This is a genomic window from Acinetobacter sp. YH12027 (assembly GCF_013420085.1).
Taxonomy (GTDB): domain Bacteria; phylum Pseudomonadota; class Gammaproteobacteria; order Pseudomonadales; family Moraxellaceae; genus Acinetobacter; species Acinetobacter amyesii.
This window is the reverse complement of record NZ_VOYW01000009.1, coordinates 1-115,343: the sequence shown is the minus strand read 5'-3', so window position 1 is coordinate 115,343 and position 115,343 is coordinate 1. Positions and strand designations below refer to the sequence as shown.

Here is a 115,343-nt window from a genome sequence, read left to right as displayed (position 1 = left end):
GCCGAAAGGCGAGGTGTATTTGGTGGGTGCAGGGCCGGGTGATCCTGAACTGCTGACCTTAAAAGCCCTGCGTTTAATGCAGCAAGCGGATGTGGTGATCTATGACCGTTTGGTTTCTCAGCCGATTATGGACCTCTGCCGCCGTGACGCTGAAAAAATTTACGTAGGTAAAGCACGATCTAATCATGCTGTTCCGCAAGAAGGCATCAATGCCTTACTGGTGAAATATGCAAGTGAAGGCAAACGTGTCTGCCGTTTAAAAGGCGGAGATCCATTCATCTTTGGCCGCGGCGGTGAAGAAATTCAGGAACTTTTTGCGGCAGGCGTTGCCTTCCAAGTCGTTCCAGGGATTACTGCTGCATCTGGTTGTTCGGCTTATGCAGGGATTCCTTTAACGCATCGTGATTATGCGCAAAGTGTACGCTTCCTGACAGGCCATCTGAAAGAAGGTTCGCCTGAGCTGCCTTGGAATGAGTTGGTTTATCAAAATCAAACGCTTGTGCTGTATATGGGTTTGGTCGGTCTAGAAAAAATTTGTGAGAAACTCATCGCGCATGGGCAGCGTTCAGACATGCCTGTCGCATTGGTTTCTAAAGGGACGACACCTGAACAAAAAGTCGTGGTCGGGACATTGGCAGATATTGCATCTAAAGTCAGTGAATACCAAATTCAGGCGCCTACATTGACCATTATTGGTGATGTGGTGAGTCTGCGTGAACAACTTCAATGGCATGAGCGAGGGTAAGCAACGCAACGCGTTGCCCGAGCGCAAGGCGAAGGCTATGCCTGAGCAAAGAGGATAAGCAGGCTGCTGAATTAATTGTCCAATTGCAAGGCGAAAGCTAAGTATAAAGGATATGAGTAAGTGGATTGTCCTCGTGTAAAGCGAAAGCTAAGCAATGTAGATAAGCAAGCGCTTGTTGTACCATCTAAACTTATGCTACAGCTATAGAAACTATAGCCTGAGCTTTAAGCCATTATTTAACTAAAGAGTAGAGAAAAAAACTGTGATCCATGTTGTTTTATACGAGCCAGAAATTCCTGCAAATACAGGGAATATCATTCGTTTATGTGCCAATACTGGAGCGCAGTTACATTTGGTCAAGCCATTAGGTTTTGAGCTTGATGATAAAAAACTTCGCCGTGCCGGTTTGGATTATCATGAATGGGCGCACATGAAAGTGTGGGAAAACTTTGAAGAATGTCTTGCGGGCTTAAAAGCGCAAGGTATTGAGATGGATGCCATTTATCCATTAACCACCAAAGGTTTTGAAACACCGCATACCTCCAATTTAAACCGTCCTGTGGCGCTGTTGATGGGGCCAGAAACACGTGGTTTGCCGGAAGATGTCCGTATGATGTTCCCGAAAGAACATTGGATTCGCCTACCTATGGCACCAAATTCACGCAGTTTAAACTTGTCTAATGCTACTGCTGTGATTTTATATGAAGCTTGGCGTCAGCAAGGCTTTAAAGAATTGGTCTAAGTGTGATCTGTTCAAAAAGCCGCTCTATCGAGCGGCTTTTTTATTGGGAGTGAACACAGTGAACCATTTACAGCAATGAAGTTTTGTAAAATAAGGGCTTAAAAACTTCAGCATCAATATAAAAATGTGTATAAGAACACTGTGAAGAAATAAAACGGGTACTTAAAACTTGAAATCTATAAATTTAAAAGCTTTTGGTGTCGTATTTGCGACCGGATTCATTTCATCAATGAGTTGGGCTAATCCAACCGTATCAACCACAACGGAACAGACAGCAGTGACCGTCACTGCAACTACAGAAAATGTTCCAGTTGTACCGAAGGTTGAGGTGATCAAGCCTTTTACTAAGGCTGAAATCCAGCAGGGCATGCTGGAAATGCAGCAAAGACAAAATCAGCGTATTGAGGAATGGGGAAAAACACTAAAAGCCGACGATTTTGAACGTTCATGGTATGGTGGTCGTCAATTGAAAAAGTCCAAACGTCAGGAAGTTTGCGGGATCTATCAGGGTTTAGTGAATGAAACCTATGGGTTGGCACAAAAAAATAAAGCAAGATTGAGTCAAGCGGATCAAAAACAAATATCAGACCGCAACCAATTTATTCAAAGCTTAGGTTATGAAAATAATATCGTTGATACCAAGATGGGTTTTAATTGCCGCTTAAAATAAGTGATTTTTATCACTGCTTTGATTTATGTGAATGATCCATGTCCTTGATGTAAAAAATAAAGGACATGGAAAAGCTCGAGATACCTCATGAATTAATCAATTAAATTAAAGTCACTCAGTTCTGTTTGTAGATGTTTTGGATTATTTGCAAACAGCAGTTGACCGCTGGTGTATAACCAACCCAATTGACCTTGCTGCTGAAGACGTTTCAGTAAGACGTCGTTAAATGTCGACGTTGCAAAGACAGTTTCACTAAAGACTTTAAACTCACCGACATTAGTGTTTTCACTGTCTTTCATAAACAGCATGCCGTTTTTGGTGGTTGAACTCATATCTAAAGCACGGCTGACTAAGCGGTAACCGTCTTTTGCTTGCTCATCGATCATCTCCTGTAATTTTAAGCTGCGCTCTACACTATTGCTGCCGGTTGGGTAAGTTTTATAGCGATAGCTGTAAGTGCCATGGTGTGCGCTGCTATTTATACAGGTTGCAACTTTAGGACTATTTTGTTTGCCGTTCAGAACTTCAGGTCGTAAACCTGTGAAATAGCTTTTGAATTGAATAATACGGCAGCCTTGGGCACCCAGTGTATTGAGCATAGTTTCCAGTTGCACTGGTTCTACGAGCGGGGAAACATAGCCGCTGTCATAGGTGTATGTCGCGGTATCGTTTTCTTTTTTAATGAAATAATCTTTGAAATTCAGGGCATTGGTTGGTCTGACGCTATGCAAGTATTGATAGCCTGATTTGCCTTTTTCATTTAACTGATTACGCCATGTAAAATATATGTCAGCGGTAGAGGGTGCTGCACGGTCTGCAACAATATGATTGAAACGCGTATTTTCATTGGCAAGTTTCATGTAGCTATTAACATTACCATTGTCCAGGGTTTTAGTATCATAGCCAATTAACTTATAACCGCTTTGTCCCATTGTATTGAGCTGAGCCAAGAAGTTTACTGTGTCGGTGGTATTAATAAAATTCTCAGACTTAAAATCTGCAGTTGTGATTTTGGTTTTCGGTTTTAAATTGGTGAAGAATTCATTGGAATTTTTTGTATAGCAGCGGCTGTCCTTGAGTGGGTCGGTAATTAGACCTCGTTGCATGATAATATAGCTTGGATTTGAAATCGTCGCGTTAATTACACAGAAAGAATTATTATTTAAAAAAGTTAAGACACGATTGCTCGTCGCGCCACCTCTGACTGGTTGAAACTTAATCGAATGATATTCAAAGTTATTTAGTGTCGCAGCCGGCTGTATTTCACTCATGACCATGTCATGAAGTAATTGATAGCGTTTGGAAATAAATTCACCGCTGCAAGTTTTACTTGAACTATTGTGTACCGCATATTTTAGTTCTTCGTTCACTGCACTGACTGAGTTTTCACTGGTTTTATGAATTGAAATTTGTGGTAAATCGCAATTATTGTTACCGAGGGCAGAATTCCCTTGAATCCATTCTCCTGTGAATTTATCCGCTACAGTTGTTGGCGTTGGCGTTGGCGTTGGCGTTGGCGTTGGCGTTGGCGTTGGCGTTGGTGTAGGTGTAGGTGTAGGTGTAGGTGTAGGTGTCGCGCCATCATCATTGGAGCTTGATCCACCACAGCCCACCAATGTCGTAAATACAGCAGCGATAATGCTGATTTTGTGATTATTATTCATGACTAGTGCTCAATAGAGTAAAGTTGTTATGTACGGCTGATGCGGTTGTATAAACATTTAAAATCAAGATTTATTGAACAAGGTGTGATTCAATCCAGCCATTGCCATGTTCTGTAGTGACTTCTATCAAACCTGTTTTAGTCATGTTTCCCGCAAAAATAATATCTGCATTTTTTGACAGTTTATTAATGACTTGGCTCGATTTATCGGCAGTTTTATAAAGCGGTAGATTATTAATTTTAGGTCTAAGTTGCTGTCCCATACTGAAACCATTTGCAGCATAATTTGAATTAGTCGTGGCCTGACTGCCTGTCCATTCTTTTGCGGTATTCGATACTTCTTTGGATGTTTCATTAAATTGATTCAGTGTATTTCTTAAATCACGCATGGTATCGGCAAAACCTGCATATACCGGTATTGAAGCTAAAGACAGACTGCTAACAATGACTAAATGACGAATTTTCATGAACTTTCTCCTTTACTTTGTTATGTCATTCCGCATGAGTTTTGTCGGATTCATAACATTCGCGGTGTTTAAATAATTATAAAATGCGAAAATTTAGCATTTTTAAAATAGATCATTTATACTTCACTTGTAAAGAGGGTGGAGTGGTGAAAATGAATGTAGAAAGCCAGAGTGAACATCTAAAGCAAAGTAAAAATTGGTATCAGTCCTTACCGACGGAATGGCAAAATTGGTTGAATGAAAATATTGAAAATGGTTGCGATGTACAGAAAATAAGTCTAATTTTACAATCACATGGATTAAGCCCAAGGGCGGATCAATACTTATTTTCTGATGCAGACCAACTTTCAGAACAGCTGCAAAATGAACTTTTGGACTACAGTCTTGAGGGCTTAGAGACAGATGAAATTTTAGAAAAAATTAAGCAAAAAAATATTTCAAATCATTTGATCATTCAGTTTTTAAAGCGTGTAAACAATAACGTAATTTTTAAAAAACTGAAGCAAGTACAGCAACAGCAGAATAAACAGCGTTGGCTATTACAGGTGATGGGTCAATTGAATCAATTGAACGACCACATTCCATCCACAATCGATTGCATAGAAACACCTGATTTTGAAACATTTATAGAGCGGTATTATAGCCAGATGCGACCAGTCATTTTAAAAGGTGGGATACAACATTGGCCTGCACTGCATAAATGGAGTCCTGATTATTTTGCACAGCATTTTGAAAATGAGTTGGTTGAAGTCCAGATGCATCGTGAGCAGCATCAAGATTTTGAAAAAAAATCGGTACAATTGAAACGTATTATTTTGATGCAAGATTTTGTCGCACAAATTAAAGCCACTAAGCACAGCAATGACATTTATTTAACTGCGAATAACGCCGCTCAAAATAAGCAATTTATGCAAAAGATTAGTGAAGATCTAGGTGACTTCGCCAAAGCTTATTGTCAAAAAGAGATCAAAAATCGACATTTTTTATGGTTTGGCCCTGCAGGCACATTTACACCACTGCATTATGACTTAACCAATAATATGTTGGCACAAATCTATGGACGTAAAAAAGTGACTTTGATTCCTGCATGGCAAATGCCGTATATGTATAACGATCATTGGGTATTCAGTCAGGTTTCAGACGTCGCAAAGGCTGATCTAGCAGACTATCCATTGTTAGAAAAAGTGACGCCATTTGAGTGCATTTTGCAACCAGGGGAAACCTTATTTATCCCAATTGGTTGGTGGCATAGTGTTGAAAGTTTAGATATCTCGATCAGTGTTTCTTTTACGCATTTTAATGTAAATAATCATTTTTTTACTGAATATCCTCAAGATCTCATCAGATAAAAATTGTGAAGTAGATTAAACAATGCGAAAATTTCACTTATGCAGTCTAATTTTCATGGCAATTCAATGAGCAAACTTCTCACTAATGAGGCAGATCAAAATTTACAGCAAGTATTGGTGCTGATGAATGAGCTGAGCCAATGGCTGATTCGCTCAGGTGTGGGATATACCGAGTTTACTGCTGCATTGAAACCGGTTTTTTTCCAACAAGCTGTACAAGAGTTAGAGCGTATCGATCAAAAACCGACGATTTCCGCGATCAGTTTACTTTCTGGCCTGCACCGTAAAGACGTGACTGCTTATAAAGAAGTGATTTCTGAGGGTAAGGATCTGACTGAAGCAACTGTTTCGGAGCCAATTAGTGTGCCATCACGTGTGATTGGTTTGTGGCTTGCAGAAGGCTGGGGGGATTCATTGCCCTTTAGTAGTGAGTCGGAAAATAGTTTTGAAATGTTAGTGAAACGTATCTCCACCGAGCGCCATCCACGTTCGGTACTCAATGAGCTTGTTCGTTTGGAAATTGCCACTGAAAAAGATGGACAGGTGTATTTACAACAACGTCGTTTTATTCCAGATCCTTCGCAGTTAGAAGCACGTAAAATTTTAACACGAAATGTTCAAGCGCATTTAGAAGCGGGTTTGCATAATTTATTGAATCCTGATGAAATACCTTACTTAGAACAAGCCATTTGTGCTGACGAATTAACAGAAGAATCGATTAATAAATTACATGAAATGAGCTTAGAGCTTTGGCAGAAATACTCACTACAACTTTTAAAACTTGCCGCGGAGCGTTGCGCAATGGATGACGGGAATCCTGAAGCAAATCGTGCATTTCGCTTTGGAGTTTATCAACATGATGCGAAAATTAAATTTTAAAATACTGACACTTTGCAGCCTGATGTCCATATTGTCAGGCTGTGAAATTGATTTTTTTTCGAGCGGTGGGGTAACGATCGAAGGCACAGGTGATCCAATCATTGATATCGGTCATGCAGGGGATGGCCGCGGAACAATTATCTTGGGGACACGATATTTAGAGTTTTCAGCTTCCGTGCAGGATTCTTGTTATGGCGTGGAACGTAAATTAGCCTTCCTCAATCCATTTGATCGTCAGTCGATTGACACAAAAACGTATGTAGAAATACCTGCTGCCCAAGCGGATCTTAATTCGCAAAATGTTCAATTGATCTTAAAAAATACCAATAGCGTACCAGTCACCATTCATTTGCAATGTGATATGCCATTAACCATGCAATTATTCGAGCAGGTTAGACCATATTTTCCAAAACAAGTATGTGATACACCTATAGATATCAAACTCTATCCACAACAACAGCATATATTTGAAGCAGCTGTAAATTTAGAGACTGTTGAAGATGGTATATGGTCACACGGTGATGGAGCATCGGTTGAATTAAAAGGCAATACACCAGACAAGTGTGAAGAAATTTCAATTCAATTTCAGCAATCTAGAAAATTCATACAACCTTAATTGGTATATTTAAAACAAAAAAGGCGCTTTAAGCGCCTTTTTTGTTTAGAGATAAACTTGATTAGAATTTATCATCAAATTCGTTATGTTGTGGTGCTGGGTGTTTAAAACCTTTAGTTTTATAACCAAGGTATAAAATACCGAACATTGCCCACCATAAACCATATTTCAAAGCAGTTTCTTCAATTTCTAACCACATCGCAAAGATACTGATAAAGCCAAGCATTGGAATAACGACAAAGCTAAAAATATCTTTGGCTGTTTTTGTGCGGCCATCACGAAGTGCATAACGTGAAATCACAGATAAGTTCACGAAAGTAAAGGCTGTCAATGCACCAAAACTAATCATCGAAATGACAATATCAAGATCCATAAAGCCCGCAGTTAATGCAACCGCACCTACAATCATGATGTTGTACGATGGTGTGAAGTTTTTCGGACTAATATGACCAAAGATCTTCTTGTTAATGACGCCATCACGCCCCATTACGTACATCAGACGTGATACACCGGCATGTGCAGAAATACCTGATGCCATTACTGTCACAATCGCAAAAGTTAAAACATAGGATTGGAACAGTGAGCCGCCGACGAGCAAGAGTATCTCTGGCTGTGTTTCAGCAATATTCTTGAAATAGTTACCCGGCTCAGCAGGGAAGAACAGCTGCATGAAGTAGGTACTAATAATGAAGATAATCCCTGCGATTAAAGCAGTTAAGAAAATCGCTTTCGGCAGTGTTTTCTCAGTATCTTTTGTTTCTTCTGCCAATGAACTTAATGAGTCAAAACCAGTGAACGAGAAGCACAGTAATGTTGCACCTGTAATCAGCGCACCCACAGACGTCAGCTCATTCCAGAATGGCTCAAGGCTCCATAATTGGTAGCGTTCTGCCGCAGAAATCGGGCCATCAGCATTGAAGCCCATTTGAAGCTTGCTGTAGACCATCCACGTGAAAATACCAATTACTAATAACTGCACAAGTACAATCAGGCTGTTAAAGTTAGCAACAAAACGCGCGCCGCGTAAGTTAATTCCAGTCATGAATGCCGTTAGCACAATGACCCATACCCAGTGGTTTACTGTTGGAAATAGTGCTTCAAGGTAAATCACTGCAAGAATAATATTCACCATTGGAGACAGCAGGTAATCTAGCCATGATGACCAGCCCACCATGAAACCAACGTTCGGGTGAATGGATTTTTGAGCATAGGTATACGCCGAACCCGATGATGGATAGCGACGGATCATATGTCCATAACTGATAGAGGTAAACAAAATTGCAATCAGGGCAATAATGTAAGATGTCGGCACGTGTCGATGACTTTCTTCAGAAACTAGACCGAAGGTATCGAACAAGGTCATCGGCTGAATATAAGCCAAACCAATAATAATAATGTGCCAGAGTCCAAGCGTTTTTTGCAGTTTAGCTGCCGATTGAGTCCCAGAGATATTTGTCAACGGCGTTATCCTCTTATCGTTGATCAAGGATCAGTCATATTCTAAGGATCGTTTGAGACGAACGATCCCCCCTACGTTTTAAAACAAAAGTGCGCCAATCTACTCCAAATTGGTACATTTTGTCAGTAACTTTGAAATTATTTTTAGCAGAAATTATGCCAGTTTGATTAAAAAATAACTGATATTGTGTTCTGCAAGTGAAAAGCCCGATGTTTAAAAAAACATCAGGCTTAATTTTTCGCTATATTCGCTTATTTTTCAGCAATTACCAAGCTTTTTTTAGAATAGTTTTGAGGTCTTCTAAGCTGGCTTCTTTAGGATTATAAATAATCGATCCATCATTCAGTGCTTTCTCTGCCACTTCATCTAATTGAGCTTCTGTCACCTTGCCAGTTTCACTCAAAGTACGAGGTAATTTGGTCAAACTAAACAAGCGGTCACGCATGGCTAAAAGTGTTGAAATGGCTTTTTCAGCGCGGAGGTTGGCCGGCGTTTGTGCATAAATATCAGGGCCAGCCAGTGGTAATAGCAATTCAGCAATCTTATCGCCATTTACTTCTTTGTTGTATTCCAACACATACGGCAGGAATAAGTTCATGCATAAGCCGTGGGGCAGGTGAGCGACTGCACCCAGTGCATGACCTAATGAATGCACTAATCCAACCATCGAATTCGAAAATGCAATTCCTGCCATCGTAGAAGCTTGTGCAAGTTCTAAGCGACCATGTGCATCGCTGGTATTATCTAATACACCAAATAAGCTATTGCTAATTTTCTTGATTGCGGCAGTTGCATAGGCATCTGAAATCGGGTTCGCCGCCATGCACGTATAGGCTTCAATGGCATGCGTCATCGCATCCATCGCTGTCATCGCCGTAAGATGAGGTGGCAAAGTTTGCGTCATACGTGGGTCAAGAATTGCCGCATGTGGCATCAAATAATTCGATGCAAAGGCCATTTTTACATTCTTTTCAGGGTCAGAAACCACAGCGACCATAGTCACTTCTGAACCTGTACCCGAGGTTGTTGGAATCACAAAAAATGGTTTTAACGGTTTTGGTAAGTTGTGCGCACCTGAGTATTTCAGTAAGTCATCGCCACCTTCAGACACCAAGATATTGGTTGCCTTAGAGGTATCAATGACTGAACCGCCACCGACTGCAATAATGGCATCACATTGGTTGTCGCGGTAAAGTTGAGCCGCTTTACGTACGGTTTCTAAACTTGAGTCTGGCGGAACATCATCAAAAATATATCCAATCACCGTCTCGGTGCTTTCAAATGCCGCTTCAATCGGTGCAAGTAATTGATTACTGCGAACGCCTTTGTCGGTAATGATCATGGGACGTTTAGCACCCAAAGTAGACAGTTCGAATGGGATGTGTTCTAAAGCAGCATGGCCAGCAATCACTTTTACAGGACAGAAAAATTCGTAATATGGTTTAGCCATGTGTTATGTGCTCCGTTTTAAATAAGACTGGGCTACTTTTAAATAAATATTTGCAGCACCGCTCAGTTTTTCTTTTAGGCTTAAATGTGTTGGATATTCTTTGACAGCCAATTCAGCCACCAATTTAGGTAAAATTAATGCTTCCATTTTGTTGAGACAACGCACCAGTCGGATCGCATAAGACAAATCACCATCGGCGATCATGCGGTCATTGGCAAAGGCTTGTGCGGTACTTTCTTGAAATGAGAAGACCAAAAAGGCATGACTCAAATGCTTAAACGTAATGGTTAAGTCCGGCTTTTGAGTGCCGGGTGTGAGGAGTTTGAGTTGGTGGTCTTCCGTGACTTGCGCGACAAATGCAGCACCATTAGGAAAAACGTTCATAGATAAAATAAAATTAACTGGAAATTTAGCAACTTCTTGTTTAATTTCTTCATCGACCTGGCTCGCCATGACCAGACCTCTGCCAATCACATCCATCATGAGTTTGACATAGGCCTGCTGGAGCGCGGGTTTAACGGATTTAGTTGCAATCACGTGTACATCCCTTATCTATAATTATTAAATTTAGAGCTTTTACTCTAAATTATTTTATTTGAGAAAGCAAAGTCTTTTATAGTTGTTTGACTGTTACGTCTTTAAAGTAACCACTGTTTTTCAAAGTATCAATGATATCGACGCATAAGTTTTCAAATTTAGGGTAGTCCTGTACTAAATCTTGTATGCGTACCATTTCCAATCCTGCATAGCCACATGGATTGATGGTATGAAAACCAAATAAATCGCAATCAATATTCAGTGCTAAACCATGATATGAACGACCTTTACGAATTTTAAAGCCCAATGAACCAATTTTTCGTTCATTGACATAAACACCCGGCGCATCAGGCTTGGCATAAGCTTGAATACCATATTTGTTCAGCAAATCGATCATGATGGTTTCGGCATACGAGACCAATGTACGAACATTCCAGCCCAAACGGTTTAGGTCAAACATGAAATAAGCCACCAATTGACCCGGCCCATGCCAAGTGACTTGTCCACCGCGGTCTGTTTGTACCACAGGGATGTTACTTTGCACCAAAATATGTTCAGGTTTACCAGCTTGCCCCTGAGTTAATACGTCGGGATGCTGTAATATCCACAGTTCATCAGGCGTGTTTTCATCGCGCTGTTCAGTGAGTGTTTTCATCTCTAAAAAGCGGTCTGCATAAGGGGTCAGGTGGTTATATTGACGAATGATTAATTCGGGTTTTTGAACAGTTTCAGTCACGTATTGCGTGTCCTTTTCTATCAAAGTTATGTATGGATTATAATGAATTAAGCGTACAAAAGGGGGTTAAATACTGAATACTTGAAGGGATCACTATTGTATTTAGACATAAAAAAACACGCTCTAAAGCGTGCTTTTTTAATTGTATCAACAGAATTACAGCGCAGTACGAATGTGTTTACAAGCTGCTAAATCCGCATAGACCGCATGTACTTGTTCTAACTCTTCGAAACGTAATTGAGCAGTAATTGAATGATATTTACCTGTGCGAGATGGCGTTACCGTCATTTTGCTGCCATCAAAATCAGGAAAATGTTTAACAAAAATTTCATTCACTGCAAGGCGAAGTTCTTCACCAGCATTACCAATCAATTTAATTGGGTAGTCCATAGGGAAGACCCAAAGATGCTCTTGCAATTCACGTGAAGGAGCGCGATTAGTCATATCAGTCATGGGACACCTCATTATTTAAAAATACCTGCAATGAGCAGGTATTTGGAATCATTTGCTACATGCTCATAATATGGGGTGGAAAACCCCATATTCAAGCCTGCATTGTCCTAGTTATAGGTTAGTCATTCTCAAGGAATGAACGCAAATGCTCTGAACGTGATGGATGGCGAAGTTTACGTAAAGCTTTCGCTTCAATCTGACGAATACGTTCACGTGTTACGTCAAACTGTTTACCCACTTCTTCCAGAGTATGGTCTGTTGGCATATCGATACCAAAACGCATTTTCAAGACTTTTGCTTCACGTTCAGTCAAGTTTTCAAGAACTTCACGTGTTGCTTCTTTTAAGCCTTCAGACGTTGCAGCATCAATCGGAGAGGTGATGTTGCCGTCTTCAATGAAGTCACCAAGATGCGAATCTTCATCATCACCAATTGGTGTTTCCATTGAAATTGGTTCTTTCGCGATTTTAAGCACTTTACGAACTTTCACTTCGTCCATTTCTAGACGTTCACCTAATTCTTCTGGTGTCGGTTCACGACCCATTTCTTGAAGAAGTTGGCGAGATACACGGTTGATCTTGTTAATGGTTTCGATCATGTGTACTGGAATACGAATAGTACGTGCTTGGTCGGCAATCGAACGTGTAATCGCCTGACGAATCCACCAAGTTGCATAAGTAGAGAACTTATAACCACGACGATATTCAAATTTATCCACCGCTTTCATCAAGCCGATGTTACCTTCTTGGATCAAGTCGAGGAATTGCAAACCACGGTTGGTGTACTTTTTCGCAATCGAAATTACCAAACGTAAGTTGGCTTCAACCATTTCCTTTTTCGCACGGCGAGCTTTTGCTTCACCAATCGACATACGTTTAGAAATGTCTTTGATGCCTTTAACATCTAAGCCAAGTTCTTTTTCGATGTCAGCGATTTTTTGTTGGAATGCCAGAACGTCAGGGCGGACTTTTTCAAGATAGCCTTTCATTTCTGCAGGTGCTTTAGCAATTTGTTCATCTAACCAAGCAAAGTTAGATTCTTGACCTGGGAAAGACGTACGGAATTGAGTACGGTCCATACGACCACGACGTACGGCATAACGCATGACTTCACGTTCAGAAGTACGGATTTGGTCATGGGTATTACGGATCAAATCAGAGATGATGTCGAATAAACGTGGTGTAAATTTGAACATCATGAACACAGTCGCAAGTGCTTCAAGTGCAGCAGCAGCTTCTTTACTGTTACGTCCATTTTTTTCAATAGCAGCTTTAGTCACTAACCATGCTTGTTCGAGCTCAGTAAAACGTGCTTTAGCAATTTCAGGATCTGGACCAGATTCGCCTTCAGAATCATCATCACCTTCAGACTCTTCGTCTTCATCGTCATCATCAAGTTTGACATCTTTGGTCGGCTTGTTGGTAGACGCTTCGTCTTCATCGATCTCAGAATCTTCTTCGTCGATCACTTCAGGGATGGCTTCGTCAGATTCAGGATCTAAATAACCAGAAAGAATATCAGCTAAACGGCGTTCACCCGCTTCATAATCTTTGTATTCTTGCAGTACAACTTCGACCGCATTTGGCCAATAAGCAATAGAGTGTAAAACGTCACGAATACCTTCTTCGATACGTTTTGCAATGCTAATTTCGCCTTCACGTGTCAAAAGTTCAACTGTACCCATTTCGCGCATGTACATACGCACAGGGTCAGTGGTACGACCGGGTTCATTTTCAACAGATGCAAGTACAGCAGCGGCTTCTTCTTCAGCAACTTCGTCAGTCGCTTCGCTGCCACCTTCAAACATTGTATCGTCAGATTCTGGTGCACGATCATGTACCGGAATACCCACGTCATTCAACATCTGAATGATGTCTTCAATCTGTTCACTTTCGGTGATTGAGTCCGGGAGATGATCGTTAACCTCGGCGAAAGTTAGGTAACCTTGCTCTTTGCCTCGGCTAATCAGAGCCGCTACTTGAGAAGTAGGGGAAGTCATATCGCTCATCTTTGCTTACTCTTCGTTGAATCTGTGGCAGTAAAAAACCGTGCATTTTAGCACGATCGTCTCATTAAATCTTGTGAATAGCTGGCTTATCCCATTAGGACGGTACAGCATCAAGCTGTCCAATGAGATATTAAAAATTTAAATTCAGTAATTTAGGTGGGGCTGAAATTGTTGTTTTCAAGTTCATCCCATGCATCGATTATTTTACGAGTCATCTTTGACTGTCATAAAAATGAAGGACGCAGGGTGGATTATATCATGCCACAGGTTTTGGTAAGAAAAAAAGCCCTATTTTTAAAGTTTAGTTGTTAAAAAAACAAATAAAACTTGACAATATTTTATATCCCATATAAATAGCGGCTAGACCCCTTCAATTTTTTTCATTATGAGGTAGTTTTGGTGTCTTCTACAGATTTTGAACTAGATGATAACTACGGTGATGATGATGTGAATTTCGATGAGGCCAGTGCAAAAACTAGCGCGAAAGAATCGTTAGAAAAGCGCCGACTTATTGATGACCTTCTGGCTCAGCGCCGTCTTGAACGTGAGCTTAAAGATTTTGATTACGACATCGACGATGACGATGATTTTGATGACGAAGAAGACTAAATAGCGATTTAGCATAGCGTTTGAAAATGCTATGCTTACACATTAAGTTTCTAACTCTGGATTTGAAATGAGTGCTTTAGATTTAGACCTTTTGAGTGACTATCTAGACGGCGATGACAACGAGCATGGTCTAGATTTTGCAGCGACTCATGGTTTTTTGTGTGCAATTGCAGTAGGCCCAGCTTTTGATAAATGGCTAGACGAACTTTTTGATAACAATCAGAAAAAAGTACCTGCTGAAATTATTGCACAAGTAAAAGCATGGCTCGAATCGATTCGTCAGAATCTTGCCAATGAAGATGGTATTGAATTTCCATTTGAAATTGAAGAAGCCGATGTTGAATCAAGTCTTGGTGACTGGAGTGTTGGCTTCGTTGATGCCATGTTCCTAAACGAAGATGCATGGTTCACCGACGAGTTTGAAGAACAATTGGTAGATTTAACTTTGCCAATCATGGTGTTCAGCGGCATTGATGAAGAAGATCCACAAATGGAATCTTTCCGTCGTAATGGTCAGTTGATGGATGAACTTGCAGAAGAAATCCCAACCAATTTGAACGAATTATATTTGATGTATCACACACCAAATTAATTTCGACGAAATTTAAAAAAAGCACCTTGGGGTGCTTTTTTTAGCGCTATACCTTTTCAATTCAAAGTTAGTCTAAAGGCTTAACTACGTTTGGCTTTTAAGAAGCTCTTTGCCATCCATCCAAAAGATAAAGCCAACATGAGATAATGGATGAATAAGGTAAAGCTGATAGCAAGCAGCCAGACCCAAGCGGGTAATTGCGTTAGCGCCATTTGAATAAAGGCTTGGGTTTCAGGGAATATTAAGAGACAAATGACTGTAGCAACGACACTGATGAGAACCGAAGCTAAAATACAGCTCCAAATCAAAGTTCGCTTTTCTAACTTATTTGGCACTCGCTGATGGTCTTTAACAAAGCTGGATGCCGCAGCAAAACCGCCCACGATGAGACAGGTAATGGATGAACCACCGGGTAAATCAAAGAAAGACTCTATGGCTGCGACAGCGACCATGGCGAGGGCATAAGCAATGCTAAATGTGATGATGTATTTTTTCATTATTTAATGTTCATGTTTTCGTTTTATAAAGAGCGAGTATAGCTTGCCCGAAGTTTCTTCACTCAATTTTAAGTTTCAGTGAAGGGTATTGATTCAAATTCTAACGGAATAAGTTAAAAAAATTTATAATTTTTTAGCGCAGTAGTCTGCATACCAACCGTAGGCAATATGAAATATCGTGCCATGAATGGCGACCATGCAGAGCATAATTACAGCAGTTAGCCCAATGCCTGCATTATCCACAGACTTCATAATGCTTTCGGCATTGGGATTCATCAGCACCAAGAACAGCACAAAAAAGCTACCAATGATGATTGCAACGGCACTGGAGCCCCAAACCAGTTGGATCTTTTCATGGTTGCTAGGCACACGTTGTTCTTTCTTTACAAAATGCCCAACGCTGATTAATGCACATGCCACCAATGTAGGAATTAATGTAATACCACCAAGATTTAATCCAAAAATTAATACGGTAATCAAAAGCACCAAGGCGATGCTATAAACAGCAGCAAAGTGTAGGAGATAGTGTTTCATTTAAGCCCCAAAACAAAAAATTAACGAGGTCGACGTTGATGTCGACGGTACAAAATCCAAGCAATAATGATGACTGTGATCAGAATAATCACATGGCCAACTTTACTAAATATTTGCTGCATTAACTGCTGATTTTCACCTAAATAAAAACCCATACAAGCTAAAAAAGTGGTCCAAATAATCGTACCTAAACCACTATAAAACATAAACTTCCAAAATGGCATGCGGCTCATTCCAGCAGGAATACTAATGAGAGAACGCACAGCTGGAATCATTCGTCCGAAAAATACAATGCGGTGACCGTATTGCTCAAACCATGCTAGAGATTTTTTTACATCTGCCGATTTGATAAATAAATACTTTCCATAGCGATCGACGAAGTGAAAGATGGATTCATGCTTAAATTTATAGCCAATCCAATATAGCAATGCAGCCGCCAGTAAAGAACCGACACAACCTGAAATAATGACACCAATGAGGAGTAGTTGACCTTGGGAGGCAGAATAGCCAGCCGAGGGCATAATGATTTCAGAGGGGATTGGGGGGAAGACATTGTCAAGAAACATGAGCAGGGCAATACCGAGATAACCCAATTGTTCCATGATTGAAATGATCCATTCAGTTAAAGTCATGGTAGCTAAGGCAGAGAAAAGGTGTATTTATCCTATGTTGAAAAGCGCAGTGGGTAAAGTTCCGTTTTAAATATTCCTGAAACCACCTAAGCAAAAACAACAAATGTTGAGTTCATCTTGTATTAAGTAGCACGTAGGCTTAATGAGAAGGAAAATGTATGAATGAGTGATGGTATTGAGCAATGCTGAGTAATAGTAAAACTGAATAATTGATAGGCATAGAGTACGGTTTTTATATTACTGAGTTTACGCTGTGCAGTTTGGATTTTATTTTTGATTTTGGCGCTTTAGCAGCCTTAAAAATCGTTTTATATACTGAACAGCGTAGGACAAAGTTGCAATAAGTAGCTTTGCAAGGTGCGCAAATTAATCATCATGTTCCATATTTAACAGTGTGTGAATATAGACTTGGCGTAAGCTCAGAGATAAAGCAAATGGAATCACACAAAGTCCAAGAATGTTGAGCATAGTGGGTTGTAAGTGCAATGTATAAGCAATAAATAAGGCAAAAATTGCACCAATGCATGTAGCAATACTGACTATCAAAATATGCGACTGTTGGTTAAGGAGGTGTTTTAATTCTCCTACACTTTCTTTTACACGGGGAGCGGGTAAAACAAGGTGCCTTGAGGTTGCAATTGGAGAGTTGATTAATTTTGGCATAATGCTTTCCTTTTCAATTATCTATAATGATTTTCTCAGATCAATTGATCAGAATAAGCATAAATGCGCGAACTGATTCTCGTAAATAACCAGATATAGTTATTTTGTCAAAAAAATTAAGTCACTGTTGAGAATGCGTAAAAAAAGCCCTAAAAATAGGGCTTTTATTTATATATCGTTACAACAAATTTTCCTTAGAGACGCTTACGTTTTGCTGCCACAATTTGTGATTGACGCATACGGAAGCCTGCTTTTTGCTGTTCAGTGGTTTTGTCGATACAGTATTTGCATGATACGCCGTGTTCGTAGCTCGGAAGTTCAACTTCAGCAGGAGCCAGTGGCCAACCGCATGCGTGACATTTGATATTTTCGCCTTCTTCCATACCGTGAGTGACAGCAGTACGACCGTCAAATACGAAACATTCACCTTCCCACATGCTTTCTTCAACAGGGGTTTCTTCTAAATATTTTAAGATACCGCCTTTAAGGTGATAAACCTCATTAAAGCCTTCTTGAAGTAAAAGTGAGGTTGATTTTTCACAGCGAATACCGCCTGTACAGAACATGGCAATTTTCTTATCTTTATGCTGCTCAAGCTCTTTTTTCACGTATTCAGGGAATTCACGGAAAGTCTCAGTTTTCGGGTCAATCGCACCCTTAAATGTACCTGCTTTGTACTCATAGTCGTTACGTGTATCAATTAGGATTACGTCATCACGTGTAATTAGTTCATTCCATTCTTTAGGATCAAGATAGTGACCGACTAAATCACGTGGTTTCACTTCCACACCTAAAGTCACGATTTCTTTTTTCAGTTTGATCTTCATTTTACGGAATGGTTTATCCGCACTATGCGATTCTTTGTATTCCATCGCATTGAATCCTTCGTTGAGAAGGAACTGATGGATGATATCTACAGATTTACGGTCACCAGCAACTGTACCGTTAATACCTTCACCTGCCACAATTAGAGTACCGCAAAGGTTGATGGTTTTTACCAAGTCTAAAAGACGTTGTTGAAGATCAGCAGGATCTTGAACTTCTTTGAATTGATAAAGTGCGGCAACAACCCAACCAGAGGTCGCTTGCTGTTCTACAGGTGCAAGCTGTTCTACAGTAGCGTTCATGGAGTACTCCAAATGAATAAAACAGGATAAAAATTAAGGCGCACATTCTACCGCGATTTGGATGAATAAGCGAGTAATGCGGTGGCTTTTAGCCACACATTTCATCATGGCTTCATTTCAGCAGTTTTAGCGTGTATAGTCATGCCGAGTTGTTTCTATCCCATAAATATTGATTGAATGGAGCCGGTTTTGAGTACTGATCGTCGAATTGCCTCGTTGACCCCATGTGCAGGGCGTTGTTCTACGGTATTTGGTGATTCAGTCTGCCGTGGTTGCCGCCGCTTTAACCATGAAGTCATAAAATGGAATACCTATACAGCCGAGCAACACACGGCCATTTGGTGTCGTTTAGATGCGCAGTTAGATCAAATTTTAATACCGATGTTGCCGCAAGCAGATATCGTTCATGTCGAAGGCTTTGTTTTGTCTAAGCGAGTTCGCTTACGTCCAGATGCAAGTAAAGGCCGTAAACTGTATCACGCACTCAAGCTCTGCGAAAAAAACCGTCATTTCACAGATGAAAGTGGACTCGGGATACATTACAAACAGGTGCGACCGTTGTGGGATGAATTTGAGCGTCGTGTTTTAGCACTCGCCACAGCCAGCTATGATTTGGCATTTTTAAGAGCAGATGCCATTCGCTTGCATTTATTGCAAAACATGGATGAAGAGGACTAAGTCCTCTTTTTTTATTTATGAAATTTATCGTGATGTAAAAAAAATAAGTGAAGGAATCTCAGCGTGAATTATTCGGAGTACTTTTTATATTGTGTGGCCGTCATCGTAATGATTGCAACACCTGGACCTGTCATGCTGTTGGTCGCGAGTGCAGGTTTACAAGGCGGATATAAAAAGGCATTTCAAACCATTGTCGGGACAAATTTTGCGTCACTGATTTTGATTGTGCTGTCAGTGTGTATTTTAAAAGGCATTTTAAATGTGAATGCGCACTGGCTCGATGGCATTAAAATACTGGGTTGTATATATATTGCTTATATTGGGTTTGATATTTTAAAAGAAGTGATGACACAGCCCACTGAGCAATCTCTGCAGTTAAAAGCAGCTCAAGGGGGCTTTAAGCAAGGACTGATCGTGGGGATTTCAAATCCTAAGGATATTATTTTCTTTGCTTCATTTTTTCCGCAGTTTGTAGGAATTACTCCTCATCTTGATCTGAGTTTAATTGTGTTGACCCTCAGTTGGATCGTTTTAGATTTTGCGACCTTGTCTTTGGTGTATTTATCTTTTCATCGATTGTCGAAATCACGTTGGTATAAAAAATTGTTGGCCCTGTGTGGGTTGATTTTAGTGGTGGTTGCCATCTATGGCATCTATAGCACATTCACGGCTTAATTCTTAACTTGAAATGTGCAGTAAAAAATAAAAAGGCTGATTCAATCAGCCTTTTTATGAACGTGTAGAGCTTTAATTTATTCGAACTAGAGATTGTGCTGTAAGCGATATTGCACAATTTCGTCAATGGTGAGTACAGTCAAATGATGGGTTTGTGCATACGCTAAAACTTGTACGCCATTCGCCATCGTACCGTCTGGGTTGGTTAATTCACACAAAACACCTGCAGGTTTTAAACCGGCTAGACGGGCCAAATCAATAGTCCCTTCAGTATGTCCACGACGGGTCAATACGCCGCCTTCACGCGCACGTAAAGGAAAAACATGACCCGGACGGTTTAAGTCAGCAGCAACAGCACCATCTTTAATTGCGGCTTTGACTGTAGTTGTTCGGTCTTTTGCAGAAACTCCAGTAGTAACACCTTCCGCCGCTTCAATGGTGACGGTAAAGGCAGTTTTAAAATGGCTAGAGTTATCAGACACCATGGGTGGAAGTTCTAAATGATTAGCCTGAGCATCGGTTAAACACAGGCAGACAATCCCTGAACCGTCACGAATCATACGTGCCATGGTTTCTACAGTGAGTGTTTCTGCAGCAACAATCAGGTCGGCTTCATTTTCACGGTCAAAATCGTCCATGACTAAAACAGGCTTGCCATGACGAATGTCTTCTAAGGCTTGCAGCATGCGCTGTTCTGCAGGTGGAAGGGCAGAAAAGAAAATTTCGGGTTGAATTAAACTAGACATTGAAACGCTCGCGTAAATTTTAGATACGGTTGAACATTTCAGGACATGTGAAATAGTGGCGTTACGATATATATTGAAAATGATCAATGATATAGAGATGTGACGTCGTCTTCTTTCATCCGGACTATACCGTCGGCTCAGGCATTGCACCTGATCTGCGAATCGCGTTTAAACGATTGGCTCGTGGGCTTTTTGCAGGGCGTTCAACCCAGCAAATTTACCACCGGTGGGGAGTTTCACCCCGCCCTGAAGCGATGTGTCTTGAGTATAGACCTGTTTGTGTGGTGATGGGGAATTATTGCGTAGAATCATTTGCAAAATTTTAGATAAGTAAAGTTATAAGATTGGATTTGTAAGCATTTTTATAAAGTGTGCCAAAGCATGCTATCGTGCCGATAAATCAACCATGATTGCATAATGATAAAAAATGACGCTTCCTCAGCATTCTCAGCAGCAGAATATAAAGCTGCATCGTTCACAGTTAGATCAAGAGTTTTCAACAGATCTGTTCCAAGATGTACAGGTCATTCGGTATCTGCAAGTGATCGGTGTTGCACTGATAGCAGCCAGTTTCGTGTATTTGATCGCGGCAAACTGGCTGATGTTACCCAAATTTATTCAATTGGCAATTCCAATGTTGCTGTTGGTACTGAGTGCTGTGACGAGTGTATATTTTGTAAGGCATGCTTGGATTCAGCAAAGCTTAGATGCTTTAAGTGCTTTGTTGCTCGGATTAAGTTTAGCTGTGATTGGGCAGGTCTATCAAACAGGAGCAGACAGTTATCTGTTATTTTTGGTCTGGGCTTTGCTGCTTTTACCTTGGTTATCTCGACCGAATATTGGAGTCTTTGCGTTACTGTGTTTGATCAGTCAATTGGCATTATTTTTATATTTTAAACAAAGCTATTTAATCGTTGATCATTCATGGTGGTATTTACTCTGCATGAATGTATTGACCGCAATATGTGTGACCTTGTGTTTGAAATATTATGCTGCACTGCGCTTTGTATTTGTTGCATTTATTACACTAATGTCGATGTATTGCATGTTTTTATACTGCGGAAATGGGGCAGAGCAGTATCAATGGCAATATTTAATTTTTGCATTGTTGCTTCCAATTTATCTGATTATCTATTTTTATCGACAACATCGTGCATTAGAAACCAGTTTACAAGCTGCAGGTCTCGCCGCGAGTTTCAGTATTTTGATTTTCCAATGGGCAGAACATATTTTATCTGACTCGAGTGCAGGATTGTTGGTTTTTGCCTTGCTGATATTTGCTTGGTTTGCGGTGATCAGTTGGGCACTGATGAAATTTCTGCCACAGACTAAATTTGCAGTTATTCCTTTAGCGATTGGGGCATGGTTCGCAGGCATTATTTTATCGAGCTTATTGCTGACCTATTGGAAGGCGTTTTCAATCGTCATGGGCTTAGTTTTTGTGGCTGTGGCTTGGTGGTTGATTCGACGAGCTAAAAGTATCTTTAGTCGCCAATTTGCTTACTGCTTATGGGTATGTGGCCAATCTGCGGTCTTCATACATACAGATAGCTTAACCAATAGCATTTCGTTTATTTTAGTATTACAAATTGGCGTTATCTTGCTCTGTTTGTTTAGTCGAATGCATTGGTTTATTGTTTTTATTCAACTCATTGCAGGATATGGCCTTGCAGTGGCCACACTATTTGATGCCGATCTTTTTATGAGCGATGAACATGTCATCTTAGCTGTGATTGGATTGAATTATATTCTACTGATTTTCTTGCTCGGGAGTGCAACAGCTTGGTTGCACTCGATGTATCGAAAAAGTGTTGTGTTGTGGATGTTATGCATCGTATTGGCGGGTGTGGTGTTGCAGACCTTGTCAAATAACGTTCTACATTTTGAACAGACCCAACATGGTGTTCTTGACCTGTTTATCGTTTATCTACTGCCTGTGGTTTGGCTTGGCCTTTACATCGCAAATCAGCAAAAACAGACGGGGCGCGAAAAATGGCTGTTACTGCTATTGGGCCTTGTGCTGATTGCGATGGGCTATTTTGAAATTTTCTTGTTATTGGTTTTATTGGCATGGGCGCAGGTCTATCAGCAATCTTTGGTTAAAGCCCTTTGCATCGTGTTGATCATTTTTAGCTTATGGATGCTGTATTACAATTTAGGGTTGAGCTTTTTACTGAAAAGTTTAACGATTTTGATCTCTGGTCTTTTGCTGCTTGGCATCACCAAAATGTTAACTGCGATACAGCATAAACAAGGGGAAGGAGCATGATGAACATACTCAATAAAAAAATGCTTCCTATTGGTTTGGCTGTACTCAGTATTCTTTTATTTGTACTGATGATTGCACGGCATGAATGGCATCTGGCAAACAGTCAGAGTATTTATGTAAAGCTGCAACCGGTCGATCCTCGCTCTTTGATTCAAGGAGATTATATGGCCTTGAATTATCAGCTCTATTTTGGTGGTCAGCCTTCTGAAGAGCAATCTGCTAATGGGCAGGCTGCCAAAGCGAACAAAGAAGAAAATGTACACCGTGACTATTTTGTAGATCAAAAAAGTATTGTGAGTTATGTGCAGCTTGATGCACAGCGTAGAGTGATTCGAACCAGTTTCAACCCAGAGTTGTTAGCGCAGTATCCAAGCTCATCTACAAAACTGGTGCTCAAAAATCCTGACAATAGATTTGAGGGTTTATATCCCGCTGCGAGCAGCTTTTTATTTGCTGAAGGCTTGGAACCGTGCTATCGCGATGCGCAATATGCAGAGCTAAAGGTGCAAGAAAATGGTCAGCCCTTATTGGTGGGTCTAGTGGGTGAAAACCTGCAGTCACTTCTGTGTGAGCAGAAGAAAGTTTGGTGGAAGGGGCCACGAAGTGAATAAAAGCGGATTATGTGATTGATCGCATAAAAAAGCCCGCAAATTTGCGGGCATTTAGAATCTTTGAATGCTTGAATTAAGCAACTTGAACTGGAATACAGTTCGCTGTGTGGTTCACTGTGTTATTTGGGTTCGCATAGACTAAGCGTGGCTTATGTGCATTTGCTTCGGCTTCTGTGAAATCGCCAAAAGTTGCGATAATCATCAAGTCGCCAATATCTGCTTGGTGAGCAGCACCGCCATTTACAGAGATAATGCCAGAACCTTCTTCACCACGAATGGCATAAGTGGTAAAACGCTTACCATTAGTCACGTTCCACATATGAATTTCTTCATATTCACGGATACCGGCTAAATCTAGAAGAATACCGTCAATTGCACAAGAACCTTCATAATGTAATTCTGCTTGTGTAACGACGCAACGGTGGATTTTAGCTTTTAATAAACGAGATAGCATGGCTAGCGTCTCCTTGGTAGACCTAAGATCGTATCTTATGGTGGAACAATCTCTTGAATGCTGGGTGAGCAGTCAAATGCAAGCGCATTTTGCTCTGAAATCATTCAGATGGCAATAAGTATTGTTCAACAATTTGTGGAATTGTCAGTTCTATTTGTAAGCGTTGATCTGGTTCATGGCTTGCTGAATCTCACCACTTACCAACAATTTAGTACGTGATAAGGCATGTGCAATAGCATCATCCATTAAGCCTTGTTCACTACTTGGTGCTTTACCTAAGACATGGCCTGAGACACGTTCTTTAGAACCAGGATGACCAATACCAATACGTAAACGATGGAAATTTGGACCAATATGCGGGACGATATCGCGTAAACCATTATGACCACCATGACCACCGCCAGTTTTCAGGCGAATGACACCAGGGTTCATATCAAGTTCATCGTGTGCGATAAGCATTGCTTCGGGAGCAATTTGATAGAATTTGGCGAAGGGAACAACACTTTGACCAGAGAGGTTCATAAAGGTTGTAGGTAACAGTAGACGAACGTCTTGACCTTCGATATTACCACGACCACTGATGCCTTTATATTTAGGATCAGCTTTGAGTTGGATGCCATATTGTTCTGCAAGGCGTTCTACAAACCAGAAGCCTGCATTATGGCGGGTTTGGGCATACTCAGAACCTGGGTTACCCAAACCAACAATCAGTGAAAGTTTACTCACTCATTTACACCATTTAACACTTATGCGCGTTTGAAGTCAGCGTGCATAGGAGTGTTTTTAGCTGGGTGACGTTGTAAAGCTTGGATTTTAACGCTTTCAGCTTTACCGTCGATGTTGATTTCAACAATTTCTTCAAAGAAAGCGTTGTTTTCTAAAGCTTTAACAAGTTCGCGAAGTTCTAAAGTAACTGCTACAGGTTCAGCTGCACCACCGTAGATGATTGCTGGTACTTTATTTTGAAGACGAAGGCGGCGGCTCGAACCTTTCCCTTGTACTGCTTCTTCACGTGCTACTGCATTTAATACGAAGTTTGCCATGATAGACATTCCTATTTAAGTTTAATTGACTAGACCTTCGACCAGTCTAGTGATAGAAAGCCCCACCAAAAGGCAGGGCTTTTAAATTTAGCGCTATATTATAGATAAGAATCGAACATTGCGCTAATAGATTCTTCGTTGTTAATACGACGAATTGTTTCAGCAACCATACTTGCAACTGAAACTTGGCGAATCTTACCAAGAGCTTGAGCTTCTTCTGAAAGCGGAATGGTGTCTGTTACAACCAATTCGTCAATCACAGAGTTTTTCAAGTTTTCTAAAGCTTTACCAGAAAGTACTGGGTGAGTTGCGTAAGCAACAACTTTGCGAGCACCAAAAGTTTTTAGTGCGTCAGCAGCTTTACACAATGTACCTGCTGTATCCACCATATCATCAACGATGACACAGTCACGGCCTTTAACGTCACCGATCAAGTGCATTACTTGAGATTCATTCGCTTTTTGACGGCGTTTGTCGATGATCGCAAGATCGATATCACCCATTTGCTTAGCAACAGCACGCGCACGTACTACACCACCAACGTCAGGAGAAACAACCATTAAGTTGTCGTGTGACTGTTGACGAAGATCTGCTAAAAGCGCAGGAGTACCGTAGATGTTGTCTACAGGAATATCGAAGAAACCTTGGATTTGGTCAGCATGAAGGTCGATCATGACAACGCGGTCAATACCAACAGTTGTGAGCATATCTGCAACAACTTTTGCTGTAATTGGCACGCGGCTTGAACGTGGACGACGGTCTTGACGAGCATAACCAAAATAAGGAATGACAGCAGTGATACGACCAGCACTTGCTCGACGCAAAGCATCAGCCATAACTAAGATTTCCATAAGGTTATCGTTAGTTGGAGCACAAGTTGGTTGTACGATGAATACGTCTTTACCACGAACATTTTCAGTAATTTCGACAGCGATTTCACCGTCAGAAAATTGACCTACAGATGCAGCACCTAGAGGGATGTGAAGGTGGCTAACGACTTTTTGGGCGAATTGTGGATGTGCAGATCCACTAAAAACGACAAGATTGGGCATGAAGCACCCTTGGCGGTTGGCAAATTGGAGAATTAGATGGCAGGGGCGGCTGGATTCGAACCAACGGATGCCGAGATCAAAACCCGGTGCCTTACCACTTGGCGACGCCCCTAATGCGGCAGAACTTTAATATTTTTACGGTATTTTGTCAAGTTGAAACAACAAAGATACTGCAAATTATGCTCTGTCTTTTTTGAAGTAAATGGCAGGGGCGGCTGGATTCGAACCAACGGATGCCGAGATCAAAACCCGGTGCCTTACCACTTGGCGACGCCCCTAAATTGATGAAATAGCGAATAAAGTAAATGGCAGGGGCGGCTGGATTCGAACCAACGGATGCCGAGATCAAAACCCGGTGCCTTACCACTTGGCGACGCCCCTAATACTTTACAGCAATTACATCTACAGGTGAAAAATGATGGCAGGGGCGGCTGGATTCGAACCAACGGATGCCGAGATCAAAACCCGGTGCCTTACCACTTGGCGACGCCCCTATATCAAACTTCAAAATGACGTAATGGTGATTCTTGCAAACTGCGAACCAAGTAAGATTTACATGGTGCATTTTTCAATATGTCATCAATATTCATATTTTCAGTCACTTCAGTAAATACACAAGCACCTGTACCTGTAAGCTTTGCTATACCGAACTGATCTAAGTACCGCATTGCTTCATCGACTTCGGGATATAAGCTTCGTGCCACAGGCTCAAAGTTATTTCCAAAATCAGATGGCGTTTCCTGATAGCCGCAAAATTTAGTGGGCTTTGAGTCTCTTGTCAACGTTTTTTGTGAAAAAAGCAGTTGAGTGCTGATAAAACAGTCAGGTTTTAACACAATGTACTGTTTTTGAGCTAAATCTATGAATGTTAAGTGTTCACCGATGCCTTCTGCCCATGCATTTAGACCATGTACAAACACGGGAACATCTGCCCCAAGTTGTAAGCCGAGTTCTGCAAGTTGTTCGGTATTTAGACCACATTTCCATAGTTGATTGAGCACGATTAGGGTGGTGGCTGCATTGGATGAACCACCACCGAGCCCTGCACCCATCGGAATATTTTTTTCAATGTGGATTTTTTGTGCAGTCAGTGCTTTAGCAAACGGTTTGAGTATTTGAGCAGCACGATAAATTAAATTTTGCTCTAGATTGACGCTGTTTAAGCCCTCAATTTGAATAAAATATTCATCAGCAGAATTTGCAAGTGGGTGAAATTCCATCCAATCAGATAAATCGATGAGCTGAAAAATCGTCTGTAATTCGTGATATCCATTTGGACGTCGGCCAGTAATGTGCAAAAACAAATTGAGTTTTGCAGGAGAAGGTACACGAATCATGGAAGTCATAGTTCAGCTTTTAGGCAAATTAACGATTTTGAATCACCATTGTAATACGGTTTTCCTGACCGGATTCAAGTGCTTGTTTTAAAATTAACTTGTTCGGTACGGTTGCAGTCTCGTTATAGCTCAGGTCAACCGTCCAACCATCTTCAATAATCTGTTGAGGGCGCTGAGCTGTATCGCGTTGAATTATTGCTTGTGTGGTTGCAGGGCGCGCCTGTACCCAGTCGACGAGGTGGGTAATGGGAGCTTGCCAACCGGTAGCACGTTCGAGTAATTCCTCTGGTGTTTCTGCTTCAATTAAACCGGTTTTTGCACTGTTTAACTGAACTTGACCAGGTTTACCGCTGATTTGAGTTTTTCCAACACCTAAAATACCACTCAGTTCGATATCATATTCATTACGGTCTTGAACCCAAGTAAAAAAAGCACTTCCTGACTGTTGTGGCGTGCGCACACCAATCTTACCTTGTAAGTTGAATTGATTTGCAGCAACTTCTTCAGGGCTCGGTTGAGCGGGTGTTTTAACGTATTGCTGACAACCGGTAAAAAATAAAGCGCAGCAGGTCAGGGCAGATACCCCAAATTTTGAAGATACTTGCATAAAGTCTTTCTAACTCTTTTTCATGGGTTGGGGTAACAATAACGAATGTAGTTGCTCTAATTGCGGATCATTCGGATGTTTTTGTTGGAGTTGTTGTAACAACGCGTCAAATTTATTCATATCACCTTGCATGAAGACTGATCGTGCGTAGCGAATGCCAATTTTTAAACTATTACTCAGTTCATACGCTTTGGCCAAAACAGATGCAGATGTACTAAAATCATTTTGCAAATAACAAATATAACCGAACGTATCTAAAATTGAGGCCTGCTCAGGAGCATATTCTAAGGCATGTTCGACGTATTTTCGGGCTTCATCTAAGCGTCTATTTTGTACCGCCAAGGTATAGGCATATGCATTTAAATAGGTCGGGCTATTGGGTTCAATTTCAAGTAATTGTTTTAGTAATTGGTCGAGTCTATCTTTATCTTGATGGGCGTCGAGCAGTAGAACTTCGGCATAAATGAGTTCTGGATCTTCAGGTAAGTTTCTTACCGCTTCATCAAGCAAACGGACTGCTGCTTTTTTATTGTTCATGCGTTTTAAAATATCTGCCTGAGCAAGATATAAGAAACTGGCATGTTGAGGATAATTAACCCGCTCTTGAGTTAAAAAGCGCAGTGCATCATGCAGCTTATTTTGCTGGCTAAAAATGCTGATCATATTGCGCCGTGAAACTGTATAAAGACTGCCATCAACAAGGCGATAATAGGCTTTTGCCGTTTCATAATGCTGTTTGCGTTCAGCATTTACTGCGAGATAGTAATACGCTTCATTTTGGTATTTGCTCGAATAACGTAACTCCACCAAATACTTTTCGGCTTTTTCATAAAGCTCTAAGTCAATACTGGTCAAACCTGCCATAAATAGCGGTTCTTCAGCAGATGGCCATTTCTTTAGTATATCTTCGAGTTTTTCTAGACCTAATTCTGACTGATTGATTTTAATTAAATATTTTGCTTCTGCTAAGCGAACTTCCATATTGTTGCGGTGTTTACGGCTGGATTTTTCGAACCATTTTAAGGTTTCTTCTTCATCACCTAACGACATAAGTAAATTGGCTTTCATTAAGATATAACCAGTCACTTTCGGGCGTTTTTTCAGTGCTAAATTAATGGTGTCTAAGGCATCAGCAAAGGCACCATTTTGAGCTTGTAAACCTGCGACTAAGACCAAAATAGAGGGATTGGTTTTTTCTTTGCTGGCGGTCAGTGCTTGGATCAGATAAGCACGATCTTCCTCTGACTCAGGGGAAATACCCGCCAAAATTTGTTCTAAATCTGCATTCGGGTCAATGATTAAAATTTTATCAAGTGTTTCTGCGGCAAGCTCATATTCATGGGCTTTCAGGGCAATATGTGATAAATAAAATAATGCCGGGACATCTTCAGGTTCTTGGACGACCCAATGTGTGGCAATGTCTAAGGCTGCTTGTAAATCATTTTGCTCAATAGCAACGTTTAAAGCACGTTGTTTGACCATGGTGGATTTACTTTTGATTGCAAGCACGGTGTAGTTATGAAGCGCGGTTGGAATGTCGTTATAGGCTAAGGCAAATTCCGCAATCATACTTTGTTTAATTGCATCATATCCTGAATTTGCATGGTAAACTTCTCCCACGGCCCGAATTGGGGCAGTAGAAGCCATGCTACCGACAAGTAAGAATGTGGTAGAATACTGCTTTATTGTCTGGCCGTTCAGTCGGCTATTTGTTAGACGCAATTTTTCTTGATCCAAGTAATGCTTTTTATGACACCGATGTTGCACAATAGCATAAATTTAGCGAAATGATGATCTGATATGTCTTTCTTTGCATTGGGTGTCAACCATCAAACCGCTTCTGTAGAGCTGCGTGAACAGATTGCATTTAACCCTGAAAAGTTAACTGCACTGCTTGAACAGCAAAGCCATACGCCTGAACTCAATGACATGGTGGTGGTGTCTACATGTAATCGTACCGAAGTCTATGCGATGTCTGAAAATGCAGACGTGGTATTGAATTGGCTCGCCCAATCAAATGGTATCGATGTAAAGCAATTGTCAAATCATGTGTATCGTTATGAAAATGCACAAGCGGTGACACACCTCATGCGTGTGGCTAGCGGCTTGGATTCGCTCATGCTTGGTGAGCCTCAAATTTTAGGTCAAGTCAAAACGGCTTTGTCCTTAGCCAAAGATGCCGAAACCGTTTCCCCAAATTTAAACCGTATTTTTGAATATGCCTTTTATGCGGCAAAACGTGTGCGTTCTGAAACAGCCGTTGGAAGTCATGCGGTGTCGATGGGCTATGCTGTTGCTCAGCTCGCTTTACAGGTCTTTAGTCAGCCTGAAAAATTGACGGTGATGATTGTTGCTGCTGGTGAAATGAATAGCTTGGTTGCAAAGCATTTGGCCGAAATGGGTGTGGGCAGAATTATTATCTGTAACCGTACACGTGCCCGTGCCGAAGCTTTATCGCAAGAGATTGCTCATCGTGTAGAAGTTGAAATTATTGATTTTGCAGATTTGGCAGACAATTTACATCGTGCAGATGTAATTTCAAGTTGTACCGGAAGCTTGCATCAAGTGATTTATTTTGCGGATGTCAAAGCAGCACTGAAAAAACGTCGTTATAAACAAATGCTATTGGTTGATTTGGCTGTACCACGAGATATTGAAGCCAAAGTTGAAAGTCTAGATGGCGTTTATTTATATGGTGTAGATGATCTGCAAACAGTCATAGAAGAAAACTTGGCTCAGCGTCGTCAGGCGGCAGTTGAAGCCGAAGTGATGGTCAATCAGCTTGCGACAGATTTAATCACACAGCAAAAAGTGAATTTGGCTGGCTCGACAATTCATGCATACCGTGAACATGGGGAGTCATTACGTCAAGAAGAGCTGGCTTTAGCCCTGAATCGTCTACAAAAGGGTGAAGATGCTGCGAAGATTATGCAAGAAATGTCACATCGTTTAACCCAAAAGTTGCTGCATCCAACTTCTATCGTGCTGCGCAATGCTGCGATGGCGGAAGATCCTGCTTATTTTGAAATGTTAGAACAAGATTTAGTTAATGTTGCTGAAAATCGCCGTAAACCAAAGAAATAAATAAGCTGATTCATTGAATAGTATGTTGTTCACAGCTTGAACTTGAAGTTAAAACCTGTTGTTAAGCAGGTAACATCATAAGCGCCATATGATTCAAATAAAAGAACGATACGCGGTAAGGTCATCCGCAAGTGTTTGAGACAGGACTACTTCTAATCAAAAATGTTTTTTGCGATATTTTCAATAATTTGACGCTAGTGAACGAGTTCTGCGGATGATAATGGTTTTGGGTACTTTTGCCGAAACAAAAGTACCTCCAGCCGAAGGCTAATCCCTTTATTCGATCCCTAGAGGCAGGACTCCGTCGAATAGAATTAAAAATCATTTTAAAAATGCGTAATTTTTTTACGGTCGTAACATGAGTTAAAACTTAATCTTCAAGGAGTGTGAGCGATCTTTTTTTATCAATATCATAAATACGTTGTTTTAAATTACGCATTTCAGCAAGGCTAGAAAACTTATTCGACTTGATCTTGAGTTGTAAGAATTGATATTGCAATTTTGTCGATAAATCTGCCGCAAGTTTATCTGCTTGTTCAGGTGATGACGTATAATCGCTGATATTGGCATGCTCTAAAATATGTTGTAATTCATGATGATGTGCTGCACAAGCACCGAGTACATAATAGGTCGATAACTCTGGGTCATCAGGCAATTCATCAAAAATCACATTGAAAATATTTAAAACATGATAAAGCAATAGGTCTTGTGAAACTAAGGCGCGTAAAGGCTCAAAATGAATGTAAAGATAAGGATGATTGATTAAAATCGCAATCACATATTCTTCAGCATCAATTTTTGTACTAAAGCTCAATGATGCATCATTATTGACTTGAGGCTGCCACTTTCGGCTAAACCCTAATTTTTCACGGAAATATTGTTGTAGCAAATAACGATATGAACCACCTTTCGGCAACAGTTCAGTGAGCTGTCTGAGTTCACCCATCACCTGACTTTTACCTTCAGGTGAACTGACATCATGATTTTGCGTTAAATGTGCAAAAACAAATTCAGAAAGAAGCGGTGAGGTGTGCAGTAACCGTCGAAAATTTTCAATACCTTCACGACGGATCAATGAATCTGGGTCATGGTCATTCGGCAAAACAAAGAATTTAAGTTCACGTCCATCATTCAGTAATGGCAGTGCAATTTCGAGCGTACGTCGAGCTGCTTTTTGACCTGCGGCATCACCATCAAATGCAATGGTAATGCGGCTATTTTGCTTAAATAAAATGTTTAAATGTTCAGTATTGCTGGCAGTCCCTAAAGTCGCTACAGCGCCATGAATGCCATATTGCTGTAGGGCAATGACATCCATATAACCTTCGACCATTAACCAATCTTGGGCTTTTTGTTTACGGCCTTCATATAAACCATAAAGTAACTGATTTTTATGGAAAACTTCGGAGTCTGGAGAGTTGATGTATTTCGGTTTGATTTCATCATTTAGGGCACGACCACCAAAACCGACCACACGACCTTTCGCATCTCGAATCGGGAAAATCACCCGCTCGCGCAGTAGGTCAAAGTCACGACCACTGTCACTGGTTCGAATCAAACCGAGAAGTTTGAGTCCTTGGATATCTTGTGGAAAGGCTTTTTCTAAATGTTGCCAATCTTCAGGGGCATAGCCTAAGCGCCAATAGGCGATGGTGTCTGCACTGAGACCCCGTTGTTTAAAATAAGCTTGCCCAATTGGACTGAGCGGAAGTTGTTGTTCATAAAACTGTGCGACATTTTCCAGCAAGTCATATAAGTTTCCATCTTGCGGCACATCTTCAAAAGCATTGGCAACTTGGTCAAAGTGAGCAAACGGATCGCTCCCATAAAAGGCTTCTTCGCTATTTTGAAACTCAGCAAATGGGTCGTGTTCGAAATTTACTGCAGCAGGAGCAGTCTGTGTTTCGCCTGTTTGGGGCGTCAGAGCTTTTGTTTCGATTGCAGGTTTTTGTACAGCTTTGGGTTTAGATTCGCGTTTATATTTGAGTTTATTGGAATCGTTATTGTCTTTCGGTAGTTCAATACCTGTTTGGCTTGATAAATCCTTCATTACTTCAATAAAGTTACGGCTACCAATATCCATTAAAAAACGGATGGCATTACCATTGGCCTGACAACCAAAGCAGTGAAAATATTGTTTATCGCGATAGACATGGAAAGATGGCGATTTTTCCTGATGGAATGGGCAGCATCCTGAGTAGGTGCGTCCAGTCTTTTTCAATTTCACAAATTGACCAATCACATCGACAATATCGGTGCGATCTAAAATTTGATCAATTGTATGTTGAGGAATGGCCATGCTGTTTTATCTGTCTATCTATTGAATTTGGGCAGTTCGTGAAATATGTTGAAATCAGCAATGCTGTACGTTCAGGGGAGATGCAGTACAGCATCGTCCATCGAACTATTGTATACCTTTTAATCTAACCGAATCTGTAGATCCTGAAAAGATAAAAGGGCAAGTATTCTAACTTGCCCTTTGTGAAAAATCGACCTTCGTTGCGACTATATTATTCAGCTGATTCTGACGACTCAGTTTTTTCGCTATGAGGACGATCCAATAAGCCAAAGCTTAAACGATTGGTTAAACTACGCTTTTCTTCATCAGTTTCAACTGCGTCTGTAGAGGTTTGCTCAGACATCGTTTGTGCTTCTTTACCGAAAATACCTAAGGTTGCACGGTTAAGGAAGCTGCCTTCACTACGTGCAGCACGCATATTGACTGTACCGTCTGACTTCACAAGTTTTGGATAGTTCAGTTTAAGCACGTCTATGTATTGCTGAGACGTGGTTTTATCACCAAGTTTGTCATAACCATAGGCTACAGTCGCTAGAGCTTCTGGAACTTGTGGTGCTTGAGGATAATGTTCGATCACCCAAAGTGAACGTTCAACAGCAGCTAACCATGCTTTACGTTTTACATTAAAACGCGCCGCATTCATTTCGCTTTCAGCCAATTCTTGACTGATGAACTTCATACGTTGTGCGGCATCGACTGCATATTCGCTTGATGGATAGCGACGAATAAAGTCGACAAAGTTTTGATAAGCCACTTTGAGATAGCTCACATCACGATGTGATTGCTTTAAAGAGGTATAGCGAAGCAAACCATTGTAGTTTTGCTCCATATTTGAAACACCACGCACGTAGTACGCATAATCAACTTGCGGATGCTGCGGGTTCATACGAATAAAACGGTCTGCAAGTGCAATCGCCCCTTCATAGTCTTTTTGCTGAAACTTTACATACAATAGTTCAAGTTGTGCTTGCTGCGCATAGTTACCTGTAGGGTAATAGGTCTCTAGAGCTTCAAGGTGTTTTGCTGCATCTGTATATTGGTTACGTTCAAGCGCTTTTTGTGCTTTTTCGATATAAATCTGTTCGCTTGATTGTGGACCTGTGTCGACCACTTCTTTCTTTGGATTACTGCTACAGCCTACCATTGCCGATGCAATGCCTATTGTTAGAGCAAGCATTGTCATTTTATATTTTGGTAGCGACATAAAAATTCCTCTGTTAATACGGGCAATGAGCTACAATTGAACTATTAAACCACTTTTGTCTGAATGAGCAAATGAGTCAAGCACAATCTTCCAATTCTAATTTCCCTGAAACTGATTTCAATTTACTTGAAGATTCTGAGGATGCAGATAACCATACTTCAGACTCAACTGCAACACGTTTATCGTTGCAATTTCAATTGGATGAAAGCTATTTAGGACAACGTATTGATCAGGTTTCAGCACTGGTTTGGACTGATTTTTCTCGCGAAAAGCTAAAACAGTGGCTCAAAGAGGGCCATTTGTTGGTCAATGGTAACACTGTGAAACCAAAGTACAAATGCGAAGGCACAGAGTTATTGACTTTAGAGGTCGAGTTAGAAGCACAAACACGTAGCTTACCTGAAGATATTCCACTCAATATTGTCTATGAAGATGACGATATTATGGTGATTAATAAACCTGTCGGTATGGTTGTTCATCCGGGCGCTGGAAACAGTACAGGGACATTGGTGAATGCAATTTTGCATCACTACCCAAAATCTTCAGAGTTGACCCGTGCAGGTTTGGTGCATCGTATTGATAAAGACACCTCAGGTCTGTTGGTAGTTGCGAAAAACCTCGAATCCCAATTTTCTTTAAGTAAGCAATTGGCGAAGAAATCGGTTTACCGTATTTACGATTTGATCGTATATGGCAACATTATTGCCGGCGGTACAGTGGATGAGCCGATTAAACGTCATCCTGTTGATCGCATTAAAATGGCAGTCTTGCCGGGCGGTAAAGATGCGGTGACTCACTATAATGTGAAAGAACGTTTCCAAAACTTTACCCGCGTTCAAGCACGTCTAGAAACGGGTCGTACCCATCAAATTCGTGTGCATTTTACTTATATCGGTCATGGTCTCGTTGGCGATCAAGTGTATGTACCACGTGTACGTATGCCTGCAGGCGCGTCGATGTTATTAGATGACACTTTACGTGGCTTTAAACGTCAAGCGTTACATGCAGTTAAATTGGGTCTCGTTCATCCACGTACAGGTGAAGACATGATGTTTGAAGCACCATGGCCTGAAGACTTTAATCAATTGGTTGAAGTTTTACGTAGCGAAAACAAAGCTTATTAAGTTTTAAACTGATTTACACGCCATAGATAGAAAAGGACGGCAACATGCAATTTGTTCAGGGACTTCCACAGGGTGTTTTTGTGGGACAAACTCGAGTTCATCATGATCAGACGCAACCCGCTGAACAACCTGAACTGGCAGGATTTAATCTGGCATTGCATGTGGGAGATGATGCAGCGCGTGTGCAAAAGCACCGGATGCAATTGCTGAACGACTTTGCTGAATATGGCGTGAATAAAATCAGTTGGATGAACCAAACGCACAGTACGCTATGCCATCGCATTGATGAACAGATCAACTTTGTTGCACCCGAAGGCGATGGTATGGTCACGCAGTCTAAACACCATGCCCTGATGATGATGACCGCAGATTGCTTACCCGTGGTTTTGGGTAATGCTGACGGGACTGAAGTTGCCAATCTGCATGCAGGTTGGAAGGGCTTGGCAAATGGTATTGTGGAAAACACCATTGCAGCCATCCACACTCAGCCAACATGGGCTTGGTTGGGGGCAGCCATTTGCCAAGAGAGTTTTGAAATTGGCGCAGAAGTCAAAGCTGCCTTTTGTTCCAAATACCCAGAACTTGAAAGTGCATTTAAAGCTGGTGTAAAGGAAGGCAAATATTATGCTGATCTTTATGCGATAGCGCGTTATATTCTTGCATTACATGGGGTTAAAGCTGTAACCGGTGGCGACCAATGTACCTTTTTGCAAGCTGAAGAATATTTTTCTTATCGCCGAGAAGCGAAAACAGGACGTATGGCAACATTCGTCTTTATGCTTTGAAAATGCTAAACTTGACTGAATCTATCGACTTTTAAATGTTATGTCTTTGACTGCTAAATCTTTTGCTGTTGTTTACCACAGTCCCTATGGACACACTGCCAAAGTGGCGAATTTCATTGTACAAGGTGCAGAAAAAGCCGGTGTAAAAGTCCATCTCATGAATGTAGAGCATGTGGATTGGGATGTATTGGACAGTGCAGATGCCATCGTTTTTGGATGCCCAACCTATATGGGCAGTATGAGTGCGGCTATGAAATTATTCATGGAGCAATCATCTAAACGTTGGTTAGCACGGACATGGCAAGGTAAGTTAGCCGCAGGTTTTACCAATGGTGGCGGCTTAAGTGGAGATAAATTGGCGGTATTACAGCAAATCAATTTATTTGCCATGCAGCACGGCATGTTGTGGAGCGGTCTTCCATTAATGCCAACTGGACGAAGCACAACAGATTTAAATCGGATGTCGAGCTTTTTAGGTTTAATGACACAATCGGATAATGCGCCTGTTGAAGTCACGCCACCTGCGGGTGATTTAGAAACTGCCATTTGGTTTGGTGAATATCTGGGGCTGTTGTTAAATAAAGTTAATTAATTTGTAAATAAATCGTTTGAACTATCATTTATAAATCTTTGAAAACCCTAGTGATGGAAATGTTACTGGGGTTTTTATTGGCCTAAAATTCGTGAAAATTGGCATTTTGTATAATATAGTTGTGATGTGTGTCACAAATTGCTATTCATTTACGCCAACGCTATTGATTTAATCTTCTCATAAATTTCACTCGGGATGAGTGACGAATATTAAAAAGGATTAAATAATCGTGAAAAAAAACAATAGTCGCAATGGCATTGACCTTATGTGTTTCTGACGTTGTTTTTGCAGCAGAAGGCTTGGTGGGATTAGCCGATGAAGAATTGTCTGCCATCAATGGTGCTGCATTGATGAATATGTCCTATACCGATCCTATTTTGGTCAACCAACAAATGGTCGATGAAAATATTGGTTTCTACAAACTCAGTTTAGATGCCGTCATGGATCTGAACGTCAATGTCAAAAGTTTGCAACTCGGCTGTGGTGGGGTAAACGGGTCAAATGGCTGTGATATTGATATTCGTCATCTAGCGCTGAGTGGTAATGCTACTTCAACCGATGCCAATGGTAATCCCGTCTTTAATGGTGATCGAGCGTCGACAAGTGCCGAACTGAAAAATCCGTTTATTGAATTTGCAATTAAAAACCCAAAACAAGCCGCTTTACGAGAAGTTAAAGGCTTCCGTGTCAGTGCTGAATCAATTACAGGTTTACTGACCACTGGTATTCAAAACACGGGTGCGCCGACAGACGGGATTAAGTCACTGAGCGGTTATATGAAAATTGCACCGACTACAGGGACAGCAAAGACCCAAGCAGCGATCTTTGGGGATAGCAGTAGCGAGACTTTATCCGGTAACTTGGTGATTAATACGATTTGGAACAATGATCGTAGCTTTGTCAGCCAACCTGAAAATAGTAAGGGTTTAAAAATTCCTTCAATGAATGTGCCGTTTACCGTCCCTGAAATTACTATCAACGGAAAACGACAAACTCAAGCCGTTGCCAAAAATATCAGTGCGACAGTGCCATCGATTCAACTCAACCGTGATAGTGGTAGTTTACAGGTCAAACTTGACCGTAATTTGTTATGGGTAGAAGGGGCGCAGTTCTTTATGGATTCAGGTTCGTCAATTGATGGTTTGAAAATGAACATTACCTTTGAGCAAGCCTTAAATATGATTCATAACATTCCATTAAATGGCACAGCCGGTTATTTATCGCTTCAATCTCAAGATATCAGTTGGCCAGATGCCAATGCAGATGATATTGCACGTACAGGTTGGTGGATGTCATTTAAAGACCCGATCAATATTGGTAAATTAAATCCAACATCTGAAGTAGATATTTCAGGCGTCTTGCCACAAGTTGCAGAAAAAGTATCGCAAATTTTAACCAATGAACCGATTTATATTCCCTTAGGTTCTGCTGTTGGTGCTGCATTTGGTTTACCGATTTATAAAAATGTCGGTTCAATTAACCTCAGCAATGCTGGTGCGGCCAATTTAACTTTAAAAAATCAAGTCTTGGGGAACCAGGAAGTTCGGACCAACTGTTTTGGTGGGTTGAAATTCTGCTAAATGTGCAATGTATCAATAAAAAAACCTCCAAAATGGAGGTTTTTTATTGAACTTATTTATGAAAAATACGGGCTTTATCACGCTGCCAATCACGGTCTTTTTCCGTTGCACGCTTGTCGTGAAGCTGTTTACCTTTTACTAGGGCGATTTCAAGTTTGGCATGAGGACCTTTCCAGTAACATGCCAAAGGCACACATGAATAACCTTTTTGGTTAATTGCACCTTGTAGTTTTTCAATTTCACGGCGGTTCAGCAATAATTTACGAGTACGTGTTGCTTCAGGCACCACATGTGTCGAAGCACTCAGTAAAGGTTGCACTTGAGCGCCGAATAAAAATGCTTCACCATTTTTAAACGTAATATAGCTCTCTACGATAGTCATACGACCCGCACGCATTGATTTGACTTCCCAGCCTTGTAATGAAAGACCCGCTTCAAATTTTTCTTCAATGAAATAATCGTGACGCGCACGCTTATTTAGGGCAATCGTACTGCTACTATTTTTTTTAACTACTGCTTTCGTCATAATCAAAAACTTCCAAACTTAGCACTATTGTACCCGAACTTTGAATAAGATGAAGTTTTTAAATTTACAAGCTGACTTCACCTATAAATCAAGATTTTGTTAAAATACCCATCTACAAAATAACAGAGTACAACTGGATGTCTAAAACTCGTGTAATTTATCCGGGCACATTCGATCCAATTACTAATGGTCATATCGACTTAGTGACACGTGCATCACGCATGTTTGACGAAGTTGTCGTGGCAATTGCAATTGGACATCACAAAAACCCTGTGTTTAGTCTGGAAGAGCGTGTTGCACTAGCGCAAGAGTCTTTAAGTCATTTGTCAAATGTTGAGTTTGTAGGTTTTGATGGGCTGTTGGTGAATTTCTTTAACGAGCAAAAAGCAACAGCCGTGTTACGTGGGTTACGTGCAGTTTCAGATTTTGAATATGAATTTCAATTGGCAAATATGAATCGCCGTTTGGACAGTAAATTTGAAGCGGTGTTCTTAACCCCATCAGAGCAATATTCGTTTATTTCATCTACGCTCGTGCGTGAAATTGCACGTTTAAATGGTGATGTCACTCAGTTTGTACCACAAGCTGTCGTGGAAGCCTTTAAGCGTAAACAACAGCAAGGTTGGTAGAGTGTCTTTATATATCACTGATGAATGCATCAACTGCGATGTCTGTGAACCTGTATGCCCCAATGAGGCGATTTTCATGGGGGAACTCATTTATGAGATTAACCCTGATTTGTGTACGGAATGCGTTGGGCATCACGATAAACCGCAATGTCAGTTGTTCTGTCCAGTGGATTGTATTCCATTGGATCCGGCACATCCTGAAACTCAGGAACAGCTTCAACAAAAGTACGAAAAACTAACTGCTCAAAAAACATCAAGCAATTAGTTGTCAGATTTGTTAGAATGCGCCCCGAAGTGAACCAGACGATCGCTGCTGTGTATAGGTCTCCGTGACTAAAGCAGGGGAGGAAAGTCCGGGCTTCATAGGGCAAGGTGCCAGGTAACGCCTGGGCGGTGTGAGCCGACGGAAAGTGCAGCAGAGAGTAGACCGCCTTCATTATGGTATCGAGCAATCGAAATCGGAGGTAAGGGTGAAAGGGTGCGGTAAGAGCGCACCGCGTGTCTGGTAACAGTTCACGGCATGGTAAACCCCACCGGAAGCAAGACCAAATAGGGATCCTTTAGGCATGGCCCATGCTGGATCCGGGTAGGTCGCTTGAGCGTATGAGTGATTGTACGCCTAGAGGAATGATCGTCCTCGACAGAACCCGGCTTATCGGTTCACTTCAACAAATTTTGATCAAATACGCGCATTATGGGCTTGACGATATTTAAATATCCCTCCATAATGCGCGCACAGTTTAAGGCTATGTAGCTCAGTTGGTTAGAGCACCGCACTCATAATGCGGGGGTCACAAGTTCAAGTCTCGTCATAGCCACCATATTCAAAAAAAGACCACTCCGATTGAGTGGTCTTTTTTTGTTTCGACGTTTTAAAATCGAAAGTTTTATCATCATAACTGATGTTAAGCAGTAATATCAGAAGCGCTATTTGATTCAAATAAAAGAACGATACGCGGTAAGGTCATCCGCAAGTGTTTGAGACAAGACTATATCTATTCAAAAATATTTTTTGCGATACTTTGAATAATTTGACGTTAGTGAACGAGTTTTGTCGGTGAGGTGCATTGCACCGCAATATGGTTTCCTTGCGAAGCACGCTTCTCATTTTGCCGAATGAGAAACAACGTTTCGTAAGAGTACCTCCAGCTGAAGGCTAATCCCTTTATTTAAACCCTAGATGTAAGACTCCGTCGAATAGGCTTAAAAATCATTTTTTAAAAAAATACGTCATTATTTTAAAGGCGTAACATCAGATCTTAAATATCATCGATAGACAAAACGACGCATACCTGCACGTAAGGCAAATGCGCCATGCATATATACGCCACCGAGCCAATACGGCACATTGTAAATATCTTCATGGCGATATTTAACTAAAGTAAACTCAGCCAATAGTCCTTCAAAGAACATGCCACCAATGGCAAGCATGATGGCCAATATCAGTAGCCATGTACGCTCATAGCTAAATAGCCAGCGAATAAAAAAGCTCAGGTAAAAAATCCAACAAAGTGCTTCGGGATGAAAATTACCAAATCTGCTGAGTATGTAGACGATGGCAAATAGTATTAGGCTCTCGACGAGGGGCGCAGTGCCGTCATGATGACAACTGAGCTGAGTCATCACATAGTGTTTAAGTAGTTGTGTAAGTTGAATATAGCTAAATGCCATGAAAGCAAAGGCAATAAAAAAGCCGGGGAATACCCACCAAGCCTGATGGAAAAATAATGGGTTGGGATAACTAAGTGTTTTTGTATAGACATGAATCGCATCGCAAAAAGTTGCGACGACTGCTGCCAGCAGGGCAAGTATAAATATGCCTGAGAATTGAGTGGTTCTCGTCATCATTCATCCTGAAAAGTGGGTCTTTTTATTTTATGAGTTCTTTATAGTCTGAATTTGAGGAAAAGGCTATGACAAGTTACGAGATGCTCATGGGTTAAATGTTAATTTATAGCGCTACTGCTATACTCAATACATAGTTAACTTGATGAATATAAATAGAAATGATGGATAACCAATTAAACTGGCCTAAAGATAATTTTGAGAATATTGAAACTGCATGGGAAGGTGATCTTTGGCATCGCCGTCGTTTAGGAGAGCAGCTTACAAGTTATGTTGATCGCTTAAACTGCGGTGCTGTTCTTGCTTTGGATGCACGATGGGGTGAGGGTAAAACGTGGTTTGTTCGTCATTGGGCGAAACATTTAGATGATACTCAGCATAACGTGATTTATTTGGATGCGTTTGCAAATGATTATTTGGAAGATCCATTTTTAACGATTGCAGCTGAAATAAGTCAAACTTTTAAAGAGTCAGAAGAAATTGATGATGATGAAATTAAAGATTTTAATGCTAAGACTGCTTCAGTATTAATATCGTTGGCGGCTGTCATACCAATGATTGCGGCTAAAGCGGGCATGCATTGGATTGGCTTGGGTGGAGCTGGAGAAGCATTTAAAGAGGTATATGAAGAAGGAAAAGCGTTGTATGACACAGCAAGTGAGGAAATAGCTGCAAAAGTTAAGGAGAAAATCGAAAAGAAAATTGAGAATCATCAGGTTGAGAAACAAACAATTCATGACTTTAAGAAAGAACTTGCTGTATTAGCTGGAAAATTAGATAAACCTTTAGTTTTTATTATTGATGAATTGGATCGATGTCGTCCTGATTTTGCAATTCGTCTAATTGAAAGAATTAAGCACTTTTTTGATATTCCAAAAATTGTTTTTGTTTTGGTAATGAATAAGCCTCAATTATTACAATCAGTCAAATCATACTATGGCTATGATTCAGAGATGAATGGAGATTATCTTGAAAAATTTGTGGATTTTACGTTTAAATTTCCAAATTTAGATAATTCTGTATCACATGAAAAAATAATAAAAGATCAGCTGTTTAGAGTTGGGGAAATTTCAACGAAGGAAGGTGATTCCGAGTTGTATTTTTGGATTATTAATTTTCAAATGACTAAAAAATATAATTCTAGGGAGTTGATAAAAAAAATTAACCAATACGCACTTTTAAGGACTGATAATCCGAAGTTAAATTTAATTTTATGTGGATTTATTTTTGATGGGTTATTTGAAGTGACTTATCCATATCTTACAAAGCAAATTCATAATTTATATAATTATTTTGAAGGTACTGATGATATGTATATGACAAAAAGCTATTTTATTAATCAAAAGATTGTAGAACACACAAATATCAAAAATTCTATAATCTGTGAAATATATGATGCAATTCAATATTTAGAAAATAATTATAAAACTCAAGGTCAACAAGGACAAAAAGAGAGTGCTATGAGTCGGATTTTAAATCAATATTGTGTTGGTACAAAAATAAATAGAAAGAATTTCAAGGATATTTGGAAGCAATACATTAAAACAGGGTTATTTGAAGTACAGGAATAATTTTTCAATATCATCTGTCTGCAACTGCTCCCGCATCTTTAAAAACTGCTTTTCATCTAAATCATAGAGCTTAAGTGAAAGTAGTTTTTCGATATCTTCCAGAGGGAAACGATATTTAATAATTTGAGCAGGCACGCCGCCGACAACAGCATAAGGTGGTACATCTTTAGTTACCACAGCGCCTGTAGCCACCACAGCACCTTCACCGAGTGTAACGCCTTGCATAATCATGGCGCGTGAGCCGATCCAGCAGCCATCACCAATGATTGTATCACCCGCAGGGACAAAACTCCGTGTATCAAACGGAAATGCTGAAATCCAGTCTGTTCGGTGGAGTTGGTTACCGCCCATCATAATCACGCATTCTGCGCCAAAGCAGACAAAATTACCGATATGTAGCTGGTCTATCGGCCTCTCTGGGGTCGCAGGTTTGTCGTGCAAATAACGCACCACACAGCGCTCAAAACCCTGATCCCAATATGCAGAATAATATGAATAATTACCTTTGATGTGAATATTAGGATTCTTCACTGTTTTAGAGATGAACTCAAATTCACACCAATGATTTACAGGTGAATTAATCAATTTTTCAGACATAAACAGTACAACTTAAAAAGGGTAAACCATTATAACCAATTGAACTGATGTCATGCGTCGTTCATCCCTATTAAAAATCAATCGCTAGACCGAAGTGTTTGTAGGGAGGTTTGGGATCCGAGCAATGACTTTAATTTCAAAATCAAAACCTGCAAGCCAATTAACACCTATTGCTGTCCAGTTTGGATAAGGCTTTTGTGTAAACACCTCATTTTTAACTTTCATGATGACTTCAAATTGCTGTTCAGGGTTTGTATGGAAGGTGGTGACATCGACAATTTCATCGAAAGTACAGCCTGCCGCAGCGAGAGTATGGCTAAGATTCTGGAATGCTAGTTTTACCTGTTTCTCAAAATCAGGTTCAGGACTGCCATCTTCACGGCTACCGACCTGGCCTGATACAAAGAGTAAATTTTCCGATTTAATAGCAGCAGAGTAACCATGCTGTTCATACAAGGCATGGCGATCTTGGGGAAATATTGCAATTCTAGTCATGTTTATTCTCATTCAATATCTGGTTTTAAAAGTGGGGGGAAAGCAGCTTTATTTTTGACATACGTATCGTATGTCAACATAATTGACATACGCCTGGTATGTCAATTAAAATTTTTGTGATGATGAGGTAATCAAAGCAATGTCTGTTCGTGAAAAAAAAATGGCGGCAACCCGCAAGAAACTGATTGAAGTGGCACGCCGTACGTTTGCTGAGTATGGCTATGCAGACACCTCAATGGATAAACTCACGGCAGAAGCAGGGCTGACCCGTGGTGCGCTGTACCATCATTTTGGCGATAAAAAGGGCTTATTTGCTGCTGTGGTTAATCAAATTGATTCAGAAATGGCTTTATCTGCCCAGAAGTATCTGGAGCAACCCGAAGATCTTTGGGAGGGGTTGATGCTTGAGGGGAAAACCTATATTGAAAATGCCTTGAATCCTGAGTTTCAGCGAATTGTATTACGCGACGGACCTGCGGTATTGGGTGATCCTGCGCATTGGCCGAGTCAAAACAAATGCTTGAAGTCTACACGTGAATGCGTAGAACAGTTATTGGCAGCAGACCGAATTAAAGCAGTGAATTCTGAAGCGGCAGCCATATTTTTAAATGGAGCAGCCATGAATGCGGCGCTTTGGGTGGCTTCTAGCAAGAATCCTGAGCAGGTGTTGTCAGAAGCATTACATGCCTTTCAACTTTTTGCATCAGGATTATTAAAAGAAGGATAGAGCAGGGGTATAATAATTATTTGTCTGATTATAAAAAACCCCTCAAAAGAGGGGCTTAAAATTGCTTATCTTAATGAATTACAGATATTCAACTTTAGAAACTTCGTACTCAACTTCACCTTGTGGTGTGTTGATTTTTACATCATCGCCTTCATTTTTGCCCAAAAGACCACGCGCAATTGGAGAGTTCACAGAGATTTTGTTGATTTTAAAATCTGCTTCGTCATCACCAACGATTTTATAAGTCTTTTGTTCTTCAGTATCTAAGTTTTCAATGGTCACAGTCACACCGAAAACCACACGGCCATTTTGCTCAAGTGATTTAACATCAATTATTTGGCAAGCACCCAATTTACCTTCGATATCTTGGATACGGCCTTCACAGAAACCTTGTTGCTCGCGAGCAGCGTGGTATTCTGCGTTTTCTTTCAAATCCCCATGTTCACGCGCTTCAGCAATTGCTGCAGTAATACGTGGACGATCAACACTTTTAAGTTGCTGTAATTCTTTCTCTAGGGCAATTTTGCCTTCGGGAGTCATAGGATAACGTTGCATTGTTGTCCCTCATGTTTGTAAAAAGAAAAAATCAGTAAAATTTTTACTGACCTAGAAATGAAAAAAAGCCCGCCACCGAGAGGTGGCGGGACTTCTCGGTAACTTAATTAACCTTTAGTAAGGTCTTGTAAGCGGTATACATCCATTGGCAATTTGATTGCTAAAGCTTGGCATACTGCATCAGCACCGTTAAGGGTAGTTGTGTAATACACTTTACCTTGTAATGCAGAGCGGCGGATCGAGAATGAATCTTCTTGAGCCTGTTTGCCTTCAGTTGTATTGATAATGAGGTGAACTTCGCCATTTTTCAAGCGGTCTACGATATTAGGACGGCCTTCAGTCACTTTGTTCACACGTTCACATTCAATACCAGCATCTTTAATCACATCATAAGTACCGCCAGTAGCGATGACTTTGAAGCCAAGATCTGTTAGCTGTTTCGCAATACCAACAGCACGAGGCTTGTCAGAATGACGAACAGATAAGAATGCATGTTTTACTTCGCCTTCCGTTGGTAGGCCTGGTAAACGGTCATTAGAGCCTAACACAGCTTTATAGAACGCTTCACCAAATGTTTTACCTACACCCATCACTTCGCCTGTAGATTTCATCTCAGGGCCAAGAATTGGGTCAACACCAGGGAATTTGTTGAATGGGAACACTGCTTCTTTTACAGAGAAGTGTTCAGGAATAATCTCTGTAGTGAATCCTTGAGATTCTAAAGATTGACCAGCCATACAACGCGCAGCAACTTTCGCTAAAGATTCACCAATGCACTTAGATACGAATGGAACAGTACGTGATGCACGTGGGTTCACTTCTAGAATGTATACGTCAGTGCCTTTAACAGCAAACTGTACGTTCATTAAACCAATTACGCCAAGCTCTTTCGCCATAGCGATGGTTTGACGGCGCATTTCATCCTGAACTTCTTTAGATAAAGAGTAAGGAGGAATAGAACATGCTGAGTCACCTGAGTGAATACCAGCTTGTTCGATGTGCTGCATGATACCGCCGATCACAACGTCTTTACCGTCAGATACGCAGTCCACGTCAACTTCGATTGCATCATCTAGGAAGTGGTCAAGAAGTACAGGTGCTTCGTTCGATGCTTGAACCGCATCACGTAAGTAACGTTTCAATTCTTCGTCGTTGTACACGATTTCCATCGCACGACCACCAAGCACGTAAGATGGACGTACCACAAGTGGGTAGCCAACTTTAGCTGCTTCAGCCATACCTTCTTCAGCAGATTTTACAATGCTGTTGTTTGGTTGACGAAGTTGTAGACGTTGAATCATTTGTTGGAAACGTTCACGGTCTTCTGCACGGTCAATCGCATCAGGTGATGTACCAATAATTGGCGCACCAGCTTCTTCTAAAGCACGAGCCAATTTAAGCGGAGTTTGACCGCCGTACTGAACGATAATGCCTTTAGGCTTCTCGATACGTACGATTTCAAGTACATCTTCCAAAGTAATTGGTTCGAAGTACAAACGATCTGATGTGTCGTAATCTGTAGAAACCGTTTCAGGGTTACAGTTCACCATGATGGTTTCATAGCCGTCATCACGCATAGCAAGAGCCGCGTGTACACAGCAGTAATCGAACTCGATACCTTGACCAATACGGTTTGGTCCGCCACCGATGACCATGATTTTGTCACGGTTCGATGGGTTTGCTTCACACTCTTCATCGTAAGTTGAGTACATGTAAGCTGTGTCAGATTCAAACTCTGCAGCACATGTATCTACACGTTTGTAAACTGGAGTTACACCCAAGTTCCAACGGTGTTTACGGAATTGTTTTTGTGAAATGCCCATCAAGTCCGCAATGCGAAGGTCAGATAAACCTTTGCGTTTGAACGAACGGATGTTGTCAGCGTTCAAATCACCAAAACCTAAAGTTTTGATTTGGTTTTCAGTTTTGATGATGTCTTCGATTTGAATCAAGAACCAACGGTCAATTTTGGTTGCTTCAAATACTTCATCAAGGGTGAAACCGTGACGGAATGCATCGCCTACATACCAAATACGCTCTGGACCTGGCACTTTCAATTCAACAAGAATTTTCTCACGTGCGCCTTCAGTGCCCACAGCGATTTTTTCGTCAAAACCACATGCGCCCACTTCAAGACCACGAAGTGCTTTAGACACAGACTCTTGGAAGTTACGGCCAATGGCCATGACTTCACCTACAGATTTCATCTGAGTCGTCAAAGTTGCGTCAGCTTGCGGGAATTTCTCGAAGTTGAAACGAGGAATCTTGGTTACAACATAGTCGATCGCAGGTTCGAAAGATGCAGGGGTTGTACCGCCAGTGATGTCGTTTTTCAACTCATCAAGGGTATAACCTACAGCCAATTTCGCCGCGATTTTCGCAATTGGGAAACCTGTTGCTTTAGACGCAAGTGCAGATGAACGAGAAACACGTGGGTTCATCTCGATCACAACCATACGGCCGTCTTTCGGGTTGATACCGAACTGAACGTTAGAGCCGCCAGTTTCAACACCAATTTCACGAAGTACAGCTAAAGATGCATTACGTAAAAGTTGGAATTCTTTGTCAGTCAATGTTTGTGCAGGAGCAACAGTGATTGAGTCACCTGTGTGCACGCCCATTGGGTCAAAGTTTTCAATGGTACATACAATGATACAGTTGTCGTTTTTGTCACGAACAACTTCCATTTCGTACTCTTTCCAACCAATTAATGATTCATCGATCAATAATTGTTTAGTTGGAGAAAGATCGAAACCGCGTTCACAGATTTCAATGAATTCTTCACGGTTGTATGCGATACCGCCGCCTGAACCACCCATAGTGAATGATGGACGGATAATGACAGGGAAGCCGAAACGCGCTTGAATTTCAAGTGCGTGTTCCATGCTTTCTGCAACGTCAGCGCGAGGGCATTCCAAACCGATTTTGCGCATTGCGATATCGAAAAGTTTACGGTCTTCCGCTTTTTCGATCGCTTCTTTGGTCGCGCCAATCAATTCAACATTGTATTTTTCTAGAATACCGTTGGCATCGAGTGCAAGTGCACAGTTCAATGCTGTTTGACCACCCATTGTAGGAAGAACTGCGTCTGGGCGTTCTTTCTCAATGATTGCAGCTACAGTTTGCCAAGTGATTGGCTCGATGTAAGTGGCATCTGCCATAGCAGGGTCAGTCATAATGGTTGCTGGGTTAGAGTTCACCAAAATAACACGGTAGCCTTCTTCACGAAGTGCTTTACATGCTTGAGCACCTGAGTAGTCAAACTCACATGCTTGACCGATGACAATCGGACCAGCACCAATAATTAAGATGCTTTTAATGTCTGTACGTTTAGCCATGATGCTTCCTTAATTACTTCTTAGATGCTTCGATAAGTTCGATGAAATGATCGAACAATGGTGCGCAGTCATGTGGACCAGGGCTTGCTTCGGGGTGACCTTGGAAACTGAACGCAGGTTTATCTGTACGGTGAATCCCTTGTAGGGTTTGGTCGAACAGTGATTTGTGCGTAGCTTTCAAGTTTGCAGGTAATGTTTCTGCATCTACTGCGAAGCCATGGTTTTGCGAAGTAATCATCACAATACCAGTTTCCATGTTTTGAACAGGGTGGTTGGCACCGTGGTGGCCGTGAGGCATTTTCACAGTTTTTGCACCTGAAGCAAGTGCAAGAATTTGGTGACCCAAGCAAATACCAAATACTGGTACATTGCGAGCATCTTCTACAATTGTTTTTACAGCTTCAATTGCGTAGTCACATGCAGCTGGATCGCCGGGGCCGTTCGATAAGAACACGCCATCTGGATTCAATGCAAGTACGTCAGCAGCAGGAGTTTGCGCAGGCACGACAGTCAATTTACAACCGCGGTCTGCGAGCATACGTAAGATGTTGGTTTTGACACCGTAATCGTATGCAACAACATGGAATTTAGCTTCAGGCTGAGAGAAACCTTTACCTAATGTCCAAGAACCTTCAGTCCATTCAAAGCCTTCAGGGTCACAGCATTCTTTTGCAAGGTCTAAACCATTTAAACCACCAAAAGCGCGTGCTTTAGCTAAAGCTTCTTCTTCTGTAATGTTTTCGCCAGCAAGGATACAACCATTTTGTGCACCTTTTGCTCGCAGAATACGCGTTAATTTACGTGTATCGATGTCTGCAATAGCAACAACATTGTGTTGTTCAAGGTAATCACCAAGTGATTGCTCAGCACGGAAGTTGCTATGCAATAAAGGTAGGTCACGAATGATCAATCCGTTAGCCCATACTTTATGAATTCGACCTGACTCAGCGTCTTCATCATTACAACCTGTGTTACCGATATGTGGGTAAGTTAGTGTCACAAGTTGTTGTGCATAACTAGGGTCAGTCAAAATTTCTTGATAGCCAGTCATTGCTGTATTAAAAACGACTTCACCAGTCGTACTACCCGATGCGCCAATAGAAGTACCTTTAAAGATAGTTCCGTCGGCAAGGGCTAAAATTGCTGGGGTGCTCAAACCAAAGCTCCTGAAATTTAGGCTGTAAAAAAGCGAGAAGACGAAAAAAAAGGAAGGCTGCTTAAAAACCTACCCTCCTTACATCTGCTCGCTTGAACTTAACACGGCATTATACGCAGAAAGCCACTGAAAGTCCATCGTAAATATCAGGAATAAAGCAGATAAAGCGCTTGCATTTTAGAATAAAGTTTGGTTTTGCAAAATCTTAGAAAAATGTAAGCAATTAATTATTGTCAGACAAATCATAAATTAAAATTTATCAAAAAGCGCTAATGTGGGTCGGTCAGCAAAAAATATAGGTACAAAGTCATGGCAACACAACAAAAACAAACAGCGACTAAATCCTCCCTGAAAGAAGTCGTTATCGAAGGTGCTGAAAAGCTTGAACAAGTTGCAAAAGAGGCGAGTGTTCAAGCCACAGAAGCGGTCACTGAAAGCAAAGAAAAGATCGGAGCAGAGGCAAAGCAGTTGAATGCCAGTGTGCAAGATCAATTGCGTCAGTTGAAGCAAGATGTATTGAATAAACTTGATCAGTTAAAAGTTCAGTTTGGTTCATCGCAAAAAGATTTTAGTGAACTCAAAGAGTTTGTGAAAACTGAGTTTAATACGGTTATTGATGATCTTTCTAAACTTGGAAAAGAGCTGAAAGAAGATGTGACCCAAATTTCAGGAAAGCACAAAGATCATCTAACAGAAACATTTAAGCGTTCTAAGGAACATACTTTGGAAGCGTGGAAAAAAGTTTCACCAGTGAAAGCTGAAGTTACGGATCAAACCACAGATCTTAAAAGTTAATTGTGAATGACATGAATTTTAAAACGCTTGAGCTAAGTCTAGTCATTCCAGGGAGCTGGATTCGGTGAGAGCGAATTAAACTTCAATTTAACGCTAAATATGCAAAAGGGAGTCATTAATGGCTCCCTTATTGTGAATGGTACATTTAAGTCCAAAGCACCTATTTAAAAATAGACAGGCAATAAAAAAGCAAAAGATCGTACTTTTGCTTTTTATCGAAGATCAAAACATCAAATGGTTTAGAACTGATGTAGCCAATCACGCTTGTTGTGAAAGTCAGCATTTGGACTACTATGCTGCATGGCATAGTACTGTTCACCTTGAGGGGTTTTCAGTACTGCAGTTAGACCAATATAGAGATCTTCCCATTTAAGTTTGTACTTCAGCATAAATTCTGTCAGATCAAGACTGACATTTAAGCCATAGTGCGTCCGTTTCAACTGATTCAGTTCAATATCGTAAGCAGCTTGTGGCGGCATATCTTCTGGATAGCGATATTCTTCAAACTGGTAAGCCTGCCAAGCTTGTGAAGGGGAGAGGTTGATTTCACGATAAAAGTCTTCGTTGCGTACACCAATAAAAACTTCTAAGCAGGTCTGTTCCCACAAAAAATCGATTCGTGGATGAGCTGATACCAATTCTGGCCATTGAATCAGTTGATTTGGGTCTCGAATCCAATAACCCACATTTAAAGTATATGGGCTTTGTTGTTCGATAGCACCAACGACTGATACAGCCTGAAAGCGACGATCAAAAGCGCTGAGTTCGAAACTTGCCATAAATGATTAGTTAGACAGGTGTGCGTAGCGAACAAGGTTAGACAGTTTTGCATTTTGTTTTGCCGCTTTGCGGTAAATCAACGCAATCTTACCAATCGTTTGAACAACTTCAGAACCTGAAACAGTCGCAATTTCAGTAATCATTGCAGCACGAGCTTCACGGTCTTCTGCCACAACTTTCACTTTAATTAACTCATGGTCGTTTAACGCACGGTTTAATTCTTCAACAACGCTTTCTGATAAGCCTTTGTCCGCAACCATTACAACTGGGTTTAGGGTGTGACCAATTTGACGTAAGCGTTTACGTTCTTGAATAGATAAAGCCGCCATAAATATAACCTAATTTTAAAAACGACCTAGTATAGCAAAATCAAAGTTGAAGCGCTGTATTTAATCGGCATTTTCTCGATGAAGATTATTGAAAAAAACATGATTTAAGATGCTTTTTAGATACACATGTCTACTGCAAAAGTGCTGAATTTCACGTACAATCAAGACTGAGAAGTTTTTTTTATTTAGAGAGTTATGGCTACCCGCATTACTAACCAGAAATTATCCAAAAGTAGTCGTGACTGGATGCGTGAGCATCTTGATGACCCCTTTGTGAAAAAAGCACAAAAGGAAGGATATCGTGCGCGTGCCGCTTATAAATTGCTTGAAATTCAAGAAAAATACAAATTGATCAAGCCAGGCATGACCGTTGTCGACTTAGGTGCTGCACCAGGTAGTTGGTCGCAAATTGCCGGTAAACTTGTTGGCGACAAAGGTTTGGTTATTGCTTCAGATATTTTACCAATGGATGCTTTACCCGATGTGACCTTCTTGCAAGGTGACTTTCGTGAACAAGAAGTGTTCGATGAATTGTTAAAAATTTTAGATGGACGTACTGTAGACGTTGTAATTTCAGATATGGCCCCCAATACATCAGGTAATAAGGCTGTAGATCAACCGCGTCAGATCTATCTTTGTGAATTAGCAATCGACTTTGCTCAAAAGGTTCTTGGACCAAATGGACAGTTTGTTGTTAAAGTGTTCCAAGGTATTGGATTTGATGAATACCGTAAGCAAGTTGTAGACACATTTGATGTGCTGAAAACAGCAAAACCGGCGGCTTCACGTGCTCGATCTAAAGAAGTGTTTTTAATCGGGCAGGGACGTAAGAAAGCTTTCAAGTAAAGTTTACTTGCCAACTCGTTAAAAATTGTGCATTTTGTACGTTTTTAAATTATTGCGAAGCTACTCTGCAGCGTAAGTATTAGAGTCACCCATGTAAGTGGGATTGAACGAATTAGATAGAAATGGGAATAAAGCTTTGAGCGATCTTTTTAAGAATGCCGTGTTGTGGCTGGTTATCCTAGGCGTGCTGGTTTTAATCTTCAGCAACGTCAGTGACCGCAATCAACCGACCGCGATGAACTATTCTGAGTTCGTGGCAGCCGTAAATGCGGGTCAGATTAAACAAGTCACCATTGATGGCGAAAGAATTCGTGGCGAAAAATCAAACGGTTCAGAGTTTGAAAGTATCCGTCCTGCGGTTCAAGATCCTGAACTTATGCCGAACCTGATCAAGAACAATGTTGTTGTTGAAGGTACAGCGCCACAGCGTCAAAGTATTTTGATGCAACTTCTGATTGCAAGTTTCCCTGTTCTTTTAATCATTCTGTTATTCATGTTCTTTATGCGCAACATGGGTGGTGGAGCTGGTGGTAAGAATAGCCCAATGAGTTTTGGTAAGTCAAAAGCAAAAATGCTGTCTGAAGACCAAATCAAAGTGACATTTACTGATGTTGCGGGCTGTGATGAAGCTAAACAAGAAGTTGTTGAAATCGTTGACTTCCTAAAAGATCCATCTAAGTTCAAACGACTTGGTGCAAGCATTCCGAAAGGCGTGCTCATGGTTGGTCCTCCGGGTACGGGTAAAACCTTACTTGCTAAAGCAATTGCGGGTGAAGCGAAAGTACCTTTCTTTAGTATTTCGGGTTCTGACTTTGTTGAAATGTTCGTGGGTGTGGGTGCGTCTCGTGTCCGTGACATGTTTGAACAAGCAAAGCGTCATGCGCCATGTATCATTTTCATCGATGAGATCGATGCTGTTGGTCGTCACCGTGGTTCAGGCACAGGCGGTGGTAATGATGAGCGTGAGCAAACATTAAACCAAATGTTGGTTGAAATGGATGGCTTTGAAGGCAACGAAGGTATTATCGTTATTGCTGCAACAAACCGTGCTGACGTATTGGATAAAGCTTTACTTCGTCCGGGTCGTTTTGACCGTCAAGTGATGGTATCTCTACCGGATATTAAAGGTCGTGAGCAAATCCTGAATGTACATTTGAAAAAATTACCTTCTGTGACTGGTGTAGATGTTAAAGTCTTGGCACGTGGTACACCGGGCTTCTCGGGTGCTCAGTTGGCTAACCTTGTAAACGAAGCAGCACTGTTTGCTGCACGTCGTAACAAGAACACGGTCGATATGCATGACTTTGAAGATGCTAAAGACAAGCTTTACATGGGTCCTGAACGTAAATCGATGGTGATTCGTGAAGAAGAGCGTCGTGCGACGGCTTATCATGAAGCAGGTCATGCGATTGTTGCTGAAATCTTGCCGGGTACAGACCCAGTGCATAAAGTGACAATTATGCCGCGTGGTTGGGCACTGGGTGTGACTTGGCAGTTGCCTGAACATGACCAAACCAGCCATTACAAAGACAAAATGTTGAATGAACTTTCAATTTTGTTTGGTGGTCGTATTGCAGAAGAAGTCTTCATTAACCAAATGTCGACTGGTGCTTCAAATGACTTTGAACGTGCAACGAAAATGGCACGTGCAATGGTTACTAAATACGGTATGTCCGATAAGATGGGCGTCATGGTTTACGAAGATGACTCACAGCAGTCATTCATGGGTGGTTTAGGAAGTCGTGTGATTTCTGAAGCAACTCAGCTTGAAGTTGACCGCGAAGTTCGCCGTATTTTAGATGAGCAATATAAAGTTGCTCGCGATATTCTTGAAAATAACAAAGATATAGCACATGCTATGGTAAAAGCATTGCTTGAATGGGAAACCATTGATCGTGATCAAATCCGTGACATTATGGAAGGTCGCGAACCTCAACCACCAAAAGTGTACATTGCAGAAAATCCAGTGATTGATGTAACACCAACGGATGGTCCAGATGTTCCACCACCATTGCCGTCATTGCCAAAAGCATAAAATTTTAAAACCACCTTCGGGTGGTTTTTTTATATGAAAATAAATGCATGTAAGCGAAATGCTGAGCAAACTTAGCGTTAAAATAAGCACAGCAAAATCTGGGATGTGTAATATGAAGTTAGTGTCTTTGCCTAATAAAATTTTAAACTGTGGTAACTTGCAATTAGATTTGTCAGAGCCACATGTGATGGGGATTTTAAATGTCACACCGGACTCTTTCAGTGATGGTGGCAAACATAATGGTAAAGACCAAGCTATAGCACATGCCTTACAAATGATTGCTGAGGGCGCGACAGTGATTGATGTCGGTGGTGAGTCAACACGTCCAGGCGCATCTGTTGTTGAGGTTGAAGAAGAAATTCGACGGGTCGTACCCGTCGTTGAAGCCTTATCCAAACACAATGTGGTGATTTCTATAGATACCTCACAACCTGAGGTGATTGAGGCAGCGGTTCAGGCAGGTGCGCATATCTGGAATGATGTACGTGCATTAACTCGGCCGAATGCCTTAGAAACAGCTGCAAAACTGAATATTCCAGTGATCATTATGCATATGCGCGGCGAACCCACCACGATGAATAATCTAGATCAGTATCAAGATGTTGTGGCTGATGTCATTGATGAATTAAAGCAACGCGTGCAAAATGCATTGGACGCAGGCGTGCGTGCAGAAAATATTATGATTGATCCGGGTTTTGGTTTTGCTAAAAATGCGCAGCAAAACTTAAAGCTTTTACAGCAATTCTATCAATTGAATGACATGGGCTATCCGATCCTGTCTGCATTATCACGTAAGCGTTTTATCGGTGAGGCACTTGGCGGTGCAGATGCACAAAATCGCGCTGTAGGCTCGGTTGCAGCGCATCTACTCAGCATTCAACAAGGTGCATGTATGGTTCGCGCACATGACGTCAAAGCAACGGTAGATGCGATACGTGTTTGGCAAGCCATGCAGAATGCAGTGTGACTTGAAAATACTGAATCCCAATAAATTTGGTGAATTGTAGTATTTGTGTTATATAAGCGCCCTGAATGTTTTGTGATAGAGTTTCGTATGTTTGCAGATTTACTGCTACCCATGTTTGATGATGAATATTACCCAGATGTGTTGGTTGCAGAGGTGAAGTTATTGGTTGTTCAATTTGCGAAGAAAATTGCAAAAGCAGATTTAAGTTCAACTGATATCTACCATTTTGCCAATGAAACGGTTGCACAGCTCAATAAGATGAAACCTCAATTTGAAGATTTAGATTCGTCTTTGGATGATACGGCTGCAGATTATATTGCAGAAGCCATGATGATGGTGCTGCAAGATGAAGGCCATATGGATATTGAAATGGAAGAGTTGGTTGCTAACCGAGAATGGTAATTGAACTTTAAAAAAAGCCCTGTAGTGACAGGGCTTTTTTGTATCTAGGGATTTAAAAATTATTCAGCTTTGTCTAAAAAATCTTTAAACGATGATTTGATCGATGCTGATAGTTTTTGTTCTTCTTGCATGGCTTGTAGGTGAAGGGTGTAGAAATACGTTTGATGTTCTTTTTGTTTTAAGGATTGTTGGTAAGACCAAAATGCCAGTTGGCGAAGCTTTTGTAGTTTTACTCGTTCAATGGCGCTGCTTTCAGGTTTATAAAATAATTCAGTAAATACACATAAAAAGAGACTAAAAAAAAGTCCACAGAGACTGATGAGGTTTAATACATCTATTTGTAGATACTTAAAGTTTATAGCAAGGATAAATGTGAATCCTCCAAGGAAATACAGTTGTATTTGCAGACGGTGAACGGCGGACTTGCTGCTAAAACGTGCTTGATAATGTGCATACCAGACATAGCAATAGATCCATGGAAGAATAATCAATAAACCAAGATTAAACGCCATTTTGGGGTCGTGTATTGAAAGTGCCGTTGAAAGCATATGACCAAGTACAGCGCTGCTAAGGGGGATAGAAAGTATCAGGCAAAAGCTAAAGATTAAAACAGGTGCAGTGGGTGTGAGATTGATAATTTTAAAATGTGCAAACAGCAGCCGTTGATAAAAGGCATCGGGATGCTTGAGTTGTAGTGCGGGGAGATTAAAATCTGAAGGTGTCGGCATCGAATAATAATAGATTTCTAAATTTTAGGCATAAAAAAACCAGCAAATTGCTGGATCTTTTATTGCACCAATCTTAGAAGTATAAGAATGGTGCCCGAGGCCAGACTCGAACTGGCACGCTTTGTGGGCGGGGGATTTTAAATCCCCTGTGTCTACCGATTTCACCACTCGGGCATGTGCGCAATAATAGAGGACGAAATGAAGCTTGGCAAGTGTATTTGATGGTGTTTGTTTTAAAATCAATCAATTCATGCATATAAGTTGAAAATATTCAAAAATAGCGATGTATTGAATGACTTTTTGAGCAGTGAATTAAAGTTTTTTGCACTATATCAATGCTAACTTATTTCATTAGCTCATCAAGATAATGTTCAACATTTTGGTGCTTTAGCTTTTTACACAGCTGATTTTCCTGGTGCAGCATTTGTATGTGTAAATTTTGGAAATGGGTAAAGCGCTCAGATAACTGTTTATGATTTGCTTGATTTGGATTACTGAGTGTCAAACGTAATTTTGCTTTAAGCATTTGTTTATACGACCAATAAGCAATACGACGTGTCTCTTGTAGAAAATAGTATTCTTGCGTGTTACTTCCACCTTTGAATAGATTTTCTTTATAAAAACGCACAAAGCCGAAACTCATGGCGAAAAAGAACAATACAGATTGAACGAAGGTGCTTTGTAAAAAGGCGATATTGAGTAATTGTAATAAAATCACGATCGCAAGTCTGAACGGCGTATTCTTCAAACTTTGATACAGGGACATTGAACTGTGTTTGATTTGCTTGATGACTAAGGGCACAACCAGCATGAAAAACAGCATAATACTCAGTACAGCAATACCATGAGCTCGAAACTCACTCATATCAGGAAAATACAGTTGCACTGCATGACCAATACTCATGCTCAAAGAAATAAAAATCATCGCCGCCAAAACCCAAGGAATGAGTTCTTTGAGTTCGTCTAAAATGCCTTGAGTTTTCAGTTGGCTATAAAATAAATAATTATGTTTAAAGGCTGCTGGATATTGCTGTTTCAGTTGTTGAAGGTAAAGCGCAGCCTGTTTCTTTTGAGCCATATTGTGACGTTAGTATTAAAGCGTGAAAGTAATATAGTTGATTTCGATATTTTTGACATAATTTTTTTCTAAATCATGTTGTATATCTGAACATTATAAGAGAAAACGCAATTTCTATAGCGAAGGTCGCAGTTTTCATGCTGCTTTTATGCGAAAATACATACTTATTGAATATTAAGTTTTTATAGGCAGTTTATGACTGATCATTCTCCTGAAACATTAAGCGATATCGAAATTCTAGACATTCTTCAGTCGATGAAATCAGATGTTTTAAATACTGAAGCAAATGAAGTGATTCGTAGTGGGGGAAAAGCTGGTCGTCAAGAAGCACACAAACAAGCTTTGGTAAAATTAAATCAAGCATTTGAAGATAAATTTGTTGAAGCTGTGACTTTAGCTTTAGGCTTAAATGAAGGCCAAAGTAAAAAAATCCGCTACAAAAAAGATCGTATCCGTATTTTGAAAGTTCGTGGTATCGATTATTTAGCGATTGATGGTGCCGAAACTGCACAAGTATTGTCGCAAGTTGCACAAGCGATTGTACGTGAAGACGCAACGGTGACTCATGACCTGCATAATATTTTCCCATTTTGGAAAGAAGGCTGGCCAATGGTACAATTCGACAATATCTATAAAATTTTAGAAGATGACATTCGTATTCATTATGAAGCAGTTCTAGAAGCATTAATTTCAAAGCATTAATCACTACAAATGAACCTGTGAGTGTAAAACACTGGCTAGTTCAGTATTGTTAAGCATAAAAAAAGCACCTGATGGTGCTTTTTTATCTTTAAAATTTTAAGTTAAGCTCGAATAAAACGGAAACATTCCAAAGATTAGACCCGCTGTTAACATGACAAAACAGGTGATTACAGCCCAGATAATGGTAAATTTCTGATGTTGTCCAAACTCGATCCCCGCAAGTCCACAGAGTAAATAGGTCGAAGGGACAAGCGGTGAGAGTAGATGTACAGGTTGCCCTACGATCGAGGCACGTGCCATTTCTACAGGTGCAATTCCATAATGAGCGGCAGCATCAGAAAGAATTGGCAAAACCCCGAAATAGAAAGCATCATTCGACATAAAGAAAGTCATCGGCATACTAATGACAGCGGTGATTGGTGCTAAATAGGGGCCCATACTTTCTGGGATAATTGCCACAAGTTCTTTGGACATGGCTTCTACCATACCTGTTCCAGCTAAAATACCGGTAAAAATACCTGCAGCAAAAATGATACCGACCACGTTTAAAGCACTACTAGCATGATGTGCGATTAACTTTTTCTGCAAGTCGACATTTTTGTAGTTGACGACTAGCGCAATACACAAAGCCACCATGAATAAAATAGGCATAGGTAAAATACTAAAAACCAGACAAATCATCAGAACGACGGTTAACAGTGCATTGAACCAACGTAGATCTGCGCGGTTGGCTTCTGGATTATCTGAAATTTGAATGTTTTCACCATGGCTGATATCCAATTGGACAATTCCCAGACGCTTTCTTTCCATTCGACCATACATGGTTCCCAAAAAGTACAACCAGCCGATGGCAAATAGCATCGGTAAAACCATCGGAACAAAAACATCACTTAGGTCGACATGAAGTGCGCTGGCGGCGCGGGCTGTAGGCCCACCCCATGGCGTAAGGTTCATAATGCCGCTAGAGAGCATAATCAAACATGCCATAATCAATGGGCTCATACCTAGGCGCTTATAGAGTGGCAGCATGGCAGCAACACAGATCATATAGGTTGTAGAACCATCTCCATCCAAAGAGACAATTAACGTCAGGGTAATGGTTCCAAGGACAACTTTTAACGGATCACCTTTGACCATTTTTAAAATAAATTTCACCGAAGGATCGAACAATCCTGTATCGATCATAATGGCAAAATACAGAATCGCAAAAAGCAGCATGATGCCAGTCGGTGCAAGTTTTTTTACACCTTCTATCATCATTTCGCCAATTTCATTTATTTGTATGTGTGACAAGCTGTCAAAATAAAAACCAAGTAACCACGCAATCAAGGCAAAAAGTAGGGGAATTAAAGTCAGTGCGACAAGTGGGCTTAAGCGTTTCGACATGATCAAATACATAAAGCACAAGATCATGCCCAAACCGAGTACGGTTAACATGGTTCATTCCTTTGAAATATAAAGCTGTTTTTAAATCCAAGGGCAGAGCATAAAGAGAAAATTCATCAGTCAAAACAAAGGTGAGAAAATGTGAAATACATCACTATTTTAGTGGGAAATAGTCATTAATAATGAAGGTATTAGGGAAGGGCGGTTTTTCGATTTATTTTAATTTGTATTCAAAAAAAGTGGTCTGTTTACATTTATTCAACATCAGTAGAGAACTGTAAGTGCTGTGCAGATCCAGTTTGATCACAACAAGTACGCTTATGCAAAAATAGACAGTAGGGTCCGAATCGGCCAACTAAATAATCGGAACCAAAAAATTAAGGGATTATAAAAAAACAGACCAAAACGCATGGTTTCGTCATAGCGTTGTCGACCGCGTTCATAGGGATAAGGCGTTAAAAACCAAGCAGTGACGATCAGCGCAACACCGAGCAATAGAAATAAAGGTTGTGGATGAGCTTTGAAAAAATAATAGATTAGATAAGCCCCAGTATAAAAACTAAAGCAAGTCAAAATCGCTTTAAGTGAAAAAGACATCTTCGTATTCCATCGTATTTATATTTTATTGTTTTAGAAAAAAGAAGAATCGAATTAATCCGATTCTTCTGGTGTATCAAGTTCAGTTTCAGCCTGTTGTAAGCGGGTCACTAATAATTGGTCAATTTTAAAGTGGTCTACATCAACAACTTCAAATTTGTAGCCATGATAAGTAACAAAGTCAGCTGGACGTGGAATTTTACGCAGTTTAAACATCATAAAGCCCGCAAGGGTTTCATAGTTTTCTTCATCGGGCATTTCATCTAAAGCGAGGGCATGCTTTAAATCTTCAATTGGTGTACTGCCATCGATAAGCCAAGAATCTGCATCACGTTTAATAATTTGTTGTTCTGCTTCAATCGGTGTTACCCAGTCGCCCATCACGGTAATCATAATGTCGGAGAGGGTAATAACGCCGACAACCAACGCGTATTCGTTAATTACTACGGCAAATTTTTCTTTGGTTGAACGAAAGCGATCGAGTAATTCAGACAGTGTTAATGTATCTGGAATCGTGAGGACATTACGAATAGTATTTTCATTGAGCTGTAGAAGTGACTGATTGTTGAGGATACGAACCAAAATATCTTTGGCATCCACATAGCCAATCACGTCATCAATATTTTCACTACAGACCAAAAACTTCGAATATGGAAATTCAGCGAGTTTTTGACGAATACTGGCTTCTGATTCTTTTAGGGTAAAGTACACCACGTTTTCACGTGTAGTCATACTTGAAGGGACGTTACGTTCTTCCAGCTCAAATACGTTTTCAATAAAGTGGTGTTCTTGCTTTTGTAGTACACCAGCTTGAGCACCGGCATCCATCACGGCTGAAATATCGTCAAAGGTAATATTGTCATCACGTGTTGTATTCACTTTAAATAAACGAAACAACAAATTGGCAATGGCATTAATCACCCACGCCATTGGCTTACACACCTTAATAAAGATTTGAATCGGGTCAACAACAGCAACGGCAATTTTTTCAGGTGCGATCATCGCCAAACGTTTTGGCATCAAATCAGCAAATAGAATGAATAAGGATGTGACTAAAGTAAACGACAGTGTGAATCCAATGGTTTCAGTCCACGGACCTTGATAAAAACGAGTGACTAAGGTTATGAAATAAGGACGAAAAGCACCTTCACCCAAAATACCGCCGAGAATTGCTACGGCATTTAAGCCAATTTGTGATGCGGCGAAAAAGTCTGCTGAGTTGGCTTGTAAGTCAAGCACACGTTGTGCACGTGAATCTCCAGATTCAGCCAAAATTTTAAGTTTTACTTTTCGTGCACCCGCAAGGGCAATTTCTGTTAATGAAAGAAAACCCGCACCGACGATCAGGAGAATAATAATGACAATATTTTGGAAAAGGCTCACGAATACACCTGTTTGTGATTCATTCTATTTTTCTGTATTTCTAACACAAAAATGGGCAAGGTAGTAGTCTTAACTACTACCTATATAGTGACAGTATACGTTTGAATTAATAAGGAATTAAAGAATTAATTACTGATACTGTGAAAACTGAGAGTTATTCATTAAGTATTCGCGGTTTTCTTCTTCAATCATTTGACGTGCAACATACAATATAAGTTGACGTAACCAGCGATGAGCAGGGTGATGATGAAGTAATGGACACCAAGCCATTTTTAATTCAAATTCAGGAATATAGAATGGTGGATCGCGAAGTAATAGGTTTTGACTTTTGGCTTGAAGGCGAGCGATACGGCTTGGCAGAGTCGCAACCAAATCAACATTCGAGGCCAATAAGCCAGGCATTTGATAATGACGAGTAAAAACTGAAATTTTACGTTTTTGGCCAATACGTTCTAGAGCCTGATCAATCCAACCTAGACCCGCTTGTTTTTCAGGATTGACACCAAAACCGACACCCATACCTGTTTTAGATACCCAAATGTGTTGTGCATCTAGATAGCTTTTCAGGTTTAAATTATTTGCAGCAGGGTGCTTGGCATTTAAAAGGCATGAAAAACTGTCACGCCAGACCAAAACTTGGTGGAAACTTTGCGGAATTTCATTAAAGCGGTTAATCGCCAAGTCGACTTTACCTTGTTCCATATCTCGATAAGACACATCACTAGGCGTTAAAAAATCGAGAACCACATTGGGTGCTTCTGAGCGCAAAGCTTTTACTAGGCGCGGCACCAGTGTTGCTTCAGCATAATCTGAAGTCATGATGCGGAAGACACGATTTGAGGTGTAAGGTCGGAACTCGGTACGAGGTTCCAAAATCATCGAAAGGTCAGAGAGAGCATCACGGATACGTGGCTGTAATTCAAGCGCACGTTCTGTAGGTGTCATACCTTCTGAAGAACGAATAAGAAGTGGATCATTAAATAAGTTGCGTAAACGACGTAGAATATTACTCATCGCAGGCTGAGTTACACCCAGTTGCTCGGCAGCACGAGTCACGTTTTTTTCACGAAGAAGTACATCAAGATAAATTAATAGATTGAGATCGACCCGCTCCAGATTCATAAAATAAATACCGACAATAAAATCATGAAATTTATCTGATTATGCCATAACTACTAAGGCTTGTGTAAAAAATGGATGAAAAAATGACGTGTACTTTTGTACTAAAATTCGGCAGTTTTAAGACAAATTTGCTGAAGTGCCAGCACATATTTCTTAAATACTTATTATCTGTTTAGACCGATATTTTTAAGTGAGTGAAATAAAAATACGGAGCAATTTTGTTTATGCGATGTGATGTTCATAAAACAAAAAAATTAGATGAAATATCTCATTTACATGATCATTTGAAGACAGAATAACCAAGTATTTAGCTTGGTGAATTTGGGCAAAAATGGCGTAAAAAATGCTGTTTTTTTTTAAAGTGAATGCTCAGTCGACTTAAGTCTAATGAAGAATAATTCATCAAAATGTTTGAAAAATAGACAAAAAAATTAGCAAAATATTTTAATAAAAGTATTTAAATACAAATACTTATAAGTGTTGGTTAATTATTATAATACGACTTTAATCTACATATTTTTTAAATAAATACTGAAAATTAATGCAGAATATTGGATTAATTTTTTTAGTCAATCTACTCTGTGTCTATCGCAACGAAGTGTTCTAAATCTGAACAATCATTCGAGGGTATGATTTTAGCCTTACGTTGCAGAAAAATCCTAATATTATTACAGGAACATATCATGTCTACATACTTAACAGCGATTGATGCAATCCGTGAATTAAAAGCAAAATTCGGAAGCACTTGGCGCGATATTAGCCCAGAAGATGCTGCACGTATGCAAATGCAAAACCGTTTCAAAACTGGTTTAGACATTGCGAAATATACAGCTGCTATTATGCGTCGTGATATGGCTGCTTATGATGCTGATTCTAGCAAATACACTCAATCATTAGGTTGCTGGCACGGTTTCATCGCACAACAAAAAATGATTGCGAACAAAAAATACTTCGGTACAACTGAACGTCGCTATATCTACCTTTCAGGTTGGATGGTTGCAGCTCTTCGTTCAGAATTCGGTCCACTTCCTGACCAATCTATGCACGAAAAAACTTCAGTACCTGCATTGATCGAAGAAATCTACACTTTCCTACGTCAAGCTGACGCGAAAGAATTAAACGACTTGTTCCGTGCGCTTAAAAAAGCAAACGAAGCTGGTGATACTGCTAAAGCTGCTGAAATCACTGCTCAAATCGACGGTTTCCAAACTCACGTTGTGCCAATTATTGCTGACATCGACGCTGGTTTCGGTAACGAAGAAGCGACTTACTTACTAGCTAAGAAAATGATCGAAGCGGGTGCTTGTGCACTTCAAATCGAAAACCAAGTATCTGACGCTAAACAATGTGGTCACCAAGCTGGTAAAGTTACAGTTCCACACGAAGACTTCATCGCGAAAATCCACGCTCTTCGCTATGCATTCTTAGAAATGGGTCTTGATGACGGTATCATCGTTGCTCGTACTGACTCTGAAGGCGCTGACTTGACTCAAAAAATCCCAGTGGTTAAAGAGCCAGGCGACATCGCTTCTCAATACATCAGCTACTTAGACACAACTGAAATTGACATTTCAGAAGCTCAAGAAGACGAAATCCTAATCAAGCGTAACGGTAAACTTCACCGTCCAAAACGTCTTGCTTCTGGCTTGTACCAGTTCCGTCCAGACACGCAAATTGACCGCGTTGTACTTGACTGCGTATCTAGCCTTCAAAATGGTGCTGACCTTCTTTGGATCGAAACTGCGACTCCAAACGTTGAAGAAATCGCTCACATGGTTAACCGTGTTAAAGAAACAGTTCCAAATGCGAAACTTGTTTATAACAACTCGCCTTCATTCAACTGGACTTTAAACTTCCGTCAACAAGCTTACGACCGTTGGGTTGCTGAAGGTAAAGACGTTTCTGCTTACGACCGTGCTAAACTAATGAGCGCTGAATACGATAACTCTGAATTAGCTGCTGAAGCTGACGAAAAAGTTCGTACGTTCCAAGCTGATGCTTCTCGTGAAGCGGGCGTGTTCCATCACTTGATCACACTTCCGACTTACCATACAGCTGCTCTTTCTACTCACGAGCTTGCTCAAGGTTACTTCGGCGACCAAGGTATGCTTGCTTATGTAGCTGGCGTTCAACGTAAAGAAATCCGCGGTACGATTTCTTGTGTTAAACACCAAGCAATGGCTGGTTCTGACATCGGTGACGACCACAAAGAAATCTTCGCTGGTGACAACGCGCTTAAAGCGGGTGACGATGCGAAAAACACAATGAACCAATTCGCTGCTCACTAAGCATTGAACTGATTCGAAAAAAAGCCCAGCGAAAGCTGGGTTTTTTTATGGCCTTAAAATCGTGTTGAATTTAGGTTCTGTTGATATTTCATAATGACAGCCAAATAAATATGTAAGCTAAGGCAACTGATTTTTCATAGTTCTGCTTGAGTCTTGCAAATGTATTCTGGATTGTTTTTTTGGATAGATAGCAAGCCAAACTGGGACAACTCTTAAATAAGCTTTTGAAATTGAAAAGATTTGAATGAAATATTTGAAGCAAAGAAAAGTGGTGGAATGGAGCAGAGATAGAATATTACATTATTGAAGAAGCCTTTAGTGGCAGGTTTGTGCGCCTTTAATCAACAACTCATCGGAATTAAAACAAATACGCTATATCTACACTTGTATATTTAATAAGCTTTCTTTGCGCTAAAAAAGCGACACTTATCTGATGGCTTTGGTCAAAAGGTATGCATAAAAACAAATGAATGGACAATAAAAATGGAAAAAAATCTCTGGATCAGGACACTTCTTTGTATGACAGTTACGGTGTCGCCACTTATTTTCGCAGCGACAACCACTGCACCCGTTCCACCCAATAGCCAGCAAGTCTTTTTTGTCGGCAATAATTGGGATGGTACGGTTACAGTGATCAATCCTGCAAAAAACTATCAGAAAGTTGGTGTCATCAATATGGTGCCCGACAAAAAACAACGCCTCACTGAAATTTACCTCAACCCAGTAAAATTAATCGCTTATAGCTATATTCGTAATACGGCAGGAGAGGGAAATGATCAATTGGTCGATGACATGTATTCCACACCAGATGGCAAATCGGTGGTTGCATCACGCCCAAGTTATGCTGATGTCGTCTCGATTAACATTGCAACGGGGAAAATCAATTGGCGCACACCCGTTGAAGGATTTCGAGCAGACCATATGGCGGTTTCACCCGATGGACAACAAGTTGCTGTTTCAGCATCTTCAGGTAATGTCGTACATATATTCGATATCAACACAGGCAAAGAACTAGGACGTTTTGCGACGGGCGATAAACCACATGAAAATATCTATTTTGCCAACGGTACTAAAATCCTAAATTCAGCCATTGGTAATGTCGAAACAGCCATGGATGCTTCTTGGCAAGACTTTACCAAAGGCAAACGCTACATCACGATAGCAGATGCTCAAAACTATAAAGTCCTCAAAAAAATAGATTTTAGACCTGCTTTAGATGCCGTAGGACGCAAAGACTTATCAAACTCAGTTCGACCGATTGTATTTAGTAAAGATGAATCCAAAATCTATGCGCAGGTCTCATTTTTTAATGGTCTGGTCGAATATGATCTCAATCAAGACAAAGTCACGCGCATTGCACAGCTTCCGGGAAGTACAACTATTCCCTCAGATCGCACGAAATGGGTGAATGACTCACGCCATCATGGGCTTTCCATCAGTGGAGATGGTGAAAAACTATGTGTCGCAGGAACCATGGATGATTATGCCACTATCGTCGATCGTAAAACTTTGACTGCAGCCAAATTGATTGCTGCAGGCAAACCGTATTGGGCAACGCAAAGCCCAGATGGTAAACGCTGTGTAATTTCTGAAAGTGCGACAGATGCAGTAACCGTGATTGATTTTGCAACAGGTGAAAAAGTCATCACAGTTCCAGTTGGCAATCACCCACAGCGTGTTCGTTTGGGTTATGCGCCAGCAGGATGGGGCAACTAATAATTTAGATAAAATTAAATAAAAAGGTAAATTCAGAGTCAAATCGGCTCTGAATTTTTTAAATATCAGAAGGTGTCTAGAGACTGCATCATGAATAAAAAATGGATTGTTTTAGGTTTGACGTTTAGTTTAATTTTATGGTTGATGATTCAGTTTTTAAAACCACGGCAGCAGGAGGTTCATGAACAGCTACCTTTAGATCAACAAAAAGTGTCCGAAACACATTCAGATCAAACCACGGAAAATGTTTTACAGCATTCAAGTTCCAAACCCAAACAAGAAAGACAAGATAATGAAACGCACACCCAGTTATTACAGCAACGTGAACAGGTATTTCAACAATTTCAGCAAATAAACACACAGATGAGTCAGGGGCAGCAGCCGAATCAAAATCAAGTACTCGCTTTACTCGAGCAGCAATACAGATTGGTTGAAAAAGGCGTCGTGAACGTGGATGAAGCTATTTCATCTATTCAATATTTACGCCAAATACTTCCCGAAATGGATCGATTTTTAGATGGGCAGCAAGCTAAATTGGAACAACTCAAAAATTGAATAAGGCGGATTAAATCAGCTTTTGAAGGTGAACAAACTTGAATAAAAATTTTTAACTGATGTTACGCAGTAACATCAAAGCGCAATTTGCTTCAAATAAAACAACGATACGCGGTAACGTCATCCGCAAGTGTTTAAGACAGGACTACTTCTAATCAAAAATGTTTTTGTGATGCTTTGAATAATTTGACGGTAGTGAACGAGTTTTGCGGATGACAATGGTTTTGGGTACTTTTGTCGAAACAAAAGTATCTCCAGCCGAAGGCTAATCTCTTTATTTAATCCTTAGATGTAAGACTCCGTCGAATAGGCTTAAAATTATTTTAAAAATGCGAAATTACTTTTATGTGCGTAACATCAGTTTTTAAGAAAAGAACAGGAGTCGAATAGCGCAGAAATAGAATAGTGAATTTTTTAGAATATTTTTGAATTGAGTTGAATGCTGAAAATTCATTTAATGACTTGGAAGATAAACACTCCGAAGATGCCGCTGCAAATGTCGTGACCCTGAACCCGATGAGTTCAAGGTGGACGCGACGTACACTCGCTGGGTTTCCCACACGAGGAGGGCATACGCTCAGAATATACAGAACACATCCATAAGTTTAAGTATCGGCAGGGGATTAGACCTAGCTGGCGAACACCTCAGAGATGTACTCAGTATAACGAATTCAGCGTTATTGGCAAATCACCAAACGCTGACAAAGTGTTTAAAATGAAGCAATCGGGCAAAGTATAATCACTAAACCACCGATTAATCAGTCAATTCTTCCACTTGTTCCAAAATATTTTGCAACAAAAGTTCGCAGTTTGCATATTCTTGCAAACTCTTATTCATCGACAGGACTTCTTGCATTAACTCAAGTGCGACCATAATGATCAACTTGCTTGGTTCCATACGTGGCGCTTTACGACGAAATTCATCGTATTTGTCATTCAGCAGCTGCGCTGCACGTTCTAAATCTGCTTGTTGGTCAGAGGTCGTCGCTAAACGGAAACTATGACCTAGAACTTTTAAATCAACTGCAATTTGTTCACTCATGATCAAACTTCCTCATTGCTTTCAGTCGGATGCGCCAATTGTTGAATTTCTTGTGCATGTTGATCTTGAGCAGTACCTAAAATGGCTAAACGTTGAATAATCGCTTCAACTTTGGCTTTGGCATGTTCATTTTTTTGAAGCAGACGTTCACGTTCTTGCTTTAAACCTTGAATTTCTTGCTGAGCATGACGTTGTTCATTTTGCATTTTTTCTTTGACGATACGTAACTCATTACGCTCTGCCAAAATTTCCTGAAAACGATTTTTTAGATCAGTACAGCTTTTTTCGAGGCGGCTGTATCGGTCAGCCAAAGCAGTTGCATCAGTATTGAGCTGTTGAAGTTGAGCACGTGAATCAGTTAATTGCTCATTCAGTGTTTCAATTTCTTCTTGTTTCGAGGTGATAATGCCGTTCTTATGTACAATTTGAGCATGATGCTGCTCATTAGATGAGTTTTTCTCATCTTGTAAGGCACCATTTTCGCTTTCAAATTGCGCCAGTCGCGTTTTTAAAACGCTAATATGCGCTTGGAGACGCTGTAATTCTTCTAACATAACGTAGTCGCACAGTCTTGCAAACAAAGGTAATATATACGAAGTATAGAGATTGGATAAGCGAATGCAAGACGATATTTCAGGTTGGTCAGATTGGTCCCACAATTTTTCTAAAATTGAAGAAATTTCAAGCCCAAGTGAGTTACATGGTTTACTCACCGGTATAGTTTGTGTGTCACAACCACCGAGTCGTGAAGAGTGGCAACAAATTTTAGCAACGCTTGATGTTGCTGAATTAGATGAAGATGCATTGGCATTGTTAACTGAAGAAGCAGAAGATGTAGCTCATTCTCTTTCAGATGATGAACTCGACTATCTTCCTTTATTACCAGATGATGATCACTTACTTGGTGAGCGTGTGCAAGCCTTGGCAGACTGGTGTGCAGGTGTGGTTCTTGGTTTTGGTTTGGCGGCAGGACATCTGCGTACCAATGAACAAGAATTGATTGAGCATTTACAAGATGTCGCTTCAGTAGAATTTGAAGATTCAGATGATGATGAAGAAGGTGAAGAAAGCTATCAGGAATTATACGAATTTGTTCGTTTAATCCCAGTAAGCCTATCTATGGGACGTACCAAAGTTGATGTTTCAGAAACACCGTTGCTACAACTGAGCGCTAAAAATTCATTGGCTCAAGCGGGCAATGTGGTTGAAATGTTCACCCCACACCGTCCAAGTTAAGGCATTCTTTTTGCATTAATAATTAATAGATGATGGACTCTATCTAAGGAGTTCATCATCCTATTAAATCAATCATAGTCCAAGCGTATAAGAAGCATATCAATGAAGAAATTAACTCAAGCAGATTTTCAGGAACGTCGTGACATCCTTGCAGGTGAAATGGGCTTACGCAGTATCGCAATTATTGCCACGAGCAAAGAAGCCATGCGAAACCGTGATGCCGACTATAAATTCCGTGCTGATAGTAGTTTCTTTTATTTAACAGGTTTTGCTGAACCTGAAGCGGTTGCAGTGATTGAAACCTTTGATAGCGAAGAAGAAGGTTATAGCTATAGTTTGTTCTGCCGTGAACGTGACCGTGAAATGGAAATTTGGAATGGTTACCGTGCGGGTATTGATGGCGCGATTGATGACTATGACGCGGATGAAGCCTTTGCTATCGATTTATTAGACGAAGAAATTTTAGAAAAATTACAAAATAAAGATAAATTATTTTACCGTATCGGGCAGCAAGCAGATTTTGATGCCCGTGTGGCGCAGTGGATTGCAGCTGCAAGCGGTGAATCACGTAAGGGTGCAAGTGCGCCGGCACAAGTCATTCAATTGGATCGCATTATCGATGAAATGCGTTTGCATAAGTCTGATGATGAACTCGAATTGATGCAGATTGCTTCGGATATTTCAGCAGAAGCACATACTCGTGCCATGCAAACAGTCAAACCGGGCATGATGGAATATGCACTAGAAGCAGAACTGAATTATGTCTTTGGTAAAAATGGATGTGTACCGTCCTATAATAGCATCGTTGGTGGTGGTGAAAATGGCTGTATTTTGCACTATGTGGAAAATGACAAAGAATTGAAAGATGGTGATTTGGTACTGATTGATGCAGCGTGTGAATATCAACTGTATGCCTCAGACATTACCCGTACTTTCCCTGTTAACGGTAAATTCAGCCCTGAACAAAAAGCACTTTATAATGTCGTGCTCGATTCGCAAATTGCGGCGATTGATGCTGTGCGTATCGGCAACTCGTATAAAGAACCGCATAACGTTGCAGTGCGTATTTTAGTTCAAGGTTTGCTTGATTTGGGCATCATGCAGGGAGATATTGACGAAATCATCGCAAAAGAAGGTTATCGTCAGTTCTATATGCATGGCACAGGCCACTGGCTCGGTATGGACGTGCATGACGTTGGTTCATATAAACAAGACGGTGAATGGCGTGCCTATGAAGAAGGTATGGTCGTGACTGTTGAGCCGGGGCTTTATATTGCGCCAGATGATGAAACTGTTGATGAAAAATGGCGTGGTATTGGTATCCGTATTGAAGATGATGTTGTAGCAACTCAAAATGGTCCACGTGTTTTAACCGCTGCAGTGGTGAAATCTGTAGAAGAGATTGAAGCGCTGATGGCGAAAGCGAAAGCCGCTTAAGTTTATACAGTATTTAAAAAAGCCGGTCAGATGATCGGCTTTTTTTTATCTATAAGCAGTCATATAAATACTAATCATACAGACAATGTTAATTAGCAATGTAGTTGATTTTCTGATGTTAAGTTTTTACAAAAATTAGATATAAGTCTTTTAAAATTAATCGTATAAATTTTTTATTTTAATCATAATTATGGGCGTTAGAAAAGCTGGGGTGGTTATTCCCTTTAATGGCAATCAATAGGATATTGAAAGACTGATAAATGATTGGCTAGTTTATTTTGAAGAAAACTCAAAGTCTGCATTAGATATAGAGTGGCTGACGGATCATATTGTTTGTATCAATAGTGCCGGATTAGCACATTTTGCTTTTACTGAACCTGAAAAATGGAGCAGTTTGCTAAGCAGTCAGTTGCCGATGAAATGGATGATCTTCTTTGATTTTGCAGACACAAATTCAAGCTATAGCTATGCGCTTTATAAAGAGGGTGCAGAAATCAGATGTGTCATTCAAGCGGAAGAAGAGAAACTTTACATGGATGGAGAAAGACAAGATTTTGAAAAGGAATGGTTAAACTTTTCAACAAGGTATTTATACGAATATGTTGAAAATGGCAAAGTTCAAAAAAAATGGACGACTGATTTAAACAGTTTAAAAGAAGAAATCAATCAAGATTTGGAAAGCTATTATCAGTATTATTATTTTAGCGAAAAGGATCATTTAATTTATCATACTCAATTGGTTCGGCAGTTATTGATTGAACTCTTTAAAAACTATGTCGGTTTTGAAATCTTTGATAGTGATTATAATCCAGTAAAGAAAATAAAGTTTAAGTATAACAATCAGCCTACTTATGATGATTATTTGAGTTTAGCCTCAAGAGGGGATATTGCAGCCCAAATTAAATTGGGTGAAATGTATGAAACGGGATGCGGCGTTGAAAAAAATGATGTTACAGCACAAGGATGGTATCAAAAAGCGGCTGATCAGGGTGATGATGCAGCGATGCTGAAGTTAGCCGTGCTGTTGTTCAAAAAGCCATTTAAAACAGATATTCATATCGCTTTAGTCTACTGAATCAGTCAGTGGAAAAGGGAAATATAAACGCAAGAACGGCCCTTGCTGAAATATATGAAAAGGGCGAAATTCTTGATCAAGATTATAATCTAGCTATGAACTTGTACAAGCAATCGGCAAAACAAGGCTGTGCAATTGCTCCCTATAAAATTGGCTTAATGTATGAGCTAGGCAATGGCGCAGCTCAAGATTTAAAGATGGCGAAACGCTGGTATCACCAAGCGGCGAATGCTTTTAATCAAGATGCAGAAATTCGATTGCAGAAATTAATCCAGCATTTTAATGCTTAAGCCATTCATTTAAATTATTCCGTATTAAGGAGATCATTTCTGTCTTTTGTGTTCTATATCTTTATCTATTGCTATGAAAATAAATTGAATACATGAGCGCAATATTTTGACCAAATCATGGAAAATATTAAATAAATATAAAAAAAGCCGATCCATTGATCGGCTTTTTAGCTTCACTTTGCGATTAAGACTTTTGTAAAAATTCTGTCGCTAATTTTAAAAACTCTTCCGGTTTTTCATATACGGCCAAATGTCCGGTTGCCGGTTGCCGGTTGCCGGTTGCCGGTTGCCGGTTCAGCATATTCAGCATGTGAAATCAGATCTATAGCATATTGGACCATACACTCGGGTGCATATAATCATAATTACAGCCATTCACTAATGTTTGTTTGTTGATTTTTTTTCGCTGTCTCAGTCACATCGGTATGAATCTACAACTCAGCTTGGTGGGTAAATCTTTCTCAATTATTGGTTTGCAGCGTATTTTCTAAGGTTTGCGCCATAGTATTTTCACACCATGCCAAGGTAAAGTTGGCGCTAAAACCTGTTTGAATAATAGTGCTCAACATCGCTTTAGAGTTGCTCTGTACCTAACTCAAATTAAAGCTTGGTACGTGCATCAACTTTAGGATAAGGCGCCAATAACACAACAAAAATTACATTTTCTGGATATATTCTGCTGCGGAATATATCCAGAAAATGTTGTGTAATGAAAAGCTCATTAAACCGAATGGTGTAACATAAGTGGTTTCTGCAGCTGCAATCACTTATTCAAATAATTGAGCAATTGCTAAATGCTGATCATCAGGTTGTTAGCTTGATATCATCCTTTTGAATGCATCAAAACATGACATGTTCAAATGACGCTGATTTACGCAAATGATGGTTGATTCTGATGGGCTTAGCCATTTTTATTGTGATTTTCTCTTTTTTTAAAGATCAATATTTACGGCAAGAGATGATTAATTTTGTATTTAATCAGTGCAAATACCTGCAACTAATTTGTATTTCATTATAAAAAATCATGCCCTTGATGTAAGATAAAATTCATTACAGATTATATGTATTTCGAGTGAATGTCCTAAATTCGAATACTTGATAAAAAAGGAAACAAGCATGCAGCAAGAAGTCATCATAGTTGGTGGTGGTATGGTCGGTTTAAGTCTGGCACTCATGTTGGCCAAAGACAAAATTGGCGTAAAACTTTTAGAAGCCACTAAATACCCCAATTATGATGATGCAAACCTTGAGCCTTATCACTCGAGTTTTGATGCACGAAACAGCGCCTTGTCACGCCGTACGGTGCAAATTTATCAAGAACTAGGCCTCTGGGATGCTTTGCAGGAACACGCCACACCTATTTTAGAAGTGAATATTACAGAGCAAGGCAGTTTTGGTAAGGCAAGACTCAAAGCAGAACAAGAAAAAGTCGAAAGCTTTGGACAAGTTATTGAAAATGCATGGCTCGGCCGTGTGCTGCTCACAGAAGTCAAAAAAGAACCGCTGATAGAATTAATTGACGGCGTACAAGTGACTTCGCTGACGCAGGATGCAGACCATGCCTATATTGAAGCAAAGCGTGCTAAAGAACAGCTCAAACTACAATCTAAAATTGTGATTGCCGCCGATGGCCGTGATTCATTCTGCCGTAAAGCCTTAGGTATTGGCGCATCGGTGCATGATTATGACCAAGTGGCGATTGTCACTACAGTACAAACCTCTAAACCGCATGGTTATGTCGGTTTCGAGCGTTTTAGTCCGCTTGGTCCGCTAGCGCTGCTGCCACTTCCAGGTGAATACCGTCGCTCAGTGGTTTGGCCTGTTCCTAAAGGAACTGAAGGCGAGTGGATGGGGGATGAAAATGATCAGCACTTCTTAGATGCTTTACAAGAAACCTATGGCGACCGTGCAGGTAAATTCCAAAAAACGGGTAAACGTTTCAGCTTCCCATTGTCGCAAGTACTTGCAGAGAAACAAGCTGTAGGTCGTGTAGTGCTCATGGGAAATGCTGCCCATACTATTCACCCAGTGGCGGGTCAGGGCTTTAACTTATGTATGCGCGATGCCTATGTACTACGCCGTTATTTAAAAGAGCAAGTTGAAAAAAATGCAGATCTGGGTGATGCAGCTATGTTGCTTGATTATGAAAAATCGCGCCTGACCGATCAGCAGCGGGTGATTAAATTCTGTGATTCAGTTGTACGTGGTTTCAGCAACCAGAACCCAATTTTAAAATTGATCCGCAATACTGGGTTAGTTGCCTTTGACACCATTCCGGGGATCAAGCCTTTGGTCGCGAATTATGCAATGGGGCTAAAAGCATGAGTTTAAATCAAACAAATGTACTGGATGCAGTGATTGTAGGCGGTGGCTTGGTCGGTGGCTTAACGGCATTGCTGTTGGCGCAGGGCGGTGTGCAGGCTACGGTATTGGATGCGGCACCTATTTTGGATGCAGAAAAAACCAAAAGTGTTGCGAATCCTCGAGTTTTGGCGCTCAGTCAAGCCACCATTCATTTACTCAAGACTGTGGGCGTTTGGGAAAAACTTGCACGTCAGCAGCCTTATACAGGCATGCAGGTGTGGAATAAAAATGGCTATGGAGAAATCAATTTTGGTCATGTGGCAGAGCAAACACCATCAGTTGAGCAAGCTTTAGGTTCAATGGTTGAACCAAGTGTATTGAATTTAGCCATTCAAGAAAAAATGCTAGAACAGCTTGAAGACTACCGAACCCAAGTTAAGGTCAGTCGAGTTGAGCGTGGCGTTGGTGTGTGGATCATTCACCTCGCAGATGGTACCCAGCTCAAAACAAAACTGGTGATTGGTGCAGATGGTGCAAACTCATTTGTCCGTGAGCAAGCTTTCATCGATCTAGATGTGCTGGACTATAAACAAGCCGGTGTAAGCTGTGCAATTAAAACCGCCCAAACGCATCAGCATGTAGCGCGTCAAATTTTCTTAGAAACAGGACCTTTGGCATTTTTGCCGATGGCGAGTCTGAAAAAAGAAGAAAGCGGTTATTGGCAATCGATTGTGTGGACCTTACCAGATGATTATGCCGATGAATATGTGGCTTTATCCGATATTGAATTTACTGCGTTGCTCACTCGAGAAAGTCATCACATGCTCGGTGAAGTCTTAGAAGCAACACCACGTGCCAAATTTCCATTGAAAGCGCGAGCAGCACAGCAATACGTTCATGATGGTCTGGCGTTGATTGGTGATGCGGCTCATGTGATTCATCCACTTGCAGGACAAGGCGTGAATATTGGCTGTTTAGATGCAGCAGTGCTTTGCGATGTGCTTTTGACCGATAAAAAACGTGGTGTGTGGGCACATGAACAAAGTTTGAAGCGCTATGAGCACCGCCGTAAAGGGCAAAACGATGCCATGATGCATAGTATGTCCGCGATTGGTTGGTTAGAAACCACCACTTTTTCACCTGTGGTGTGGGCGCGAAACTTTGGTTTAAAACAAGTGGAAAATCAGACTGTTCTAAAAGATGCATTTATGGCTCAAGCCAATGGTCTGAGTATTTTAAAAGAGACAATCTACGCAGCTTAGGTCAAAGTCAGATATTTTTTAGACAGTCGTATAAACAAGGTTACGATTTTGATTAAAAAAGATACGATTTTTTGATTGTGGGTACTAGTCGAAATGCTCAGAGATTGCTAAATTTCTGTTAATTTAAAACCAGCCATTCGCTGGCAAACAGAAGTCATTCGCGGGGAGAACACAATGACTGATATGAACGATTATGATGATCCAGAAGATTCAGTAGTTGATGAAGATGAAGCACAAGCAGCTGAAAAAGGTGCAGGTGACGCAGCTGATTCTACCTCTGATGGTGACACCTCTGAAGCTGAAACATTAACAGTGACTGCAAAACTAAAACAACGTCAGGCGCTTGAAGATGAAGTTGCTGCGTTCTTAGCGCGTGGTGGTCGTATTACCGAAGTCCCTCCAGACGAATCGGCAAAAGATTAAAAATGAAAAAACACCACGTCATGTGGTGTTTTTTTTGCTTCATTCGCTTGTGCGAGGCTGAAGGTCATTCATTTTTAAACTAAGCATGTTTAGTTATGACGTTGTGTAGTTATTTTAAGTCGTCTTTGGCTTCATATATTTACGACTGATCGCGTAAATAGGATAGAACACAAAATGCAGTAATAGCAAAAACATACAATTAATAATAAATGCAGCAATATACGGCGGTGCATGCATGGCCGCCACAGCAGCGACAAAAGATTGAAAAAGTAATACCGCACTCAAAATGACATAAGCCCAATAGCGATGCCTATCCCAAAATTGGCTCAGTTTGAGTAAATTACCGACTACAAAATAGAGGGAACAATATCCACAGACCATCGTAATCGCGCTATGATCGGCCGTCATTTGCTCGCCACTAATATAGTGCGGATAGGGTTGAATGCCAGTATAAATAATATGTGCAAGAGCCGTGAGCCAAACCAGATTAAAGAGAATGAACACCAGCGGTTTTTTGACAGACAGATTTATGGACATGTTATAAGCAACTTTTTTTCATTCTATTTAAATTATTGTATGGGATAGCTTATAGAACCCGTAGGTCCCATAAGCGGTTCAAATTAAAAATAAAAAAAATTAAGCTTAATCGTTCGCTTGGGTTAACTCTAAAGCACGTTGATAGGCCACTTTCTTTTTAATCCCAGTTAAATCAGCAGCCAACTGAGAGGCAGCTTTAACGGACAAGTCTTGAAGTAAACGCGTCAACAATTTGTCTAACTTTTCTTGCTCTAGGTCTTTTTCTTCGGTCGCACCACCAATCACTAAAACGATTTCGCCTTTTTGCTGATTATGATCAGATTCGACAAAATGAACCAATTCACCTAAAGACATTTTTTTAATGGTTTCAAATGTTTTGGTAATTTCACGTGCAAAGCCCACGGGACGATCGGCACCAAAGACATTCGACATATCTTTTAGGCAATCCACAATACGGTGCGGCGCTTCATAAATAATCATGGTTTGAGTTTCGTCTTTCAGTTTTTCCAGTGCTAAAAGACGTTGTGACTGTTTAGACGGTAAAAAGCCTTCGAAACTAAAACGGTCACTGGGTAGGCCGACAGCACTGAGAGCTGCAATGGCAGCACAGGCACCCGGCACAGGAATGACACGAATATTTTTTTCTTGTGCAGCACGAACCAATTTAAAGCCGGGGTCACTGATCAAGGGCGTACCTGCATCACTAATTAGCGCCATATTTTCACCCTTTTCGAGGCGTTCAATGAGCTGGTCTATTTTGTTGCTTTCGTTATGGTCGTGGCAGGCGGTTAAAGGCGTATTGATACTAAAATGTTTAAGTAATTGTGCTGAAGTTCGTGTATCCTCGGCGGCAATAATTTTAACCGACTTCAATACCTCAATTGCACGATAACTAATATCATCTAAGTGCCCGATTGGAGTTGCAACAACAAATAACTGAGCACTCATAGGTTTCTCCATGTTGGATAATAAGAACAAAATTTTGGGTCTTTGCCTTTTAAGCAGTCTGTTTACTGCTGCACAGGCAGACGTCTTGGTCATTCTACCTGAATCTGGCCCTATGGCGCGAGCCGCATCCAGTATTAAGCAAGGTTTCAATAGTGCATATCAATCGTCAGACTACAAAGTACCCATTAAGTTTGTAGATTCAAATCAAAAGCAAATTGAAGCGATATTGAAGCAACAGGTCAATAAAAAAACTCAATTAGTGATTGGCCCTTTAGCACGCCAAGATGTTGAAGCACTTGTAAAAGCAAAGCCTAAAGTCCGCGTGTTGGCTTTAAATGAAACGACGAGCCAAATTCCAAACGTCTGGCAGTACAGTCTATCAAAACGTGATGATGCTTTAGCACTCCAAAAAGTCTTCGAAAAAGACAAATTAGCGCAAGTGTTAGTGTTACGTCAGCCTGCAACTGAGGCAGAACATGAATTATTGCTCATGTCTTTAATCAGCCAAAGTTCAGTGCCGATTCATGTGGTTGAACAGCTCCCAACGAAGCTGGACAAAAATCAAGGGGTGCTGTTGCTGGGCAATAATGAATGGTTAAACAGTCAAAAAAAACTACCTAAAGCAAAACTATATACCGTTGCCAATGCGATTGAAGCCACAAAGCCCATTCCTGTAGGGCTGAAATTTTGTGATGCACCTGCATTGCATGGCGCGCGTTGGCCTGACCTGATCCGAGCTTATGAGGAAAACCCAGTAGATATGCCATATCAACGTCTTTTAGCTTTTGGCGGAGACACATGGCATATCGCAAAACAATATTTGCAAGAACCGAAATTAAAAAGCATGGAATTTCAGGGGCGAACAGGACTAATCAAAATTAGTCAAAACAATATTCAGCGTGTTCCTCACTGCTATGAGCGAAGTAAAAAAGGCATCGTAGCGATCTCACTATAGGGATGAAACGATGCAGCTAAACTTAGAGCAGATGAATATAGGACAGATGAATCTGGGACAGTGGGCAGAACAGCAAGCGCTACGTTTGGTTGAGCAGCAAGGCTATGTACAGGTGCAACAGAATTATCATAGTCGTTATGGTGAAATTGATTTGATCGTCACACGTGGTCAAGAATTGGTGTTTATCGAAGTTAAAGCCCGTTCGAATACCCGTTATGCCCAAGCCATCGAAAGTATCTCTATTCATAAACAACGTAAGATGATGAAGACTGCGTTGCATTTTTTAAATGAACAGTCACATTTTCAAAATTATTATTGTCGCTTTGATGCAATTTGTTTTGATTTTTATCAGCACTTTGCAAAAACACTACAGCAAGACTTTTCTAAATACCCGTATCATCAGCAATGGATTGAAAATGCTTTTACTTTTGATCAAGAGTTGATTAATCTTTGATAAAACAAACTGTGTAAACGCATAGAAAAATACGTGTGGAAATTTGAGGAGTCGTGCTGAGTGGTTAAGCGTATTGCAATAACGATGCTTTGTGTCGCAAGTTTATCTGGCTGTGCGAGTTTTATTTCGAATGGAACAGGATCAGCACCTGTAGGAACTGAAAGCGGCGCACGCTCATTGGGACAAGTTTTTATTGACTCTTCCATTGTTCGAACAGCAAAAATTAACTTATATAAATTAGATACTCGTTTTAAACAGTCACGTGTCAATATTGAAAGTTTTCATGGCAATGTCTTATTGACTGGGCAAGTGCCAGATAATCATTTAAAAGAATTGGCAGAAGAAAATGTCCGTTCAATGAGTGATGTCAAAACTGTACATAACTATATTACAGTGGGTAATCAGATCAGCTATAGCACCATCATGCAAGATACTGCGGTCACTGCGAATACCCGTGGTTTGATTATGAAAGCGCCTGTGGTATCTGACAGCAAAGTACACATTCATACTGAAGATGCTGTTCTTTATGTGATGGGCCGTTTAAACAGTGCGGAAATCACAGACTTAAATCAAATCTTGCAACAAGTGGGTAATGTAACGCGAATTGTCACTTTAATCGATAATATTGATCAGAACCCAAATCCACAGGCACGTTCAATTAACTCAAGTTACACCACACCTGCTGTAGGTAATGTGCAACCTGAAGTACAAACGCCTGTAGCGATAGATCCGGATGCTGTCGATCCAAATGCTCAATAAAATGTCGGAAATGATGCTGTAAAATATGAATCAATGGTCTCTGCGGCTTCAGCAAAAAATGGATTTGGCTAAATCTATATACCGAAATTTTCGGTTATATGATTTTGGCAGTTATGCATTAAATCGACTGACACCCAAACAAGGATATCATGTTCAAAACAATATCCCTTATGGTCTAAAAGCGCGCCATCGCCTAGATTTGTATCGCACGTCAGCACCTCGTCAGCAACGTCCACTCATCGTGTTTGTACATGGTGGAGCGTGGATGCATGGTGACAAAAAGGACTATGGATTCATTGGTGAAGCTTTTGCCAAAGAAGGCTTCGATGTTGCTGTCATTAATTACCATCTCGCACCTGAATATATTTTTCCGGCTTCAATTGATGATCTTAGCCTTGCATTAAACTATTTGACGCAGTCTCAGCATAAGTTGCAGATTGAAGTGGAAAATGTGGTGTTAATGGGACATTCGGCAGGGGCATTTAATGTCATGTCTGCACTGTATCATCCGACGCCTTATCAGCTACAAGTGAAAGAGAATATTCGTGCAATTGTGGGATTGGCAGGGCCATATCATTTTGATTATAAGGGTGATCCGATTTGTGCAGATGCCTTTGATCAAAATGTACCGTATCAACAAGTGATGCCGTATTATTTTGTTGAGCACAATCAAGTGAAGCATTATCTATTCACTGCGGATAAAGACAATATCGTTGGCCATAGCAATAGTGAAGATTTTGATCGTCGATTAAAAGCCTCAGGCAACCACAGTCAGTTGATTCAAATCCCTCGTGTTGGGCACATCACGATGATTGGTTCAGTTTCGAGTCTATTTAGTCGCTTCTTTAAAACCAAAGCTGAAATCATGCGTGTACTCGATGAAATTAGTCCACGCTAGTAGATAGCTTTCATAAGTCAAAAAAATGATCATTAATTCGTAGCAAGATTAATACTGAAAGCCCTTCTTCCTCTAAGATGAGGGAAATTTTTCATATAAATCCTCTCCTTCTTGCGCGTAATTATGCTCATCCTTGAAAAGGAGAGGGAATATTTTTTGTGAATTAAGTATTGATTTAAAATTGATTTATGAAAGAAGTTTAGTGTTTGACGTTAAATACTAATTTAAGTAATAAAAAAAAACCACCATATTTTGGTGGTTTTTTTCTTCTTAGATTTGAATTCCAATTAGGCAGATTTCGCGTAAATATTGGCTTGTATCCACAGGTTGCCACGAATATATTGCCCAACATTGAAATCTTTATGCGCCGGATTTCGTGTTGCAACACGAACAATCACCGCTTCTTGGTTTTCTTCGTGGATTAAGGTCACATCATACAGCGTGTAGTCTTGCTCTTTAAATTGCATGGCGGTTTTGCCAACAATATGCCCTTGGAACCATGCTTCGTCTTCTTGGCCAAGATTTTCACCATATAGGTATGCAACCATTTTAGAAAAATCGACGGTCACTGGCGCTTTGTCATCTTCAGACTTTGGTTGCCATGCTTTAATTTGTTCGTGTAAATCTGCAGGGGCAACACCATTATTTGCTGCCAAGATATCGTTTAAAGCACGATGATGTTTAATCGATGCAGGATCATCAACGACAAGCTGTTCATGTTCTGCGACAGCTTCGAGTTCATAGGCCCAAGCATTGAGTTGCACACTGTAGCTTGCATCTTTTTCATATTGGTCGTGATTGACGCTATATAAACTATCAAAAGCATACACACTGGTATTTGCGCCTAAGTCGAGGCAAAGCACAGCTTGTGTATTGGATTTACAGGTAATAATACGTTCAATGGTGGCTTTGGTTTTATATGGGCTATCAAAACTTGGAAATGCAGTTTTAACGGCTTTAGGTTTATTATTTTCTACCGCAATCACTTGGCACAGTTGAATCGATGCTTGTGATGGACCTTGAATCAGCCAGGTACTTTGATCCATATCAGATTCTTGTGCGCATAAGCCCATCGGCATAATGGGTGCATCCAATGCCTGACCCAGCCAAACTGGTACATCCGTTGTCGGGTTGCCTGTAAGCAAATTCCAATGTTCAACATGACTACCAAAAGTTTGATCTTCAATAGTGATAATTTCAGGGCTATTTTGTTTTTTCATATGCACAATTGATATTGGGTTGGTTTCATAGTTAATAAATCGAGGGTTATTTGAAATTTTCAAGTCACCGACATCATATTTATCATGAAATCATGCATAAAAAATGTTTTCAGTAGGATTTAAATGTTAAAGCATTGGAAAATAGTCTCAACTTTGGCTCATTTTGCAGCTTTTCGATTCTCATGATTAGAGAAATGTAGATCCATTCAACGGATGCAGATCCCCAAATTGTCATGTAGATTTGTTACTATGAGTTATGTTTAAAAGTGAATGGAAAATCAGTGCTGCCATTTAAATTATGGGTGGATGCAGATGCGTTACCACGCATTTTACGTGATGTAATTATTCGGGCTTCTGATCGTTACCATTTAGAAGTCACTTTTGTCGCCAATCAAAATGTTGGGATAACGCCTTCGGTGCGAATTAACTCGATTCAAGTCATGAGTGGGGCAGATGCAGCGGATAAAGAAATTATTCAGCGCATGAAAGAGCACGACATCGTGATGACACAGGATATTCCACTTGCTGCTGAAGTGATTGAGCGGGGCGGTATAGCGATACATCCTCGGGGTGAGATTTATACCACAGCAAATGTCAAAGCACGTCTACACTTACGCGACTTTATGGATACTTTACGGGGCGCAGGTGTGCAAACCGGTGGTCCAGCCCCTATTTCAGAACGTGATAAGCGCGAATTTTCTAGTAGCTTAGATCAAACCATTCAAAAGCAAAAACGTAAAACGGCGCAGAAGTAAAAACCATGCCATCTAAAACAAATCTAGCGACCACCTATGCGTTGTTGGTCTTTATTTGGTCGACCACGCCACTTGCCATCGTTTGGAGTGTCAGTGATATCAATGCGTTTTGGGCACTGACATTACGCTTTTTTATCGCATTACCCTTGGCTGTCGCATTATTGTTTATTTTTAAACATAAACTGCCGATGGATAAAACCTCGCTGCACAGTTATTTGGCGGGGGCGTTTAGTTTTATTGGTTCTCAGATTTTTACCTATATGGCAACGGCCTATCTCAGCTCAGGCATTATTGCCCTGATGTTTGGTTTGGCACCAATTATGACGGGTCTGATCGGTCGTTTCTTCTTTCATACCTATCTGCATCGCTTGCAATGGATTGGGATGTTGATTGCCGTCTGTGGTTTAGCCATTATTTGCTTAGGCGGCAGTGATCAGCACGTACAGCCTGTTGGTATCGTCTTAATGTTAATGAGCGTGTTCGTCTACTGTATGTCGATTTTTTGGGTGAAAAAAGTCAATGCACCTTTGCAGCCCATGTCTCAAGCCACAGGTTCGATTCTTATCTCAGCACTATTTTCTGCCGCGATGCTACCGTTTATATGGCAGTATGCACCGACACAGATGCCTTCAACTAAAGCGCTCATTGGCTTATTTTATGCAGTGATTATGGCTTCATTGATTGCAATGTTTTGTTATTTCAAACTGGTACAAAACATCAAGGCGACAACTTTGTCTTTAACAACGGTACTCACACCCATGCTTGCTATGCTCTTTGGTGCTTTACTGAATGATGAAAAATTATCATTGATGGTTTTACTTGGTGCTGTGATTCTATTATCAGGCTTGTTTGTTTATTTTTATAAAGATTTTCGGGCGAACAGAGAGCTCGCCCACAAATTAAAACATTGATTAAAAATCACTCTTTGTTTTGGGTCAGTGCGATACACTCTGCAAGTTTGACGCGGTCTTGAGGGAGCAGCGTGATAAAATAGGCACCCGTACGATATAAGTTGCTTTCTTCTTCACGGCTATAAACCACTTGTGCTGTTGCCGCAATATGGAAGAAATTTTCAGGGTGGCTTAAGGTCACATGGATATAAGTACCTTCTTTAATCGCGCGTTCGCTAAAAAAGCTCAAACCAGTCTCTGAGAAATTCACATGCTCAGGCACTGGTAACATGCTTTGTACAATTGCGTCGTATAAAGAACCCGTAATAAGGTTTAACTTTTGGTTAAATAAGGATAAGATTCGAGCAATTTGTTGATCTTTCTCAGCTAATTGTTCTAATTCGTAGTTGAGTGCATGATCAAATTGATCTAATTCAGCAAGTAGTAGAAAATAGCGCGGCAATACAAAATTAGGATCGTAAGGATCATTCAGTGCAACATCATCAGAGATAATCTGATAGTTGATGCGCAAAGCAGCATCGATACGCGACATTACACGGCGTTCAGTTTGAACGCTTTGATGCTGTAAATTTTCCATAATATATTACCTCGGACTAGATGGTTATGTTTAAACCAATCTCGCTGTATATAGGGTTGAGATACACTCGCGCTCGGCGCAGTAACCACTTTATTTCTTTTATTGCTCTGGTATCCATGATCGGCCTCACGCTTGGTGTGGCAGTCCTTATTACAGTTTTATCTGTGATGAATGGTTTCGATCGTGAGCTGAAAACTCGTGTCTTAGGAATGATACCTCAAGCCACTGTTTCTTCAACACAAATTTTAACAAATTGGCCTGAACTTGCAAAAAAAATTGAGCAGCATGAGCATGTTCAAGGGGTCGCACCATTCACCCAATTACAGGGAATGTTGACGGCACAAGGTCAAGTGTCTGGCATTATGGTCAGTGGGATTGAACCGCAGTATGAAAAAAAGGTATCAATTATCCAAGACCATATGGTGGAAGGCAGTATCGATAACCTGAAAAAAGGTGAGTTTGGTATTGTCCTTGGCAAGCAAATGACAGATGCCTTAGGTTTAGGCTTGAATGACAGTGTGACCTTAGTGCTTCCTGAAGCAACTCCTTCGCCGGCTGGGGTCGTTCCGCGTTTTAAACGATTTAAAATTGTGGGTATTTTCAGTATTGGTGCAGAGGTTGATTCGATGATGGGCTACGTGGCCCTGAACGATGCGTCGACTTTATTAAGACTGCCAGATGGTGCGCAAGGCATCCGTATGAAGTTGGATGATATTTTTGCAGCGCCACAAGTGTCTCAAGAAATTGTGCGTGATCTACCTGCAAACTTCTATGCTTCTGACTGGACTTATACACACGGCAACCTATTCAGCGCGATTCAAATGGAAAAGGCAATGGTGAGTTTATTGCTGTTCCTGATTGTATTGGTTGCAGCATTTAATATCGTGTCTTCATTGGTGATGGTGGTTACTGATAAAAAATCCGATATTGCCATTTTGCGTACTCTAGGCGCTTCACCGGCTACAATCACGCGGATCTTCATTGTGCAAGGTACAGTGATTGGGGTGATTGGTACGGTGTCTGGGGCGATTTTAGGGATTATCGCTGCATCGAGTATTAGTAATTTAGTCGGTTGGTTGAATACAACATTGGGCTTAAATATGTTTGATGCTTACTTCATCAACTATTTACCGTCTTATTTAAGATGGCAAGATGTTGTGGTGATTGTATCTTTATCATTGGGTCTTAGCTTTATCGCGACTATTTATCCGGCATTACGTGCAGCTAAAGTTCAACCTGCAGAGGCTCTACGCTATGAGTAATTTAGTTTTAGATGCCCAAAACATTACCAAATCTTTTACCGATGGGAAGTCTACAGTCGATGTGATTCGTGGACTTTCATTACAAGTCAAAGCAGGTGAGTTTGTTTCGATTGTGGGGTCAAGTGGTTCTGGTAAAAGTACGTTGTTGCATGTATTGGGTGGCTTAGATCGTCCAACATCGGGTCAAGTGATGATTAATGGTCAACGCTTTGACACTTTAGGTGAAGCAGAGCGTGGTTATATCCGTAATGAGCATTTAGGTTTTGTATACCAATTCCATCACTTGCTGCCTGAATTTACCGCCTTTGAAAATGTGGCAATGCCATTGATGTTACGTAAGTCGAGTAACTTCAAAGAAGTGAAGCAGCAAGCTGAATATCTTTTGGAACGCGTTGGACTTTCCCACCGCATGACGCACAAACCGGGTGAGCTTTCAGGCGGTGAACGTCAACGTGTGGCTTTGGCTCGTGCATTGGTAGCAAGACCTAAGTTGATGATGGCTGATGAGCCAACAGGGAACTTAGACCGCAAAACCGCGGTGAGGATTTTTGAGTTGCTGTCTGAATTACGTAAAGAATTTAACATGGCAATGCTAATTGTGACCCATGATGAATATTTAGCTCAATCTGCTGATGCGATTTTGCATATGCAAGATGGTTTATGGGTAGATGACTAAGCGCTAAATTGATTTTGTAAAAAATTAGTGGATTAAGATTGTTTGATTGAAGCTCACCGCGGTGGGCTTTATTATTGCCAGCACATAATAAAAATAATGACGACTCATGTTACAAAGTTTTTGTATTGGCTGGATTTTAGGTATTTCTTTTATGGGGTTCATGTTTTGGAATCCACAACTCTCGACAGCTCAGTTGCTTTTTATTGTCCTGATTTGGCTAGTGCTACAGCTCTACATTTCACCAAAACTAAAAAGTATCTTTTCGAAAATCTTACAGCTCAGTGCAAATCTTTGCATAGGTGCAATTCTCGGCTTTAGTTTCGCCAATACTCAACTCGATCAGCGTTTGGCATTGGTTGAACATCAGAGCAGACAAGGCGAGTTTATAGCGTATATTCCACAGATCAGCCAACTCAAAGACCAAGCAATTCAGCAAAAAATTGAAGTGCTCAATGTGAATCAGCAGATTCAATATTTTATGGCGTATTTACCCAATTCAATTTTGCAAAGTCATGAGCAGACGATTCAGTTGGTCCCTGGACAATATTATCGAATGTATGGTGAGTTACGACCTACCCAAAGCTATGTGACAGAAGGTGCATTTGACCAAGAGCGGTGGAGCGTACAGCAAAATATACATGCTAGTTTAAAGGTGAAGTCGGTCGAATTGATACCACCCCAACATATGACTGCAATGGGCTACGGTCAACAGTATCAACGGCATCAAGGTGTGTTACATCAGTTCAAAATAAAAGTCGAACAACAACGTTTATATTTAAGAGCGTTTATATATCAACAACCGCTGCGGAATCATGGCTTGTTGTTAGCACTGCTTACAGGCGATAAAAGTTTACTCACTGAAGGCACCAGTGAGTTATTTCAACGCTTTGGGATGAGTCATTTACTGGCGATCTCTGGTCCGCATGTGCTGGTTTTTGCTAGCATGCTCTGTTGGGCGATGCAGTTGGGTATCCGTAAATATTGTCCCAAAATCTATCTCAAATGGCCTAAACAATATGTATTGGTCGTGCCCTTTATCTTCTGTGTCCTTCTATATTGCGCATTTACTGGCTTTGAAATACCTGCACTGAGAACGCTGACGATCTGCCTAGTTGCAAGTAGCATGCTTTTGTTACGGCAAACCATTCAGCCTTTTCAACTGCTGATTTTTAGTGCCGCTATTTTATTGCTAGTGGACCCCTTTAGTATTTTATCCGCAGCATTTTGGTTGTCTTATGGCGCATGCTTTATTTTACTGCGGATTTATCAAACCTTAAGGAAGCATTTACTGGCTCAAGCGGAAGTCAGTTTTTGGCAAAAGTTAAGGCATTCAATGTGGTTGATGGTGGAATCACAATGGAAAATCTTTGTTGCCTTATTTCCATTGATGGTGATTTTTTTCAAGCAAGTCACGTGGATTAGCCCATTAAGTAATTTATTCGCCATCCCGTGGCTAGGGGCAGTGGTGGTTCCTTTAGATATCATCGGAGGGGCACTTTCTTATATTTCTACACCTTTGGCGCATTTGGTTTTTTTATTCAATGATCTGTGTTTGGAAATATTGCATGTGTTTCTCTATGGCTTAGATCGACTCTTTGCACCAAAAATGCACGATGTCGCATTGACGTCAACTCAAATCATACTGTTGATACTCGTTGTAGTAATCTTATTTTTACCTGAAGGTATCTTGCCAAAATATTGGGCGGTCATTGCCTTTTTTGCTCTGTTTATCCCATGGAGAAATTCAGCAAACTTTCAACTTTCAATTTTAGATGTGGGGCAAGGGCAGGCGATCTATATCCGTTCTGTAGATCATCATATGATGGTAGACTTCGGTGGAAACTATGATGAAAGTCAATTTAGTGTCGGGCAAAATATCATCCGGCCATTTTTGAGTGTGAATGGTGTCCATCGACTAGATCGGGTGTTATTGACTCATTTAGATCAAGACCATAGCGGTGGTTTTTTCTCATTGGAGCAACAGCTTGATATCGGGCAGCTTTCAAGTAATGAGCGAGTACAAACCACGAACCAAGTTCCACAGCGTTTATGTCAGCGTGGTCAACAGTGGAATTGGGATCAGCAAGTCTATTTTGAAATACTCTCGCCAAAGCCTGAAGATCTGACAAATGCCCAATGGAATGCCAATGAACGCTCTTGTGTACTGTATGTGACGGTCAAAGGCGTCAATGGACCAAGACATTTTCTATTGATGGGGGATGCGGGTTGGGAGACTGAATATCAAATATTACGTGATTATCCAGACCTAAAAGTCGATGTCTTGGTGCTTGGACACCATGGTAGTCAGCACAGTTCATCCTATGCGTTTTTAAACCATTTTAAGCCCAAGTTGGCGATTGCTTCTGCGGGGCGATTTAATCGTTATGGACATCCTGCAAAGATGACCCAAACACGTCTCAAACAATTAGACATTCCACTCTTGCAAACTGCACAAAGTGGAAGTATTCATTTCAATCAAAATAAACAGCAAATCGAGTTGATCGAAGAGCGAACAAAGTATAAATGGCTCGATCTATATCGCAGCCTATCAAAAGAATCCGAATAAAGAAACTCGCTCAAGGGCAAGGCGTGAAGATGTTATTCAGCCACTGTCATTGCTTGCTGTTGTTGATATTCCTCACGAATATCATGAATGCGTTGAGCAGCCTCTTCGTCACTAATATTGTATAGATTTCTCAATTTTGGATTGGCTTTAAAGCGTTTATAGCTCCAGTGATAATGCTCTGGGTAACGATGGATTAAATCTTCCACTGCTTTAAAGATAACCATTGAGCCATCATCTGCATTACCTTGATAAATATTGTCATCGATAGGTTCGATATGCATATCAAAACCATGATTATCATTGCGAATAGCATAAAGTAGGAGTGCACGTGCTTTGGTTTTTTGAATCAGTTTGGCACTTAAATTACTGGTTTTTAATGGGATGCCAAAATAAGGGATCATTTCGCCGCCGGCATTTGGCGTATGGTCTGGCAAAATCACTGTCGTCCCACCTTGTTTTAAGGCTTTGAAAATTTGACGTACACCTGATTCATCGGTTGGAACCAATGTGGCTTGCTCGCGGCTTCGTGCAGCACGAACAAAATTGTTGGCAGATTCACTTTTTACCGGCTTGTACATGATGGTCATTTGAGTGTACTGCGCAACCCATGCATTCATGATTTCCCAAGTACCAAAATGTGGTACTACGAGTACAACGCCTTTTTGTAGGGCGAGCGCTTCATGTAAATATTCAGCGCCATGTACGTGATGAATTCGTTGAATATTTTTTTCTGTACTTGCACCCCAAATGTTAAAAAATTCAAAATAAGAACAAAGTTCGTTTCGAATCGCTTGTTTAGTGAGTTGAATGCGAGCTGACTCTGATAATTCAGGCAATGCAATTTTAAGATTGCGTTGAATCGTAGAGTAGGTTTTAGAGATTTTTAAAACATTGACTAACCCAGCCAAACCTTTTGCAATTAATCTAGAAATTTGAATAGGTTGACGGCTGATAAATTTTAACAGGTGATATGTGGTGTCCTGTGAATTTTGGTCGGTCATCTTGTTTAAGTCTGATACAAATGAAAGAAAATTTAAAATAATTATAGGGGAAAATGAATTGATTAGACAGTTATAGCGATTAGCGTGTATATAATGACTACAAATTAACGATTAACTAGGTTTTTTTTATGTCCGAATGGCCACCAAAACCTGAAGAAAAACAGCAAAGTTCTTCAAACAATATCCAGCAGCCAACTGGAAATGAATGGAAAATATTAGAAAAAGCCGTGCTTTCTTCCGTTGAGGAACAACGTAGAGCACGTAGATGGGGTATATTTTTTAAATTTTTAACCTTTGCTTATTTGCTATTTATTATCATTGCGATGGCAAAAAGTTGCAGCATGTCATCATCAGATCCTGCAGCAACAGTGGGCTCACATATTGCCGTGGTTGATATCATTGGGACCATTGCAGCGGACAAGCAAAGTGTAAACAGCGCAAATACCATCAAAGCTTTGAAAAAAGCTTATGAAAATAAACAAAGCAAAGCGGTTGTTTTAAATATTAATTCACCGGGTGGTTCACCTGTTCAGTCTGATGAAATCTGGCAAGAAATTCAGTACTTGAAAAAAGCCCATACCGATAAAAAACTGTATGCCATTATTGGTGATACTGGTGCTTCAGGTGCGTACTATATTGCTTCTGCCGCAGATGAAATTATTGTCAATCCTTCAAGTTTAGTGGGTTCAATTGGCGTGATCATGCCGAACTATGGCGTTAGTGGTTTGATGCAAAAGTTTGGTGTAGAAGACCGCACCATGACTTCGGGTGAGAACAAAGCGATTTTATCCATGACTCAACCTGTCGATGCTGCACAAAAAGCACATGTTCAAGGTGTACTCGATAACGTTCATGCGCATTTTATTAATGCCGTGAAAGAAGGTCGCGGTAAGAAATTAAAATCGAATGATCCGGCTATTTTCTCAGGTTTATTTTGGACAGGTGATCAGGCTGTGAAGCTGGGTATTGCTGACCGTACAGGTAGTTTAAATAGCCTGAAACGTGAGTTGAAAACTGAAAAAGCTGTGAACTACACCATTGAAAATAGTCCATTTGATTCTGTACTTGGTCGTATGGGAAGTTCATTTGGTCAAGGTTTGGCAAGCGCATTGTCACAACAGGTTCAATCTGAAAACAGCACGAAGTTACAATGAAACCGTTAATTCATTTTGCGCACGCCAATGGCGTGCCATCACTGGTTTATCAAAAATTGTTTGATTTATTAAGTGATGAATATGATGTGATCTATGTGCCGCTACTTGGGCCAGATAAGCGTTACCCAATCGATAACCATTGGAAGAGCTTAACACAGCAAGTCATTGATAGTATTGTACGTCAGGCCAATGGTCGTAAGGTGATTGGATTAGGTCACTCATTAGGTTCGGTTTTAACATTTCAGGCTGCGTTACAACGCCCAGAATTGTTTGAACAAGTGTTAATGATTGATCCGCCTATGATCATGGGGAAAGAGTCTTTTGCTTTGCACATTGCAAAACTCCTCAAACTTAAAGTCCTCGATAAAATGTCGCCCGCAGGCTTGTCGAAACGTCGTCGTGATCATTGGGACAGTCGTGAACAAGCAGCGGAGCTTTTAAGGCCGAAAGGTTTTTATAAAGATTTCGATCCAGACTGTTATCAAGCTTATATTGATTATGCATTGATGGACGATAAACTGCGTGGTGGGGTGGAATTAACGATTTCACGTGATGATGAGGTTCATATTTTTCGAACAAACCCTTCACTGTGGTGGTTACCTCAGGCTCAACCACAAGTGCCTGTACAGCAGTTAATTGCAGAGCAAGGACCATTTTTGGCTCGGCACTTTCCACAAATGGTCGAGAAAAAATTTGCGATTCCATTTAAAGTGGTTGGTGGGAGTCATATGTTTCCATTAGAAAAACCAGTAGAAACGGTGGAGCTGATCAAACAAATGTTAGCGGTTCATGCCAAACATGAATGATTAAATGTAGTCAAATAAAAAACGCATCCAAGGATGCGTTTTTTATTTCTATTTAAAATAGATAAAACTGATTTTAAAACTTGCAGAATTGAATAGGTTCTTGCATCGGTTGATTGCGATATAACACCCCATCAGCAGTATGTTGGATCGTACCATTACAGATCCATTCTGCGACTTGAGGGTAAATCACATGCTCAAGCACGTGAATGCGATCTGCCAGACTTTCAGCATGATCATGCACATTGACTTTAAGTACGCCTTGAGCAAGCGCTTGACCAGCATCCAGCTCTGCAGTCACATAGTGAACTGTACAGCCATGGAAGACATCACCGGTGTTTAAAACACGTTGATGAGTATGCATTCCTTTATAATTTGGCAGCAGAGAAGGGTGAATGTTAATCATTTTTCCTTCCCATGCTTTGACAAATTTTGCGCTTAAAATGCGCATAAAGCCTGCCAAAATCACCAAGTCAACATCCCAGTCGAGCAGTTGTTGATGCATCACATCATCAAAAGCTTCACGACTTGGATATTGCTTATGTTCAATGACTGCAGTTGCAATATTTGCTTTTCTTGCACGTTGCAGTGCAAAAGCGTCAGGTCTATTGGAAATCACCCCAACGATTTGACCTGATAGATTGGCATCGATCAGGGCTTGCAGGTTAGATCCGCTACCTGAAACAAGTACAGCAATTTTAATCATGAACGTTGCTTATGCGAAAACTACACGGATTTTTTCGTCAGCGCCTTCAACAGATTCAGCATTATCTGCAATGTGACCCATTGTGAATGCTTTTTCGCCAAGGCTATTGAGTAATTCAACAGTTTTGTCAGCATCGGCTGCATCAACCACGAGAACCATACCTACGCCACAGTTAAATGTGCGGTACATTTCAAATTGTTCAACACCACCTTCTTTTTGAAGTAGTTTGAATAATTCTGGCCATTCCCAAGATGCTTCATTGACTACCGCTTGAGCACCATTTGGCAGTACGCGAGGTAAGTTACCCGGTAAACCGCCGCCTGTGATGTGCGCCATAGCGTGTACATCCACTTCTTTCAATAACTGAAGAATTGGTTTTACATAAATACGTGTTGGTTCCATTGCTGTATCTGCAAGTGGACGACCATCAACGATTTGAGTAAGGTCAACGTTTTTCACATCTAAAATTTTACGAAGAAGTGAGTAACCGTTTGAGTGTGCGCCAGAAGATGCAACACCAACTAAAACGTCACCCGCTTTAACTTTAGAGCCATCAATAATTTTGCTTTGCTCAACTACACCTACGCAGAAACCTGCAAGGTCATAGTCTTCGCCTTCATACATACCTGGCATTTCAGCAGTTTCACCGCCAACCAATGCACAGCCTGCAAGTTCACAACCCGCACCGATACCAGTTACAACATTTGCTGCAACGTCAACGTTGAGGTGGCCAGTTGCATAGTAGTCAAGGAAGAACAGTGGTTCAGCACCACATACAAGAAGATCGTTTACGCACATTGCAACCAAGTCTTGACCAATTGTGTCATGACGGTTCAAATTCAATGCTAAACGCAATTTTGTACCAACACCATCTGTGCCAGATACGAGAACAGGTTCTTCATAACCTTTAGGAATTTTACAAAGAGCGCCGAAGCCGCCTAGGCCGCCCATTACTTCAGGACGTGCAGTACGTTTCGCGACAGATTTGATACGATCGACTAACGCGTCGCCCGCTTCAATGTCGACACCTGCATCTTTGTAGCTTAAACCAGTGTTTGGGGTAGAAGTTGAGTTGCTCATAATGAAGTCTCCGCATTCGCGCGGGGATTATAACCTGAATATGCAAAACTCTTATGCTATTTCGCACTAAAATGTTATCTTTATTAAAATATTTTCCTTTCTATAACGATTACATTGAAAAAAGGTGACTTTATATGGGTGATCGCACCTTGCGCCGAATATTTATTCTTGCTGGGATAGCATTGATCATATGGGTTTTATACTTATTAAAGCCTGTAGTTGTTCCTTTTATCGGCGCATTTCTAATTGCATATTTATTTAGCCCTTTAGTCGATAAATTACATAATATTGGCTTGCCGCGCTGGTTATCTATCAGTTTGGTCTTTATTGGAATTGGTGTTGCTATATTCCTTGCAATGTGGTTCCTCGTACCACTGGTATGGGAACAGTTGATGTATGCGAAAAACAATATTCCAAGCAATATTCATTGGGTCAACTATACATTCCTGCCGTGGTTATCAGAGACATTTAATCTTGTACCGATGGAAATTGATACAGAGCAAATGTCAGCAGCGATCATGGAGTATATTCAAACCAACTATAGTGCAGACAGTATCCAAGCCATGTTGTTAAAAGTGGCACAATCGGGTCTGAATTTCATACAGATTGGTGGCACGATTGTCTTAATTCCAATCATAGCTTTCTATTTCTTATTAGATTGGGAACGAATGTTAGAAAACATGCGTCGACTTATTCCACGTAAATATGAAAAAAGCACGCTCACAATCGTGGGCGAATGTCATGAAGTTTTAGGTGCATTTGTAAAAGGCCAATTCTTGGTAATGTTCTTATTGGGCGTTGTATATGCGGTTGGACTTCAATTGGTGGGTATTGAGGTCGGCATCATCATCGGGATGATTGCGGGTCTAGCCAGTATTATTCCGTATTTGGGTTTTGCGGTTGGTATTATTTCGGCAATTGTGGCTTGCCTGTTCCAATTCGGTTTGGATTGGGTGCATTTGGCCTTAGTACTGGTGGTATTCATGGTAGGGCAGGCAATAGAAGGTTATATTTTACAGCCTTTCTTATTAGGCGACAAAATTGGTTTGTCTCCTGTGGCAGTGGTATTTGCAGTCCTTGCAGGCGCGCAATTGGCAGGACTCCTCGGAATGCTCATTGCACTACCCGTTGCAGCGATTATTGTGGTGTTATTACGTCATGCGCGTGAAAATTATGAGAAAAGTAATTTATACCGAAATGATGTACTTGTGGTGAATGATGCTGAAATTGGCACATTAAGCGTAGAAACCAATCAAATTGCTGTCGATATTGAGCTCAAAAATCAGTCTGCAAATTCGCTGCAAGATCCTGAAATTTCGAGTAACATTGAACGATCAGAACATAAAGATTGATAAGGCCAAAATATAGATATGCGTCAATTGCAGTTAGATATAGAACCCCAGCTCGATGCCCGAATTAGTGATTTTTCTGGGCCGAGTTGGGGACATGTAATCGATGGTGTACGTCAATTACATGCAGGATTAATGAATCGTTTCTATATCTATGGTGGAGCTGGTACAGGAAAAAGCCATTTACTGTCTGCAATATGTGATTCTTATTTAGAAATTGGCAAATCAGCAATTCAAGTTTCATTGCTTGAACTGCTCGATGCGCCCACTGAAGCGATTACTTCACTAGATCGCTATGACTTGGTGGCTTTAGATGATATTGAAGCCATCAGTGGAGTTCCACATTGGCAAAAAGCCGTTTTTCACCTGATTAACTATAATAACGAAGAAGGTGGTCAATTGGTCTTTTCATCTCGACTGGCGCCAATTGAACTCAAACTTGAACTGCCAGACCTACAGTCTAGATTAACTCAGGCTGTTAGTGTGAAAGTGCCGAATGGTAGCTTATACGCAGACCGTCAAGCGCTCGTTAACTCTGTTTTAGCGCGACGTGGCATCCATATGGATCAACAAATTGTGGATTATTTGTTGGCACATGGGCCGCATCAGGCGTCTATTTTACTTCGCTCTTTAGAACAACTGATTCAGATGTTAAAAGGTGAAAAAGTCAAATTGAGTCATGCAAATTTAAGACAGATTTTTGCCCTAATTGATGAATATCGGTAAGCAATAAAAATTCTTGAGTAATTACTCAAGCTGTGACAAAGTACGTAAAAATATTTTAATGTTGCAAGGATTGTGCAACTTAAGAATAAAAAGATAAAAAATATTTAAGGAGATGGATATGCTCAAACAGAGCATAGGCATTGGCATGCTTCTCATGGCAGGTCATGCATTTAGCGCAGAAATTATCGTTACAACCACTGAAGATGTTGTAAAGGATGACAAGGAATGTTCACTTCGTGAAGCCATAGAATATATCAATAATGGTATGCCAGAAGCCGGATATAATGGTTGCGGGGGTAAAGACGCCTATGCCTCAATTTCTCTGAAAAAAAATGAAGTTTATAAACTCACTAAAAAAATTGATATTAAAGCAGAACTGAATCTGAAAACGGCGTATGGCAGTAACGTCAATGAAGATGTCGTACTCGGTCTTAATAATGCCGTCATTGAAATGACGGGTAAGGATCAAATTTTTAATATTAATGATGGCGAAAAAGAACTAATTGCGATCAATTTTAAAGAAATTTCATTTAAAGGATGTAAGCAAGATCAATGTGCTGATAAAGGCGGCATCATTTTTAATAATGAAAAACTCACACTTGAAAATGTAAAGTTTGAAGATGGCTATGCACGACTTGGTGGTGCAATCTACAATGTTGGATTTTCAGAAGATGGCGCAGCTGTAGCGAGCCGTCTATATATACGAACCACGATTTTTCAAAACAACAAAGCGGTAGATGGTGGTGCAATTTACTCAGAAGCACCGGCTTATGAAATCTATACATCTTTGTTCAAAAATAATGAAAGCACTTCTGGTCGAGCGATTGTTTACAATCAAAATGGGCTCGCAGACATCAGCAAGTTGGTGTTCAGTAATCCTCAAAATATTATTGCCAATAGTACCTTTTTCAAAAACAAAGGTTTTGCTGTCAACTTACGTGATGGTTTAGCACTCAATAATATTACAGTACTGAAGAACAGTGGCGGTATCGAACTAAATAGTACCTCTGAGCATGCTTATTTAGCCAATAGTGTGGTGATTGGTAATGCGCTCAGTGGTACCGCTCAAGATTGTAAAGTCGTGAACTCAGGAACAGACCAATCTGTTTTTTATAACAACTTAGTGGCTGCGAGTTGTCCTGTTGGGCCTGCTGCAAATTTAAATGATGTATGGTCTGGGACGAGTTTAATTGCGGGTGAAGATGAAGGTAGCTGTAAAACCTTAACAGAAGATCGTAATGCACTTTTCTGTCCATTTACCACAGCAAATAACGCATTTATTGGTTATTTACGTCCTCGTATTTTATTAGATTACGAAACGATTTTCTCAAGCCCGATATTAAATAAGGGGAAGACCACAGCAGATGGCAATGAGCATCATGTGTATTGCGAGTCTTCTGATCAGCGTGGAAAAAATCGTAATTTGGATGATGTTTGGTGTGATCGTGGGGCTATAGAAATTGTGGTTCCTGTGAGCATGCCTCGATTAGGTAAAGACATTCGTACAGGTGAAGTAGCCAAGTTTAATATTTTAGATGCATTAGGTGACAGTGATTTAATTCCAAAAGAAGAATGTTCAAAAGTGATGGGTATGGCAAATTCAACGGGTGAGCCATGGCAAGATGGTTGCCCAATAATTGTACAAAGCACCGAATCTAAAGGTAAATTTACACTGAATTTGAATGGTGATTTTGAATACACGCCAAATGGAAATTGGCATGGCGCAGATATTTTTGAATTGCGTGTGGTGACGTCTTCAACCCGTTTTAATACTTCGGCAAAAAATTATTTAGCTGCAGAAGTGCGTATTTTCCAAGAACCAAACAATGAAATGGAAAGTAAAACCGTTAAAACTTCGGGTGGTGCTCTAGGCTGGGCGAGTATTTTTGCGCTGCTTGGCTTAGTTGGATTTCGTCGCTTTAAAAAATAGTCTGGATAGAATTAAGGACAGCACATGAAAAATTATAAAAAAGGATTGCTGGCGGTCATGGTCCTTGCGGCTATGTCATCTATGGCAGCGACAAGTAACATCATCAAAGTTACGACCTTTGATGATGAAAATGGTGAAAATCTCAATCAATGTTCTTTACGTGAAGCGATTGAAACTGCACGTAAAAACAAATCTTTTGGTGGATGTAATGTCGGTAATCCAAATAATGGGCAGACCGATTATATTCAACTTGAAGCAGGTGAATATCTTCTGACCAAAGGTGAGTTAGTTCCTCTAAATCAGATCGTGATAGAGGGGAAAAGTCGCTTTAACTATGATTCAAAAAATTTACTGACGCAGAAATTTCCTGCCTATGAAGATATTAGAACGACGATTAATGCCCAAGGCAAATCGCGTATTTTTAATACTTCACGCTCAGAAGCCAACTTTATCGTCAATAATGTACGCCTTACTGGCGGGATGGCAGAAGACCGTGGTGGTGCCTTGTATTTAGGGGGAGCATTTACCTTAAATAATGGTGCAATTGAAAACTCTCAGGCCAAAGTTGCTGGCGGTGCGATCTACTCCGTTGCGCATAATATGTCGAAAAAAACATTATTGGTGAGCAGTTTAGTTCAGGGTAACGTCGCACCTAAAGGTAGTGTGGTAGCTATGGACTGTATCGGCAACTTGGGGGATACCCAGCCTGAAATTGTGTTCCAGCAAAGCAGTATTATTCAAAATGGTTCATCGACGAGCAATAGTGTGATGGACTTCTGTGGAAATGCCAAAGTTGAACTGACAGCAAATACGATTGCAAAAAACCAAGCAAATCCAAATACGGGTAGTATTATCCGTGCCATTTCTCAGGGAACGGAACGTTTAAGTGCTTTTTCTAGCTTCGTTTTAACCAGTAATACAATAGTCGAGAACAATGCGGCTAGTACCTATTATTATGATAACAATGGTACAAAGGCTTGGTATTTCAATGTATTGGCCTACAATACTGGTGGTAAATCTTGTCGTTATCTCAATAACGCTGTACCTGATAATAGTCAAAAATTTGTTGCAAGTAATAACGCTTTTGAACTGGCAGCCGCACAGTGTGATTTACCCGAAAGTGTGCTGAATAGTACGGAAAGCTTTCTGCAAAACCATGACGTAAGTAGCTATGCTATGGGCACTTTATTAAGCGCCCTACAAACAAAATCTGCTTATAATTTGTATTTACCTTTGTATTACCCGAAAGCAATCGGCAGCGGTTTTGACTTGATCAATCTTGGCTTAGAAGGTTGTAGTGATGCGGATCAACGGGGTATTTTGCGGATCACAGATGGTACTTTACAGTTATCACCTACGCAAAGAAACACATGTGATATTGGTTCGGTTGAGTTAATGAATTTAACCGCAGCAGATATGGCAGATATTACCAATGAGTCTTTAACAGCTCTGCAAGATAAGTATCAAAATACAATTGATGCTTTGAAAAAGGATATCGATGATCCTGATTATGCAGAATACAAAGTTGCCAATCAGGATGATTTAACAAAGTACGAAGCGGTATTAAGTGCATTAAAAAATAACCTTAAATATCGTGCGGTTTATTTTGATCCGTTCCCGGCATCATTACCTCAAGAAGAGTCTGTGAATGGTAGTGCTGAAACACGACAAATTGCCTTAAATGCTGACAACTATACCGTGACGACTTCACCAATCGGCATCGGTAGTGAAATTACGGTGTCTAGTACAGGCGAAGCAAGTATCGTAGGTAATCCACCGCATGACCTGCACTGTGATTGGGATGCGGGAATAAAACAAATCGTTATTTATCGCACCAGTGGGGCAACAACAGCACCTACCGAATACGGTTTTTGTAAATATACGCTAAAACAAAAGACAGGGAGTCAGGCGGAATCCTCTGGTGTAGTACGTGTGGCCTTTAAAAATATGACCCCAGTGGCCAAAGCTGCTCAATATACGATTAGTCCGTCAAATAATTTGTCTGTTACAGTCAATAATTTATTAGAAAATGCTAATGATGATGGTGATGGTCCAGTTACATCTATGCCAGCGGGCAAATCGGTATGGCATAAAAATGAAGAAGGTCAAATTATCCCAATTCGTTTTACGAAAATCCCAGCAGGTTTAAACTTTGAAGCTGAGTATAGTGGCAGTTGCCCAGCAAGTTATTTAAAGGAAACTTGCTACGGTGGCAAGATTACCTTCTCTGTAAAAAATGGCTTTAGTCAGTTTGACTATCCTGTTGAATATAGCGTTATTGATAGTGATGGCATTGCATCAAGCAATGCAATTCTGACTCTTAAGAATACCGCGAAAAACACCAACTCTTCTTCTAGCGGCGGTGGTTCGATGGGATTATTTGGGCTGTTGACACTGATTGGTTTAGGTATGTATCGTCAACGTCGGTTGAGCAAGTAATACAATAAAAAAGCCTCGATAAGAGGCTTTTCATGGCTTAACTAATTTAATTGATTTGATTTTCGCAACATGCTGCTGTTTTAGATTAGTGAGCGACAGCGATAGGCTGTAAATATTTGTTGATATACTCATCGCGAATAGCAGGTCGTTCATCAGGACTAGCTTTTTGCATACGTGTCGCGAGTTCTTTACGTTCTAAAGTACTCATTTTTTGCCAAGTTTCGCGCATACGTTGCTTTTCACTATCTGGAAGTTGAGTGAACCAATCCATGCGCTGTTGCAAGCTGACACGTTGATCTGCAGGAATCTCTTTGAGTGCCTGATACTTTTTAATTAAAGCCTGTTGTTCTGCTTCAGATAGCGAATTCCAAGTTTCATTGACTTGAGTATCTGCATCTTTTGAAAATATCCAAAAGCGATCAAAGCCAGCAAAACTGGTTTGCAAAAAACTAAAAGCACAGAATGCAATTGCTAATTTTTTAGCTGCCATGTGGAACTTTGTCCTCACCCAGAACCATCAACATTTCAAGATCTTCTACCATTTGAGGGGAGAGCTTAGGGGTTGAAATCACCTGATTTTGTGGTTTGTCATCCAGTACAGTCGCATTCGGTAAAATGACAAAACCTGCAATTGCTGCTGCAAGTGCAAAGCCAGATATTTTCCAAAAACCATAACGTGAAGTTTCGTGCTGATGAATATCTTCAAGCACGTTATTCATGACAGTTGCTTTGTCTTTGTGGTGCTGTGCGAGTCCATCAAGTTTGGAAGTTACTTGCTTTAAGAAATCATCTTGTTTCATTCGGATGATCCTCCCATATGTGGATTCAAATGTGCCAAAGCGGTACGTAAACCTTGAATGGCACGGTGGTAATGTGTTTTCACACTGCCTTCGGAACAATTCATAATTTCTGCAGTTGTATGTGTATCAAAGCCTTCCCAAGCTCGCAACATAAATGCTTGTTGCTGGCGGACTGGAAGTTCTGCGATAGCATTTTGTATTTCTTCTGCAGTGACAGCCTGATCCAGAAAGTCGAAAGGGTTTGGTGTAGATTCATCTACCACATCCTGTATTTCGACATCATCGTCATCTAGGCTGACTTTTCTAAATAAGGAAAACGGCTGCGAACGACGTGCTTCTTTTCGACGCCAGTCTTGCAGCTTGTTATTTAAAATGGTGTAAAACAGGGGATACCATTCCTCTGTGGATTTTTCAGCATAAGCTTTATGTAAGGAAATAAAGGCTTCTTGCACCAAGTCCATGGCAATGCCATGTTGACCGTGCGTTGCACTTTCCATCATTACTAAAGCACGCCCCGTCACTTCATTCATGAAGTTTTTCAGGCGAGACTCAGCCGTGCTTTTTAAAACACTGCTGTCTTGCGTCTCGGACTTTTTGGGTGCTAAATCCATAGAGATGGAAAATCCTGTCATCGGATACCCACCATTATTTCCATATTCATATACAAATAACGATGGAAATAACGGTTAGGTTGACAAAAAGAATTATTATTTTTTCTAGTGTAGTCTATTTTTTTCAGGCTTAAGCGCTAAATACAATAAAATAACGATTTTACTGACGCTGACGTACCATTTCAAAAAAACAGATCGAGCCAGCAATGGCTACGTTTAACGATTCTTGACCACCCGGTTGAGGAATCGCAACGGCTTCTGCATGTTGTAATGCATACTCAGAAACACCTTGACCTTCATTGCCTAAAATCCACACACATTGTTTGCGTAAATTTTTGCTATATAGGTTTTCAGACTGATGTGAGCTTGTTGCATACACTGGAATTTTGAATTTAGTCAAAATATCTTCAAGGGCAATATTTTCAAAGGTATTTAATGAAAAATGTGCGCCCATACCTGCGCGTAATACACGCGGTGACCAGAGTGATGCAGAGCCTTTGGTACAAACAACTTGCTCAATACCCGCCGCGGCAGCAGAACGGAGTAGGGTGCCTACATTACCGGGGTCTTGAATGTTGTCTAAAATTAAGGTGTCTTCACTGAAGTTAAGCGCTTCACTTGAACTTGGTAAATCCACAATCGCTAAGCAAGCAATAGATGTTCCAAGTGTACTGATATCTTTATATAAAGATTCACTTAGAATAAACACCGCACCTTGATATTGTTCCGCAATGCGGTCGAAGTCGGAATGGTTAATTGCTTGTTCAGTGGTGAAAATCGATTTGATTGGACGTTTTGAGTCTAACCATGACAACACCAAGTGTGTGCCTTCCAAAACAGTTTGACCTTGTTTTTTACGGTAGGCATTTTGTTCAATTAAGCCACGGAGGTGCTTAATTTTCGGGTTGTCTTTTGATTCGAGATAAATCAGAGCCATGAGGGAGATATCCACGAAAGTCAGTAAAAATACTGACTTTCGTTATAAGAAATTAATTATGGTATGACGTAACTAGGTCAACTTCGTTTTTAGAACCAATAATCACAGGAACACGTTGATGAAGTTCTGTAGGTTGGATGTCTAGAATGCGGACACGGCCTGTTGTAGAAGCACCGCCAGCTTGTTCCATTAACATACTCATTGGGTTTGCTTCATACATTAAACGTAGACGGCCTGCTTTTTTCGGATCTTTGAAGTCGTATGGGTACATGAAGATACCGCTACGGCAAAGAATACGATGAATATCACCCACCATACATGCGACCCAACGCATATTGAAGTCTTTTTCACGCGGGCCAGTTTTACCTGCAAGAAGTTCGTCGATATAACGTTTTACAGGTTCTTCCCAGTGACGTTGGTTCGATGCATTAATTGCATATTCTTTAGTGTCTGCTGCAACCGCAATCGCATCTTTAGTTAATAAGAATTCTTTGCTTTCTGGATCAAAAGTAAAGAAGACTACGCCAGCACCGACAGTTAGAGCCATCATTGTTGATGGGCCATACAGTACATAACCTGCAGCCGCTTGGTTAACTCCCGCTTGCATGAAATCTTCAGCTTGCGTTACCGCATTTTTTGCAGGAAGAATTGAGAAAATTGTGCCGACACACATGTTGATATCGATGTTGCTTGAACCATCTAATGGGTCGAACAAGACAAGATAATCGCCATTTTCTTGAGCTGGTGTGAATTCATCTAATTCTTCAGATGCCAAACCACCGACATGTGGATGAACTTTTAATGCATCGATGAGGTAATCATTTGAAATGACATCAAGTTTCTTTTGTTCTTCACCTTGAACGTTTTCGTGTTGCGCGCTACCCAATACACCAGCCAAAGCACCTTTTTGTAAAAGAAGGTCGATGTCTTTGCATGTATTACCAATTGTTTCAATAACTTGTGCTAATGCAGGAGTAAGATTACCACTTTGTTGTTGTAGAAATTGGGAAAGGGTGAGATTTGACATAACCGGAAAACTCCAAATATTAATTTATCAAAAATGATAAAAATGTGATTGTGCAACATTTTAGATGAGAACGATGGAAAAGAAAAATTAAACTAGACTATTTGTCGTGATTTTACCCTTGCAAGTCCTGAATAACATGCTATGTTGAATCTAATGTATAAATCGAAAGACAGGGAGCACAACAATGACCACACAAAAATTTGATGCGACTCCGACTGCAACTGAGGGATTGAATTTAGACGATATTTCTGCGGATACCGTAAAAGCTGCTTGGAGCAGTTACGAAGCTAAAGCAGAGTATAAAAAGTTCAATAAACATGACCTCATTGAGTCGATGCAAACAGAAAAAGAAAATGCTGAACATCCAGAAGCAGAAGCGTAATGATTTGGATTGTTAAGCTAATTTTCTAGTTGGTAAAGCTAAGGATCTCGTTTTAAAAGTCGTTCATTTGCATTTTTAATTGGTATTTTCTTAAAGTTCTAAAGCCGCTAACTGAATTTATCCTGAGTTAAAGGGCTAAATTGAGTTAAAGCACAGAACGTTGCAACAGAACGATGAAAATGAAACGATATAAATTAAATGATACGGGTTAAATAAAAAAGCACTCATTAATGAGTGCTTTTTTTAGCTCAGACTTTTTCAAGTCTTATTTAAGTAGCGGAGGAACAGCTTCGTAGTTAATTTCTACGCGGCGGTTTTCTTTCCATGCATTTTCATCATGACCCGCATTGATTGGCATTTCTTTACCATAGCTGACTGCTTCAAGCTGGTTAGGGTTTACACCTGTTGTAATCAGGAAGCTTTCAACAGCTTTGGCACGACGTTCACCAAGCGCCATGTTGTATTCACGAGTACCACGTTCATCGGTATGACCTGTTAAAGCTACGCGTGAGTTTGCATTAGCAACAAGGAACTGTGCATGAGCTTGAAGGGTTTGTAAGTCTTCATTGCTAAGCTCTGTACTGTCGTAGTCAAAGTGTACTACGCGCTTCGCTAAAAATGCTTTATTCGCTTCAGTTACACCTTTAGATGATGCACCGGCTAGGTTTTGTGCATTGAGTGCTGCATCTTCACTTAAACCAGAAGTGTTTACAATGGTTGAGCCATTTGGGTTTTGTCCTGCTTGTACGTCTGCTGCAGGTTTACGGTTGGCACAACCAGTCATTACTAATGCTGTAGCTAAAACAGGTAATGCAATCAGTTTCATCGCTTTCATATTGATCTCCATGACGGTTATTTATGATGTTTCATTAAAAAGTTATTGTTGAATAAATCATGCAGTGTTTATTTCGGTGCCCAAGCTGGTTCACGAACTTCACCTTGTTCACTTGGTAAGTTCATGCGGAAACGACCATCTAAAGACATGATCGAGAGCAAACCACGGTTTGCTTCACGCGTTGCGTACACCACCATTTGACCATTTGGTGAGAAGCTTGGGGATTCATCTAAACTTGTTGGCGTTAAAATATTCGTTACACCAGAACCAATGTCTTGAACCGCAACTTTATAGTTACTACCGCTAGGACGATGTACCAAAGCTAATTTTTTACCGTCCGCACTTAACGTACCACGTGCATTGAAAGCGCCACGGAAAGTCAAGCGTTTGACACTTTCAGCACTTAAGTTGTAGGTGTAAATTTGTGGAGAGCCACCACGGTCAGAGGTAAAAATAAATGATTTACCGTCAGGGGCATAACGTGCTTCTGTATCAATCGCTGTGTCATTGGTCATGCGTTTTAATTGGCGAGTCTGTAAATCCATCTGATAGATTTCAGGATTGCCATGCATCGATGCGGTAAATAACATTGATTTACCATCAGGTGAGAAGCTTGGTGCACCATTCAGGCCACGGAAACTTGCTACTTTTTCACGGTTACCACTTGCTAAATCTTGGATGTAAATCGCAGGGCGTTTGGTTTCAAATGAAACATAGGCTAGCTTTTTCGCATCAGGCGTCCATGCAGGGGACAAGATTGGATCACGTGAAGTCAAAATGGTACGGGGTTGTTCACCATCCGTATCTGCAATTTGTAGGGTATAGCGCTGATCTGGTGTTGCTGCATTACGCAATACATAGGCAATACGGCCGCTGAAGTCACCTGGAATACCCGTTAAAGCTTGATAGATTGCATCACTGATCATATGCGCTGCTTGGCGGTAACGTGAAGCAGGTACAGTGAGTAATTCATTTAACAGGTATTGTTTTTTTTCAACATCATACAGCTGGTAGTGAATTTCATAAGAGCCATCTGCCGTTGTTTTTGATGTGCCGGTCACGACATAGGGTACGCCTGCAGCTTTCCATGCTTCTGCATTAGGTGAATTTATTGTTGCAGTTGCAGGTAAGTTTTTAGAGGCACTGGTAAATTTACCTGAGCGGTTCAAGTCATTTTCAACCACTGGATAAATATTTGAGTCATTACTAAAAGGCACGATCGCAATTTTAGGTGCTTCTTCAGGAGCTTTAGTGATTTCGAGGTGAAGCTGCGCATGCGTTTGAGTCACTAAAACTGGGCTCAAAGCAGTGAATACGGCTAAGCAAAGAAGATGTTTACGCGTCATTTCCATCATTCGCTAATTACTCTAAAAATGTGAGTTATTGTCTGTATTTGGTTGTGTCACATAATGGCATGATTTTGAATTATTAAAAGCACAACATTATGATTAATCTGTTATTCGTCTGTGAATTCGTGTGCAAACATTTTCGCTCATGCTGGCGCTTTAATTAAAAAATAAACTCTGTGTAGATTCAAGATCATTATTGGGATTGAAACAACATATAAATGAGGCGGGCTTCATGTTGAACATCTGGATGTTCAGGCAAGTCAAAAGGCGCGGAACTGTAAACGGCTTTTTCAATACTGTCTTTAAATTCCTGATTGGGCGCGTAGCTAACGATGATCTTTTGGACTGAACCTGATGGGCTTAGGATAATTCTGGCACGGGCTTCTTGCCCAGTTGAATTTGGCGGAGCTTGCCAATGACCCAAAATTTTTAAAGATATGGCGTGTTTTGCAACGGACGCAATCGCTCTAGCTTCAGCTTTTTTTGTTGCGCACTCTTCAGCTTTTTGATTTGCTTCGGCACGTTTTTGTTCATATTCGGCTCTTTCTTGCTCCGAATATACCCTGGCTCTAGCCTCTACTGCGTTCGAGGAACGCGCGGCTATTTTGTCGGGCTGATTCTGAGCAGCTGATTGAAAACTGGTAGGGTTTGCAAAGCTGAATGATGAGCAGCCTGCCATTACAGAAAATAGAAACAAAAATTTCAAATGTGCCATAAGTTGTAATTAGTCCAATGATCAATTTAAAAATTTAAATGGGTATCGTTATTTCGCTATAAATTTTGTTATAAAAATGCGCGCTTGTTTACGTGCCTCTGGATCAGATGGCATCGGATATGGTGCAGCATCGCGAACGGCAGTTTCAATACTGGCTTTCAAATCTGGATCGCTAGAATTGATAATAATAGAATGTACACGTCCATTGTCTGCGAGATTAACACGTACAGATGCCGATTTTCCTGTAGAACCTTTGGGAACTTGCCAAGCACGGCGAATTTTATCTGCAAAATCTTTTTTTGCTGTGAGAGCAATTTTTTTGGCTTCTGCTTTTTTCTTTGCCTCTTCTTCATTTAAAGCATCTGGAATGGTTTTAAGAGGCGTTTTTACGTCCTGTACTGATTTCTCTAGTTGAGTTGTTTTAGCATGATCCATCAGCAAAGCATCAAATTGTTCGGATGATATATTTTCAGGCGTTGCCGAAGAGGGGATATAAATTGACCGACTTTGAGCAATTGTTTGGCTGCAAATAAGTAAGAGTGTAGAAAATAAAAAAAGTGGTTTCATCTTTTATGATTCTTTATAGAAGTAAATAAAAAATCCCCACAATGTATGCAGGGATTTTAAAAATTAACGTGCAGATGTGAAAGTTGAGGTAATTGAACGAGCTTCTCGTCTAGCATCAGGATCCGATGGCATCGGATAAGGTGCGGCTTGACGAATAGCCGCTTTAATACTGGCTTCCATATCAGGATCACTTGAATTCACAACAGCAGATCGAACTGAACCATCATCATTTAGTTGAATGCGAGCAGTTGCTGTCTTACCTAATGAACCACTTGGCGTATCCCATGCACGACGAATTTTATTTTCAAAATCACGTTTAGCAGTTGAGGCAATTTTCTTCGCTTCAGCCTTTTTCTGCGCAGCTTCTTCAGCGGCTTTGCGCGCAGATGATGCTTTGGCTTCCTTAGCTGCACGTTCACGCGCTTCGGCATCGGCTTTAGCCTTTGCATCTGCCTTGGCTTTTGCATCGGCATCTGCTTTACGTTTTGCAGCTTCTGCATTGGCCTTGGCTTTCGCATCAGCATCTGCTTTACGTTTTGCAGCTTCCGCATTGGCCTTAGCTTTGGCATCAGCATCTGCTTTACGTTTTGCAGCTTCCGCATTGGCTTTAGCTTTTGCATCGGCGTCTGCTTTACGTTTTGCAGCTTCTGCATTGGCCTTAGCTTTTGCATCAGCATCTGCTTTACGTTTTGCAGCTTCCGCATTGGCTTTAGCTTTCGCGTCTGCATCTGCTTTACGTTTTGCAGCATCCGCATTGGCCTTGGCTTTTGCATCTGCATTGGCTTTTGCCGTTGCTGCAGCTTTGGCTTTGTCAGCTTCTGCTTTTCTTAAAGCATCGGCACGGATTTTTTCAGCCTTGGCTTTGGCATCAGCATCGGCTTTACGTTTAGCGGCTTCAGCATTGGCTTTGGCTATCGCATCGGATTTGGCTTTAGCTGCATCTTCTGCACGTTGACGCGTAGCTTCTGCTTTCGCATCTTGCTGTGCTTTTAATTTTGCTGCTTCGGCAGCTTTCGCTTGATCTTGAGCGCGTTTGGCCTGATCAGCGGCTTTTTGTTCAGCAAGCTGCTGTGCTTTGGCTGCGGCAAGTGCTTGTTGTGCAGCGAGCTGTGGATCTGCTTTCGGTGTTTCGACAGGCTTAGGCGGCGCAGCCGTTGGAATTTCGGGAGTGGGTTCTACACTCGGTTCTGCGGTTTGGGTGATGTGTTCAGCAACATTTTCATGTGCTGTTTCATCAAACTCAGTGACTTCACGTGTTACAGGTTTTAAATCTTCCGGTTTTACCAAAACAGTGGTTATTTTTTTAGGGGGCTCAGGTGGTTTACTCATGCCCAGATAAAGCAAGCCAACCACTGCAATGACATGCACGCCAAGCGTGAAGCCTATTGCAACAGCTTTTTGTTTAAACGGTGGCTTTTTCAAATTGTTCATAAATTACTTTAATGGCTCAGTCAGTAAACCTACTTGTGTTAAACCTGCATCTTGAAGGGCAGACATGAGTTTCATGACTTCACCATAAGGACGAGATTCACTGCCGTTAATCAGGACACTCATTTGCTTTTTCTGTTCGTTGGCTTCATTTTGCGAAGCAGTTAAAACAGATTTTAGTTCATCGAGTGTGAGTACATCATTCTGATGATTTTTATCTTCGAGTTTGATCGTCCCATCCGCCTCAAGTGTAACAATCGCAGGGCGATCTTCCGCTTGCATAGGCGTGCCATTTGCCTGTGGTAAGTCGACTTTGACACCTGTGGTGATCATAGGTGCAGTGACCATGAAAATCACCAATAGAACTAACATGACATCAATATAAGGTACGACGTTCATGTCACTTTTTAATGGTTTTTTGATGCGCTCAAAGCGTCCAGAACGTTGAATAGCCATTAGTCATTGTCCTGAGTTGAACCTACAGACTGGCGTTGTAATAACGCAACCATTTCTTCGGCAAAAAGCGCACGGTCGTTATAAACGGCTTCACCTTTGGCTGTGAAATGGTTAAATGCAAGTACAGCAGGAATTGCCGCAAAAAGACCAATGGCCGTTGCAATCAATGCTTCTGCAATACCAGGAGCAACCGTAGCAAGGGTGACTTGGTCAACATCTGCTAAACCAATAAAGGCGTTCATAATGCCCCAAACGGTACCGAATAAACCAACATAGGGTGCAACCGATCCAATACTCGCAAGCGCCCCTAAACCATTTTCTAAATGTCCTTGGTCACGGCTTAAACCCACACGAAGAATACGTTCTGTACCTTCAATGGATTGTTCTGCGCTGGCATTACGCTTTTTAAGTTTGAAAAACTCGCCTAAACCTTGATAGAAAACATCTTCGAGGCCAACACGTTTCGAGTTGAGCTGAGCATTGTTGTATAAAGTGTTGAGTTCGGCGCCAGACCAAAAGATTTTTTGGAAATGTTCATCATCGGCCTGCGCTTTTTTATAACTCATGTGTAACTTGGCAATCAGATACCAACTGAATAACGAAGCTAAGAGCAGCAGGAGCATTACCAGTTGTACGACAGGACTTGCTTGTAAGATGAGGTCTGAAACTTTGAGTGTTGATTCTAGTTGAGTTGCCATAGTTACTACATGTGCCAAATAATTTTTTTAATCTTGTTCCAATTCTTTCAGAATCAGTTCACGTATTTCATCAGGAAGGCGACGGGGTTTCATCTCTGCACTGATACATGCCAATTCTACCTCACCTGATGCCAGCATAATATCACCACGATAAATATTTTGTTGCAACACAAATGACGTAGCCTTACACGAAACTACACTTGCTGTAACAGTAATCAGGTCATCCATTAATATAGGACGTGAATATTTCACATTAATTTTATGAACGACAAAGTTGTAATCTTTTTGATGCCAATAATGGTCTACACCTGAAGCGCGCAGCCATTCTGTGCGGGTACGTTCCATAAAGCGAATATGATTTGCGTGGTAAACAATGCCACCTGCATCTGTATCTTCAATATATACACGAATGTTGAATTCGAATTTATTCGCCATGAGAGTGTTCCGTCTTTATAAAATCTGAAAAATATTGTTCTGCACTTCAGCATAGAATTAGAGCATTTAAAAATGGCGATAATTCAATGATTCGTCAAGTGCTTCAATGACGGGCAGTTTAGCACCGTGAGTCATCAGTCCAATGGCACAAGGTTTCAACTCACGTAAATCTTTAACTTTCGTAGTTGTCATTATTGGTTAAAAAAGAGACTACTTTTAATTTGTTTGTTCATCTAATTTAAATTTTGCATCGACAAAATCCTGTAGATGAGCTGCTAAATATCCCGCAATATGAAAGTGAGTTTCTTCCATTTTCTTTTTCTGTTGCTTTGGGAGTAATGCCTTTAAAGATTCATACATATACGTTAAGCAGCAAAAGCCAAGGCCAATAACTAACATAAGTAAAAGTTTATTAGCTAGATCTATCCAGAAAAACACATAAACGAGTATGACTAAAGCAAAGAATGAGAGGCTGAAATAAAATGTATTAATTTTTGCTGGCTTAAAGTTTTCCTTGACCAAAACTTGTACGTCGTCGTGATAGTACGTCCCAATAAAAATGAGGGCAGAAGTATAGTTGAAGCTCAGGTTTTTTATACGATATGCAGAAGGCGATTGCTTAATAGTTAAGATGTTATCTTCATCTACTTCTATAGTTTCTTTGCTAAGAATGTTTTCACATTCGACAGTGATAAAATAATTGTATTCAGTGTGGAATAAACTTTCAAAATCACTCATTTGTTTAGGGCTAAATGAACTGATGGGTTGTTCTCTGGGAATGTTTTCAATGGCACTGTCTAATGGAAGGTTTTGAATGTATTCGCTATTAATTTTGTTAATTATTCTATTCTCAAGATTTATCATTTTAGTTTGCTGTTTGTAGTGGATTGAATTTATTTAAAAATTTAAATAAACATTCAGGGAGAATTTAACTCCCTGAAGTCGTTCAGTGAATAATCGTCTATTTATCTTTCGGCTCTGGTGGTGTCATACCAAACTGTAAATAAGCCATATTGGTGGCAATACGTCCACGTGCAGTACGCATGACATAACCTTGCTGAATGAGGTAAGGCTCGATCACATCTTCTAGCGTCCCTGAGTCTTCTGCCATAGCTGCAGCCAAAGCTTCAACACCTGCAGGGCCGCCGTCAAAACGTTCTAATAACATTGAAAGATAACGACGGTCTAAAGTGTCTAAACCATCTTTATCCACATTCAACATATCTAAAGCACGTTGCGCCATTTCTTGGGTCACTTCGCCTGTACCTTTGACTTGGGCATAATCTCGAACACGGCGTAATAAACGGTTGGCAATACGTGGCGTACCACGTGCACGACGTGCAACTTCCAGTGCGCCATCTTCAGTAATCGGTACATCCATTAAGTTGGCTGAACGAGTCACAATATGCGTTAAGTCTTTGACAGAATAAAACTCTAAACGTTGTACGATACCGAAACGGTCACGTAAAGGAGAGGTCAGTAGGCCTGCACGAGTCGTCGCTGCCACAAGGGTAAAAGGTGGTAAATCCAGTTTGATCGAACGGGCAGCAGGGCCTTCACCAATCATGATATCCAGTTGGTAATCCTCCATCGCTGGATAGAGAATTTCCTCGATGACCGGTGAAAGACGATGGATCTCATCAATAAATAAAACATCACCTTCTTCGAGGTTGGTTAGCATTGCAGCCAAATCGCCTGCACGCTCAAGGACGGGGCCTGATGTTGATTTTAAGTTGCCGCCCATTTCACGGGCAATAATATTGGCCAGTGTGGTTTTACCTAAACCCGGTGGGCCAAAAATTAAGGTGTGATCAAGTGCTTCTTCACGGCCACGCGCAGCACCGATAAAGATTTCCATTTGTTCACGGACGACAGGCTGTCCGATGTAGTCATCAAGGGAAGTTGGGCGGATGGCGCGGTCGAAGTGGTCTTCGGGTTTTTCTGAACCACTGATAAGACGGTCTTGCATATAATTAAATCAATCTCTGGCTGAACTTTCGAGGCACAGCCTCAAGTTGTGATTTGTGTTAAGGTGCCATTGTGTAGGCATTGCTTTACTTTTGAAAGATCAAAAGTAACAAAAATCTTGTGTTGGATTGAGGATATATCCTTATATCCCAATCCAACATGGCGACATCCATGTCGCCTTCGTGTATCCAATTTAGGTGTATTGGTATGTCTATTTGAATTATTTATTCATCGACTTAAGTGCTGCACGGATAATGTCGCTGGCTTCAGTAAAGTCACCTTTGGCAGCATTCACTAATTTTTGTGCTTCAATTGGTTTGTAACCTAATGATTGCAATGCCGCCTCAGCTTCGGCAACTGCAGAGTTGCCTGTAAATTGAATTTGTTCAACAGTTGAATTGGTTGGTGCAGTGCCTGAAGCCATGGCTTTAAAGCGATCACGAAGCTCAATCATGAGGCGTTCAGCGGTCTTTTTACCCACACCCGGAACTTTGACTAAAGTGTTTACATCTTCATGTTCAACCGTGTGAATCAGCATTTCAACACTTAATGTTGATAAAATGCCCAGTGCCATTTTAGGGCCTACGCCGTTAACTTTTAAAAGTGTGCGAAAAATCAGTTTTTCTTGAGCATTGCTAAATCCATACAGCAGTTGTGCATCTTCACGAACAGCTAGATGTGTCCACAGGGTAATTTTTTGACCTTTTTGTAGTTGGCAAAATGTTGAAAGTGGGGTGTCAATTTCATAGCCCACACCATTTACATTGAGTAATACCGTTGGTGCTTCCAATGCCAGCACTTCGCCAATTAAACATCCGATCATGTCATTTATTCACTTTATTTCAGTTTAGTCTGAGCCATTTGCTCAATTTCAATTTGTTGTGAGATTAGCGTGAAGGCCAGCGAATTACTAGCCTTCACATTTTTTCAGGTTTAAAAGAAACCAACTTTATTGCCTTGAAGTTCTTGTGCAAGGTTATAAGCCTGATGGTCTGAAAATTTAGAGATAATATCCAATACTTGCATGATGTTTTCATAATGCAACGGCCCAAAATGTGCCCCCGAACGGTGAAGAATGGACATCAGTCGTTGTTCTTTAAAACTCAAAGTTTTATTTGGCGTAGTTAGAGGAATAAAGGCATCTAAAATATTTTGTAGACTTTGATGCGCAATAATCTCTAAGCCGGCTTTTTGTGGATGTTCAAAAATTTTATCGCGGGCTAATTCTTTTGCTCGGTTAATTCCACGCTCAATATCTTCACTGCAATATTGCAATAAACTGCCTTTAAGTTGACCTGACAAAATTTCATGATGATGGCGGGCGAAGGCTGTCGTGACTTCTTCGACTAGACGTTTCATCACACGACCACGTAATGCAGCTATTTTTTGTTGCCAAGTGGTATCAGTCATCGCCAATTCGGCAGGTATGCCATAGTCACCGACCAGATCAAGGAAAATTGGCTCAACTTCGTTATAGTTCAACATGTTGAGGATAATGCCATCTTCAAGGTCAATTAAGGCATAACAAATGTCATCTGCGGCTTCAAGCAAATAGGTCAACGGATGACGACAGTAGTGATATTCGCCCAGTTGAATTAAACCGAGTTGCTCTGCAATTTGCTGCAAGATTTCTTTTTCTGCCTGATAGCAGCCAAATTTAGCCCGTTGGCTTGCAGGTTTATTGCCTTGCGATGCAATGGTTTTTGAAAGCCACGGGTATTTTAAATATGCACCTAAAGTTGCATAGGTTAAACGCATACCACCATCATTCGGATGATAATCAATTTTAGTCAGTAAACGTAAACCTTGGGCATTGCCTTCGAACTGTCTCACGTCGGCTTCTTCTTCAGGGCTTAAGTCCTGTAAAAAGTTGGTGTGTGATGCATCATCAAACCATTCTCGAATAGCATATTCACCTGCATGGCCAAAAGGTGGATTACCAATATCGTGTGCCAAGCACGCAGCTTGAATAATTGCACCGACATCGGCAGGTGAAATCCACATCGGGAGTTCATCTTTAATTTTTTCAGCCGCGAGCATCCCCAATGAACGTCCAATACAAGACACTTCTAAAGAGTGAGTCAGGCGAGTATGAATGCCATCATGTTGGGTGAGGGGATGGACTTGGGTCTTGCGGTTTAATTGTCGAAAGCTTTGCGAAAAAATAATGCGGTCGTAGTCTTTGTGGAAAGGGCTACGTGCCTGTTCAGAGCTATGTTTATTACTACCAATACGAACTGTAGAAAGCAGTTCAAGCCAACGCATTTGAGTCATTTATCATTATTCAGTTATTTACTAAAAACTATGATGCCAAACTTGTGACTAAAGTAATAGTGGGTCGCGTCATAGCTTGACACTTTATTTAAGGGTATCGGTGGAGGTATAGAGTTATTCGTATTAAGGTAGGGTGTTTTTAAGATAAATATTATTCATTGGCCAGACTATTCGCTGATTCAAACCGATTGGGAATGTCGCCTTGAAAACCTCAAAATTCTAAATTTGATATTAATTTTCGATTAGGGTGTGTTGACATTTACAGCCGATAAATTGAGCTAAAGAGGCAACCATATAAATATACAAGCTAAAGCAACAGCGCTTTGATAGTTACGTTTTAGCTTATCGTATCTTGTGGCAATTCCTCTAA

117 protein-coding genes, 6 tRNA genes, 2 other RNA genes, 3 pseudogenes and 1 riboswitch (1 of these 129 running past the window's edge) are annotated in these 115,343 nt (G+C 40.6%); of the genes and pseudogenes, 55 read left to right on the top strand and 73 right to left on the bottom strand.

What is annotated here, in order from left to right:
* The 3 genes from cysG to FTT94_RS04355 form a co-directional block, all read left to right on the top strand.
* Positions 1-745, top strand: partial view of a siroheme synthase CysG gene (gene cysG / locus FTT94_RS04365; RefSeq protein ID WP_180170293.1) — the 3' portion only. It extends 656 nt beyond the left edge of the window; 745 of the gene's 1,401 nt are visible here — the last part of the coding sequence; its start codon lies off the left edge, out of view; the stop codon is at positions 743-745.
* A 262-nt stretch (positions 746-1,007) separates the two neighbouring features.
* On the top strand, positions 1,008-1,487 hold the full coding sequence (locus FTT94_RS04360; RefSeq protein WP_180165687.1) for a tRNA (cytidine(34)-2'-O)-methyltransferase: 480 nt from the start codon (positions 1,008-1,010) through the stop codon (positions 1,485-1,487).
* A 229-nt stretch (positions 1,488-1,716) separates the two neighbouring features.
* Positions 1,717-2,157 (top strand): hypothetical protein, encoded by a 441-nt coding sequence (locus FTT94_RS04355; protein ID WP_257227388.1) that lies wholly within the window; start codon positions 1,717-1,719, stop codon positions 2,155-2,157.
* A gap of 92 nt (positions 2,158-2,249) precedes the next feature.
* On the opposite strand, the gene FTT94_RS04350 is transcribed toward FTT94_RS04355, so the two are convergent.
* Both FTT94_RS04350 and FTT94_RS04345 read right to left on the bottom strand, forming a co-directional pair.
* Entirely contained in the window at positions 2,250-3,821 is a 1,572-nt protein-coding gene (locus FTT94_RS04350; RefSeq protein ID WP_180170292.1) for a PT dipeptide repeat lipoprotein, read from the bottom strand.
* Between the two features lie 70 nt (positions 3,822-3,891).
* Positions 3,892-4,287: a hypothetical protein gene (locus tag FTT94_RS04345; protein ID WP_180007577.1), complete on the bottom strand. Its 396-nt coding sequence runs from the start codon at positions 4,285-4,287 to the stop codon at positions 3,892-3,894.
* Positions 4,288-4,439: 152 nt separating this feature from the next.
* On the opposite strand from FTT94_RS04345, the gene FTT94_RS04340 reads away from it, so the two are divergent.
* The 3 genes from FTT94_RS04340 (at position 4,440) to FTT94_RS04330 (ending at position 7,131) form a co-directional block, all read left to right on the top strand.
* Positions 4,440-5,636 carry a cupin-like domain-containing protein gene (locus tag FTT94_RS04340; protein ID WP_180066752.1) on the top strand — a complete coding sequence of 399 codons (1,197 nt, stop codon included), beginning with the start codon at positions 4,440-4,442 and terminating at the stop codon, positions 5,634-5,636.
* A gap of 66 nt (positions 5,637-5,702) precedes the next feature.
* A complete protein-coding gene (locus tag FTT94_RS04335) occupies positions 5,703-6,515 on the top strand; it encodes a DUF6502 family protein (protein WP_180007579.1) in 813 nt (270 codons plus the stop codon).
* Positions 6,493-7,131, top strand: coding sequence for a hypothetical protein (locus FTT94_RS04330; protein WP_180025802.1), 639 nt, complete (start codon positions 6,493-6,495; stop codon positions 7,129-7,131). The genes FTT94_RS04335 and FTT94_RS04330 overlap by 23 nt, the downstream gene beginning before the upstream one ends.
* Before the next feature lie 61 nt (positions 7,132-7,192).
* Here FTT94_RS04330 and FTT94_RS04325 read toward each other — a convergent pair whose 3' ends face one another.
* The 6 genes from FTT94_RS04325 to rpoD all read right to left on the bottom strand — a co-directional run bounded on the left by FTT94_RS04325 (position 7,193) and on the right by rpoD (position 13,774).
* Complete coding sequence (locus FTT94_RS04325; protein ID WP_180007581.1) at positions 7,193-8,590, bottom strand: APC family permease; 1,398 nt, start codon at positions 8,588-8,590, stop codon at positions 7,193-7,195.
* A 265-nt stretch (positions 8,591-8,855) separates the two neighbouring features.
* Entirely contained in the window at positions 8,856-10,040 is a 1,185-nt protein-coding gene (locus tag FTT94_RS04320; RefSeq protein ID WP_111885299.1) for an iron-containing alcohol dehydrogenase, read from the bottom strand.
* 3 nt (positions 10,041-10,043) lie between these two features.
* Positions 10,044-10,577, bottom strand: a complete 534-nt coding sequence (locus FTT94_RS04315) for a hypothetical protein (protein WP_180055766.1) — start codon at positions 10,575-10,577, stop codon at positions 10,044-10,046.
* Between the two features lie 76 nt (positions 10,578-10,653).
* Positions 10,654-11,313 carry a lipoyl(octanoyl) transferase LipB gene (gene lipB / locus FTT94_RS04310; RefSeq protein WP_180170291.1) on the bottom strand — a complete coding sequence of 220 codons (660 nt, stop codon included), beginning with the start codon at positions 11,311-11,313 and terminating at the stop codon, positions 10,654-10,656.
* Positions 11,314-11,469: 156 nt separating this feature from the next.
* On the bottom strand, positions 11,470-11,757 hold the full coding sequence (locus tag FTT94_RS04305; protein ID WP_078191448.1) for a YbeD family protein: 288 nt from the start codon (positions 11,755-11,757) through the stop codon (positions 11,470-11,472).
* Between the two features lie 127 nt (positions 11,758-11,884).
* Positions 11,885-13,774, bottom strand: a complete 1,890-nt coding sequence (rpoD, locus tag FTT94_RS04300) for an RNA polymerase sigma factor RpoD (protein WP_078191374.1) — start codon at positions 13,772-13,774, stop codon at positions 11,885-11,887.
* Between the two features lie 399 nt (positions 13,775-14,173).
* Between rpoD and FTT94_RS04295 the strand changes: the two genes are divergently transcribed.
* Together FTT94_RS04295 and FTT94_RS04290 are read left to right on the top strand one after the other, a co-directional pair.
* Positions 14,174-14,383 carry a PA3496 family putative envelope integrity protein gene (locus FTT94_RS04295; protein WP_078191373.1) on the top strand — a complete coding sequence of 70 codons (210 nt, stop codon included), beginning with the start codon at positions 14,174-14,176 and terminating at the stop codon, positions 14,381-14,383.
* Positions 14,384-14,450: 67 nt separating this feature from the next.
* Positions 14,451-14,975: a YecA family protein gene (locus tag FTT94_RS04290; protein ID WP_078191372.1), complete on the top strand. Its 525-nt coding sequence runs from the start codon at positions 14,451-14,453 to the stop codon at positions 14,973-14,975.
* A gap of 80 nt (positions 14,976-15,055) precedes the next feature.
* On the opposite strand, the gene FTT94_RS04285 is transcribed toward FTT94_RS04290, so the two are convergent.
* The 5 genes from FTT94_RS04285 to FTT94_RS04265 form a co-directional block, all read right to left on the bottom strand.
* Positions 15,056-15,472 carry an ABZJ_00895 family protein gene (locus FTT94_RS04285; RefSeq protein WP_078192190.1) on the bottom strand — a complete coding sequence of 139 codons (417 nt, stop codon included), beginning with the start codon at positions 15,470-15,472 and terminating at the stop codon, positions 15,056-15,058.
* Between the two features lie 123 nt (positions 15,473-15,595).
* On the bottom strand, positions 15,596-16,006 hold the full coding sequence (locus FTT94_RS04280; RefSeq protein WP_180021958.1) for an ABZJ_00895 family protein: 411 nt from the start codon (positions 16,004-16,006) through the stop codon (positions 15,596-15,598).
* Positions 16,007-16,026: 20 nt separating this feature from the next.
* Entirely contained in the window at positions 16,027-16,638 is a 612-nt protein-coding gene (locus FTT94_RS04275) for a DedA family protein (RefSeq protein WP_111885305.1), read from the bottom strand.
* A gap of 366 nt (positions 16,639-17,004) precedes the next feature.
* Positions 17,005-17,301 carry a hypothetical protein gene (locus FTT94_RS04270; protein ID WP_180005055.1) on the bottom strand — a complete coding sequence of 99 codons (297 nt, stop codon included), beginning with the start codon at positions 17,299-17,301 and terminating at the stop codon, positions 17,005-17,007.
* A gap of 194 nt (positions 17,302-17,495) precedes the next feature.
* Positions 17,496-18,428 (bottom strand): rhodanese-related sulfurtransferase, encoded by a 933-nt coding sequence (locus tag FTT94_RS04265; protein ID WP_180135392.1) that lies wholly within the window; start codon positions 18,426-18,428, stop codon positions 17,496-17,498.
* Between the two features lie 189 nt (positions 18,429-18,617).
* On the opposite strand from FTT94_RS04265, the gene FTT94_RS04260 reads away from it, so the two are divergent.
* Both FTT94_RS04260 and FTT94_RS04255 read left to right on the top strand, forming a co-directional pair.
* Positions 18,618-19,106, top strand: a complete 489-nt coding sequence (locus tag FTT94_RS04260) for a DUF1289 domain-containing protein (protein ID WP_111885315.1) — start codon at positions 18,618-18,620, stop codon at positions 19,104-19,106.
* A 63-nt stretch (positions 19,107-19,169) separates the two neighbouring features.
* A complete protein-coding gene (locus tag FTT94_RS04255) occupies positions 19,170-19,781 on the top strand; it encodes a LysE family translocator (RefSeq protein ID WP_180106142.1) in 612 nt (203 codons plus the stop codon).
* 86 nt (positions 19,782-19,867) lie between these two features.
* Here FTT94_RS04255 and ribB read toward each other — a convergent pair whose 3' ends face one another.
* Positions 19,868-20,527 (bottom strand): 3,4-dihydroxy-2-butanone-4-phosphate synthase, encoded by a 660-nt coding sequence (gene ribB, locus FTT94_RS04250; RefSeq protein ID WP_180106143.1) that lies wholly within the window; start codon positions 20,525-20,527, stop codon positions 19,868-19,870.
* Between the two features lie 103 nt (positions 20,528-20,630).
* Positions 20,631-20,784: riboswitch (FMN riboswitch) on the bottom strand.
* Positions 20,785-20,954: 170 nt separating this feature from the next.
* Here ribB and FTT94_RS04245 point away from each other — a divergent pair.
* Positions 20,955-22,796, top strand: a complete 1,842-nt coding sequence (locus FTT94_RS04245; RefSeq protein WP_180170290.1) for a DUF2157 domain-containing protein — start codon at positions 20,955-20,957, stop codon at positions 22,794-22,796.
* Entirely contained in the window at positions 22,793-23,407 is a 615-nt protein-coding gene (locus FTT94_RS04240) for a GDYXXLXY domain-containing protein (RefSeq protein WP_257231150.1), read from the top strand. Before FTT94_RS04245 ends, FTT94_RS04240 begins: the two co-directional genes overlap by 4 nt.
* Positions 23,408-23,480: 73 nt before the next feature.
* On the opposite strand, the gene panD is transcribed toward FTT94_RS04240, so the two are convergent.
* From panD to FTT94_RS04185, 11 genes are all read right to left on the bottom strand, one after another.
* Positions 23,481-23,861 (bottom strand): aspartate 1-decarboxylase, encoded by a 381-nt coding sequence (gene panD / locus FTT94_RS04235; RefSeq protein ID WP_078192181.1) that lies wholly within the window; start codon positions 23,859-23,861, stop codon positions 23,481-23,483.
* A gap of 150 nt (positions 23,862-24,011) precedes the next feature.
* Positions 24,012-24,587 (bottom strand): aminoacyl-tRNA hydrolase, encoded by a 576-nt coding sequence (gene pth / locus FTT94_RS04230; protein WP_168378106.1) that lies wholly within the window; start codon positions 24,585-24,587, stop codon positions 24,012-24,014.
* Positions 24,588-24,607: 20 nt separating this feature from the next.
* Entirely contained in the window at positions 24,608-24,904 is a 297-nt protein-coding gene (gene rplY, locus FTT94_RS04225) for a 50S ribosomal protein L25 (RefSeq protein ID WP_180005449.1), read from the bottom strand.
* A gap of 98 nt (positions 24,905-25,002) precedes the next feature.
* Positions 25,003-25,956, bottom strand: a complete 954-nt coding sequence (locus FTT94_RS04220) for a ribose-phosphate pyrophosphokinase (protein ID WP_078191360.1) — start codon at positions 25,954-25,956, stop codon at positions 25,003-25,005.
* Positions 25,957-25,993: 37 nt separating this feature from the next.
* Positions 25,994-26,068 (bottom strand) — tRNA-Gln (locus FTT94_RS04215).
* A gap of 91 nt (positions 26,069-26,159) precedes the next feature.
* A tRNA-Gln gene (locus tag FTT94_RS04210) sits at positions 26,160-26,234 on the bottom strand.
* 28 nt (positions 26,235-26,262) lie between these two features.
* A tRNA-Gln gene (locus FTT94_RS04205) sits at positions 26,263-26,337 on the bottom strand.
* A gap of 38 nt (positions 26,338-26,375) precedes the next feature.
* Positions 26,376-26,450 (bottom strand) — tRNA-Gln (locus tag FTT94_RS04200).
* A 3-nt stretch (positions 26,451-26,453) separates the two neighbouring features.
* Positions 26,454-27,293 (bottom strand): 4-(cytidine 5'-diphospho)-2-C-methyl-D-erythritol kinase, encoded by an 840-nt coding sequence (gene ispE / locus FTT94_RS04195; protein WP_180165188.1) that lies wholly within the window; start codon positions 27,291-27,293, stop codon positions 26,454-26,456.
* Positions 27,294-27,321: 28 nt separating this feature from the next.
* The gene (gene lolB, locus FTT94_RS04190; protein WP_180039553.1) at positions 27,322-27,900 is read right to left on the bottom strand and encodes a lipoprotein insertase outer membrane protein LolB; all 579 of its coding nucleotides are present in this window, start codon (positions 27,898-27,900) and stop codon (positions 27,322-27,324) included.
* A 9-nt stretch (positions 27,901-27,909) separates the two neighbouring features.
* Positions 27,910-29,622: a hypothetical protein gene (locus FTT94_RS04185; RefSeq protein ID WP_180021951.1), complete on the bottom strand. Its 1,713-nt coding sequence runs from the start codon at positions 29,620-29,622 to the stop codon at positions 27,910-27,912.
* Positions 29,623-29,700: 78 nt separating this feature from the next.
* Here FTT94_RS04185 and hemA point away from each other — a divergent pair, with 78 nt between their 5' ends.
* Positions 29,701-30,984, top strand: a complete 1,284-nt coding sequence (gene hemA / locus FTT94_RS04180; protein ID WP_180021950.1) for a glutamyl-tRNA reductase — start codon at positions 29,701-29,703, stop codon at positions 30,982-30,984.
* A gap of 370 nt (positions 30,985-31,354) precedes the next feature.
* Here the strand turns inward: hemA and FTT94_RS04175 are convergent, their stop codons facing one another.
* Together FTT94_RS04175 and FTT94_RS04170 are read right to left on the bottom strand one after the other, a co-directional pair.
* A complete protein-coding gene (locus FTT94_RS04175; protein ID WP_180170289.1) occupies positions 31,355-33,283 on the bottom strand; it encodes a DNA primase in 1,929 nt (642 codons plus the stop codon).
* A 211-nt stretch (positions 33,284-33,494) separates the two neighbouring features.
* Complete coding sequence (locus FTT94_RS04170) at positions 33,495-34,487, bottom strand: outer membrane protein assembly factor BamD (protein WP_078191356.1); 993 nt, start codon at positions 34,485-34,487, stop codon at positions 33,495-33,497.
* 71 nt (positions 34,488-34,558) lie between these two features.
* On the opposite strand from FTT94_RS04170, the gene rluD reads away from it, so the two are divergent.
* The 4 genes from rluD (at position 34,559) to FTT94_RS04150 (ending at position 38,568) form a co-directional block, all read left to right on the top strand.
* Positions 34,559-35,611, top strand: a complete 1,053-nt coding sequence (gene rluD, locus FTT94_RS04165) for a 23S rRNA pseudouridine(1911/1915/1917) synthase RluD (RefSeq protein WP_180170288.1) — start codon at positions 34,559-34,561, stop codon at positions 35,609-35,611.
* A 44-nt stretch (positions 35,612-35,655) separates the two neighbouring features.
* Positions 35,656-36,396 carry a peptidoglycan editing factor PgeF gene (gene pgeF / locus FTT94_RS04160; protein ID WP_180170287.1) on the top strand — a complete coding sequence of 247 codons (741 nt, stop codon included), beginning with the start codon at positions 35,656-35,658 and terminating at the stop codon, positions 36,394-36,396.
* A gap of 40 nt (positions 36,397-36,436) precedes the next feature.
* Complete coding sequence (locus FTT94_RS04155) at positions 36,437-36,988, top strand: flavodoxin family protein (RefSeq protein WP_180170286.1); 552 nt, start codon at positions 36,437-36,439, stop codon at positions 36,986-36,988.
* A gap of 251 nt (positions 36,989-37,239) precedes the next feature.
* Positions 37,240-38,568: a hypothetical protein gene (locus FTT94_RS04150; protein ID WP_180170285.1), complete on the top strand. Its 1,329-nt coding sequence runs from the start codon at positions 37,240-37,242 to the stop codon at positions 38,566-38,568.
* Between the two features lie 52 nt (positions 38,569-38,620).
* Here the strand turns inward: FTT94_RS04150 and smpB are convergent, their stop codons facing one another.
* Positions 38,621-39,094, bottom strand: a complete 474-nt coding sequence (gene smpB, locus FTT94_RS04145) for an SsrA-binding protein SmpB (RefSeq protein ID WP_078191351.1) — start codon at positions 39,092-39,094, stop codon at positions 38,621-38,623.
* 137 nt (positions 39,095-39,231) lie between these two features.
* On the opposite strand from smpB, the gene coaD reads away from it, so the two are divergent.
* The 4 genes from coaD to FTT94_RS04125 all read left to right on the top strand — a co-directional run bounded on the left by coaD (position 39,232) and on the right by FTT94_RS04125 (position 40,544).
* Positions 39,232-39,723 (top strand): pantetheine-phosphate adenylyltransferase, encoded by a 492-nt coding sequence (gene coaD / locus FTT94_RS04140; protein WP_078191350.1) that lies wholly within the window; start codon positions 39,232-39,234, stop codon positions 39,721-39,723.
* 1 nt (position 39,724) lies between these two features.
* A complete protein-coding gene (locus tag FTT94_RS04135) occupies positions 39,725-39,988 on the top strand; it encodes a YfhL family 4Fe-4S dicluster ferredoxin (protein ID WP_078191349.1) in 264 nt (87 codons plus the stop codon).
* 26 nt (positions 39,989-40,014) lie between these two features.
* An RNA gene (gene rnpB, locus FTT94_RS04130) (RNase P RNA component class A) lies at positions 40,015-40,394 on the top strand.
* A 73-nt stretch (positions 40,395-40,467) separates the two neighbouring features.
* Positions 40,468-40,544 (top strand) — tRNA-Met (locus FTT94_RS04125).
* A gap of 445 nt (positions 40,545-40,989) precedes the next feature.
* Here FTT94_RS04125 and FTT94_RS04120 read toward each other — a convergent pair.
* Entirely contained in the window at positions 40,990-41,568 is a 579-nt protein-coding gene (locus FTT94_RS04120; RefSeq protein ID WP_180170284.1) for a hypothetical protein, read from the bottom strand.
* Positions 41,569-41,729: 161 nt separating this feature from the next.
* Between FTT94_RS04120 and FTT94_RS04115 the strand changes: the two genes are divergently transcribed.
* A complete protein-coding gene (locus FTT94_RS04115; protein ID WP_180170283.1) occupies positions 41,730-43,139 on the top strand; it encodes a P-loop NTPase fold protein in 1,410 nt (469 codons plus the stop codon).
* On the opposite strand, the gene FTT94_RS04110 is transcribed toward FTT94_RS04115, so the two are convergent.
* Entirely contained in the window at positions 43,119-43,736 is a 618-nt protein-coding gene (locus FTT94_RS04110; RefSeq protein WP_180005421.1) for a CatB-related O-acetyltransferase, read from the bottom strand. The genes FTT94_RS04115 and FTT94_RS04110 overlap by 21 nt on opposite strands.
* Positions 43,737-43,820: 84 nt before the next feature.
* Positions 43,821-44,231, bottom strand: a complete 411-nt coding sequence (locus tag FTT94_RS04105; RefSeq protein WP_180005422.1) for a RidA family protein — start codon at positions 44,229-44,231, stop codon at positions 43,821-43,823.
* 139 nt (positions 44,232-44,370) lie between these two features.
* Between FTT94_RS04105 and FTT94_RS04100 the strand changes: the two genes are divergently transcribed.
* On the top strand, positions 44,371-44,958 hold the full coding sequence (locus FTT94_RS04100) for a TetR/AcrR family transcriptional regulator (protein WP_180021942.1): 588 nt from the start codon (positions 44,371-44,373) through the stop codon (positions 44,956-44,958).
* A 78-nt stretch (positions 44,959-45,036) separates the two neighbouring features.
* On the opposite strand, the gene greA is transcribed toward FTT94_RS04100, so the two are convergent.
* From greA to carA, 3 genes are all read right to left on the bottom strand, one after another.
* Positions 45,037-45,513 carry a transcription elongation factor GreA gene (gene greA, locus FTT94_RS04095; RefSeq protein WP_180025790.1) on the bottom strand — a complete coding sequence of 159 codons (477 nt, stop codon included), beginning with the start codon at positions 45,511-45,513 and terminating at the stop codon, positions 45,037-45,039.
* Positions 45,514-45,620: 107 nt separating this feature from the next.
* The gene (gene carB, locus FTT94_RS04090; protein ID WP_180124312.1) at positions 45,621-48,851 is read right to left on the bottom strand and encodes a carbamoyl-phosphate synthase large subunit; all 3,231 of its coding nucleotides are present in this window, start codon (positions 48,849-48,851) and stop codon (positions 45,621-45,623) included.
* Between the two features lie 13 nt (positions 48,852-48,864).
* Positions 48,865-50,007, bottom strand: coding sequence for a glutamine-hydrolyzing carbamoyl-phosphate synthase small subunit (carA, locus tag FTT94_RS04085; protein WP_168378093.1), 1,143 nt, complete (start codon positions 50,005-50,007; stop codon positions 48,865-48,867).
* A gap of 309 nt (positions 50,008-50,316) precedes the next feature.
* On the opposite strand from carA, the gene FTT94_RS04080 reads away from it, so the two are divergent.
* Positions 50,317-50,802, top strand: a complete 486-nt coding sequence (locus tag FTT94_RS04080; protein ID WP_180073594.1) for a hypothetical protein — start codon at positions 50,317-50,319, stop codon at positions 50,800-50,802.
* A 239-nt stretch (positions 50,803-51,041) separates the two neighbouring features.
* Here the strand turns inward: FTT94_RS04080 and FTT94_RS04075 are convergent, their stop codons facing one another.
* Positions 51,042-51,581, bottom strand: a complete 540-nt coding sequence (locus FTT94_RS04075) for a DOMON-like domain-containing protein (RefSeq protein WP_078191341.1) — start codon at positions 51,579-51,581, stop codon at positions 51,042-51,044.
* A gap of 6 nt (positions 51,582-51,587) precedes the next feature.
* Positions 51,588-51,911: a YhbY family RNA-binding protein gene (locus FTT94_RS04070; RefSeq protein WP_078191340.1), complete on the bottom strand. Its 324-nt coding sequence runs from the start codon at positions 51,909-51,911 to the stop codon at positions 51,588-51,590.
* 195 nt (positions 51,912-52,106) lie between these two features.
* Between FTT94_RS04070 and rlmE the strand changes: the two genes are divergently transcribed.
* The 4 genes from rlmE to FTT94_RS04050 all read left to right on the top strand — a co-directional run bounded on the left by rlmE (position 52,107) and on the right by FTT94_RS04050 (position 56,161).
* The gene (gene rlmE / locus FTT94_RS04065; protein WP_078191339.1) at positions 52,107-52,757 is read left to right on the top strand and encodes a 23S rRNA (uridine(2552)-2'-O)-methyltransferase RlmE; all 651 of its coding nucleotides are present in this window, start codon (positions 52,107-52,109) and stop codon (positions 52,755-52,757) included.
* A 136-nt stretch (positions 52,758-52,893) separates the two neighbouring features.
* Positions 52,894-54,792 (top strand): ATP-dependent zinc metalloprotease FtsH, encoded by a 1,899-nt coding sequence (ftsH, locus tag FTT94_RS04060; protein ID WP_218955979.1) that lies wholly within the window; start codon positions 52,894-52,896, stop codon positions 54,790-54,792.
* A gap of 112 nt (positions 54,793-54,904) precedes the next feature.
* Positions 54,905-55,759, top strand: a complete 855-nt coding sequence (gene folP / locus FTT94_RS04055) for a dihydropteroate synthase (protein ID WP_218954618.1) — start codon at positions 54,905-54,907, stop codon at positions 55,757-55,759.
* An 87-nt stretch (positions 55,760-55,846) separates the two neighbouring features.
* On the top strand, positions 55,847-56,161 hold the full coding sequence (locus tag FTT94_RS04050) for a DUF5713 family protein (RefSeq protein ID WP_078191338.1): 315 nt from the start codon (positions 55,847-55,849) through the stop codon (positions 56,159-56,161).
* A gap of 59 nt (positions 56,162-56,220) precedes the next feature.
* Here FTT94_RS04050 and FTT94_RS04045 read toward each other — a convergent pair whose 3' ends face one another.
* From FTT94_RS04045 to FTT94_RS04035, 3 genes are all read right to left on the bottom strand, one after another.
* Complete coding sequence (locus FTT94_RS04045) at positions 56,221-56,889, bottom strand: hypothetical protein (RefSeq protein ID WP_180048742.1); 669 nt, start codon at positions 56,887-56,889, stop codon at positions 56,221-56,223.
* Between the two features lie 88 nt (positions 56,890-56,977).
* A tRNA-Leu gene (locus FTT94_RS04040) sits at positions 56,978-57,063 on the bottom strand.
* Positions 57,064-57,232: 169 nt separating this feature from the next.
* Entirely contained in the window at positions 57,233-57,967 is a 735-nt protein-coding gene (locus FTT94_RS04035) for a hypothetical protein (protein ID WP_180110365.1), read from the bottom strand.
* A 195-nt stretch (positions 57,968-58,162) separates the two neighbouring features.
* On the opposite strand from FTT94_RS04035, the gene FTT94_RS04030 reads away from it, so the two are divergent.
* Entirely contained in the window at positions 58,163-58,669 is a 507-nt protein-coding gene (locus FTT94_RS04030; protein WP_180170281.1) for a hypothetical protein, read from the top strand.
* Between the two features lie 96 nt (positions 58,670-58,765).
* Here FTT94_RS04030 and FTT94_RS04025 read toward each other — a convergent pair whose 3' ends face one another.
* The 4 genes from FTT94_RS04025 to FTT94_RS04010 all read right to left on the bottom strand — a co-directional run bounded on the left by FTT94_RS04025 (position 58,766) and on the right by FTT94_RS04010 (position 63,157).
* Positions 58,766-60,106, bottom strand: a complete 1,341-nt coding sequence (locus tag FTT94_RS04025) for a CitMHS family transporter (RefSeq protein WP_180170280.1) — start codon at positions 60,104-60,106, stop codon at positions 58,766-58,768.
* Between the two features lie 267 nt (positions 60,107-60,373).
* The gene (locus tag FTT94_RS04020; protein WP_180048741.1) at positions 60,374-60,652 is read right to left on the bottom strand and encodes a hypothetical protein; all 279 of its coding nucleotides are present in this window, start codon (positions 60,650-60,652) and stop codon (positions 60,374-60,376) included.
* Positions 60,653-60,706: 54 nt separating this feature from the next.
* Positions 60,707-62,035 carry a hemolysin family protein gene (locus FTT94_RS04015; protein ID WP_078191332.1) on the bottom strand — a complete coding sequence of 443 codons (1,329 nt, stop codon included), beginning with the start codon at positions 62,033-62,035 and terminating at the stop codon, positions 60,707-60,709.
* Between the two features lie 129 nt (positions 62,036-62,164).
* Positions 62,165-63,157, bottom strand: a complete 993-nt coding sequence (locus FTT94_RS04010) for a LysR family transcriptional regulator (RefSeq protein WP_078191331.1) — start codon at positions 63,155-63,157, stop codon at positions 62,165-62,167.
* Positions 63,158-63,840: 683 nt separating this feature from the next.
* Between FTT94_RS04010 and FTT94_RS04005 the strand changes: the two genes are divergently transcribed.
* Complete coding sequence (locus FTT94_RS04005; protein ID WP_168378085.1) at positions 63,841-65,445, top strand: isocitrate lyase; 1,605 nt, start codon at positions 63,841-63,843, stop codon at positions 65,443-65,445.
* An 88-nt stretch (positions 65,446-65,533) separates the two neighbouring features.
* On the opposite strand, the pseudogene FTT94_RS16895 reads toward FTT94_RS04005, so the two are convergent.
* Positions 65,534-65,635, bottom strand: a pseudogene (locus FTT94_RS16895) (IS5/IS1182 family transposase); the annotation flags it as partial.
* 329 nt (positions 65,636-65,964) lie between these two features.
* Here FTT94_RS16895 and FTT94_RS04000 point away from each other — a divergent pair.
* Positions 65,965-67,161 (top strand): YncE family protein, encoded by a 1,197-nt coding sequence (locus FTT94_RS04000; RefSeq protein WP_252725800.1) that lies wholly within the window; start codon positions 65,965-65,967, stop codon positions 67,159-67,161.
* A gap of 90 nt (positions 67,162-67,251) precedes the next feature.
* Positions 67,252-67,716, top strand: a complete 465-nt coding sequence (locus FTT94_RS03995; RefSeq protein WP_168378083.1) for a hypothetical protein — start codon at positions 67,252-67,254, stop codon at positions 67,714-67,716.
* A 472-nt stretch (positions 67,717-68,188) separates the two neighbouring features.
* On the opposite strand, the gene ssrS is transcribed toward FTT94_RS03995, so the two are convergent.
* From ssrS to FTT94_RS03980, 3 genes are all read right to left on the bottom strand, one after another.
* A non-coding RNA gene (ssrS, locus tag FTT94_RS03990) (6S RNA) lies at positions 68,189-68,371 on the bottom strand.
* Between the two features lie 99 nt (positions 68,372-68,470).
* The gene (locus tag FTT94_RS03985; RefSeq protein WP_168378082.1) at positions 68,471-68,758 is read right to left on the bottom strand and encodes a cell division protein ZapA; all 288 of its coding nucleotides are present in this window, start codon (positions 68,756-68,758) and stop codon (positions 68,471-68,473) included.
* Positions 68,759-68,760: 2 nt separating this feature from the next.
* Entirely contained in the window at positions 68,761-69,312 is a 552-nt protein-coding gene (locus FTT94_RS03980) for a hypothetical protein (protein WP_078189180.1), read from the bottom strand.
* Positions 69,313-69,376: 64 nt separating this feature from the next.
* On the opposite strand from FTT94_RS03980, the gene FTT94_RS03975 reads away from it, so the two are divergent.
* The 7 genes from FTT94_RS03975 (at position 69,377) to FTT94_RS03945 (ending at position 76,785) form a co-directional block, all read left to right on the top strand.
* Positions 69,377-69,994: a UPF0149 family protein gene (locus tag FTT94_RS03975; RefSeq protein ID WP_180008931.1), complete on the top strand. Its 618-nt coding sequence runs from the start codon at positions 69,377-69,379 to the stop codon at positions 69,992-69,994.
* A gap of 102 nt (positions 69,995-70,096) precedes the next feature.
* Complete coding sequence (pepP, locus tag FTT94_RS03970; RefSeq protein ID WP_180170279.1) at positions 70,097-71,431, top strand: Xaa-Pro aminopeptidase; 1,335 nt, start codon at positions 70,097-70,099, stop codon at positions 71,429-71,431.
* Between the two features lie 415 nt (positions 71,432-71,846).
* Complete coding sequence (locus FTT94_RS03965) at positions 71,847-72,506, top strand: tetratricopeptide repeat protein (protein ID WP_180170278.1); 660 nt, start codon at positions 71,847-71,849, stop codon at positions 72,504-72,506.
* Between the two features lie 8 nt (positions 72,507-72,514).
* A complete protein-coding gene (locus tag FTT94_RS03960; protein ID WP_180170277.1) occupies positions 72,515-72,796 on the top strand; it encodes an SEL1-like repeat protein in 282 nt (93 codons plus the stop codon).
* 1,116 nt (positions 72,797-73,912) lie between these two features.
* The gene (ubiH, locus tag FTT94_RS03955; protein ID WP_180170276.1) at positions 73,913-75,121 is read left to right on the top strand and encodes a 2-octaprenyl-6-methoxyphenyl hydroxylase; all 1,209 of its coding nucleotides are present in this window, start codon (positions 73,913-73,915) and stop codon (positions 75,119-75,121) included.
* Positions 75,118-76,362, top strand: coding sequence for an FAD-dependent monooxygenase (locus FTT94_RS03950; RefSeq protein ID WP_180170275.1), 1,245 nt, complete (start codon positions 75,118-75,120; stop codon positions 76,360-76,362). Before ubiH ends, FTT94_RS03950 begins: the two co-directional genes overlap by 4 nt.
* A gap of 174 nt (positions 76,363-76,536) precedes the next feature.
* Positions 76,537-76,785 carry a hypothetical protein gene (locus FTT94_RS03945; protein ID WP_180170274.1) on the top strand — a complete coding sequence of 83 codons (249 nt, stop codon included), beginning with the start codon at positions 76,537-76,539 and terminating at the stop codon, positions 76,783-76,785.
* Between the two features lie 114 nt (positions 76,786-76,899).
* On the opposite strand, the gene FTT94_RS03940 is transcribed toward FTT94_RS03945, so the two are convergent.
* Positions 76,900-77,322, bottom strand: a complete 423-nt coding sequence (locus FTT94_RS03940) for a hypothetical protein (protein ID WP_180004161.1) — start codon at positions 77,320-77,322, stop codon at positions 76,900-76,902.
* 105 nt (positions 77,323-77,427) lie between these two features.
* Positions 77,428-78,270, bottom strand: coding sequence for a 16S rRNA (cytidine(1402)-2'-O)-methyltransferase (rsmI, locus tag FTT94_RS03935; protein WP_078189168.1), 843 nt, complete (start codon positions 78,268-78,270; stop codon positions 77,428-77,430).
* 10 nt (positions 78,271-78,280) lie between these two features.
* On the opposite strand from rsmI, the gene FTT94_RS03930 reads away from it, so the two are divergent.
* Genes FTT94_RS03930 through FTT94_RS03915 form a run of 4 tightly spaced genes read left to right on the top strand, consistent with a single transcriptional unit; the run spans position 78,281 to position 81,336 of the window.
* Positions 78,281-79,225 (top strand): penicillin-binding protein activator, encoded by a 945-nt coding sequence (locus FTT94_RS03930; RefSeq protein WP_180170273.1) that lies wholly within the window; start codon positions 78,281-78,283, stop codon positions 79,223-79,225.
* Between the two features lie 46 nt (positions 79,226-79,271).
* Positions 79,272-79,679: a YraN family protein gene (locus FTT94_RS03925; protein ID WP_180170301.1), complete on the top strand. Its 408-nt coding sequence runs from the start codon at positions 79,272-79,274 to the stop codon at positions 79,677-79,679.
* Between the two features lie 60 nt (positions 79,680-79,739).
* Positions 79,740-80,438, top strand: a complete 699-nt coding sequence (locus tag FTT94_RS03920; protein ID WP_078192932.1) for a BON domain-containing protein — start codon at positions 79,740-79,742, stop codon at positions 80,436-80,438.
* Between the two features lie 25 nt (positions 80,439-80,463).
* Positions 80,464-81,336 (top strand): alpha/beta hydrolase, encoded by an 873-nt coding sequence (locus FTT94_RS03915; protein ID WP_180170272.1) that lies wholly within the window; start codon positions 80,464-80,466, stop codon positions 81,334-81,336.
* A 287-nt stretch (positions 81,337-81,623) separates the two neighbouring features.
* Here FTT94_RS03915 and FTT94_RS03910 read toward each other — a convergent pair whose 3' ends face one another.
* Positions 81,624-82,556 (bottom strand): hypothetical protein, encoded by a 933-nt coding sequence (locus tag FTT94_RS03910; RefSeq protein ID WP_180009976.1) that lies wholly within the window; start codon positions 82,554-82,556, stop codon positions 81,624-81,626.
* A gap of 266 nt (positions 82,557-82,822) precedes the next feature.
* Here FTT94_RS03910 and FTT94_RS03905 point away from each other — a divergent pair, with 266 nt between their 5' ends.
* A complete protein-coding gene (locus tag FTT94_RS03905; protein WP_373685259.1) occupies positions 82,823-83,311 on the top strand; it encodes a YaiI/YqxD family protein in 489 nt (162 codons plus the stop codon).
* Between the two features lie 5 nt (positions 83,312-83,316).
* The gene (locus tag FTT94_RS03900) at positions 83,317-84,222 is read left to right on the top strand and encodes a DMT family transporter (protein ID WP_168378072.1); all 906 of its coding nucleotides are present in this window, start codon (positions 83,317-83,319) and stop codon (positions 84,220-84,222) included.
* Positions 84,223-84,229: 7 nt separating this feature from the next.
* On the opposite strand, the gene FTT94_RS03895 is transcribed toward FTT94_RS03900, so the two are convergent.
* A complete protein-coding gene (locus FTT94_RS03895) occupies positions 84,230-84,799 on the bottom strand; it encodes a PilZ domain-containing protein (RefSeq protein ID WP_078192054.1) in 570 nt (189 codons plus the stop codon).
* 26 nt (positions 84,800-84,825) lie between these two features.
* On the opposite strand from FTT94_RS03895, the gene FTT94_RS03890 reads away from it, so the two are divergent.
* From FTT94_RS03890 to FTT94_RS03880, 3 genes are all read left to right on the top strand, one after another.
* Positions 84,826-86,061, top strand: a complete 1,236-nt coding sequence (locus FTT94_RS03890; protein ID WP_180063188.1) for a lipoprotein-releasing ABC transporter permease subunit — start codon at positions 84,826-84,828, stop codon at positions 86,059-86,061.
* On the top strand, positions 86,054-86,737 hold the full coding sequence (lolD, locus tag FTT94_RS03885; protein WP_168378071.1) for a lipoprotein-releasing ABC transporter ATP-binding protein LolD: 684 nt from the start codon (positions 86,054-86,056) through the stop codon (positions 86,735-86,737). The genes FTT94_RS03890 and lolD overlap by 8 nt, the downstream gene beginning before the upstream one ends.
* Positions 86,738-86,843: 106 nt before the next feature.
* Positions 86,844-89,303: a DNA internalization-related competence protein ComEC/Rec2 gene (locus tag FTT94_RS03880; RefSeq protein WP_180170271.1), complete on the top strand. Its 2,460-nt coding sequence runs from the start codon at positions 86,844-86,846 to the stop codon at positions 89,301-89,303.
* 32 nt (positions 89,304-89,335) lie between these two features.
* Here the strand turns inward: FTT94_RS03880 and FTT94_RS03875 are convergent, their stop codons facing one another.
* The gene (locus FTT94_RS03875; RefSeq protein ID WP_180170270.1) at positions 89,336-90,304 is read right to left on the bottom strand and encodes a lysophospholipid acyltransferase family protein; all 969 of its coding nucleotides are present in this window, start codon (positions 90,302-90,304) and stop codon (positions 89,336-89,338) included.
* A gap of 128 nt (positions 90,305-90,432) precedes the next feature.
* On the opposite strand from FTT94_RS03875, the gene sppA reads away from it, so the two are divergent.
* Together sppA and FTT94_RS03865 are read left to right on the top strand one after the other, a co-directional pair.
* Complete coding sequence (sppA, locus tag FTT94_RS03870) at positions 90,433-91,458, top strand: signal peptide peptidase SppA (protein WP_180170269.1); 1,026 nt, start codon at positions 90,433-90,435, stop codon at positions 91,456-91,458.
* Positions 91,455-92,264, top strand: coding sequence for an alpha/beta fold hydrolase (locus tag FTT94_RS03865; protein WP_180170268.1), 810 nt, complete (start codon positions 91,455-91,457; stop codon positions 92,262-92,264). Before sppA ends, FTT94_RS03865 begins: the two co-directional genes overlap by 4 nt.
* Before the next feature lie 73 nt (positions 92,265-92,337).
* Here the strand turns inward: FTT94_RS03865 and purN are convergent, their stop codons facing one another.
* Together purN and purM are read right to left on the bottom strand one after the other, a co-directional pair.
* Positions 92,338-92,967, bottom strand: a complete 630-nt coding sequence (gene purN, locus FTT94_RS03860) for a phosphoribosylglycinamide formyltransferase (RefSeq protein ID WP_180170267.1) — start codon at positions 92,965-92,967, stop codon at positions 92,338-92,340.
* Positions 92,968-92,976: 9 nt separating this feature from the next.
* Positions 92,977-94,047, bottom strand: coding sequence for a phosphoribosylformylglycinamidine cyclo-ligase (gene purM / locus FTT94_RS03855; RefSeq protein ID WP_078190382.1), 1,071 nt, complete (start codon positions 94,045-94,047; stop codon positions 92,977-92,979).
* Between the two features lie 134 nt (positions 94,048-94,181).
* On the opposite strand from purM, the gene cxpE reads away from it, so the two are divergent.
* The 4 genes from cxpE to FTT94_RS03835 all read left to right on the top strand — a co-directional run bounded on the left by cxpE (position 94,182) and on the right by FTT94_RS03835 (position 100,491).
* Complete coding sequence (cxpE, locus tag FTT94_RS03850; RefSeq protein ID WP_180063182.1) at positions 94,182-95,399, top strand: chloramphenicol efflux transporter CxpE; 1,218 nt, start codon at positions 94,182-94,184, stop codon at positions 95,397-95,399.
* An 18-nt stretch (positions 95,400-95,417) separates the two neighbouring features.
* Complete coding sequence (gene hda / locus FTT94_RS03845) at positions 95,418-96,122, top strand: DnaA regulatory inactivator Hda (protein ID WP_078190380.1); 705 nt, start codon at positions 95,418-95,420, stop codon at positions 96,120-96,122.
* Between the two features lie 118 nt (positions 96,123-96,240).
* Positions 96,241-98,052, top strand: a complete 1,812-nt coding sequence (gene rbtA / locus FTT94_RS03840) for a rhombotarget A (RefSeq protein WP_180170266.1) — start codon at positions 96,241-96,243, stop codon at positions 98,050-98,052.
* A 24-nt stretch (positions 98,053-98,076) separates the two neighbouring features.
* Positions 98,077-100,491 carry a CSLREA domain-containing protein gene (locus FTT94_RS03835; protein WP_180170265.1) on the top strand — a complete coding sequence of 805 codons (2,415 nt, stop codon included), beginning with the start codon at positions 98,077-98,079 and terminating at the stop codon, positions 100,489-100,491.
* An 85-nt stretch (positions 100,492-100,576) separates the two neighbouring features.
* Here the strand turns inward: FTT94_RS03835 and FTT94_RS03830 are convergent, their stop codons facing one another.
* From FTT94_RS03830 to FTT94_RS03810, 5 genes are all read right to left on the bottom strand, one after another.
* Positions 100,577-100,981: a DUF3106 domain-containing protein gene (locus tag FTT94_RS03830; RefSeq protein ID WP_180170264.1), complete on the bottom strand. Its 405-nt coding sequence runs from the start codon at positions 100,979-100,981 to the stop codon at positions 100,577-100,579.
* Positions 100,971-101,291 (bottom strand): hypothetical protein, encoded by a 321-nt coding sequence (locus FTT94_RS03825; protein WP_180040175.1) that lies wholly within the window; start codon positions 101,289-101,291, stop codon positions 100,971-100,973. The genes FTT94_RS03830 and FTT94_RS03825 overlap by 11 nt, the downstream gene beginning before the upstream one ends.
* Positions 101,288-101,902, bottom strand: coding sequence for an RNA polymerase sigma factor (locus FTT94_RS03820; RefSeq protein ID WP_180021974.1), 615 nt, complete (start codon positions 101,900-101,902; stop codon positions 101,288-101,290). Before FTT94_RS03820 ends, FTT94_RS03825 begins: the two co-directional genes overlap by 4 nt.
* A gap of 160 nt (positions 101,903-102,062) precedes the next feature.
* Positions 102,063-102,839 (bottom strand): RNA methyltransferase, encoded by a 777-nt coding sequence (locus FTT94_RS03815; protein ID WP_180170263.1) that lies wholly within the window; start codon positions 102,837-102,839, stop codon positions 102,063-102,065.
* A 52-nt stretch (positions 102,840-102,891) separates the two neighbouring features.
* Positions 102,892-103,866, bottom strand: a complete 975-nt coding sequence (locus FTT94_RS03810) for a class 1 fructose-bisphosphatase (RefSeq protein WP_078192041.1) — start codon at positions 103,864-103,866, stop codon at positions 102,892-102,894.
* Positions 103,867-104,050: 184 nt separating this feature from the next.
* Here FTT94_RS03810 and FTT94_RS03805 point away from each other — a divergent pair, with 184 nt between their 5' ends.
* Positions 104,051-104,248, top strand: a complete 198-nt coding sequence (locus tag FTT94_RS03805) for an NF038105 family protein (protein ID WP_078190373.1) — start codon at positions 104,051-104,053, stop codon at positions 104,246-104,248.
* Between the two features lie 265 nt (positions 104,249-104,513).
* Here the strand turns inward: FTT94_RS03805 and pal are convergent, their stop codons facing one another.
* The 14 genes and pseudogenes from pal to FTT94_RS03740 all read right to left on the bottom strand — a co-directional run.
* A complete protein-coding gene (gene pal, locus FTT94_RS03800) occupies positions 104,514-105,083 on the bottom strand; it encodes a peptidoglycan-associated lipoprotein Pal (protein ID WP_180170262.1) in 570 nt (189 codons plus the stop codon).
* 68 nt (positions 105,084-105,151) lie between these two features.
* Positions 105,152-106,435, bottom strand: a complete 1,284-nt coding sequence (gene tolB / locus FTT94_RS03795; RefSeq protein WP_171319182.1) for a Tol-Pal system beta propeller repeat protein TolB — start codon at positions 106,433-106,435, stop codon at positions 105,152-105,154.
* Between the two features lie 190 nt (positions 106,436-106,625).
* Positions 106,626-107,147: a TonB C-terminal domain-containing protein gene (locus FTT94_RS03790; RefSeq protein WP_180170261.1), complete on the bottom strand. Its 522-nt coding sequence runs from the start codon at positions 107,145-107,147 to the stop codon at positions 106,626-106,628.
* A 48-nt stretch (positions 107,148-107,195) separates the two neighbouring features.
* A pseudogene (locus tag FTT94_RS16605) lies at positions 107,196-107,498 on the bottom strand (cell envelope integrity protein TolA); the annotation flags it as partial.
* Positions 107,499-107,777: 279 nt separating this feature from the next.
* Positions 107,778-109,145, bottom strand: coding sequence for a cell envelope integrity protein TolA (tolA, locus tag FTT94_RS03780; RefSeq protein ID WP_180170259.1), 1,368 nt, complete (start codon positions 109,143-109,145; stop codon positions 107,778-107,780).
* Positions 109,146-109,148: 3 nt separating this feature from the next.
* The gene (gene tolR / locus FTT94_RS03775) at positions 109,149-109,598 is read right to left on the bottom strand and encodes a protein TolR (protein WP_078190369.1); all 450 of its coding nucleotides are present in this window, start codon (positions 109,596-109,598) and stop codon (positions 109,149-109,151) included.
* A complete protein-coding gene (gene tolQ / locus FTT94_RS03770) occupies positions 109,598-110,296 on the bottom strand; it encodes a protein TolQ (RefSeq protein ID WP_078192037.1) in 699 nt (232 codons plus the stop codon). The genes tolR and tolQ overlap by 1 nt, the downstream gene beginning before the upstream one ends.
* Positions 110,297-110,323: 27 nt before the next feature.
* On the bottom strand, positions 110,324-110,731 hold the full coding sequence (gene ybgC / locus FTT94_RS03765; RefSeq protein ID WP_078190367.1) for a tol-pal system-associated acyl-CoA thioesterase: 408 nt from the start codon (positions 110,729-110,731) through the stop codon (positions 110,324-110,326).
* Positions 110,732-110,797: 66 nt separating this feature from the next.
* Complete coding sequence (locus tag FTT94_RS16600; RefSeq protein ID WP_257223222.1) at positions 110,798-110,923, bottom strand: hypothetical protein; 126 nt, start codon at positions 110,921-110,923, stop codon at positions 110,798-110,800.
* Between the two features lie 24 nt (positions 110,924-110,947).
* Entirely contained in the window at positions 110,948-111,595 is a 648-nt protein-coding gene (locus FTT94_RS03760) for a hypothetical protein (protein ID WP_180170258.1), read from the bottom strand.
* Positions 111,596-111,692: 97 nt separating this feature from the next.
* Positions 111,693-112,700: a Holliday junction branch migration DNA helicase RuvB gene (ruvB, locus tag FTT94_RS03755; protein WP_180093671.1), complete on the bottom strand. Its 1,008-nt coding sequence runs from the start codon at positions 112,698-112,700 to the stop codon at positions 111,693-111,695.
* A 219-nt stretch (positions 112,701-112,919) separates the two neighbouring features.
* A complete protein-coding gene (gene ruvA / locus FTT94_RS03750; RefSeq protein ID WP_168378057.1) occupies positions 112,920-113,522 on the bottom strand; it encodes a Holliday junction branch migration protein RuvA in 603 nt (200 codons plus the stop codon).
* 110 nt (positions 113,523-113,632) lie between these two features.
* Entirely contained in the window at positions 113,633-114,973 is a 1,341-nt protein-coding gene (locus tag FTT94_RS03745; RefSeq protein ID WP_180009963.1) for a deoxyguanosinetriphosphate triphosphohydrolase, read from the bottom strand.
* A gap of 278 nt (positions 114,974-115,251) precedes the next feature.
* Positions 115,252-115,343, bottom strand: a pseudogene (locus FTT94_RS03740) (IS5/IS1182 family transposase); the annotation flags it as partial.

Bases quoted from the DNA above. Each gene is read 5' to 3' on its own strand.
- FTT94_RS03965 (WP_180170278.1), top strand. From the start codon at position 71,847: ATGAAATGGATGATCTTCTTTGATTTTGCAGACACAAATTCAAGCTAT.
- FTT94_RS04170 (WP_078191356.1), bottom strand. From the start codon at position 34,487: ATGTCGCTACCAAAATATAAAATGACAATGCTTGCTCTAACAATAGGC.
- FTT94_RS04050 (WP_078191338.1), top strand. From the start codon at position 55,847: ATGTTTGCAGATTTACTGCTACCCATGTTTGATGATGAATATTACCCA.
- FTT94_RS04120 (WP_180170284.1), bottom strand. From the start codon at position 41,568: ATGACGAGAACCACTCAATTCTCAGGCATATTTATACTTGCCCTGCTG.
- FTT94_RS03820 (WP_180021974.1), bottom strand. From the start codon at position 101,902: ATGGATTTAGCACCCAAAAAGTCCGAGACGCAAGACAGCAGTGTTTTA.
- FTT94_RS04345 (WP_180007577.1), bottom strand. From the start codon at position 4,287: ATGAAAATTCGTCATTTAGTCATTGTTAGCAGTCTGTCTTTAGCTTCA.
- carB (WP_180124312.1), bottom strand. From the start codon at position 48,851: ATGGCTAAACGTACAGACATTAAAAGCATCTTAATTATTGGTGCTGGT.
- FTT94_RS03900 (WP_168378072.1), top strand. From the start codon at position 83,317: ATGCCATCTAAAACAAATCTAGCGACCACCTATGCGTTGTTGGTCTTT.
- FTT94_RS03835 (WP_180170265.1), top strand. From the start codon at position 98,077: ATGAAAAATTATAAAAAAGGATTGCTGGCGGTCATGGTCCTTGCGGCT.
- FTT94_RS03940 (WP_180004161.1), bottom strand. From the start codon at position 77,322: ATGTCCATAAATCTGTCTGTCAAAAAACCGCTGGTGTTCATTCTCTTT.
- folP (WP_218954618.1), top strand. From the start codon at position 54,905: ATGAAGTTAGTGTCTTTGCCTAATAAAATTTTAAACTGTGGTAACTTG.
- purN (WP_180170267.1), bottom strand. From the start codon at position 92,967: ATGATTAAAATTGCTGTACTTGTTTCAGGTAGCGGATCTAACCTGCAA.
- FTT94_RS04355 (WP_257227388.1), top strand. From the start codon at position 1,717: ATGAGTTGGGCTAATCCAACCGTATCAACCACAACGGAACAGACAGCA.
- FTT94_RS03985 (WP_168378082.1), bottom strand. From the start codon at position 68,758: ATGAGTGAACAAATTGCAGTTGATTTAAAAGTTCTAGGTCATAGTTTC.
- ribB (WP_180106143.1), bottom strand. From the start codon at position 20,527: ATGTCTAGTTTAATTCAACCCGAAATTTTCTTTTCTGCCCTTCCACCT.
- FTT94_RS04150 (WP_180170285.1), top strand. From the start codon at position 37,240: ATGGCATTGACCTTATGTGTTTCTGACGTTGTTTTTGCAGCAGAAGGC.
- FTT94_RS03875 (WP_180170270.1), bottom strand. From the start codon at position 90,304: ATGACCGACCAAAATTCACAGGACACCACATATCACCTGTTAAAATTT.
- FTT94_RS03760 (WP_180170258.1), bottom strand. From the start codon at position 111,595: ATGATAAATCTTGAGAATAGAATAATTAACAAAATTAATAGCGAATAC.
- FTT94_RS04245 (WP_180170290.1), top strand. From the start codon at position 20,955: ATGACGCTTCCTCAGCATTCTCAGCAGCAGAATATAAAGCTGCATCGT.
- ubiH (WP_180170276.1), top strand. From the start codon at position 73,913: ATGCAGCAAGAAGTCATCATAGTTGGTGGTGGTATGGTCGGTTTAAGT.
- FTT94_RS04010 (WP_078191331.1), bottom strand. From the start codon at position 63,157: ATGAATCTGGAGCGGGTCGATCTCAATCTATTAATTTATCTTGATGTA.
- FTT94_RS03815 (WP_180170263.1), bottom strand. From the start codon at position 102,839: ATGGCTCTGATTTATCTCGAATCAAAAGACAACCCGAAAATTAAGCAC.
- FTT94_RS03910 (WP_180009976.1), bottom strand. From the start codon at position 82,556: ATGAAAAAACAAAATAGCCCTGAAATTATCACTATTGAAGATCAAACT.
- ybgC (WP_078190367.1), bottom strand. From the start codon at position 110,731: ATGGCGAATAAATTCGAATTCAACATTCGTGTATATATTGAAGATACA.
- FTT94_RS04265 (WP_180135392.1), bottom strand. From the start codon at position 18,428: ATGAACGCTACTGTAGAACAGCTTGCACCTGTAGAACAGCAAGCGACC.
- FTT94_RS03810 (WP_078192041.1), bottom strand. From the start codon at position 103,866: ATGTCAAATCTCACCCTTTCCCAATTTCTACAACAACAAAGTGGTAAT.
- FTT94_RS03975 (WP_180008931.1), top strand. From the start codon at position 69,377: ATGCAAGACGATATTTCAGGTTGGTCAGATTGGTCCCACAATTTTTCT.
- FTT94_RS04330 (WP_180025802.1), top strand. From the start codon at position 6,493: ATGATGCGAAAATTAAATTTTAAAATACTGACACTTTGCAGCCTGATG.
- FTT94_RS03945 (WP_180170274.1), top strand. From the start codon at position 76,537: ATGACTGATATGAACGATTATGATGATCCAGAAGATTCAGTAGTTGAT.
- FTT94_RS03790 (WP_180170261.1), bottom strand. From the start codon at position 107,147: ATGGCACATTTGAAATTTTTGTTTCTATTTTCTGTAATGGCAGGCTGC.
- ruvB (WP_180093671.1), bottom strand. From the start codon at position 112,700: ATGCAAGACCGTCTTATCAGTGGTTCAGAAAAACCCGAAGACCACTTC.
- FTT94_RS03865 (WP_180170268.1), top strand. From the start codon at position 91,455: ATGAAACCGTTAATTCATTTTGCGCACGCCAATGGCGTGCCATCACTG.
- FTT94_RS03925 (WP_180170301.1), top strand. From the start codon at position 79,272: ATGAATCTGGGACAGTGGGCAGAACAGCAAGCGCTACGTTTGGTTGAG.
- FTT94_RS03830 (WP_180170264.1), bottom strand. From the start codon at position 100,981: ATGGCAGCTAAAAAATTAGCAATTGCATTCTGTGCTTTTAGTTTTTTG.
- rpoD (WP_078191374.1), bottom strand. From the start codon at position 13,774: ATGAGCGATATGACTTCCCCTACTTCTCAAGTAGCGGCTCTGATTAGC.
- FTT94_RS03890 (WP_180063188.1), top strand. From the start codon at position 84,826: ATGTTTAAACCAATCTCGCTGTATATAGGGTTGAGATACACTCGCGCT.
- FTT94_RS16600 (WP_257223222.1), bottom strand. From the start codon at position 110,923: ATGACAACTACGAAAGTTAAAGATTTACGTGAGTTGAAACCTTGTGCC.
- FTT94_RS04155 (WP_180170286.1), top strand. From the start codon at position 36,437: ATGTCTTTGACTGCTAAATCTTTTGCTGTTGTTTACCACAGTCCCTAT.
- FTT94_RS04080 (WP_180073594.1), top strand. From the start codon at position 50,317: ATGGCAACACAACAAAAACAAACAGCGACTAAATCCTCCCTGAAAGAA.
- FTT94_RS03915 (WP_180170272.1), top strand. From the start codon at position 80,464: ATGAATCAATGGTCTCTGCGGCTTCAGCAAAAAATGGATTTGGCTAAA.
- FTT94_RS04220 (WP_078191360.1), bottom strand. From the start codon at position 25,956: ATGCCCAATCTTGTCGTTTTTAGTGGATCTGCACATCCACAATTCGCC.
- FTT94_RS04110 (WP_180005421.1), bottom strand. From the start codon at position 43,736: ATGTCTGAAAAATTGATTAATTCACCTGTAAATCATTGGTGTGAATTT.
- pal (WP_180170262.1), bottom strand. From the start codon at position 105,083: ATGAAAGCGATGAAACTGATTGCATTACCTGTTTTAGCTACAGCATTA.
- lolD (WP_168378071.1), top strand. From the start codon at position 86,054: ATGAGTAATTTAGTTTTAGATGCCCAAAACATTACCAAATCTTTTACC.
- greA (WP_180025790.1), bottom strand. From the start codon at position 45,513: ATGCAACGTTATCCTATGACTCCCGAAGGCAAAATTGCCCTAGAGAAA.
- rluD (WP_180170288.1), top strand. From the start codon at position 34,559: ATGAGTCAAGCACAATCTTCCAATTCTAATTTCCCTGAAACTGATTTC.
- rlmE (WP_078191339.1), top strand. From the start codon at position 52,107: ATGGCTACCCGCATTACTAACCAGAAATTATCCAAAAGTAGTCGTGAC.
- hda (WP_078190380.1), top strand. From the start codon at position 95,418: ATGCGTCAATTGCAGTTAGATATAGAACCCCAGCTCGATGCCCGAATT.
- FTT94_RS04100 (WP_180021942.1), top strand. From the start codon at position 44,371: ATGTCTGTTCGTGAAAAAAAAATGGCGGCAACCCGCAAGAAACTGATT.
- FTT94_RS04075 (WP_078191341.1), bottom strand. From the start codon at position 51,581: ATGGCAAGTTTCGAACTCAGCGCTTTTGATCGTCGCTTTCAGGCTGTA.
- FTT94_RS03995 (WP_168378083.1), top strand. From the start codon at position 67,252: ATGAATAAAAAATGGATTGTTTTAGGTTTGACGTTTAGTTTAATTTTA.
- FTT94_RS04035 (WP_180110365.1), bottom strand. From the start codon at position 57,967: ATGGCTCAAAAGAAACAGGCTGCGCTTTACCTTCAACAACTGAAACAG.
- FTT94_RS04275 (WP_111885305.1), bottom strand. From the start codon at position 16,638: ATGACTTTAACTGAATGGATCATTTCAATCATGGAACAATTGGGTTAT.
- hemA (WP_180021950.1), top strand. From the start codon at position 29,701: ATGTCTTTCTTTGCATTGGGTGTCAACCATCAAACCGCTTCTGTAGAG.
- tolA (WP_180170259.1), bottom strand. From the start codon at position 109,145: ATGAACAATTTGAAAAAGCCACCGTTTAAACAAAAAGCTGTTGCAATA.
- purM (WP_078190382.1), bottom strand. From the start codon at position 94,047: ATGAGCAACTCAACTTCTACCCCAAACACTGGTTTAAGCTACAAAGAT.
- FTT94_RS04285 (WP_078192190.1), bottom strand. From the start codon at position 15,472: ATGAAAAAATACATCATCACATTTAGCATTGCTTATGCCCTCGCCATG.
- pepP (WP_180170279.1), top strand. From the start codon at position 70,097: ATGAAGAAATTAACTCAAGCAGATTTTCAGGAACGTCGTGACATCCTT.
- FTT94_RS04070 (WP_078191340.1), bottom strand. From the start codon at position 51,911: ATGGCGGCTTTATCTATTCAAGAACGTAAACGCTTACGTCAAATTGGT.
- FTT94_RS04045 (WP_180048742.1), bottom strand. From the start codon at position 56,889: ATGCCGACACCTTCAGATTTTAATCTCCCCGCACTACAACTCAAGCAT.
- FTT94_RS03825 (WP_180040175.1), bottom strand. From the start codon at position 101,291: ATGAAACAAGATGATTTCTTAAAGCAAGTAACTTCCAAACTTGATGGA.
- FTT94_RS03745 (WP_180009963.1), bottom strand. From the start codon at position 114,973: ATGACTCAAATGCGTTGGCTTGAACTGCTTTCTACAGTTCGTATTGGT.
- FTT94_RS04020 (WP_180048741.1), bottom strand. From the start codon at position 60,652: ATGTCTTTTTCACTTAAAGCGATTTTGACTTGCTTTAGTTTTTATACT.
- lolB (WP_180039553.1), bottom strand. From the start codon at position 27,900: ATGCAAGTATCTTCAAAATTTGGGGTATCTGCCCTGACCTGCTGCGCT.
- FTT94_RS04305 (WP_078191448.1), bottom strand. From the start codon at position 11,757: ATGACTAATCGCGCTCCTTCACGTGAATTGCAAGAGCATCTTTGGGTC.
- FTT94_RS04000 (WP_252725800.1), top strand. From the start codon at position 65,965: ATGACAGTTACGGTGTCGCCACTTATTTTCGCAGCGACAACCACTGCA.
- sppA (WP_180170269.1), top strand. From the start codon at position 90,433: ATGTCCGAATGGCCACCAAAACCTGAAGAAAAACAGCAAAGTTCTTCA.
- tolR (WP_078190369.1), bottom strand. From the start codon at position 109,598: ATGGCTATTCAACGTTCTGGACGCTTTGAGCGCATCAAAAAACCATTA.
- tolB (WP_171319182.1), bottom strand. From the start codon at position 106,435: ATGGAAATGACGCGTAAACATCTTCTTTGCTTAGCCGTATTCACTGCT.
- FTT94_RS04290 (WP_078191372.1), top strand. From the start codon at position 14,451: ATGAGTGCTTTAGATTTAGACCTTTTGAGTGACTATCTAGACGGCGAT.
- FTT94_RS03805 (WP_078190373.1), top strand. From the start codon at position 104,051: ATGACCACACAAAAATTTGATGCGACTCCGACTGCAACTGAGGGATTG.
- FTT94_RS04005 (WP_168378085.1), top strand. From the start codon at position 63,841: ATGTCTACATACTTAACAGCGATTGATGCAATCCGTGAATTAAAAGCA.
- FTT94_RS03895 (WP_078192054.1), bottom strand. From the start codon at position 84,799: ATGGAAAATTTACAGCATCAAAGCGTTCAAACTGAACGCCGTGTAATG.
- FTT94_RS03950 (WP_180170275.1), top strand. From the start codon at position 75,118: ATGAGTTTAAATCAAACAAATGTACTGGATGCAGTGATTGTAGGCGGT.
- FTT94_RS04340 (WP_180066752.1), top strand. From the start codon at position 4,440: ATGAATGTAGAAAGCCAGAGTGAACATCTAAAGCAAAGTAAAAATTGG.
- FTT94_RS04175 (WP_180170289.1), bottom strand. From the start codon at position 33,283: ATGGCCATTCCTCAACATACAATTGATCAAATTTTAGATCGCACCGAT.
- FTT94_RS04025 (WP_180170280.1), bottom strand. From the start codon at position 60,106: ATGTTAACCGTACTCGGTTTGGGCATGATCTTGTGCTTTATGTATTTG.
- coaD (WP_078191350.1), top strand. From the start codon at position 39,232: ATGTCTAAAACTCGTGTAATTTATCCGGGCACATTCGATCCAATTACT.
- ruvA (WP_168378057.1), bottom strand. From the start codon at position 113,522: ATGATCGGATGTTTAATTGGCGAAGTGCTGGCATTGGAAGCACCAACG.
- rsmI (WP_078189168.1), bottom strand. From the start codon at position 78,270: ATGAGTGCTCAGTTATTTGTTGTTGCAACTCCAATCGGGCACTTAGAT.
- tolQ (WP_078192037.1), bottom strand. From the start codon at position 110,296: ATGGCAACTCAACTAGAATCAACACTCAAAGTTTCAGACCTCATCTTA.
- FTT94_RS04280 (WP_180021958.1), bottom strand. From the start codon at position 16,006: ATGAAACACTATCTCCTACACTTTGCTGCTGTTTATAGCATCGCCTTG.
- pgeF (WP_180170287.1), top strand. From the start codon at position 35,656: ATGCAATTTGTTCAGGGACTTCCACAGGGTGTTTTTGTGGGACAAACT.
- FTT94_RS04270 (WP_180005055.1), bottom strand. From the start codon at position 17,301: ATGCCAAAATTAATCAACTCTCCAATTGCAACCTCAAGGCACCTTGTT.
- cxpE (WP_180063182.1), top strand. From the start codon at position 94,182: ATGGGTGATCGCACCTTGCGCCGAATATTTATTCTTGCTGGGATAGCA.
- FTT94_RS04030 (WP_180170281.1), top strand. From the start codon at position 58,163: ATGACTGATCATTCTCCTGAAACATTAAGCGATATCGAAATTCTAGAC.
- FTT94_RS03880 (WP_180170271.1), top strand. From the start codon at position 86,844: ATGTTACAAAGTTTTTGTATTGGCTGGATTTTAGGTATTTCTTTTATG.
- FTT94_RS03930 (WP_180170273.1), top strand. From the start codon at position 78,281: ATGTTGGATAATAAGAACAAAATTTTGGGTCTTTGCCTTTTAAGCAGT.
- FTT94_RS04240 (WP_257231150.1), top strand. From the start codon at position 22,793: ATGATGAACATACTCAATAAAAAAATGCTTCCTATTGGTTTGGCTGTA.
- FTT94_RS04105 (WP_180005422.1), bottom strand. From the start codon at position 44,231: ATGACTAGAATTGCAATATTTCCCCAAGATCGCCATGCCTTGTATGAA.
- FTT94_RS03980 (WP_078189180.1), bottom strand. From the start codon at position 69,312: ATGTTAGAAGAATTACAGCGTCTCCAAGCGCATATTAGCGTTTTAAAA.
- rplY (WP_180005449.1), bottom strand. From the start codon at position 24,904: ATGGCAAACTTCGTATTAAATGCAGTAGCACGTGAAGAAGCAGTACAA.
- FTT94_RS04320 (WP_111885299.1), bottom strand. From the start codon at position 10,040: ATGGCTAAACCATATTACGAATTTTTCTGTCCTGTAAAAGTGATTGCT.
- smpB (WP_078191351.1), bottom strand. From the start codon at position 39,094: ATGACGAAAGCAGTAGTTAAAAAAAATAGTAGCAGTACGATTGCCCTA.
- panD (WP_078192181.1), bottom strand. From the start codon at position 23,861: ATGCTATCTCGTTTATTAAAAGCTAAAATCCACCGTTGCGTCGTTACA.
- ispE (WP_180165188.1), bottom strand. From the start codon at position 27,293: ATGATTCGTGTACCTTCTCCTGCAAAACTCAATTTGTTTTTGCACATT.
- FTT94_RS04115 (WP_180170283.1), top strand. From the start codon at position 41,730: ATGATGGATAACCAATTAAACTGGCCTAAAGATAATTTTGAGAATATT.
- FTT94_RS04335 (WP_180007579.1), top strand. From the start codon at position 5,703: ATGAGCAAACTTCTCACTAATGAGGCAGATCAAAATTTACAGCAAGTA.
- FTT94_RS04350 (WP_180170292.1), bottom strand. From the start codon at position 3,821: ATGAATAATAATCACAAAATCAGCATTATCGCTGCTGTATTTACGACA.
- rbtA (WP_180170266.1), top strand. From the start codon at position 96,241: ATGCTCAAACAGAGCATAGGCATTGGCATGCTTCTCATGGCAGGTCAT.